This is a genomic window from Planococcus halocryophilus (genome assembly GCF_022489025.1).
In the GTDB taxonomy this organism is placed as follows: Bacteria; Bacillota; Bacilli; order Bacillales_A; family Planococcaceae; genus Planococcus; species Planococcus halocryophilus_A.
The window spans coordinates 1-115,343 of the sequence record NZ_JAKVTG010000005.1; the positions used below are offsets into that span (position 1 = coordinate 1).

The window sequence follows — 115,343 nt, forward strand, 5'->3', positions numbered from 1 at the left end:
TAAGACGCACGATTCGCTTTGATCTGCATAATGCTGATCAGTAAGTTTTGCGCGGGCCGTTTTGCGCGGCCGTTGCTGTTTGTTGACGTTTTGCTGTTCAGTTTTCAAGGTTCAGTTTGTCGCGCTCATTGGCGACTCAATTAATATAACACGCTCATATTAGAGAGTCAACACTTTAACGAAGTTTTTTCGTAAATTTATTATAACAGATTTATCTAATTATTCAGATTACAGTTTCGTTACAAATAAGTAAGGGAATTCACTCTTTACATTGAAGAGTTCTCCTTATATTTATAACCCTCCCTTTGTTGGTCAGGAATTGAAATTCCTCAATAATAAAGTCCTGGTCCCATTCTCACACCCCTAATTTTAAAAGCTCCAATTCTTCCCCGTCATTCCATTATCCTCCTTTCCAATTCGAGTTTCTTCTATAAGATACAGTTTTCATTTTCCTGCTAGCTCAAAGAAAAAAGTCCGCCAAATAAATTGGCGGACTTCCTATCTTACGCTAAGAAAATAAAGTAAAGAACAAAGATGACAAACAACCCATACATAATCGGATGAATCTGTTTGCCTTTTCCTGATACGAGCATCGTAACTGGATAGAAGATAAATCCAACCGCAATTCCTGTTGCGATACTATAGCCAAGCGGCATAGCAATCATTGTTAGGAACGCAGGAACTGCCACTTCAAATTTCGTCCAGTCTATTTTCCCTAACGCTGAAACCATTAAGACACCTACGATGATTAAAGCCGGAGCTGTTACAGCGCTCGTAATTACTTCAAGGACCGGATAAAAGAAAATCGATATAAGAAACAGCAATCCTGTTACGACAGCTGCAAATCCAGATCGTGCACCAGCTGCAACTCCTGCAGTTGATTCAATGTACGAAGTGGTTGTTGATGTTCCGAAGATTGCTCCACTGACCGTAGCAATTGAATCTGCTAGTAATGCTTTGCTTGCTCTTGGTAGTTTGTTGTCTTTCATCAAGCCTGCTTGATTCGCAACAGCAACTAATGTTCCAGCTGTGTCAAAGAAATCTACAAACAAGAATGTTAAGACGACAACGAGAAACTGAATGTTGATTAACGAACCAAAATCGTTAAAGATCGGTTCAAGCGCAACACCGAAAGTTGGTGCCATACTTGGAACGTTCAGGTCAATAATTGCACTAGGTAAATTCACAACACCGAAGAGCATTCCAACTACTGCCGCGATTAAAATACCAAAGAAGATTCCACCTTGGATACCGCGGGCCATAAAGATTACAGTGATAATTAATCCAAAGATCGCTAACAACGCTGAACTGTCTGAGAGATCTCCCAATCCAACTAAGGTAGCTGGATTATCAACAATGATATTTGCATTTTGCAATCCGATAAACGTAATGAATAGGCCGATCCCGGCTCCCACTGCATATTTTAATTCAGCAGGAATCGAATTGATAATTAGTTCGCGGAGACCCGTTAACGTAAGAAGAATAAAAATAAGTCCTGAAAATAAAACCCCTGTTAATGCTGTTTGCCATGGAATTCCGTAAGTCAGAATAACTGTGTAAGCAAAGAATGCATTTAAGCCCATACCTGGAGCAAGCGCAATTGGATACTTCGCGAGAATCCCCATCACTAAACAACCAATTGCAGCAGCTAGTGCTGTAGCCATAAATACGGCTCCATAATCCATCCGCATTGAATCTGGAAGATCCGGTACTGATTGTAGCGTTAAGGTTAACGGGTTGACGACAAGAATGTACGCCATCGCTAGAAACGTTGTTAAGCCGCCAATAATTTCTCGGCGGTAATTCGTCCCTAGTTCTTCAAACTGAAAATATTTTTTCATGCTGATTCCTCCGAATGCCTGCGTATAAATCCTACAAAAGAAAAACGCACACAGCAGATTGCCGTATGCGTTCGATTTATCCCTTCACTAAGAAAATGAAAGGCATCCCGCTCAATAGTGAACAGGATTAAAATCGTAGTCGAGTTATTTACGGTAACTCGGTAGAAACTTTCGGGCCATATCCCCGACATTATACGACAAGCTTATTTAATTTCTATCGTAATATATCATGTATAAAACGAATTAACAATACCAAACACGAACATTTTTAATAAATAATACAAAAAAGTTCGTGAAAAAGAAAAATACCGACTAATTTAGTCGGCACTCTAACTTTATTCCCATTCAATCGTTGCTGGTGGCTTGCTCGTAATATCATACAAGACACGGTTGATGTGATCTACTTCATTGACTAAACGAACACTAATTTTCTCTAGGACTTCCCAAGGAATGCGAGCCCAGTCAGAAGTCATGCCGTCAATTGATGTTACAGCACGAATACCGATTGCGTAATCGTAAGTACGGGCATCGCCCATTACTCCAACGCTGCGAACATCCGGTAACACAGTGAAGTATTGCCAAATGTCACGATCAAGACCTGCTTTTTTGATTTCATCGCGCAAAATCCAATCAGATTCACGGACGATTTCTAATTTTTCTTCCGTTACAGCTCCCATGATACGAATACCAAGACCAGGACCTGGGAAAGGCTGACGCCAAACAACTTCTTCAGGCATGCCAAGCTCAGTACCAAGAACGCGTACTTCGTCTTTGAATAATGTATTTAACGGTTCGATCAATTTAAACTGCATGTCATCTGGTAATCCACCAACGTTATGGTGGGATTTAATTGTTTGAGCAGTTGTTGTTCCACTTTCAATGATGTCAGTGTAAAGCGTTCCTTGTGCTAGGAAGTCCATACCCTCAAGTTTTGAAGCTTCATCATCGAATACATAGATAAATTCGTTCCCGATAATTTTACGTTTTTTCTCTGGATCTGTAACGCCTTCAAGTTTACTCATGAAACGGTCGCGTGCATCGATTTTGATAACGTTCATGTTGAATCCGTCAGCAAAAGTTTTCATCACGCTTTCTGCTTCTCCTTTACGAAGAAGGCCGTGATCAACAAACATGCATGTTAATTGATCGCCAATTGCTTTATGAATCAACACAGCAACGACTGAAGAATCTACTCCACCACTAAGTGCGCAAAGTACTTTTTTGTCGCCAACTTCTTCGCGGATTTTTTCAATTTCTAATTCAATGTAGTTTTCCATTGACCAGTCATCTTGCATTCCGCAAACGTCATAAACAAATTTGCGCAATAAATCATTGCCATAAATCGAGTGACGTACTTCCGGGTGGAATTGAACGCCGTAGAATCCGCGACTTTCATCTGCCATTGAAGCAATTGGGCAGCTTGCGCTTGTTCCAATAACATCAAATCCTGGAGGTGCAGCTGTAACTAAATCACCGTGACTCATCCAAACAATTTGTTCTTCAGGAAGATCTTTAAAGATTTTACTTTCTTTCGTCAGCTTTAATTCCGCTTTGCCGTACTCACGGTTTTTAGCTTTTTCTACTTTCCCTTTTAAGTGCAGAGCCATTAATTGCATACCGTAGCAAATTCCTAAAATCGGCAAGCCCATTTCAAAAATGGCATCATCGATTGAAAATGCATTTTCATCGTATACAGAATTCGGTCCACCAGAGAAAATAATTCCCGTAGCATTCATCTCTTTAATTTCTTCAGCAGTGATGGTGTGCGGGTGAAGCTCGCTGTAAACACCGATTTCACGGATGCGGCGCGTGATCAACTGATTGTATTGACTTCCGAAATCCAAAACGACGATTTTTTTCTGTTCTTTCAACATAGGACTAACTGGCAAAACCTTCACCTCTTCTATTCGATTCAGGTCTCAAAATAACAAAAGAACGCGAAAAATGGACCTCGCGTTCTTCTGCTCTACATCAAAAAGGCGAATGCACATGTCAAAAAGCATGCGTCATCCACCTTCATAGTCAAGTCATTTCCGGGGACTTGGTAGAGACATCCGATCCATATTACCGGACATATATGAGGGCACCTGTAATTTATAATTTAATCAATTGTACATTTTAAAGGTTGTAAAATCAACCGCTTGTCCGATTGATTAAATTTTCCCAACTTTCCTTTAACTCATGCCAGTCAATGGATTCAGCATCTCCTCCATAAATCATCCGTTCATAAGCTGCGGTCAATTCAGACATTTCTCGTGTGCCAAAAAATGAATCAATGTAAGTTGCATATGATTTCAAGGTTTGACCTGACTTCCGTTGAATACCGTATAATTCTAGTTGTTTCAGTAACCTTAGATAAGCTTTTTCAAATTGAACCGGTTCCTGGCCACGCATCCGGTAATAAGAAATAAGAAATTTCGGCATCCATCTGTGACGTATTTTGAAGAGAATAGCTACAACAACACCCATTGCAACAATTGCCCAAATCAGTTTCCAACGATTACTTGCAATAAACTCAGTTAGCCGATTCCAAAAAGCAGATTGTGAAGATATCACAACTTCTTCATCTTCTGCATTTGCAGGTTTTTGTGTCTCTGGACGTTCTTGAGGATCGGGTTGCTCCGGGTCCGTTGGATCTAACTCCAAATCAAAATCAATAGAGGATGAACCTGTAAAACCAATAGTTGGTTCAAATAGCATCCACCCCACGCCTGGCATATAAGCTTCTACCCATGAATGCGCATTGTTGTTCGTTATCTCGTAGACATCAGTTTCTCCTTGCGAATCGATTAATTCGCCTTCATTAAATCCTTTAACCCAACGAGCTGGTATATCAAGTGAGCGTAATAATACAACCATAGAGGTCGAAAAATTATCACAATACCCTCTTTTCGTATCGAATAAAAACTGATCTACATAATCTTCGTCTTCTTTAGGAACTGGTATGTCCGTTTGACTATAGGTAAATCCAGATGTATTGAAATAACTCTCAATAGCCAATGCTTGATCATAAACCGTCTCACTATTTGCGGTTATTTCAATAGCTAAGTCACGAACTCTTTCAGGAAGTTCATCCGGCAATTGCACATAGCGATCAAACTCAATAGGCAGTTCTTCTAAAGCTTCTCCACTTGTTTCTCGCAATGTTTTCAAACTATAACTAGGTTCACCAAAAGATACTTCATACTCTTCAGGTTCCAGTTCTTCTCCATTTTGGTAAGTTTCAAAGCGCTGATCTGCTGAGCTGTATTGATAATCTGGAGATTCTTCCATTGAAAAAGATTCGGTTCCGTAGGGATATAGAACAAAAGGAAATTCTTGTTCCATCGAGACGACTGTCGTTTCCACTTCTTCTCCTGAGACAAACTCCGTATCTACAGTTTCATTGTTTCTATAAACAACGGACTCTCCTACATTCTCTATCAGTTCCCAACCTTTTGTCGTATAAGTATCTTTCGATTCAACTTTCCAATATTGTCCAGTTGAAACTTCTGCGCGAAAAACCGGTGTATCATCCCCAATAAACGAACCACCTAGACGTGAATCGTCGACACCGTATCCAATTCTCCCTACATTCCCCCCACTTCCAGGACCGCCTTGTCCTGAGAAAGAAGTTATGAACGGTACTGGGTCTGGCCAAATGGGTTCTGATTTCGGCAAATATAATGCAAACGCCGTCGAAACAGCAATCCCTAAAATAAGGGGTACTGCAAATAACGCTACTTTATCGGCGTGCTCTGAAATTTGGTGACTTTCCATCCACCGTACCAAATACAATAAACCTGCCAGCAGAAGACCAATAATCATGATTCGAACAATTGCTGTTTCTCCTGAATAGGGACTGAACGTATCCAATACCGCGATAAATACTACCGTCAATACATAGAACAAAAAAATGCTAGATCTAAAACTTACCCAGTAATGAATCAAGTAAATGGCCATCCATAACAATACAAAAAACAACATTGTTCGGAAAACATCGGTTGTTTGTTCCCAATTCTGGCTGATCAAGGCTGAAAAATTCATACTAATATTAGATTGGAGAAATTGTATGGCTTCGCCTGTAAAAAACACATTGCCAGTATAGACATAGATAACAAACCATAAAATATATAAAACTTTTATAGGTCCTGAAAACCACCAAGGAACTCTCAAAAAAGCCATCAATAATCCACCTGCAATAAAAATTAAAAACAAGGCTTGGTGACCTGTTTCGGTCAATACAATAACTGGCGTCAACCATTCTGCTAACATAAAGAAAACTAATATATATAAGATGGCCATGAAAAATTTATTTTTTCTAATGGAAGTCATTACCGGCTCACCTCCGTAAACACAGTCGCAAAGTTCTCAGGACTCACGCGTTTTACAACAAACCCTTTCGAGCGGGCAAATTGATGTACTTGTTCATCTTCTTCAAGTAGTATTTCACCTTTACTCGTAACAACTAAACACATGCAATTACTTAAGTTTTTAGCATTTCTTTGAATAGATTGAATCATTTCTATTGAAAGTTGACTCGTTACATATAATAAGCTTGAAGTATTCATTTGTTGAAGTTCACGTCCAACCGCTTGGTCTATTGGCTTGTCCAAGTCACTTTGCACTTTCGCTAAATGATACATAATTCGCTGTAAATGCTCTTCCGTTTGAACGACCGGAAAATAATTGCGTTTTTGACCAATTGATAAATAAGCTAAGCTCGAATTAGCGCGAACAACCGATTTCAATATAGAAGCTATTAGCTCTACTTGCAATTCGAATTTCTCTGACACTCTTCGATCGTCTAGCAAAAAAAGGTCTTGCGACTGTCGATCTTCAAATTCTTTCGTGCGTAATGTTTGCGTACGCGCATAGGATTTCCAGTGAATCCATGACACTCGGTCCCCAGGTTGGTAATCACGAACTCCGCTTGCCATTGTTGTATCTTTTACTAAAGTAAAAGGAGCAGCCATTGACCCATGATCATAACGTGATTCTATGGGACGGTATGCAATTTCTACTGTATTTGGATAAACTAAAATTGTTTGTTGAACTGGTAGTAACCGACTTTTTTTTACCCATCCAAAAAAATCCGAAATTTCTAAGTAAACCCCTTCTAATACATGCTCTCCCCTAGGCATATTCTCAAGAGTATAAGTCCAAGAATAAGATTTCCGGAATCCCGGAACAATCATTTTCGGGCGTTGATTTGCGATGATTTTATTCAAAGATGGAGAATGGGTTTGTTCACTTAATACGGTATATAGGAGCGGAAAAGGGTTTTTTCGATAAATGGTGACTGTCGCTGAAAAGTCCCCACCTTTACGGACTTGAGTCGTATGCATCGTTCGGGAGACCTCGATTTTCTGTAAAGGATAAAATGCTAACAGCATGGAATACACGATAAAAGGTAAAGACATATAAAAAATAAACCAGCTAACAAATCCTCCTTGGAACATTGCAAAAGAAAAAGTCAAAAACAGAAGAAAAAGCACAACTACGATACGCCCCCATAAAACGGTGTTGTTTTTCAGTTGTTTCATTTACCAACAAGCCTTTTTACAGGTACGTGGGTTTTCGCCAAGATGCGTTCTGTAATTTCTTCTACCGTTATTCCATCGTAACGAGCCTCTGAGCGCAACATAATACGATGTCCGAAAACAAATTTCGCTAAATATTGAACATCATCTGGCGTCACATAATCCCGACCTTTCAACAAAGCATAGGCTTGCGAAGCTTTCATCAACGCAATAGACCCTCGCGGACTTACCCCTAAATACACATAGGCATCCTGGCGAGTTTGCCGGGACAAATCAACAATATAACTTCGAATGGTTTCATCTACTTTAATCGTTCTCACTTGAGCTTGCAGTTCTAATAACTCTTCAAGAGAGATGACGGAAGTCAAATCCTCAATTGGCGCAGCAACTTGTGCACGGCTTAAAACTTCCATTTCTTCTTTTGACGATGGATAACCCATTTTAATCTTTAATAAAAAGCGGTCAAGCTGTGCTTCAGGTAAAGGATATGTTCCTTCGTATTCAATTGGATTTTGTGTAGCCATGACAAAGAACGGCTTAGGAATTTGCATTGTTACACCATCAATTGTGACCGAAGCTTCTTCCATTGCTTCTAAAAGAGAAGATTGTGTTTTCGGTGAGGTCCGGTTTATTTCATCTGCTAAAATAATATTGCCCATAATTGGACCCGGTCGAAAATGGAATTCCATATCTTTCGGATTGTAAATAGACACGCCAATAACATCTGATGGCAATAAGTCAGGTGTAAATTGTATGCGTTTAAAATCAGCTCCCACCGATTTTGCCAATGCGCGAACCAACATCGTTTTGCCCACACCTGGAACGTCCTCCAATAAAACATGGCCATGAGACAGCATTGCAACAATACTAAGCTCCGCGATATCACGCTTCCCTATAATCACTTTTTCAATATTATCTATTACTTTTTCCAATCGCTCTTTTGCATTCATTTTTAAGTTCCTCCAATATAAAACAGAAAATGTTTTGAATTATCACAATCTTATCGTAATCATAACGAAAAGCTACTCATAACTCAACTGCACAAGAAATTTCTTCCAACAGGTATTCAAAAAAAAAAGCAGGAATCTTCTAAGATTCTCTGCTTTTCCACTGACTTATTTCCAAAAATCGTCGAATACCGTAACAGGCAAATGGCGCTTATGTTGTGTTCTTAAATAATGACCTTCTAGCTTTTCCTGTGCATCTGCAGGTATTTCCTTACCTTCTAAATAGTCATCGATTAGATTATAAGTTACTCCTAAAGCTACTTCATCAGGTAGGGCCGGCTTATCTTCTTCTAAATCTGCTGTAGGAACTTTCAAGTAAAGGTGCTCAGGACTACCAAGTTCTTGTAGCATTGCTTTTCCTTGGCGCTTGTTCAACCGGAATAATGGTGTCAAATCAGCTGCCCCATCACCGAATTTTGTATAAAAACCAGTGATGGCCTCTGCTGCATGATCGGTTCCAAGTACGGCGGCACTATGCATGGCTGCAATCGAATATTGAGCTTTCATCCGTTCACGTGCTTTTTCATTGCCTTTTGCAAAATCGGTTAATTGAATACCGGCTTCTTTTAATGCCTGTTCACTAGCATCAACAGCTCCTTTTATATTAACCGTATAAAGTTTAGTCGGTTGGATAAAATCCAAAGCATCTTTGGCATCATGCTCATCCAACTGAACTCCGTATGGCAAACGCACTGCATAAAAAGCGTAATCGTTGCTTTTCGACTCTTCATTTAATTGATCGATCGCCATCTGTGTTAACTTGCCAAGCAATGTTGAGTCTTGGCCACCTGAAATTCCGAGAACATATCCTTTAAGGAACGAATGGTGCTTTAAGTAATCTTTTAAAAACTGGATTGTCTGTTCAATTTCTTCTTTAGGTTCGATGATAGGCTTTACTTTTAACTCTTCAATAATTTGCTGTTGTAGAGTAGACATTAAAATCCTCCTTATTCTCCAGTAAATTCATGAACGGCATCGCGAACTTCTTGAATGTTGCGCATTTTGTTATCCCAGCATTTTTGGCTTAAATCTACTGGGTATTCTTCAGGATTTAAAGAGCGTTTGTATTCATCCCATAATAAGTCCATGTTTTGAATGGCATAGTTCTGCATTTCTTGGACACTTGGGTTTTTATAAATAATTTGGCCTTTTTCAACAACTTTTTGATGGATATTTACTGCTTCGAAATTCGTGACAAATTTCGATACAAACGTATGGACGGGATGGAACATTTTTAAACGTTCTTGTGAAGAAGGGTCTTCATCATGCATCGCGATATAATCGCCTTCTGATTTCCCGTTCTCTTTATCAATAATTCGATAAACATTTTTCAGCCCAGGTGTCGTGACTTTTTCTGCATTCCCTGAAATTTTAATGGTATCTTCTAGTTCGCCTTTGTCGTTTTCGATTGCCACCAATTTATAAACTGCTCCTAAAGCCGGTTGATCGTAGGCCGTAATTAGCTTTGTTCCAATACCCCACGCGTCAACGCGAGCACCTTGGGCTTTCAAGTTTAAAATCGTATATTCATCTAAATCATTGGAAACTACAATTTCAACATCTGGGAAACCTGCAGCATCCAACATTTTTCTTGCTTCTTTAGATAAAAAGGCAATGTCTCCACTATCTAGTCGAATCCCTTGAAAGTTGATTTTATCTCCTAATTCTTGGGCAACTTGGATCGCAATCGGCACTCCAGATTTTAATGTATCGTATGTATCTACTAAAAAGACGCAGTTTTTATGGCGTTTCGCATAGGCATGAAATGCCTTATATTCATTTTTATAAGCTTGCACCATTGAATGCGCATGTGTTCCAGCTACAGGAATTCCGAATTTTTTGCCGGCACGTGCATTGCTAGTTGCTTCAAGTCCACCGATATAAGCTGCGCGTGATCCCCAAATAGCTGCATCCATTTCTTGAGCACGTCTTGTGCCAAATTCCATGACTCGTTCATCTTTAACAATTTGCTTAATCCGGCTAGCTTTAGTCGCGATTAAGGTTTGGTAATTAACGATGTTTAAAAGTGCGGTTTCGATTAATTGGGCTTCGACAAGTGGCGCTTCCACACGAATTAATGCTTCGTTTTGAAAAACAAGCTCACCTTCTGCTACTGAGTAAACATCTCCTGTAAACCGAACAGTTCGTAAATAATCGATGAAATCTTCTTTGTAACCAAGCTCTTCTTGAAGATAAGCTAAATCACTGTCCGTAAATTTGAAGTTTTTCAAGTAGTCTAAAATGCGTTCCAATCCTGCAAATAAAGCATAACCATTGCCAAAAGGCAATTTACGGAAAAACAACTCAAAAATTGCTTTCCGTTCGTGCATCCCATCTGCCCAATAAGTCTCCGACATATTGATTTGATATAAATCTGTATGTAGTGCCAAACTGTCATCCGCATAATGCTTATCCATAAAAGAGTCTCCTTCTTCCACAATCAGTAATGCCACTAATTATACACCAATATTGGTAAGACCAAAATAAAAGTCAACTTTATAAGCGAGACTTCCGTTTTTCTTCATAAACTCTAGTTGTTGACATAAAGAAGAAAACATGAGATGATATTTTAGTTAACACAAAGGTAACTGGTAAATTTTGATAATCTGGCATTCTACGATAATGTTTTTGAGAATACTTATTCACACTGGAGCGATTTAAGGATCGCAAGGACGTAAAAGAAGGTAGGGTTTACGTTGCTTAGGTTAGAAAGCACCCAGTGGAACAATGACCGCGGTACTGAAAGTAAAACTTTCAATGGAAATGATTCCCCAGTAAAATGGGTTGAAAAATTGAGTCAAAACAAATTATAGTTACCTTAAACAAACAAAGGGATGTTCTCAAATCGAGAACATCCCTTTTCCAATTCTTTAAACATTAGTATTTTAACGCAACGTTTTTTAAAGCCGTGTAATTGCGCAATGCTTCAAGACCTTTTTCACGTCCAAATCCACTTTTCTTAAATCCTCCGAATGGCATTTGTACACCACCCCCAGCACCATAATTATTGATGAAGATTTGTCCGGCACGAATTTTACTAGCCACTCGGTGGGCGCGTGCCCCGTCTTTTGTCCAAATGCCAGCTACTAGCCCATACTCCGTACCATTGGCCAATTCAATCGCTTGTTGTTCGGTTTCAAATGCAAACGCAGCAACAACTGGTGCAAAAATTTCTTCTTGAGACACATAACTATCTGGTGCAAGTCCATCAATGACAGTCGGTTTAAAAAAGTAGCCATTTTCGAGCCCCGCTGTTTTCTGACGCTCGCCACCAGTTAAAAATTTCGCTCCTTCATTCCGGGCAACATCCATGAATTCAAGAATACGTGAAAATTGTTTTTCATTTAAAATCGGACCTAAATCCAAATCATCTACACCTTTACCAATTTGAATTTTTTCCATTTTCGCAACCACTTTTTTCAGAAATTCTTCTTTTATAGACTGCTGCACCAATAAACGAGATCCTGCTGAACAAGTTTGTCCGGCATTTTGAATAATCGACCGCACAACCCACTCAACCGCATCTTCTTGGTCGCAATCTTCAAAAACGATGTTCGGCGATTTCCCACCAAGCTCAAGCGTTACCGGCTTAACGTTTTTCGCAGCACCCATCATTACAGCAGAGCCTGTTTGAACCGAGCCTGTAAAAGTAATATGGTCAACATCTGGATGTTCTGATATTGCTGCTCCCGCTTCAAAACCATAACCCGTCACCAAGTTAAAGACACCTTTTGGCAAGTGGGTCGCATCAAATATTTCTGCCAATTTAATCGCAGTTAGCGGTGTATCTTCTGCAGGTTTTGCAACAACTGTGTTCCCCGTCGCAATCGCAGCTGCAGTTGAGCGTGAAATGATTTGCAATGGATAATTCCACGGCACAATATGAGCTGTTACGCCAACTGGTTCACGTAATGTATAATCGAGAATTCCAGGTTGAACTGGTATCGTTTCACCAAATATTTTATCGGCCATCCCTGCGTAGTATTCAAAATACAAGGCAGATGCTTCAACATCTTTACGCGCTTGCGTTAACGGTTTTCCGGTATCGAGCGTTTCTAACAATGCAATTTCTTCTAAATCAGCGCGTAGCGCTACGGCTACTTTATGTAAAATTCTACCTCGTTCAATTGGCGGAAAAGACTGCCACTCTTCTGACTCAAATGTTTTACGGGCAGCTTTTACTGCAGCGTCAACGTCTTCTTTTTTCCCTCTCGGAACTTCTGCCAATATTTCTCCAGTTGCTGGATTTTTGGTTTCAAGTTTCTCGTTGCCAATGCTATTTACCCATTTTCCATTTATATACATTTGTTGTTTTTTCACTGATCCGTTCCACTCCCCAATTAAATTCCGCGTCCTCCGTCAACATTTACAATGCTACCTGTCATCATTTTCGCTAAATCTGAGCTGAGGTATAAGACACAATTAGCAATCGCTTCTGGCGTAATCAATTCACCTAATGGAACACTTTTACGGAATATATTTTCTTTCGTTTGTCCTTCATCAACACCAGATGCGGTAAATTCACCTAACATTTTCGTATCCGCAGGGCCTGGATTTATCGCATTAACTCGAATGTTATAAGGAGCTAATTCAATAGCTAAAGCTTTCGTCAACGAAATTGTTGCTCCTTTTGAAGCTACATACGCATTTAATCCCGGACGTGGACGATCAACAGAAACAGAGGCTATATTGATAATCGACCCACAATTCTGTTGTTTCATATACGGGACAACTGCACGAGATGTTAAAAATACAGCGGTGGAATTGATCGCCATAATACGCTCCCAATCTTTGAGTGTTACATTTTCAATATCTGTTGCCGCTTGTGCAATTCCAGCAACATTCGCTAACACATCAATGCGACCAAACTTGTCTGCCGTTTTCTTAATAGCTGCTTCTACACTTTGTTCTTCCGTTAAATTGCCTTGAAGAACGAGTAATTGTTCCGGGTATTGCGTTTCTAACTCTTGTAGACTATCGACATGAAGATCGATAGCCGCGACTTTCGATCCTTGTTTTAAAAATTGCTCAACAACCTCTTTACCCATTCCCCCGCTTGCACCTGTCACAATCGCTACTTTATTGTCTAACCCCATTAATTTCCCTCCTAATTTTTCACCAACATCAAGACTTTCTCAGCAATAGCTGAACCTACTTGTTGTGTAGTGGAAGTGCCACCTAAATCTGGCGTTAATACTTTTCCTTCTTGAATTACTTGTTCAATCGCGTCGACAATGGCAGTCGAAAGATCTTCACGACCTAAATGATTCAACATTAATGCAGCTGACCAAATTTGAGCAATCGGGTTGGCAATTCCTTTTCCTGCGATGTCCGGCGCCGAACCATGAATCGCTTCAAACATAGAAGGGAAATTGCCTTCCGGGTTAATATTTCCTGATGGTGAAACGCCCAATCCACCTACTAAAGCTGCTCCAAGATCCGTTAAAATATCTCCGAATAAATTAGAAGCAATTACTACTTCGAACGATTCTGGGCGCAAAACAAAATATGCAGCTAAAGCATCGATAAAATTACTTTCAAGTTCAATGTCTTCGTAGTCTTTCGCGACCAATTCAACAACTTCGTCCCATAACTTCATCGAATGAATAATGGCATTGGATTTTGTCGCACTTGTCACTTTTGATTTGTTGTTTTTTTGCGCGTACTCAAATGCATATTTGGCAATTCGTTCGACGCCTTGTTTTGTAATGACCGTATTTTGAATTGCCATTTCTTGCGAATGTTGCTGATACAAACGACCGCCGATATTTGAATACTCACCCTCGGCATTTTCACGGAATACCATGAAGTCTATTGGTTGCTCGTTTTTCAAAGGAGATTCAATACCAGCCAATCGCTTGATCGGCCGCATATTGACGTATTGTTGAAAGTTTTTACGAATCGGCATAATCAGTTCCCAAATTGTCACTTCATCGGGTACGCGTTTGTCACCTACCGCTCCAAATAAAATGGCATCAAAATTTTTCAATTGATCCAAGCCATCCTCAGGCATAATATGTCCGTGAGCTAAATAATATTCACTGCCCCATTCAAATTGTTCAAACGCGATGTCGAATGTTGGATCTTGTTTTTTTAACGCCTCTAAAACTTTTACCGCTTCTCTTGTAACGTCGGGCCCTATTCCATCTCCAGGTAGTACCGCTATTTTATATGTTGTCATAAATTCTCCTCCAATAGTTTAGTCACCAATTAGGAATAACGTGATTGCCGGAATAAACGAAATGATCAAGACATCAACTATCATTACTAAAATAAATGGAACAATCGCTTTTAACAAACTTTCAAATTTAGTCCCCGCAATATTTGCAGCCACAAATAAATTGACTCCAACTGGAGGCGTGATAAACCCAATTCCTAAGTTTACGATCATAATAATACCGAAATGCACTAGATCAATACCAAGTGCATTGGCAATTGGTACAAGAATCGGCGTTAAAATAATGATGGCTGCTGAAGTTTCAAGGAATACTCCACAAATCAGCAATAACAAGTTCAGAATTAGCAAGGCGATAATCCAATTATCCGTCACACTGAGCATCAATTCCGTAAGTTCGGCTGGAATTCGCTGACGTGTTAAGTAGTAACCAAATACAGAGGCACCGGCAATAATAAACATAATGACCGAAGTCACAACAACAGAAGAAGAGAAAATTCTTGCCAAGTCTGATAATTTAATTTCACGATATATAAAAATACCGACAAACAATCCATATACTACTGCGACAACCGCGGCTTCTGTTGGAGTGAAAATGCCTCCATAAATTCCACCTAAAATAATTACTGGCATCATTAAAGCGAGGAATGCGTCAAGAAAAGCTTTAACGAAATCTTTCAAGCCGAATTTTTCTCCACCGCCATAGCCTTCTTTTAAGGAAATTAGGTAAACAAGTAAAATAAGTGAAACCATTACAAACAATCCTGGAACAATTCCTGCAATAAATAATTCACTAACAGAAACCCCTGCTGCCACTCCATAAAGCACTAAAGGTACACTAGGAGGAATCATAATTCCGATGGTTCCACCAGCAGCTTGAATAGCTGTCGCAAAACTTTTGTCGTAGCCTTTATTCACCATGGCTGGAATCATTAATGCGCCTACCGCGGCTGTTGTTGCAGCTGCAGAACCCGAAATCGCTGCAAAAAAGGCACACGCAACGATCGATACAATTCCGAGTCCTCCTTTAACACGTCCAAAAATAACATTTGCCAAGTGAATGAGTCGGCGGGAAATCCCACCACTTTCCATCAACTTGCCTGCCAAGATGAAAAAAGGAATCGCCATAAGCGGAAACGAATCAACCGAATTGAACATTCGCTGAATAATAACAATTAATGAAACATTGCCATCGATGAAGAAAACGAGCGTCGAAGCAAGTCCAAGCCCAACAGCAATCGGTACATTAATCAAAAATAAAGCCATCAATAAAAGAAATAATACCAATGCCATCTTCAGACACCCCCGCTTTTAAAGTCTTTGGAGAACTGCGAGGCCATATTAATAATAAGAATTGCCCCACTCACTGGGATTACCATATAAATGACGCCCATCGGAATCCGTAAAACTGGGGAAGTTTGAGACATCCCTTGCATCGCAAGGTCGTATCCTTCGACTACCATCAACAAGAAAAAAAGCAAACTTGCAAATGTCGCAACACTATAAAGCGCTTTGCGGACAGGAACCGCAAATAATTTCACAAAAAACTCCATTCCGATATGTGCTTTTGAAGACATCGCATAAGCAGCGCCTAAAAACGTCAGCCAAATCAAACTGTACCGTGCCAATTCCTCCGTCCAGGCTAATGGAGAATTCAGAACAAAACGGAAAATCACTTGAAGAAACACTACGGTAACAAGCAATGCCATAATAAGATTTAATACATGCTTAATACCAAAATTCATATAGCCGATCCATTTACTCATCTTCTTGCCCCCGATATAAAAAAGAGAGAATGGATTCTCTCTTTTTTGAATTAACGTATTATTTTATTTCTGCGCGTCTAAAATTTCGTTTAATAGGTCTTGGTGTTCGATTGTGTCATAAACAGGTAGAACCGCTTCTTGGAAAGGAGCTGTATCGACATCTTCAATAATTTCCATTCCTTGGTCTTTTAGTGTTTGAAGGGATTCTTTCTCCATTTCAACGATTAACTCACGTTCTCTTGCCCCTGCTTTTTGCCCTTCTTCTACAACGATATCGCGCAATTCTTCTGGCAATTCATCGTATGTTTTTTGGCTCAACATATAGATGGCTACTGAATAAACGTGCCCTGTTAAACTCATGTATTTTTGATTTGCATCATATAAACTAAATTGGTCAGCAACAATCGCTGGATTTTCCTGTGCATCTACTACGCCTTGTTGCAAAGCAGTAATTGCTTCAGTCCAAGCCATTGGAGTTGGTTGTGCGCCTAATGCTTCAAATGCAGCTAAATGAATTTCGTTTTCTTGCGTTCTGATTTTCAAGCCTTTTAAATCTTCAGGTGTTTCGATTGGACGGATTGCATTGGTAATATGTCGGTAACCATTTTCTCCCCAAGACAAACCGATGATACCGTTTTCTTCCATCTTAGCGAATAACTCATCACCAATATCACCTTCTAAAACTTCTACTGCTGATTCGCGGTCTTGGAATAAGAATGGAACATCTAAAACGCCTAATTCCGGTACAAAGTTTGTAACAGGAGCAGTTGAAGAGACAACTAAATCGACGGTTCCAAGTCCCATTCCTTCTGTCAACTCACGCTCAGCACCAATTTCACTGTTAGCAAAAATTTCAATCGTTACTTGTCCATCTGTTCGTTCATCAACAGCATCTGCCATTTCTTGTAGCGCTATATGATACGGGTGATCATCAGGTAGGGAATGTCCTGCTTGAAGCACAAACTTTTCATCCGATTCTCCACCTGATGATTCGCTATCAGAACTGCCACACGCTGTTAAAGCCAATGCACTTGCCATCATAATTGAAACAAATCCGAATTTTTTATTTACCAATGTTGTTTCCCCCTTTTTTTGTGCCCCAACATCTCAGTTGACTTCCGGTTTCACGAAAGTCAACTGACTGCCAAAGTCTGTCTTAGTTAATCTCCTTTTATGAACGGTTCAAGTAATCCGTAACGGCTCCTTTTGATGAACAAGAAACATTATGCGCATATTTACCGAGCACGCCTTTTTTGTGAAGCGGTGGAGCAACCCAACGTTTGCGGCGTTCCTCCAACTCAGCTTCAGATACATCCATCGAAATTTCTTGTACCTCGGAATCAATCGTCACGATATCTCCTTCTTCAAGCAAAGCAATTGGTCCGCCGACTTGAGCCTCTGGTGCGATATGGCCAACTACTAAGCCGTGAGTACCGCCGGAAAAACGTCCATCTGTCAGTAATGCAACTGATGCATCCATACCTTTACCGACAAGAATTGCAGATACCGATAACATTTCCGGCATTCCCGGACCACCTTTTGGTCCTACATAACGAATAACTAATACATCGCCTTCGTTAATTTCATTGGCCATTACAGCATCTGTTGCTTCTTTTTCATTGTTGTAAACGCGAGCAGGACCTGTATGGCGTTTCACTTTCACACCCGATACTTTTGCTACTGCGCCGCTTGGTGATAAGTTTCCTTTTAAGACAATGAGTGGACCATCTTTACGTTTCGGATTATCGAAAGGCATGATGACTACTTGACCTTCTTGCAACGCCGGAGCTTCGTTTAGATTTTCTGCCACTGTTTTTCCGGTTACCGTCATACAGTCGCCATGCAAGTAACCAGCTTCTAGCAACATTTTCATAACCGCTTGAACCCCACCTACTCGGTGCAAATCTTGCATAACGTATTTACCACTTGGTTTTAAATCAGCCAAATGTGGTACCGTTTTTTGCAAACGGTTAAAGTCATCAATCGTTAAATCTACTTCAGCCGCGTGAGCAATCGCCAATAAATGAAGAATTGCATTTGTCGATCCACCTAGCGCCATGACTACCGTAATCGCATTTTCAAACGCTTCTTTTGTCATGATGTCTTTTGGATAAATATCTAATTCAAGTAAATTATGTACAGCTGCTCCCGCTTTTTCACAATCCGCTAATTTCTCAGCTGATACCGCTGGATTTGAAGAACTTCCTGGCAAACTCATTCCCATCGCTTCAGCAGCAGATGCCATTGTGTTAGCTGTATACATTCCACCACATGACCCAGCGCCTGGACATGCACCACACTCGATATTGCGTAACGTACTGTCATCCATGTCGCCGTTATTATGTTGGCCAACACCTTCAAATACAGAAACAATATCAATATCTTTATTATTGTGGCGACCTGGAGCGATCGTTCCTCCGTAAACAAAAACAGCTGGAACTTCAGAGTTTGCAATAGCGATTAAGCAACCTGGAATGTTTTTATCACAGCCACCAATTGCGACTAAGCCATCCAAACTCTCTGCTCCTACGACTGTTTCAATTGAATCTGCAATCACATCTCGGCTTGAAAGTGAATACTTCATCCCTTCTGTGCCCATTGAGATCCCATCAGAAACCGTGATTGTATTAAAGATAAATGGGACGCCTCCAGCTGCTCTAGCGCCTTTTTTGGCACTGATCGCTAAGTCATCAATATGTATATTACACGGTGTCACTTCACTCCACGTGCTAGCGACACCAATCATTGGTTTTTTAAAATCTTCGTCTGTCACTCCTACTGAACGAAGCATCGCTCGGTTAGGCGCTCTCATAGCCCCTTCACTAAAAACTTTACTGTTGATGCGCAAATCTTTTTTCATAATTTATCCTATCCTTTCTTTTCTATTTATTATAGAGCACATTTATCAGAATTCAATGAATAAAAGAATAATATTTTATTATTTTTTTAATCGTCAAATAATTTATATATGTATGCGTTTACATAACTTAATACCTAATCTCCTCCTTGATATATGCAATATATTAATTTATAATTAATTTGTCTAGAATAACTTTTTTATTTAGTCTTGTAATGATTGTCTCTTTTACTTTTAATGAACTGATGGACTTTCACTATTATTCATCCCGGTATTACTTCTACACTATTTCACAACGCTAGTATTTTGAGTTAAAGGGGATGAAGATTTGTTAATTCGGGAAGCTAAGAGAGATGAATTTCATATACTGAAAGAGCAGCGTCTTGTTGCCTATCAAAGTTTCCAAGAAGAGCTGTCACCGAAACATTGGGGACGATTGAAATCTAATTTGGCTTCTGCTAATGATTTACAACCTGGTGTAGAAGTATTTGTAGCCGAGATTGGTTGGGAAATTGTGGGGAGTATCGCATTATTTCCTTGTGGATCCCATACATATACTGGAGTACAAGAAATAAGCAAATATCCTGAAATCCGCTTGTTAGCAGTGACTCCTGAGTTTCGCTCACGTGGAGTTGGCAAAGCACTTGTTGAACATTGCATCGATATTTCCAAAATTCGCAAACAAAAATCAATCAGTTTATATACAGGGTGTTTTATGAAGAACGCCATCGACTTGTATGAAAAAATGGGCTTTAAACGTGTTTCTTCACTCGACTTTAAACCATTAAATGACGGCATTACCGTTAAAGCTTTTCGTTTTGATATATAAATAGAAAAAACAAGCCGCAGCATTTGCGGCTTGTTCATCTTGTAAGCAAAATCCACTTGTGCAGTTTGGGAAGTCGTAAAACCGCGCTGGTCGCTTTGGGGATGACTCCCGCAAGAAGCCAGGAAAACCACCTGTCTTCTTGCTTCGTCTACCCCATGGACGCGCCACCGCTAGCGTCTACAATGAATAGGTGAGCTAAATAACATCAGAATTTCTCTATAAATAAAGAAGTCAAAAAGAAGAGGAATTGGAGCAACCTCTTCCCAATACTTCAGTTGTCTATAAGTTGAAACAAGCCGCAGCATTTGCAGCTTGTTTTTTTTAGTTTTCCTATTTTTCATGTTGAAAAGGATTTTTCCACTCCATTAATAATGCATATCCTCTAGACTCTTCATCTTCTAAATAATTTTCCACGATGCACACTGGTGTTCTGCCACAGCGTAGTAAGAAAGAAAGAACCGGATCTTTAATTTCCCCTGATACTACTTGTTCAGCGTATTGTTCTGCAGTGAGCCGATCAGAAAATTCATGAAACCTTGGCATCCGTCCTCCACCAAGCAAACGGTCTAACTTATCTTCTATAACACGTTCATACATCGCCTGCATTAATAACTGACCTAGTTTCAACGATCGGTATTTAGGTCGAATGCAGATGTCGACGATATACAAAGTTTTTCCTGTTGGATTGTGATTACGAATATATCCATTATCTGTCGCTACTTCCCAAGTATGCTTTGGGAATGCTGGATCAAAATCTGTTAGCAACGCTGTAATCGATCCAGCCATTTCTCCTTCGACTTCGATACATATAGCACCTTCAGAATACAATTCTGTATGGTTTGTCAGCTGCTCTGAGTTCCACCAAAGTTCCTCCGGAAATGGGTGGGGAAAACTTTCTTTTTGAATGGCAATCAATGCCGGAAAGTCTGATTTTGTGTATTGTCGTATTTCCACTAAAACCGGCTTGTTATCACTAAAAACATATTGTTTCCTCTTATACATATGTCTCTCCCCTTTTTTCTTATCATATGTGAATCTATGCAATGAAAAAAGCTGCTTAAAAGTAAGCAGCTTTTTTCGATTCATTAAAGTGGGGGTAAAACATTTGGACCACCAAGTACAACGGCAGATAGTAAGCCTGTATACATAATAGACAAGACTATTAGTTTTTTCTTCATCAATTCAACTCACCACCATTCTCATTCCAGAAAGATTGATAGAAATACGCTTTTTCCCATCGTTGCTGCTTGCTATAATGACGTGCAAGTTCTGCTGCAACATTTCTTGTTTCTTTTATATAACCATTATTTCTGAAAAATTGGAACATTATATCTTCACAATAGGTCATAAGGTCTGGTTGGGAAAAATTCCTTTTCTCAAAATAATTGGCATAAATATGAAAAAACTTATCTTCTGGCTTAGTACTTATCGCTTTCAATTCTTCAATGTGTATAGAAGGATCTTGGCCCGTTTCCATCATAGATTCTAACAAACTCGTTAAAACAGCTTTGTAGAAATACGTATCCCGTTCTACTGCTTCTTTTAACGATTGAAGAATCACTAACGCTTCACCATGGGCATGTTTCATCCTTAATAATTCTGTGTAATTATAAAGCGTTTGGTTGTGTAACGCTGTTTGATTGGTTAAATGGGTATTGCGAATTAGTACTTCATAGAGACTCTCTGCCTGAACAAGCAAATTTCTACGTGTATAGTTGATCGCTAAAAGCATTTGGGCATGGAGTAGCCGAATGTAATTGTGGTGGAGTTGGAAAGATTGAACCGCCAATTCGGCAAAATGTGCTGATAGTTCGTAACGGTCTGCAAGCACTAACATTCGCGCCTTTTGATAATAAAACTCTCCTTCAAATTTCTGTGGAATGCTTTGAATCCCTATATCCATTTTGTTTAGAAATTCAAAAGATTTTATGTTGTTGCCCACCATCGAGAAGTATAGCGATTGAAAAAATTGATGAACCCAGTGTTCTGGCGCTAAAAAAGAAGCCTTCATTCGTTCTAATAGCTTTTTCTGTTGCTCAGCTTTGGTCAAATTATGATCGTAAATATAAAAACGAAATTTATAAAGTTCGTATTGATTGACCAAATCGGTTGATTGAATATAATCATTTTCTCTTTCCAACTGCTTATAAATTCTTCTCATCGTTTCCAGATCGTAATGAAGCGAACAATCGATAAATTGTCCAATCGTCCGCTCGAGCTGTTTATGTTTTTCCATCTCTTTGTTCAATTGAACACCCATTTTTAACAATAGCGCTTTGATGGTAGATTCATGGGGGCTGTAAGCATTCGATTCGGTTTTGCTTAAATGTGAAATTGAACAAATGCCTTCCGCCAATTGTGACTGCGTTAGATCGTTTTTTGTCCGATAATACTTGATGATTGAACCGACATTCATAATTTCACCCTTTTTAACAGAATAAATAAAATATATCATAAAAAAACAACCCTGACATTTCTGACAGGGTTGCCGCTCTTACTAGCTGTTATATCTAGAGTTATTGAACGCGTGCGAAACCGAAACCTGATGCATAATCATCGCCATATCCTGCTCCATAACCTGAGAGAATATCGTATGATTTTGCACGGTTTTGTAAATCTGCTCTCACCTGTACGTTTGTTGCACTTGGATTTGCTGCCCACACTTTAGCAGCAAGTCCAGCTGCGTGCGGTGAAGCCATTGATGTTCCACTAAGTGTTGCGTAGCCACCTGTATACCAAGAAGAATAAACTGCTGCACCCGGCGCTGAAATTTCAACGTCGTATTTGCCAATAGAATAATCACCATCGTAAAAACTATAACCACGTGAAGAAAAGTCAGCTACGCGGTGTGTACCGTTTTGGATAACATTTTCAAGTGCTGCTACTGCTACTGCATTTTTTAAAGCACCTGGGAAGCCAATAGAGCCTTGGTAAGGACCAGAGTTACCCGCTGCTGCTATTACTAATACACCTTTGTTATACGCGTAGTCTACAGCACTCGTGATCAAGCTACTTTCCGTTGGAGATCCTAACGACATATTGATGACTACTTTCGTATTTAATGCGCTTGCTTGATCTGCAACGTGGCGGATAGCTGTCGCAATATCATCAGAAGACCCTGATCCATCGTCTCCTAATACTTTGTAAGCCCACAGGTCAGATTGTGGTGCTACTCCATACAAGCCGCCGTTACCGTTTGCTAAAGCAGACCCTGCAACATGCGTTCCGTGTCCTTGGCGATCGGTACATGTACCATTTGTGATGCTACTAGTTAGTGTAAAGTCTTTACATTGTTCTACATTGTTTGCTAAATCTGCATGATTTACATTCACTCCAGTATCGAGTACGGCAATGTTAATACCTGCTCCACCAGAAGTTTGTGTAAGGTTTGAATTATTGTAGATGGCTTTGATCCCCCATGGTGTGGATTGAGAAGCAGCCATAGTTGAGTATTGAGCTAGCGGCTCAGTTGAAGTTTCATCAATGCTATATTCCGGAACTTTTTCAACTGTTATATTTTTGTTTTTCTGAAGTGCTTCAAATTGCTTTTCGTTCATATTGGTGGTGAATCCTTCGTTTTCAAAATCCCAATGAACACCGTATTGGTTTTTAGCATTTTTCAATTCTTTTTGATTTGCTGAGTCAACCAATACGCGAAATTTCTCATTGCCATTCGCTTTTTCAACGGAATCCCCGTTTGCGCTGACGCCCATTGCCGGTATTAGCAGAGTAGCTGTCAACATTGCTGTCGTAATGAATTTTGCCGATTTTTTCATCGTTCAATCCCCTTTTCCAATATGGTTTATGGCAACTGGCTCTGGCTACGGCGTCCCGCGCTTTCGCATTTGTCCGACTTGAGGACTCTGCCACACATTTAAAGTTAGCAGAAGTTTCCGGTTTTCGTAATTGGGAAATTTTCTTGTGGATTGAACGTGAATATGGAAAGAGGAACTATTTACCTGATTATATATACCTAATAACTTAATTTCATACAAACAAACACCACTCTCTAGAATAGAGTGGTGTTTGTTATGTTTAATAAATTTCTTTTTTCAGGAAATAAACACATGTTTCATATGGCTGTAATATGCCTTTCGCTCGCTCTTCGTAATTACTCAGAAAAAGTTCCGCGTCATATGGGCTATTCCACGCACACGTTTTTTCACTTAAATTCGAAGCGATGAGCATTTTTGTATATTGATCTTCGCGTACATAGGCGTATACATGGGGGCAACCCGAGTCGACTAGTTCGGTAGTTCCATAAACCAACACTTTCCAGTTTTGGCGCAAGTGAATCATTTTTTTATAAAACGACCAAATGGAGCTCGGATCATCTTTTTGAGCTTCGACATTTAGCCATTGATAATTCGGATTTATTCCTAGCCAAGGCGTGACTCTAGAAAACCCCGCGAAATCCTCGTTGTTCCATTGCATCGGTGTACGGGCATGGTCACGGCTAATTTTTTTAATCACATGCATTACTTCTTCATGTGGCACACCTTGTTTGCACTTATAGCGATAGATGTTTTTGGTTTCAATATCGTGATACATGTCAATATCGTCAAAAGGAGCATTCGTCATTCCGATTTCTTGACCTTGATAAATAAAAGGAGTTCCTTGCATAAAGAAATACATACACCCCAATGCCGTAGCACTTTCATACCAATATTTTTGATCATTCCCCCAAATGGATACCGTTCTTGGCCGATCATGATTTTCGATGTAAAGAGAATTCCAAGCAATGCCATGTGTCGCTTGTTGCCAGCGATTTAACACTTCTTTTAATTCCTCGACATCCAAATCATTATCTACTCCGTTGCTATCCACCGGTTTATGCGCTTCTAAGTGAAAGATCATATTAAATTTCCCATCATGTTCGCTGATCCACTTTTCCATATTATGTGATTTAACACTATTGGCTTCACCAATGGTGACAATATCGTTATTCTTAAACGCTTGATCCCTTAACTCCGTCAGTGTTTCTTGTAAACCCTCTACTTCCGTAAACTTTTCCCATGCAGGAACATAAGGTAAATGTTGCGGATTTGGCATATCACTATAATCTTTTTTTAAGTGATTGATGGCATCTACCCGAAAACCATCAACTCCTTTAGCCACCCACCACCGAATCATTTCATAGATGGATTCTCGCATGTCTTTGTTTTCCCAATTTAAATCGACTTGGTTTTTGGTGTAAATGTGTAAATAATATTGCTCGGTTTTTGGATCAAATGTCCATGCCGGTCCTCCAAAAATACTTTCCCAATTCGTTTGTTGGTCACGCCATACATACCAGTCCCGTTTCGGATTGTCTTTCGAAGACTTGGATTCCAAAAACCATGGATGTTGATCACTTGTATGATTCAAGACGAGATCAATGATGAGTCTCATGCCTCTTTTATGTAGTTCTTCTAAAAGTCGATCGAAGTCCTCCATCGTTCCCATTTCTTCCATGATTTCTTGATAATCACTGACATCGTAACCATTATCGATATTTGGTGATTTATACATTGGACAAACCCATACAATCGTAACGCCCAACTCGTCCAAATAATCTAGTTTCTCAGTTATGCCATTTAAGTCGCCAATGCCATCATCATTTGAATCATTAAAACTTCTTGGGTAAATTTGATAGACTACTGCTTCTTTCCACCAGGTTTCCTTCAAATTCATCGCCCTCTTCCTTTTAACGAAATTAACTAGTGCCGGACAGATTTTCTTTTTCTATTTATTACTCTTTCTATTCAATATTCTTTGGGAAATTCCTGCAACGAGAAAGCCACCCGCAAATAATACTTGCGAGTGGCTTCCTTTACTTTTTATCGAGCTTTATATTCTTCAAACACATTCGCCGCAAATCCAGCAACATAATCACTGCCATCATTGTCTTCGATCGATTCGATCATCATGGCAAGGATAAAATCTGGACTTTCTGAATCATAAGAAACAAAAAAGCCATTTTCTTGCCCTTCTTCACCTATTTCCCCTTTCAATTCCGCTGTTCCAGTTTTACCTGCAATTTTTACTATTTTGCTGTTAGCCGACTGTGCATAGCCATCCACAACGACATTTCGCATCCCGCTGCGGAGAACTTCCGCATTTTCTGCACTTAGTAATCCGTCTTTCCAAACTTGGCTTTTTTCTTCATCCATAAACAATAACGGCTTATACATCGTGCCATCTGTTAAGAATGGCTCGTACATCGTAGCCAAATGCAAAATGTTTGTCAGCATCTGTCCTTGACCAAATGAAGAGTCCGCCAACTGCCCTTCAGATCCGATCGTGCCTTCATTGGAAATTTGTGAAGATTGTAGCTCTAAAGCAAATGGAATGTCTTCTCCAAAACCAAAGTTTTTTAATCCTGAAACAAATGTCTCGTTGCCCATGTTAAGTGCTTGTTGCGCAAAATAAATATTGTCCGAATAAACCAAGGCTTTATTCAAATCAATTGGGTTTGGTGCTTCAGGATGTAACCGGCTAACGCGATAATCTCCCCAAGAACTGTCTTTTTGCCATGTAGCTCCATCAATTTGAAGACCTTCCGTTGGGTTTAATGTATCAGCTTCTAATCCAATCGCTGCCGTTACTGGCTTAATCGTTGAACCGGGTGCATAAGCTGCGCCAAAACGATTAAATAATGGATTTAACGGATCTTCGCTTAGTTCTTTAAAGCGATCCCCGCTAATGCCTAACATATATTCGTTTGGATTATAGGCGGGCGAACTAACTAAAACTAACGTTTCTCCCGTTTCCGGGTCGACTGCGGCACTTGTTCCCGCTTCGCCTTTCATCGCTTCATAAGTAGATTTTTGCAATTCTGCATCGATAGTCAAAACAATCGTTTCTCCATTTTCAGCAGCTGTTTCAGTAATTGTGATTTGTTCTCCATTGTCACCTTGTTTTTGGATAAACAATTTTATGCCATTCTTACCATGTAGACGTTCTTCTAGCGTTAACTCAAGTCCTCTTCGACCGATAAAATCTGTCGACTTATACCCTTGGTCTTTAAGTTCTTCTAATTTTTCAGCAGTGATCGGACCAATATAGCCGCTCAAATGTCCAAGAGCTTCTTCGTATGGGTATTCGCGCATTGCTGTTTCTTGATAAGTCGCGCCTGGTATTGCTTTTACTTTCTCTAGTAATTCTTTATCATTTTTTGCAGCTTTGGAAATCGGCACAAACTGATCCTCTTGAACCCAACTTTGATTCATTTTTTCATCAATAAAATCAACGGATACTCCAAGAACTTCTGCGAGTTCTTCTTTACCAGCCTCTTTTTTGAAGTTTTCAGGTACCACACCAATGTTGTAACCTGTTCCGTTGATGGCTATTGCCTTTTGGTTTCGATCATAAATTTCACCGCGATCTGCAGTTGTTGTTGATACGCGAACTTCATCGTCTTTTTCTAATTGTTCAAATATAAAAGATGGATCCCATTCAACAAACCAGTCTTCTGTTTCGTCTTGAGATTCAACCAACAACGTCATCGTTTTTTCAAACGCAACTGGTCCTGCAAGTGTGTCCATTTGTATTTGAACAGGAAAATCAGCTGGCTTTTCAGGATCCCATTCTGTTTCTTCTGCCGGCTTTGTATAACTCACTTCAACATTTGTAATCGCTAAGTCTTCGTAAAACTTTTGTTGGCGCTCAACAAAATCTTCTGGTGTATATGCATCTTTCGTTCCTTTATTTAAATAAGCGCTATACATTTCCGTAAATTCTGCGTTGTTCCAGTGGTCTATGTATGCTTTTAGCCGATCTTCAGGCGTTGGACTTGGTTGACAGCCCGCCAATAGGACCAGAAAAGCCAAGGCTAGAATAATTGTTATTTTTTTACCCAAAACATAACCTCCCATTGTTTTCTTTATTTTACCAATAAATAGCGACTAGTTGAAAGATTAATCTCTTTATTTCTAATAACTGTTTCCTATTCAGCCACGTGATTTTCCAACCAGAATTCAAATTTATTGCTATAGATCGGTCTCCGTAGAGGTTTCTCCTGCAAAACTTACGCAATTACCAGTTTTTATATGGTAAACTGATTACAAAACGACAGGAGGGTAACTATGGTTGAAATTACATTTTCGCAATCAATTGGTTCCGTTTTAACACTTGAAAAAAGAGCACAATTAAAGCAAATTCATGAAGATCTTTACAGCAAAAAAGGAAAAGGTTCAGATTTTCTTGGTTGGTTAGATTGGCCAAGCACGCTCGATTCAGCATTTATGGAAAAAGTTGAAAAAACAGCAACTCAAATCCGGGATAAAGCAGATGTATTAGTTGTTATTGGTATTGGCGGATCTTATTTAGGTGCTAAAGCTGTATTATCTGCACTTGATCCGTATTTCAAAAAAGAAGCTGGATTAGAAGTAGTTTTCGCAGGACATCAAGTTAGCGGTGAGTACTTAAAACAATTGCTCGCACACCTTGATGGTAAACGCGTTATGGTTAACGTTATTTCAAAATCAGGTAAGACAACAGAACCCGCACTCGCTTTCCGCTTCTTAAAAGACTATATGGAAAAACGCTATGGTCAAGAAGCCGCTGAACGAATTATCGTAACAACTGACGCTGAAAAAGGCGCATTGCTGACATTAGCTGAAGAAAATGGCTATGAGCGTTTTGTTGTTCCTGAAGATGTGGGTGGACGTTATTCTGTATTTACAGCAGTTGGATTGGTCCCAATTGCAGCCGCTGGTTATTCGATTAAGGACTTACTTGCGGGTGCTGCTGATGCTGAAAAGGTTTATAACAATATGAACTTTGATGAAAACGTAGCTATTCAATACGCAGCTATTCGCCATCAATTATATGTAGAAGGTTATACAACAGAAGTTATGGCAATTTTTGAACCAAAACTATCATTTGTTCAAGAATGGTGGAAGCAATTGTTTGGCGAAAGTGAAGGAAAAGAAGGCAAAGGGATTTTCCCAGCATCCGTTTCATTCACAACAGACTTGCACTCGATGGGTCAATATATTCAAGACGGCAAACGCAATTTGTTTGAAACGTTCCTATTGGTACAAGAAGCAAACGAAGATTTAACAGTTTTTGAAGCTGAAAACGATGGCGATGAACTTAATTATTTGGCTGGACTCTCGTTACAAGAATTTAACCATGTTGCTCACAAAGGCACATCAAGCGCTCACCTAGATGGTGGCGTACCTCAACTAAGCTTGACGATTCCAAAAATCGATGAGTTCCAGTTAGGTCATTTACTGTATTTCTACATGCTTTCATGTGCGTACAGTGCTTATATGCTAGACATCAATCCATTTGATCAACCTGGGGTTGAAGATTACAAAAACAACGTCTTCAAGTTATTGAATAAGCCTGGATTTTAACTATATAGAAAAAAGCTGACCTTTTCGAAAGGTCAGCTTTTTCTTTGTTTACTGTGCTCCTCGCATTGTGTTAACCTAAATAAAAAATAAGTTGACTTAAATATTTTCTCTCATTATACTTAATTTATCTAGAATAGTAGGAGGAAATAGAATGACAACGACGACCACTGCCAGATCGGCAAATCACTCTCGCACTTTGCAATTAGTACATATCGCCTTATTCGCTGCTTTGATGGCAATTGGCGCAAACATCGCTTCGTATTTAGTAGTAGGGGGTGTACCGATCACACTGCAAACGTTTTTTGCTATTTTAGCAGGTCTTCTACTTGGTAGCCGTAAAGGCGCTATCGCCATGATTGTTTATGCATTTATTGGTCTTGCAGGCGTTCCTGTTTTCGCAAAATTCTCTGGTGGTATGGATACATTGCTTAGTCCAACCTTTGGATTTATTGTGTCTTATGTTTTTACCGCTTATTTAGCCGGACTCATTGCTGAGAAATGGTCGACTAAAAAAGGATTTGTTATTGCAGCACTTGTCGGGATGGCCGTCAATTACCTGTTTGGGACGAACTGGATGTATGCAGCCTACAAATTGTGGTTTGCAGCACCTGAAGGCTTTACGTACAAAATGGCTTGGGCATGGATGGCTGTTCCACTTCCAAAAGACTTGATCTTAGCCGTTCTTGCTGGATTGTTTGGGTATCGTCTAAAACCCATCATTCAAAAATATTTATAAAAAATCCCGAATGCCATAATGGCATTCGGGATTTTTTTATGGCTGAGTTGAAAACTCGAATTATCTACGACGAGGTTGTTTAAAAGGAGCAGCTTTCCACTGTTCTTCCAACCAGCTTTCAAAATCTTCGCCTTTATCGCCTTTATACGTATCGTAAATATCGCTACGCATTTTTTGTAGTTTTTCTTTAAAGTCTTCGTAAGTGTGCCCAACTGGCAAACTTTTTTTGATGCGAACAAGTACTTTAGAAGTGTCCTTGATCAAATCATATTTTTTACGCTCTGGCATGTGAACATTTTCGCCAAAGTTTTTAAGTTGTTTATAGGCAGCTTCCTGCACTTGATAAACCGAATCGTGGTTCATGCGGTGTGTTAACAAGTCAATTGTTGGTTCGCTTTTCCAGTTGCCAAGCTCTTCAACCGCAGCTAAACGCTCTTTCCAGTTAGCCTGTCGGTTTGCAGCTTTTTTCAATTCGTCGTAATTCGGTGGTAAGTTCGTCGGTTTGTTATCAGAGTTACTGTTCGTTTGTGTCAAAATTTCATTCTCCTTTGTTTATGTCCCTTTGCGGGAAATAACGTAATGCTCTCCGTTGGCGGAACAAGTTCCTTTTAGTATAACATCAACCTCGTGCAAAGGGAAAAAAGTCGATTATTCATACTACAGTCTAAACAAATGATTTTATTGCGTCAATTAACCGGTCTACTTCTTCTTCTGTGCTATACGGTGCAAGTCCAGCACGGACCCAGCCGCCACTATCGTTGACATTTAATACGTGACCTAGTGTTGACGCATAGAAATGCCCCGCTGCAAGAAAAATACTATGTTCTTCCGCTAGTTTTTTGCAAATGTCTCCTGGTTCGATCCCATCTACTTGAAAAGCGATTGTAGGTGTTTTTGGAACATCCGCTGAGGCTTGTGTAATGGTTACAGCTTGAATTGCTGACAAGCCTTCACGAAGTCGATTTGCCAAGCGGTTTTCATGTTTTTCAATTTGTTCGATTCCACTTACAATGCGGTCTCTTCTCGTTTCCCCTTCACCAAACTGAGCAAAAAACTCAATAGCGGGAGTAATGCCTGCAATGCCTTCGTGATTTTGCGTGCCGGTTTCCAATTTATCGGGATAATATTTCGGAGAAGTGGTCAATTTGTAAGGCTCCAAATCCTTGAAAATTTCTTCTTTAATTGCGGCGATGCCGATATGCGGTCCAAAGAACTTGTAAGCTGAGCATAATAAAATATCAATATGCATTTGGTCACGATCCATTGGCACATGCGGTGCTGCGTGAACTGCATCAGCTACGAGTAGTGCCCCTACTTTTTTTGCTCGTTCTGCAAATGGTTTCAGATCGACGATTGTACCGATCGCGTTAGAGGCCATGCCGACAGCAACGACTTTTGTGTTTTCATTGATTAATTGATCTAGTTCCGATAAATCTAGTGTCTTTGTTTCCGTATCGACTTTCACCCAGCGTACTTTTAAGCCACGGTCTTCTGCCATCATGATCCACGGATCAACATTGGCACGGTGGTCCATTTCTGTAACGACAATTTCGTCACCTGCATTGAAATTTTTGCCAAGAGCATTGGCGATAGCAATTGTTAATGTGGTCATGTTAGCACCAAACGCCACTTCGTTTGCTTGAACATTTAAAAAATCAGCGACTGCTAATCTGGCTTCTGAAATAACTTTCTCGGTTTCCCAACTAGACGGGAATGCGCCGTGGAGATTGGCACCGCCTTTTCTCATATAGTTTGCAATCGCTTCTATTGCTGTGCCTACAACTTGCGATCCCCCTGGACCATCAAAGTATGCGACCGTTTTGTCTTTATATGTTCTTGTTAAAGCAGGAAATTGTTCCCGAACTTGCGTAATTGGAAAAGTCGTTTCAGTAAATTTCATCGTTTGCAGCTCCTTTTTGAGTAAGTTACTATTATCGTATTCAATTTTTTGATAGAATCTCCTTCATTAGTTAGAGATTTTGAAAATACTGTCCGATTTGGCTGGAATACTGTCCGTTTTACCCGAAATACTGTCCGATTGGAATCAATTACTGTCCGATTCACGCTAAATACTTGCCAAATCCCATTTCAAAGAAAAAACGCCGCTCATCGCGACGTTTAAATAGCTTTTTGACACATGACAATTTCACGCAAGAACAATCCTTTTTTAGCGATGCAGCGGTCAGTAATGACAAATCCAGCTTCTTCAATCATATGGTCCATCGTCTCGATTGTGACGACCAATAACTTTTCAGTAATGGGATAAGCAGCTTTTAAAATCCCTAATTGGTCTGCTGGCGTGGCGTGTGTGTATAAATTATATGGCATGTCAATAATGGCAACATCGTATGCCGTTTCGACTTCTGCGATTGACCCCAATTCCACTTCCCCAGTCAATCCGAAATGTGCAATGTTTTCACGTGATCCTTCAACAACTAGCGGATTGATGTCGCGACCGACAATATCTATGCCCATCGATAACGCTTCAACTAACACGGTACCAATTCCACAACATGGATCCACAACTTTAACACCATCTGGATTTGGCACAGCAATATTTGCGACAGCACGTGCTACACGTGTGCTAAGTGCCGTTGAATATTCACGTGGCTTTTTCATATGTTGAAACCAAATTGGCTCACTTTGTGAGTAACGCCCGAAATACCAACGCCCTTCAAAAGGCATTAATCCAAACGTGACACCTGGCTGATGGACATCTGCTTCTCCTGTTATAGCTGAACCGATTTGACGTTCAATATCTCGCTTCCCTAAATAATCAACTTGATCTTGTTCAGATAGACCATTGATTTTTAGAAAAATGACTTTGAACGTCGTATCTGCCATATCTACGTTTGCAGATTGTTCGATGATGTTTTGCAATGTATCGGCTTCAAAAAGCACGTCAATGCGCTCTTTAATAAACGGACTGCGGCTTGGGTCAATCCCCACTCTGCTCTTGATAATTTTCTCGTTCGTGTCGCTACCAAAAAATGACCGCATCTCCATTTGGCACAATGCTTTTTCATCATTTGTATAGGCATATGTATAAATATAGTCACCTGTTGCAGTTAATCGATTCAATTCATCCCGTCCTTATCTGCCCGATCAATCAAGACAATATCCACTAAGTATAGCAGATTTAAATCCTTGTTAGTCGACTTGCTTGTCAGAATTTGCTTCGATGACTTTGATGATTCCAGTAATCATGTCATTATAAGGCGTTAAAATGCCGTGTTTTTTTCCAAGCTTTGCTACAGCGCCATTAATTGTGTCAATTTCAGTTTTGCGTTTATGCAAAACATCCATTAGCATTGAAGACTTATTGGTCGGAAACTGTTCTTGACCCATTTTGATGCACCTAACGATAATTGTTTCTGTATCAACAGTGACGCCTTCTGCTTTAGCGATTTCTGCCGCTTCTGTTACAATGCTTCGCAATACATTTTGACCATCTTCTGTATTTACAATATCGCCGTTTCGCAAACGTGTCAGTGCTGATAATGAATTATAAGCAAGATTGACGAATAATTTATTCCAGATAACGGTTTGAACATCATCCGCTAATTCAGTTTCCAATCCAGATTGATTTAGCAGTTCAACAAATTCCACCAATTTTTCTTGCGCTCTTTTGTCTGCAGGCTGACCGATAAAGTTTGTTCCCCAGCCGCGGTGGAGAATCCGTCCGTTATCTTCAACGCTAGCACCACAACCTAGCGTTCCTGCAACAATTGAGTTGTTTGGGAAGATATCTGCCATCGTTTCTAAATTTCCAAGACCATTTTGCATCGTCACAAACAAAGTGTTCGGTGAAAATGAATCTTTTATTTGAGTTAATACATTTTTAGTCGCATGTGTTTTTAACATCACTACTACAAGATCATATATGTCTCCAGAAACTTCCTGTACCACTGCCAAAGGAATGATGGTTTCTTTGTTATCCCGTTCAACAATGGTCAATCCACTTTGATTGATCTTTTCTACGTGTGGATTATTTCGGTTATATAGAAAAACTTCAGACGTTTGTGATCTTAAGCGTCCGGCAAACAAACTACCCATTGCACCTGCACCGATAATTAATATTTTCATAAAATCCCTCTTTCCAATTAGTTTGAATTGCTTCTAGACTTCTACATTGTTGGTATAAGAGCTCTTCACGATAGGCAATATTTCAAGAAGAAATTTACCTATCCGATTCTTCTCGACTGAATATACCATACTGAGAAATTCCTTGCTTTTCCCCTCTTTTTAGCTTATCCTTCCTTATTAGAAAACATCTATAGAGAGGTTGGGATCGTATGGAGCAATTCGATCAATCCCTCGAAGTATTCATGGACAACGTCGGCTGGTTAGCACCATTTCTTTTTGTTTTACTGCATTTAGTACGTCCTTTGTTGTTCTTACCAGTTATTGCCGTCTGCATTGCTGGCGGGTATCTTTTTGGATTTTTTGAAGGTGCATTTTTATCGTTTATTGGTTTGACCTTAATGAGCTGGATATCCTACATATTGGTCAATAAATTTCCGAAGTTCCAAAAGAAAATGGCACGACTAAAAGATAAAATTTTCTCAGACCGCACCTTGTCGGTTCCTCAAGTGATGATTTTACGTATTATGCCTTTTGTACACTTTCATTTATTATCATTGTATTTAATCGAAATGACAAAATCGCTTAAAGAATACATGGTTATCTCTGCATTAGGTTTGATTGCTCCGGCAATTCTTTATACGGCATTTGGCCGTGCTATTTCCGAATTCCCTTGGTATCTCACATTGAGCATGTTTATATTGCTCGTGATGATATTCAGTTTTATCGAGAAATGGCAGAACTCTAGACCAGACTCTAATTAATAAGATTTAGTAAGCACAACTTTCTGTTGTGCTTTTAATTTTGCCTTACCGCTATTTTTATTTATGCTTAGGGTATACCAATTATAAGAGCCTATTCATAAAGGAGAATGACTATGCCCGTATTTATGCACAATGACATCGAATTATTTTACGAAGATACCGGAGAAGGCCAACCACTTCTTTTGCTTCACGGACTCACCAGTAATTCTGCGATGTTTTATCGCGAAATGGAATTTTTCAAAAAGACTCGCCGTGTAATCGCTTTAGACTCAAGAGGTCATGGCAATTCTAGTCGCTTAGAACAATACACATTAAAGGACCATATAGAAGATGCACTTGCGCTCATTGACCATTTAGATGTAACTATTGTGGATGTTATCGGTGTTTCAATGGGCAGTTATATCGCACAAGGCATTGCCATACAAGCACCTCAAAAAGTAAACAAACTCATCTTAGTTGCTACTAAATCCTATAGCGAACAGGCGTCACTTACTGAACTTTTTGATCGATACCCTGCAAAATTTGATGGTCTGAGCATCTCTGAGAAGATCAATGAAGCGACTCGTTATATTTATCATGACCAAAAAAAAATTCAAGAATGGAATAAAAAAACGGCACAAAATAGCCGACTACTAACTATAAAAGAACAAGGAATCGCAGGAGATGCTATAAAAAAATTCGACTTCCGCTCACAACTTTCTGCCATTACCGCTGAAACTCTAGTCGTTAGTGGAAAGCACGATGGCTTGAATCCTCCAGAAAAAGGGCGCGAAACCGCAGTTGCTATTCCGGATGCTACTTTCATGGAATTTAAACGTTCTGGCCACGCTCCCAATGTTGAGCAAGACCGGTTATTTCTCGGCGTTACAGAAAATTTTCTTGACTAGTTGTATAAAATGATACTGAAAAACCCGTCTAGCACAAACGCTAGACGGGTTTATTTTTATTGAGCTGTATAGCCGCCATCTAAAACGACGGCTTGACCAGTAACACCTGCAGCTTTGTCACTTGCTAAGAACATCGTATAATCCGAGATTTCTTTTACAGCCAACAAGCGCTTTTGAGGAATTAACGGATATAAGACTTCTTCAAAGACTTTTTCAAGTGGTACATTACGTGTTTTTGCCAAATCCTTCATTTGATTTTGAACGAGTGGTGTATCCACATAACCTGGGCACATAGCATTAACGGTAATGCCATGTTCGGCACCTTCAAGTGCAGCCACTTTCGTTAAACCAATCACACCATGTTTTGCACTATTGTATGCAGCTTTGCCAGCAAATCCAACAAGTCCATTGATCGAAGCCATATTGATAATTCGCCCTGATCCTTGCTTTTTCATAATCGGAAATGCGTGCTTGCTCGCGATAAACGGCGCAATTAACATAATGCGGATTAATAGCTCATATTTCTCTGTTGGAAATTCTTCAAGCGGCGAAATGTATTGCATGCCCGCATTATTAATTAATACATCAAGTGATCCGTAATGAGCAACTGTTTGTTCAATCACATTTTTTATATCGTCTTCATTTGTCACATCACATTTGATGCCGATGCAATCTAACCCTTGTGACTTTAAGTTCTCTGCAGCTTTTACGACAGCTTCTTCATTGATATCTGATAATACAATTTTCGCTCCTGCTTTTGCAAAATCACTACTAATTTCATAACCAATTCCGCTAGCAGCTCCTGTTATTAAAACGACTTTATTGTCTACCATTGTATTCCCTCCAAAGCTTTTGTTAAATTCCAAGTCCTAATGAAAATAGGATGATGGCAATTGCTAGCCCAAGTAACGGAACAATGACGGTTACAGCACCGACAGCACCATAGGCAGCTTTATGTGTTTCTCCACAAATCCCACGAATTGTTGTTACGACATAACCATTATGCGGCAATGAATCCAATGCTCCTGAAGAAATGGCAATCGTACGGTGAAGCGCTTCTGTGTTAACACCCATGTCAATATAATGTGGTGCTAGAAGTGGCAATGCAATAACTTGTCCACCTGAAGCAGAACCAGTTAATCCTGCGATTACGCTGACAGCGATAGCTCCGCCGATTAATGGGCTTCCGGGAATGCTAGTCATCGCATCTACTGCTACTTGGAATGCTGGTACGGATTTCGCAACACCACCAAATCCAACTACAGCAGCCGTGTTACCGATTGCGATCAATGCACCAATTGTTCCATCAGATAAAGCTTTACCTAAATTCGAGAAGTATTGGCGGTTTAAGAAATACGTTGTAAGAACCCCACCCAATAAGGCGATGATCAATGCAGAAGTTTTCAATGAATCATGGAAAACAAACGAAATTCCAAGAACGACAACTAACGGAATCAAGCCCATGATTGGGTTTGGAAGCTTACGATCTTCTATTACTGGGTCTGTTGAACGAGCTTCAAAACGCTCGCCTTTGTTAACCGCTTTTTGAATCATGCGTTTTAACCACCAGTAACCAAATACAGCCATAAAGACAGCTACAAAAATACTAACTTCCCATCCTGCATATGGGCTAGTTTTCAAGTATTCAATCGGAATCCAGTTTTGGATTTCAGGTGAACCAGCAGAAGTCATTGTAAATGTTACCGACCCTAAAGCTAACGCAGCCGGGATAAAACGACGCGGTAAATCAGCTTGTTTGAACAAGCTAAGTGCCATCGGGAAAACCGAGAATGCTACAACGAACAAGCTAACTCCGCCGTATGTTAAGACAGCACAGGCGATAACAATCGCTAATACTGCTTTCGATAAACCAAATTTACCAACTAACCATCTTGAGACGCTATCAGCAGCCCCACTATCTTCCATTACTTTTCCGAAAATTGCTCCAAGTAAGAACATCGGGAACCATGCAGTAATAAATCCAGAAAAACTTGTCATATAATTTGTTAATAAGTTCGCTTCTCCTTCTCCAACTAGTTGTGGAAATAACGGTAGTCCACTGAACAGTGCTACAAATAATGCAGATATTGGACCCGCAATCAATAAGTTCATGCCTCTCATCGTAAAGACGATTAAAAGAACAAGTCCCCCAACCATACCAATCATACTCAACATTTAAAATCCCCCTTTTTTCTTTTAACGACACTCTTTTGAAAACGCTTACTTATTTTCTATAGAAGAGCCGTCCAATTTTCTAAATATTTAGTCCTGTTTGCTTTCATTATTGTACAACCACGAAAAGAATAGGTAAAATGAATAATAACTATAAGTTCTATAACAATTAGTTATAGGAAGAGGAGGAGACCATATGGATATACGACAATTAACTTATTTCGTAGCAGTGGCTAAACACAAAAGTTTTACAAAAGCCGCCCTTGCACTTCATGTGACACAACCGACATTAAGCAAAATGGTGAGGAATTTAGAAGAAGAAATGGAAGTTGTGTTGTTTGACCGCTCTTCACGTCAAATAGGACTGACTGATGCTGGTTCAGTTGTTTATGAGCAGGCACAAAAAATTATACATAGTGTCGATGACTTATCAACATCTCTTTATGATGTGATGAATTTAAAGAAGGGCAAAATAAAAATCGGGCTTCCTCCAGTCATTAGTACATTGTTCTTCCCTACTATTATCGCTGAATTTCAACGCGCTTACCCTGAAGTCTCTATCGTATTAGCAGAAGATGGTGCCAAAACTGTTGAACGAAAAGTATACGACGGCGATGTAGACTTAGGCTTTGTAATGCTTCCCGTTGATAAAGAAAAATTTGATGTAGTGCCCTTTGTCGACCAAGAAATCAAATTGCTAGTACACGAATCACATCCACTTGCCCATCATGAAATGATTGATTTAATCGAATTTAAAGACGATCCTTTCTTACTTCTCAGCAAGGAATTCACATTAAACAGCCGAACGATCGAGTTTTGTGTCAGCGAAGGATTCACGCCGAAAATTGCGTATGAAAGTTCGCAATGGGATTTTATCGTCGGCATGGTCGAAAAAAACTTAGGTGTTACATTAATGCCAAAATTGATATGCGACCGTGTGAAAAATGGACCGTTTAAAATGATTTCCTTGACCCATACGTTTCCTTGGAGATTGGGTATTATTATGGCCAAAAATCGTTACGTACCATACGTTTCACGCGAATTTATCTCTTTAGTAGAGAAACTACCAAAAGTATGACAGACAAAAAGGAGCTTCCCAAAGGAAGCTCTCGAACATGATTATAGAAAAACAATAATAGCTAAAATAGCTGCTAATACGAGTCGGTAAATCGCAAATGGCATTAGTTTAATACGTGAAATCAATTTCAAGAAGAAACGGATAGAAATTAGCGCAAAAACAAAAGCCGAGATAAAGCCGACTAGATAAAATGATAAATAGTCCATCGATAAAGTATCCCAATTTTTCAATACCGACACCAGGCTCGCGCCGAACATAATCGGAACTGCCATGATAAAAGTGAAGTCTGCCGCTACCCGATGATTTAGCCCAAACAATACGCCTCCTGATATGGTGGCACCAGAACGAGAAAAACCTGGCCATAACGAAAGGCATTGCACAAACCCAATTTTTAATGCTTGAACATACGTAATTTCATCTAATGAATTTACAATAGGCTTTTTAGGCCCGAACTTGTCGGCAACAATCATCAAAATCGCACCGACAACCAATGCATAAATCACCGTTTCCACACCAAACAAATAGTCGTCAATCAAATCTTTGAAAGCAAATCCCAAAACAACTGCAGGCAACATCCCTATGACAACGTGCAATAAATTAAATCGTGTACTTTCTTTTTGACCTTCAATTTTATAGAGGCCAACTAAACTAAATAAGCGTTTCCAAAATACGACGACAACCGCCAGTATAGAGCCGAGCTGAATAACAATTTTAAACGTATTTGCAGGGTATTTACCTAAAAACTCCTGTGATTTTAACCACATGTCATCGACAATGATTAAATGTCCTGTAGAAGAAACAGGTGCAAATTCGGTCACGCCTTCCACGAACCCTAAGATTAGTGCTTTAAACAAATCAAACCATTCCATAAACCCTACTCCTGCTTTCTATAATAAATTATTTTTTAGCTACATTGTCTCACTAAATTTTTTACGATTGTTATTCAATTACTATAAAACGTTACTCCTATAGAAAAGTTGCACTCTGATAGCAAAAAAAAAAACGTTGCAATGTGTATCAGGCACATTGCAACGTTTTTTCTATTTACTCTTCTATTAGGCTAGCATAGACAATCAATCGTTCTTCTCGTGTCCCCCGCTCAAAATCGTACGTTCCTGAGCAAGTAATCATTACTAATTCTGGAGAAGAAGTATAACCGAATACTTTGGTTACATCTGCCAAGTCCAGAGGAACAGACTCCATCGTGTGAATTTTGAAAGTCAAGGTTTTCTCTTCTCCCTGTATGACAACTTCGTCACCTAGTTGGAGCTTAGCAAGATCCCAGAAAATAGCTGGGCCGTCAACACCATCCACGTGACCTGCAATGACAGAACGACCATTTTCTCCTGGTTCGTACCCTGGTGAAAACCAACTAACGTCTTCAATATTGTTCGGAACTGCCATTTCACCGTTTTCTGTAACACCAAGATGTTGAATTTGAGCTTCAACATCAATCGCTGGAATTTTTAAGGAACTCGGCTTAATGCCCGTTCGTTTCAACCCATTAATCGGGTTTTCCGCCGGAGTTGTTTGTGGAACACGAACTGAGACAGGCTCATCTAGTGCAAATCCCACATTTTCCGATCGAACGCTTACTTCATCGACCGATTGATGACAACCTGCTACCAGTAAAAGTGACAGGACAATCCAAAGCTTACTGTTGAAATCGTTTTCTCCACACGAGGCTACTAACTCCTATAAGAACCACTGCTCCTCCTAGCAACAACCACATTGCTTGAGATTGGTCAGGAGTTCCAAGGCCAGTAGTCGGCATGCCATCTGGCGATTCCGCAGCTTCGTAATCGACAAGCGCAATTACTTCTAATGAGTCTACCGTGTTAACTGCAAAAACACTATAAACCGTATTTGCAGCTAATTCCGTACCTTCTAATGGCAGAACTTGCGTGCCATCAGGTAAACGAATTTCTAAATCATATGTGCCTGCATCTAACTCTGCATAATCTGTAATGCCAGGAAATTCCGCTCCACTAAATAATGCATCTCCACCGATTACGCCAACATCAACTGCTGGTGCATCAGGCGACAAATGTCCGACGCGAACTTTTGTTTTTCCATCTGTTACTTCCATTGAATCTTCGGCAACTACAAATTCAATTGACTCTAACAAGTTTGCTGCAACGACTGTATAAGCTTTTCCAGCTTCTACAGCAAGATCTGCCTGCAATACACCTTCACCTGCAGCATATTCTGTTCCACTTGCAAAAACTTCTACATCATGTGTTCCAGCAGGGACATCCATATAACCCGAATCTGCTTTAAAAGGAACCTCTTCTAGTGTTAAATCTCCATTGACATATACATCGACAGCGGGAGCATCAGGGGAAGCATGTACAACTCTAACTTTAGCCATATGACTATCTGCCATTACTCCTGAGGCAAGCAGTGAAAATACAAGGACCATAGCAACTGAGAATGAAAATAAGATTTTCTTCATTTCTTCCTCTCCTTCTCTTGTATAGTTTTTGCAAAATTATTGTACAATCTATTTATAACCTAATTCATGCAATATCGCAATGAATATATCTGATTATTCTGCTTTTGATAAATAAGTACCAATTAAATGTATTAAACATAATGATTAAACAATTTATGCACAAAAAAAGAACGGAATAGTTGCTTCCGTCCGGTCAAAAGGTGATTTAATTTAGTATTTCACTTGTTGCGGCAATTGAAATTCCTTTTAATGCTTGTGTAGCTAATTTATCAGCTTCTGCATTTTCTTTGCGTGGTACTAATTGATATTCATCCTGAATACCCAGTTCATTTAACTTTTCTTTTATTCGCACTACCCACGGCTCTAACTTATCCTCTATGAGCGGCCACTCGCCTTCCATTCCATTGATGACAATACGCGAGTCTCCTGTAAAAGAAACCACTTGTCGCCGTACTTCAAGGTATTCTAACTCTTGAAGGCAAAAATAAAGAGCAGCAAATTCTGCTTCATTATTTGACCTTAGCTCATCCAACTTTGCATTTGTTCTGCGTCGGTAAGATTTGCCGTTTTGTTTATAGTAAATTACACAGCCTAGACCGGCGTCTCCTGAAGAAAGTTCGTAACCCCCATCAAAATAAATTTGAACTTGATGTGGTTCTTTTTCGATTTCTTTTAAATAGGCTTTCACTTCTTTAAGTGTCCAACTGCTATCGTATTGATCTTCAAAGCGAATCTTTCTTACTCTCCCTGTCCGCTCCAAATCTTCAGCAATCTGAACAATTGCTTCAGCTGACATTTCATCTGATGAGAAAACAGTTTCTATTCCTTTAGGAATTCCATATGTCCATTCGATTCGGAACTTCATCTATAGTCCCCCCATCTCTTACAAAACACTAAAAAAATCTTTAATTTTATTATTCCCACTTAACTTTTTTACTAAACGACAGTCACATTCAAAAAGGTTCGCTTACTGTGAAGTAGCGAACCTTTTTTTACAAGTTTTTTTCTTCTAAGCGCTTCAAGTCATCTTTATGACCCATTACAATCAGCACATCATCATGGTCAACCATGTCATCAATGGCAGGTGCAATATTGACTTCTTCCTGCTTTTTTATTGCTAAGACGATACAATTAAATTCTTTTCGAATATTCATGTCTATTAATGTTTTATTCGCCATTTTCCCCGAAGCAACTAACTCGATAATACTGTAATCATGAGAAAGATCAATGTAATCGACGATTTTATCAGAGTCCACATGATGGGCAACGCGAATGCCCATTTCTTTTTCTGGTTGAATCACGCGATCCGCTCCAACTTTATGAAGAATTTTCTCATGCTGAAGATCGCGGGCTTTTACCCAAACTTTCGGCAAACCCAACTCTTTTAACATTAATGTACATAAAACACTTGCTTGTAGATCATCCCCTATAGCTACGATGGCATGTTCAAAATTTCGAACGCCTAAAGATTTCAACTGATTCCCATCCGTTGCATCCGCATTTACTGCAAAAGAAGCATATTCTCTTAAGGCGTCGACTTTATCTGGATTTGTATCGATGGCCATAATTTCATGACCAAGACTATGCAGTTCCTTACAGACACTGCTACCAAAACGGCCTAACCCAATGACCACAATTTGTTTTTTCACATGCTTCCCTCTTTTCTGTTTGGTTTCATACCCCTACTTTATTCTCAAATTGGATTGATTGCAATTAAAGGTAGTGGACTTTTCCCTTTCTAACTGATACAAAGAAAGTAAGTAAACTAAATATTCAGATAAAGGAGGATTATGATGAAAACGTTAAAGTATACTTTAGTTGATGTTTTTACTTCGCAGTCTTTTGGCGGAAATCAGTTGGCAGTTTTTCATGACGGTTCAAGTTTAACAACCAAAACCATGCAGCAAATTGCAAATGAACTTAATTTATCAGAAACTGCGTTTATTTGCACACCTAATAAGCCACAAAATCAAATCAATCTCCGGATTTTCACACCTCAAGTAGAATTACCGATTGCGGGTCACCCCACAATTGGCACAGCTTTTGTTATGGCTTATTTAAAAATGCTACCCACACAAGATGGAGTTAATGAATGGGTTTTTGAAGAAGAGCACGGAGACATCTCTGTAACCGTTTTTTTAAACAAAGAAAAAATCACCAAAGTTGAAATGATTCAACCGATTCCTGTTTTCGGAGAAATATTGACTAGACAAGCTTTGGTTGCAGATCTACTATCGTTACCAAAAGGAGAATTGGATCCGCGACTTCCGATACAAACCGTTTCTTCTGGATTACCTTTCTTATTTGTCCCCCTCCGCTCAATCGCCGCGATGAGAGAAATTAATTTTCGAACAGATGTCTGGGAACGCCACTTTAGTCGTAATCCAGATCGCCAACACATATTTACTTTTACAACAGAAACCGAACACGACGACTCCACTGTTCATTGTCGCATGTTTGCCCCTGCCATGGGTATTTCTGAAGACCCAGCAACTGGGGCTGCTAGTGGCCCTCTAGGGGCATTCTTAGTGGAACATGGTGCTATTGATAAGAAAGCAGATGGCAATTATGTTATCCGAAGTGAACAAGGTTTTGAAATGGGGAGACCTAGTTTTATCGATATTATGATTAATAAGAACAACCAACAATACGAAGAAGTTAAAATTGGTGGTACTGCAATTGTTGTTGGGCAAGGAGAGCTTTATGTTCCATAAATTATATAGATTGATTTGCCACTAGCATCTTCACTTTCATTCTTTAAAGCTGCTAGTGGTTATTTTTATTGATTTTCCCCCACTCATTTACATCTCCTTTAAAGTTAAACCTCATTATGCTAGAGCTAATCACCCATCTCCTGTAGAATAAGCGCAAGCTTAGTTCTTCAATTATATATTTAGTTTATTTAAACAAAATATCTTAAACCAATTTAAAGGAGTCCTAACCACATGAATAAAACCCAGTTAAAAAACCGAATCGATACTGCCAATAAAAAAAGAAAAGCCGATTTGGTGATTCGCAATGCATCGATCATCAATGTTTTTACAAAGACCTTAACTACAGGAGATGTGGCAGTTAGTGATGGAATCATTGTCGGCATCGGTAATTACGAAGGCAATCATGAAATTGATGCGTCTGGAAAATACATTGCTCCGGGCTTGATCGATGCCCATGTTCATATCGAATCGTCTATGGTCACACCGCAACAATTTTCACAAGTTGTTTTGCCTCATGGTGTAACGACCGTTGTTACAGATCCACATGAAATTGCCAATGTTAGCGGAACAGCAGGTCTCGAATTTATGATGAAAGATGCAGAATCAACGTTACTCGACATTAAATTTATGTTGCCGTCATGTGTTCCTTCTACTTCTTTTGAAAATGCAGGGGCTCATCTTTCAGCTGAAGATTTAAAACCTTTTTTGAAACGTGACAATGTTCTCGGATTAGCAGAAGTGATGGACTTTCCAGCCGTTATGCGTGGAGATGAAGCTATGCTCGATAAGTTAATGCTGAGCCAGCAAATTGACGGTCATGCTGCAGGGCTCACTGAACTGGATATCAATGTTTACGGCACTGCTGGAATCTTAACTGATCACGAATGCGTGACAAAAGAAGAAATGCTTATACGCCTTGAACGCGGCATGTATGTCATGCTTCGTGAAGGTTCGGTCGCTAAAAATTTGGAGACTTTACTCGAAGGTGTAACTGAACAAAATGCTAATCGTTGTTTGTTCTGTACAGACGACAAACATTTAGATGATTTAATAGAAGAAGGCAGTATCGACTTTAATGTTCGAACAGCTATTAAACAAGGCATTGCCCCAATTACCGCTATTTCCATGGCTAGCTTTAATGCGGCGCAATGCTTTGGTTTGCGACAAAAAGGAGCCATTGCCCCAGGTTACGATGCCGATTTTCTGTTGCTTGATAGCCTCGATGAATTCACCATTTCAGCGGTTTATAAAGGTGGACAAGTAGCAGCACAAAACGGTAAGTATGTTGGACCAATTCAAAGTAAAAGTGACTCGCTAGCTGTTCAGGGTACGGTTCGCATTGCAGAATTATCTCCTACTAGCTTCCAGATTCCCATGGGAAATAGCGAAAAAGCCCATGTAATCGGCATCAATCCCAATAACCTCATTACGGAACATTTAATTTTAGAAGTCCCGCAAGTAAATGACTACTTTGTTTCAAATACAGAAAAAGATCTTTTAAAAATGGCTGTGGTTGAACGTCACCGAGCCACTGGCAATATTGGGTTAGGTATTGTTCAAGGTCTTGGATTAAAAAATGGAGCGATTGCCACTACAGTTGCACACGATTCACACAATATTATCGCTGTTGGCACAACGGATAGAGACATTAAAACCGCAGTTGAAGCAGTGCAACAAATTAACGGTGGACTCGTGGTTGTGCAAGATGGAGAAATATTAACAAGCGTATCTTTAGCAATTGCCGGATTAATGTCAGAAGAACCATTTGAAACGGTTTACGAACAACTAAAGATTCTTGATAACAGTCTTTTGCAAATTGGAGCACCTACTCATTTTAATGCCTTTTTAACACTGTCTTTCTTATCTTTACCTGTGATCCCTCATTTAAAATTAACAGACTGCGGTTTGTTTGATGTTGCAACTTTCCAACATATCCAAGTAGCTGTTGATAAAGAGTAATGAAAAACCGCAATGCCTCAAAAGGCATTGCGGTTTTTAGCTTTCGGTTACAAGTGGACAAGTTGGATCGCTCATCCATTCATTTAGCGAACCATCGTATACAGCCACATTTTTTTGACCAAGCTTATTGAGCATTAAAGCAGTCCATGTAGCAGCAATGATACATAATTACGGATTATTTAATCGTTGTTCAACCCACTCCGTCGTAATGATCAAAGGAATTTGTTCCATTTAAAGCTCTCCTTTTTTAAGCCGACAAAACCAATATGATTAACAAATATGCGTTATACTAGTACAATAAAGTTTAGAATTAAACCCGTCAATTAGAATACATTCACTGACGGACTAGTTAAAAAGGAAATACAAATAAGTAGATAACAAATACCGTTACTTAAGAAAGGTTGTTTTCTCCATGAAACCGTATAATAATATCACTGAATTGATTGGTGACACACCGGTCGTAAAATTAAATCGCATTGTTCCAGAAGGGGCTGCTGATGTTTATGTCAAACTAGAAATGTTCAATCCATCTAAAAGCGTTAAAGATCGTGCTGCATATAATATGATTAAAATGGCTGAAGAAGATGGCTTATTACAAAAGGGCGCAACTATTATTGAACCAACAAGTGGCAATACCGGTATTGGTCTCGCTATGGTCGCCGCTGCAAAAGGGTACCGCTCTATTCTCGTGCTTCCAGATAACGCAACAAAAGAACGGATCAATTTATTGAGGGCCTTTGGCTCTGAAGTAGTCTTAACACCAAGTGATGCAAAAATGCCTGGTGCAATCAGCAAAGCGCTCGAGTTGCAGAAGGAAATTCCAAACAGTTTCATTCCACAACAATTCGAGAACAAAGCCAACCCAGATATTCACCGGACAACAACTGCGCTAGAAATTTTAGAGCAGATGAACGGCAAATTAGATGCATTTGTCGCATCAGCTGGAACTGGCGGTACCATTACTGGTACTGGTGAAACGTTAAAAGAGCATTTGCCGGAATTGTATATCGCGGTTGTAGAACCAAAAGGATCTCCTGTCCTGTCCGGCGGTAAACCAGGTAAGCATAAATTAGTAGGTACTAGCCCTGGATTTATTCCGAGTATATTAAATACTAAAATATACGATGAAATTATGGCCATCCAAGATGAAGACGCGATTGAAATCTTCAAACGGGTTGCTCGTGAAGAAGGTATTTTTGTCGGTCCATCTGCAGGGGCAACTATTTATGCAGCAATCGAAATTGCAAAACGTCTCGGCAGCGGCAAAAAAGTTTTATGCATCGCACCTGATACTGGAGAACGTTATTTGAGTATGAATTTATTCGATGAATAAAAGATCAATAGCTACTAGCAGGTATTTCGCCTGCTAGTTTTTTTGTCTCTTTTTTATTTTCGAGTTTTCTATTTAGGAATTCTATCTAGACTTTGCTACACTAATACAGGAAATCAATTTACGAAAAAAGGAGCTATCTATATGCAAAAATTAGCAGGAAAAAATGCGTTGATTACAGGAGCTGGACGAGGTATTGGTCGTTCTACAGCAATCGCTTTTGCAGCAGAAGGCATAAACGTTGGACTTGTTGGACGCACGGCTGAAAATTTGGAGAAAGTTGTTGCGGAACTTGAGCAATACGGTGTGAAAACTGTTTTCGCAGTAGCTGATGTTGCCGATCAAGATTCGGTCAATGCTGCAGTTGAACATGTTTTGTCTGAATTAGGTTCGATTGATATTTTGATTAATAATGCAGGTATTGGTAAATTCGGTAACTTCCTTGATCTTTCACCTGAAGAATTCAAAGCTATTATCGATACCAACTTGATGGGTGTTTATTACGTAACACGCGCTGTATTGCCGCAAATGATTGAGCGCCAATCAGGTGATATTATTAATATTTCATCAACAGCTGGACAAAAAGGAGCACCGGTAACAAGTGCTTATAGTGCTTCGAAATTCGGTGTCATGGGATTAACAGAATCGTTAATGCTAGAAGTGAGAAAACATAATATCCGCGTTAGTGCTTTAACACCAAGTACAGTAGCAACTGACTTAGCGATTGGTGAAAACTTAACCGATGGCAATCCTGATAAAGTGATGCAGCCAGAAGATTTGGCTGAAATGATGGTTGCCCAATTAAAACTTCACCCTCGTGTTTTATTGAAATCAGCTGGACTTTGGTCAACAAACCCGTAACAACCTAAAAAGTGCGCAGTTCAAAATGAACTGCACACTTTTTTATTGGACTAAGCTAGCGTCTTTTTAGTCGACCATAAAACAACGGGAATCAAGGCAAGTGCAAGGATGCCGCCACCTAATGACATCGCAGCAAAACTAGATTGTGCCATGATCATGCCGGAAAGTCCCCCGCCTGTAGCTCCGGCTAAAGCGATTAATACATCTACTGTTCCTTGCGTTTTTGCTCGCGTAGTTGGATCAGTTGAATCGACGACTAATGTCGTACCGCTAATAAATCCAAAATTCCAGCCGAGCCCTAGTAAACCAAGTGCGAACATCAAGCCTATTATCGATTCGCTTGGTCCAAATGCAGCAACTAAACCTGCTGCCATAAATGTAACACCTGCTGCTGCCGTCATGAAAATTCGACCTAGCTTATCCACAAGTATTCCCGTAACAATCGACGGCAAGTACATTGCAACTACATGTATGCTGATGACCAAGCCGATGTCTCCAAGGTCATGACCATAATAGCCCATATGAATCGGTGTCATGGTCATAATGGCTACCATGATTAACTGTGTTAATACCATAACGGTCGCTCCCAGAATAACGCCTTTCCTATCAATAGCAGGGTCGTCTTCTTTCACGATTTCTGAACTTTCTTCAACCGTTTGTAAATGTGCTGCTAAAGCTTTGGAAACTTGCAGTGGGTCTGGTCTTAATAAAACCAAAATGACTAACCCGGCTATACCAAATGCTGCCGCAGCCAAAATAAAAGGACCGGCTAAAGACGGAATATTAATAGATTCTGCAAAGCTGCCCATTACGCCAACTAAATTCGGTCCGGCAAACGCACCTAAGGTTAGTGATACTAATGCTACGCTAATCGCAGTACCACGTTGCTTAACTGTTGCTAAGTCTGTCCCTGCATAGCGCGCTTGTAAATTTGTTGCCATACCTGCCCCGTAAATCACTAAAGATATAAACAGTAAAAAGATATTATCTGATAACGCAGCAACAACAACTCCTAGCGCACCAATTGCACCCGCTAGAAATCCTGACGCTAAACCTACCCGTCGACTAAAACGTTGAGACAATCTGCCAATAATAAGTGCTGCACCTGCAGACCCTATCGTGAAAAAAACGACTGGTACACCAGCATACCGGTCTGTTCCAAGCATGTCTGATGCAAGAAGAGCAGCGACTGTTACTCCAGCTGTTAGCCCAACCCCAGCGAAAATCTGAGCCAATGCAACAATCCATAAAGTTCGGCGATATAACTTTTTAAATTTTTCAGGTGAATCTGCATAGCTCTTCATCATTGCTTCTTGTTTTGCATTTCGCTTCATAAGCTCCCCCATTATTCGAGATTTTCCATTCAACTCATTGACCAATCAAAATCCTCTAATAAGTATACAATCCCGACTCTTTTTTCCAGTATAACGTTTTTCTTCCTGCTAGATAGACCCAATGACAAAAACTCGGTATCCTCTTTTAGAAAAACTTAAAACCTATATACTTTATACTAGTAACAAGTATAGATGAAAAGGAGTGATACTAATCATAGCTATCGCAAAAAAAAAAGTTTGCTGTCATTTTGGTCTGTCACAATAGCTGTTATTTTCATCGCAATCGGCGGTTGGCTATTAAAACCAGAATCGCAAGAAGCTAAAAATTTAAAAAATGAACTCAACATAATCGTCAATGAGCAAGTCGGAGCAATCAGTAATATGGACAAAACTCGTGTATCTAACATAGTCGTTTCCAAAAGTTCAGGCGGATGGGATGTTGAACTTTCTTTAAACGCGGATAAAGGATTTACCATGATTTCCACAAAACAAATGATGTGGCAAAACGCCATCAAAATTCTAGCTGGTGCTTCAGAAATCGATCAGCTCAATGACATATCACTTTCATGGATTTATCCCGTTTTAAATGAACAAAAAAGTGTAGAAGATAAAAGCGTCATGTCTTTTAGAGTAGACAAAACAACACGTGATCAACTAATTTGGGGGAATATCGAACCTTCTGTTTTACCTGACCTCGTTTTTGATTATGAAGAACACCCTATATTAAGTGAGTGACAACGACATTAGCGACAAAAAAAGCGCTAGTTATCTGCGCTGTTTTTTTAAATATACTTATTTTTAAAAAGCTCTTACTCATTAGTCTCATAAAGCGTCACACTTTCAACATTGTGAATATAACGTCTAAGCTCTTTTGCCTGCTCTCTCGTAATTTCTCCTGCTACATACATTTTATAGATAACAGAGCGACCCATATCCATGACAATTACCCGTAACTCTTCTTTTTGCAATTCATATTTTTCATCATACAAAGCTTCTGGCTTCTTTAAACGGCTGGTCATTTGTTTGTAATCTGAGATGACAGAGTCACTGATTTCTTTCGGCTCGTACTTTTTAGCAGTTTCTTCTAATCCAGAAAGCGCTGCTTGTAACGCTTCTAATTGAAGTTGAAGACCTTCTTGAAATTCGACCAGTCGCGTTTCTTCCTCGCGAGAATTTTGACCTCTAAAGCGTCTCCATGCTCGAATAAGCTTGCCTTGTAAATACAGCATGGTCGAGCGCGCATTATCGGCGACCACTTCTTCTCGCCGATTTAATGACTTTTCGAATGCATCATATACTTCTTCTTTCATTTTTTTATTGCGGTATTGTCGTTGTACATATTTGCGTTCCAGTTTTAATGCTTTTAAGCGAAGTTCTCTTGTTTTGCGTTGATATTTTTTATTTGCTTGAGCTTTTGTATCTTCTTCAGTTTGAATATGACGAAAATGCAATTCATACTCCTCAATTAACTCATAAGCGGCAGCTTCGTTTTCTTCAGTAATTTCAGATTTTATCTTTTGAATCGATGCCAACAAAATGCGCCGTTGTGCTTCGTTCAGATCCATTTTCTCCGTAGTACCCCCATCTACTATTTGTCCCTTACTAAGTAGCGGCAAAACAATCGTTGCAACTATTAGCGTGAATAGAATCGTTCCAGCTGCTAAAAATAAGAGGAGTGCTCGATTTGGAAATGCTTCTCCGTTGTCCATTAAAAATGGCAAAGACAATACCCCAACCATTGTAACGGTTCCTCGTACACCGGTTAAGCTGACGTATAACATTAACTTCAAACTGGGTTTAGCGGCTTCTTTCATTTTCCCAAAATGATATTCATATAGAGAAAACAAATAGGCCCAGACAAAGCGAATCCCAAGAATCATTAATCCAACTGCTAAAACGTAGAGCAATAACAGCCACAAGTTAATATTAGGATTTTCGAGCACACCGCTCATCGAAGTTGGGATACTTAAGCCTAATAGTAAAAAGACCACCCCGTTTAAGATAAACAGAATAATAGTCCAAATATTTTCAGTTAGCACTTGCTCTTCAGCGATTAAAGTTTCTGTTTGTTCTCTTACTAATGAATGGACAATACCTGCGACCACTACTGCGATAACTCCCGATGCATGGAGAAGTTCTTCTGTAACGATGAAGATTAAAAAGGGTGTCATGATTTGTAATAATGTATGAAAGGTAACGTCATTAATACCTTGTTTCCGTAAAACTAAACGAATGCTGATCACCAATAAGCCCAGCGTAAGACCTAAAATTCCACCCACCAAAAATTTATAAGAAAAATCGAAGACAGCTTCCGACAATGAAAAGTATCCTGTGACAACAGCCGCTACTGCATAATTGAACGCAACAAGTCCTGAAGCATCATTAATCAACGATTCTCCTCTGACTAGGCTCAATACTTTTTGAGGAATTCGAATTCGCTGTGCAATACCATTAACCGCCACTGGATCTGTCGGTGACAAAATAGCCGCTAACGCAAATGCCGCAGCAAGTGGTATTTCTTCTATTAGCCAATGGATAAAATAACCGCCAACGACCGTTGTCAGTAGTACGAGTATGATCGCGTTTCCTAAAATCGGTCCTTTCATTCGCCACAATTCTTCTCTCGGAAAACGACTGCCATCATTGAACAATAATGGAGCGATAAATAATAGTAAAAACCACTCTGTTTCAATATCAAACGTAATATCTTCGTATATAAGAACCAAAATTACACCTAAAGCTACTTGGATTAAAGCAGTTGGAATGTAGGGTGTGTAATGACTGACGACATTTGAAATCAATAAACAAATTAACAATAAGAAAATTGTGAGTAGTAAGTCCATAGCGGATCTCCATTCTGCTTTAAAGGTGAATTATTTATGTATACCCAAAGTACGGCATAGACTATGCTCTTTACCCGATTAATATGTAAAATTTTTTAGAGTATGAATGTGCGGAGAAGATTCGGGTATACATTTTCTAACCTGTATTAGGAGGTGTCACTCTTGTTTTATTTCAGTTTAGTAATTATCATCGCATTTATGTTTGTTCACATTTTTACAAATTACATTAAATTTTTAGATCGCAAGCCTAAAGATAGACTAATGTCCTTCGTCTCTGGAGGTTCCATTGCTTACGTTTTTCTACATTTGGTCCCTGAATTAACTCATTACGAGAAAGTAGCAGGAAATGCTGAACTGCCCTCATGGATTGAATCACTTGATTATTCTACTTATCTTGTAACGCTTATCGGCATCGCGTTTTTCTATGGCATCAACCAATTAAATGAAAAATCGAAAGCCAAAAATGAAAGAGAAGAAAATATTTCTCAACCAAGCAGATATGTCTTTGCTCTCGAAATTTTCGGATTTTCTTTATACAATGCCTTGATTGGATATTTACTCGTTGATTTAAGTGGCGAAAAAATTCCTGATTACATTATTTATTTTGTGGTCTTTTCATTTCATTTTGTTGCCAACAATCGCGTATTGCATTTAACTCATGAAGATTTATACACCAATATCGGTCGTTGGGTATTAGCATTTTCTGTATTTGTGGGCTGGTTACTTTATCATTTAACCAATGCCACTGATATAAATATCGCCTATTTTTCTGCGTTTCTCACAGGAGGTGTCATTTTAAACATTTTAAATGATGAACTCCCGACCGAGAAGAATAGCAGCTATCCCTCTTTTATTGCGGGGCTTATCTTTATTGCTGTATTACTCCAGATTACCCTTTAAGAACATCTCAGGTTATTGCCTTCTAGTCCTTACTAGCTCTTCTTTGTTTCAGGTTTATTTTGTACGTTAAAGTGGTACAAAAGATATATATGTAATATTCAGAAAAAGAGTGGGGGAATTTTTGATGAGGATTATTGTAGCGGGGGGAGATGGCTTTTGTGGTTGGCCAACTGCTTTGCATTTATCACAAAAAGGACATGATGTATCCATCATTGATAATATGGTACGAAGAAAAATGGATGAAGAATTAGCTTCAAATTCACTCACTCCGATTGCCTCTCTCGAAGAGCGCGTAAACAAATGGCAAGAACTAACTGGCCAAGTGATGCGTACATACGAGGGCGACTTACAGGATTTCGAATTTTTAAAAAGGGTGCTTGAACAAGAACAGCCTGAAGCATTTGTTCATTTTGCCGAACAACGATCTGCCCCTTACTCTATGATTGACCGTGAACATGCTGTCTTCACACAAGTAAACAATGTAGTCGGTACACTCAATGTGCTGTATGGCATAAAAGACATTGTGCCAGACTGTCACTTGATCAAGCTCGGAACCATGGGCGAATATGGTACGCCTAATATTCCGATTGAAGAAGGATATATAGAAATTGAACATAAAGGACGAAAAGATCGGTTGCCGTTTCCTAAACAGCCAGGTTCTTATTATCATCTTTCTAAAGTACATGATAGTCATAATATTATGTTTGCCTGCAGAGTTTGGGGAATTCGAGCAACTGATTTAAACCAAGGAATTGTTTATGGACTTTCCACAAAAGAAACCCAATTAGATCCCATTTTGGCAAATCGTCTTGACTACGACTCGGTGTTTGGAACCGCCTTGAACCGGTTTATAATTCAGGCTGCTACTGAACATGACTTAACAGTATATGGAACAGGCGGCCAAATACGTGGATTTTTAAATATCGAAGATACGGTGAATTGCATCGAAATTGCTGCTGACAACCCAGCTGAACCTGGTGAGTTTCGTGTATTCAATCAATTTACAGAGGATTTTTCTGTACTCGAGTTAGCACAAATGGTGCAAAAAATTGCCGCAGAAGAAGGATTAACTGTAGGCATTAGACACCTAGAAAATCCACGTATAGAAAAAGAAGAGCATTTTTATGAGGCGGTCAATACGAATTTATTGGATTTAGGGTTAAAACCTCATTTACTGACTGACGAGGTTATCCGAGAAATATTAAAGACCGTCCAAGTTCACAAAGATCGTGTTATTAAAGAAAATGTCTTGCCCACCGTTAAGTGGAAGTAAAAGGCGTTTGCTAAGTTTATGTTCATAGAAAGGAGCTGTTTCTATGAAAATCTTGATTGTCACTGAAACTTTCTTGCCCTCAACTGATGGCATTGTAACTCGATTGACAGCTTGCATCCGCTGGCTGCATAGAGACGGTCATGAAATTCAAATTATCGCACCTGATCTGGGCGTAACAGAATTTGATGGTGCCGTTGTAAAAGGAATTCCTGCATTCGCTTTTCCTTTTTATCGTTCTAAAAAATTTGCTTTTCCGAATCGTCTTGTCAAAAAATATATGCTGGAATTTAATCCGGATGTTGTCCATGTTGTGAATCCTGCTGTTGTTGGTTATTCAGGTGTGACATATGCCAAAAAGTTAGCGATTCCTATGATAGCGTCTTACCATACCAACATTCCTCAATACATGGCGTATTACAAACTTGGTAAATTAGACTGGCTCATGTGGTGGTTTATGAAAAAAATGCACAATGCAGCCGATCTTAATTTATGTACGTCTCACACTGTTTTAAAGGAGTTGGAAGAAAAGGGTTTTGAGCGATTGCAAGTTTGGAAACGCGGCGTAGACACTAAGAAATTCCATCCTAAACATGCTACAACGGACTTGCGTTCCCGCTTAACAAATGGGCAAAATGACAAAATCCTGTTGCTATACGTTGGCCGTTTAGCTGCAGAAAAAGAAATTGAAAAAATTCGCGATGTCTTACTAGCATCAGATCGTTTTTGCTTAGCAATTGTTGGAGACGGTCCACACAGAAAAGAACTTGAAGCCTATTTCCAAAAAACGCAAACAGTGTTTACTGGATTTATCCATGGGGACGAATTAACTTCAGCTTTTGCCTCTGGAGATGTTTTTGTCTTTCCTTCTACTACAGAAACATTAGGTTTAGTAATTATGGAAGCGATGGCTTCAGGATTACCTGTAGTTGCAGCCGAAAGCGGACCGACAAAAGAACAAGTAGCAGACCGTGAAAACGGTCTACTTTATGACTCGAAAGATCCAGAAAGTTTCAAACAAACAATTCTTCAACTTGAAGATAAAAACTTTCGTCAACAACTGGCGCAACAAGCTTTGCTTGATGTAGCAGATCTCGGATGGGCTGCTGTTGCACAACAAATTCGCGATTTGTATAAACAAGTTGCCGAAGCCGAAACAGTGGATTCTTTTCAGGCCGTCGATTGAGAAAACCGAAATTCAGAAGAATAGGGTGTTGTCATGGAGAATAGTCAAAAACGTAAGGCCCCTATTCAGCCACTTCAATTCACCCTAATCGGGATTTCCAATGCAGCAGTCGATATCGGCTCGCTCAATTTATTATTGCTCTTATCCCCTACAAGCCATAGCGGAACTTTAGCATTATTTAATACAATCGCTTATTGCTTGGCGATAAGTAATAGTTACTTCTGGAATTCTAGAATTACCTTTCGCCATTCCGCTAAAGGCAGTCGACAACAGCAATTCTTCTTTGTCCTGCAAGGACTGTTTAGCTTACTGATTAATAACGGTGTTTTTTTAGCATTCAACTTACTGCTTCAATTCATGGAAATCTCTAGTTGGATTAGTCTTAATCTTTCAAAGGGACTCGCGATGTTTGCTTCTTTTGCAGCCAGCTTTTTCATGATTAAATACTTTGTCTTTAGAGACCAACAAAATCGAAACAAAAAACCTTAATTCATACGAAAAAAACTCATCCTATATATAGGATAATTTTTTTTAATTTGAGAACAAGTTGAAATTCAAGTTAACGGCCTCCACATTCTTGTGGCGGCGAATAAAATTCTTTTTTTCAACTTCCCTCTCTAGTTAAACGACCATAAAAGTAGTAATCTATAGATGAAGATCCAAGCGATGATCAACTCTTATTCCATTTGCCGCAAATTAGAAACTCCGCCCATGGATTTTATTTCTTTTAGGTCCGTTCAAGTGGATGCATGAAACCAAAGCGACTTTTTCATATAGGAAGTGTTCAAGATCTTACTAAACTTATGGAGTGAGACAAGTGAACTTCAGCAAAGTATCTCTTTTTCTATTATTAGTTGCTGCAACCTTCCCTCTTATTGGATGTTCAATCGCTCCTAACGCCGACGAAAACGAACTAACAGTTTTTGAAGCCCGAAATGCCCCCATCGCTACGAGCCCTTCAGAGCTGAACTTAGAATATTCCGCTTCACTATCTGCTGTTGGAGATATTCTAATTCATGAACGTGTTTACTTAGATGCTAAAAATGAAAACAGCTACGACTTCAATCCTATGCTTGAAAAAGTGACACCTTTTCTCGAACAAGCCGATCTTACCATCGCCAATTCTGAGAGTATAGTTGGCGGCAGTGAAATTGGACTCTCTACTTACCCTGCCTTTAATAGTCCTTACGAGATAGGTGCAGCCTTAAAGAATTCTGGTGTAGACATTGTCACACTAGCAAATAATCATACGTTAGATCGAGGAAGATCGGCTATCGAAAATGCCATTCATTACTGGGATCAAATTGGTATGGTGCATACCGGCTCTTATTTATCGAACGATGAGCGAGCAGAAGTTACATTAGTGACACGTAACAACATCACCTTTTCTTTCCTATCTTATACGTATGGTACAAACGGAATTCCAACGCCTGGCGGAATGGATTACTTAGTGAACCGCATCGACCCTTTAGTCATCCAACAAGATTTAAAGCATGCGAGAGAAGTATCTGATGTCGTCGTTTTAAGCCTGCATTTTGGTCAAGAGTATCAAAATATGCCGAACGCTGAACAAATCGAATTGGCTCATTTTTCTGCTGATAACGGTGCTGATATTATTTTAGGACACCATCCCCACGTGCTGCAGCCACCTGAATGGATTGACGCAGCAGATGGACGTAAAGCGTTTGTCGTGTATTCCCTCGGTAATTTTTTCTCTGGTCAAGACGGATTAGACCGACAAATCGGTGCGATTTTGCATCTTGATATTGTGAAAAAAGTGACAGTAGATTCTACCACCATCAGTTTGCAAAATCCTGCCTTTACAACAACCTTTGTTAAAAGCTCCAATGCTAAAAATTACGAAATGGACTTATTGAAGAACGTCGATAAAAATTTAAATGATGCTACTAAAGCCCACCTATCTACATGGATAAAAGATCTGGAATTTATCGAATAAAACGTACAGAGCGAGTCGCTCTGTACGTTTTACTTTTTCAGCGTTTATCAACTCTATTATTTCGGGTAATTGATACTATTATTAAAAAGGTGGGATAGGTATGAGAATCTCCTGTATGGGCAGTTTGCTCATCTCAATTATTCTTTCAATTGTATTGACGATTTTGTTAAATTTGTTATTTTTTTAATCACTGAATATCTCGCTACTTTTACTTATTTTTCAATACCGCTTCTAGAACATCTGGATAATTGGTGAACATCCCAGTGACGCCCCAATCGATTAAGCGTTCCATATCTGAACGCTTATTGACGGTGTATGGATGGATTAGTAGTCCATGATTTCGTACTTGTTCCACATAAGCTCTGTCTATTCTTTTATGGTTCATGCCTACACCGATAGCGTATTTTTTAATATTATCAAGTTCTGCATCTGAAATCACTGCTGGGTCTGAATAGGAAATCAGTTGAACTAAAGGAATTTCTGCTGCAAGCTTATTCATTTTCAGCAGACTCTCCTGACTAAAAGACTGGACGATTATTTTACTAGATTGTGCATTTTGACTAGTCAACTTATGCTTTTTCAAAATCCTTACTAGTTCCTTCTCCATGCCTGGGTAAACATCTGGCGCTTTTGTTTCAATATAATAGCGAGAATTTTTCCCGAAAGCTTCAATCACTTCTTCGAGTGTTGGCACTTGTAATCCTTCAAACTGTGACTGAGCTTTTTCAGGATAGGCTGCGTTAAACCAAGAACCAGCGTCTAATTTCTTAATGTCGGCAAGCGTCATGTCTTTTACCTTGCCTGAACCGTTAGTAGTCCGGTCCACTTTTTCATCATGCATCGCGATCAAAATACCGTCTTTTGTCATTTGCAAATCTATTTCTATGTAATCGCCATGCATTTCTTTACCCAATTGATAAGCGGACATTGTGTGTTCAGGCGCATGCCCTGATGCTCCACGGTGTGCAATACTCAAAAATCGATTGGGATTACTATCCCCTTCTTTCGATTTCCCCCATGCCACTTTTGAATTCATCGAAACAACTAAACTGAACATCATTAATACCAATAAACTAAATCTAATTTTCTTCAACTACTTCATCTCCTTTTTTCAAACCTAATATACCTTTCCCATTAACTATATCCATTAAAACTAAACAACTGATAAAATTCACATAAACTTAACAGAACTTATACAGTCATTCTCTTAATGTTAACTGCAAATCTCTATTAATCGCCGTGTACCTTTTCTAAATTCCTTTTTATTGTCGATTCATTTATACTAGAAACACATCGTTTTTCTCAATTCCAACTTGTTAAAAATTTTTAAAGCCATTGATTACCAGGAGGAGAGAATAGAATGTCACGCCAGTCCTACAAAAAAGAAAAAAACCAGTTAACTTATACACAACAACATCTTGCTAATGAACGCACTTACTTAGCATGGATTCGAACCGTCATTTCAATCGTCGGCGTTGGTTTTCTCGCAACTAGCTTACACTTTACCATGGGTGTCACACGCAATTCATTTGTAGACACTTTCACTATCGCACTTGGTATTTTCGCCTGTATTTTCGGTCTCATTGTTATTTTTTCAGCAACTCAAAACTATAAAAAAAAGCGGCAGCAACTTATCAATGAAACATTCACACCATCTAATATGCACATCACCTTGATATCTTCTATGTTGGCTATCATGATCATGATGGTCGTCGTTTACTTTTTCATGATTATGTAATTTTTTTACATAGTTGATAGATTTGCAGTAAAGGAGCAACTACTATGGATCCGCTAGATATTCTTGAAAATTTATCTGATGTAAAACCTGCTTATCAACCCATTGTTAGTGCGGTCAAACATACCGTAATCGGTTATGAAGTTTTAGGGCGTTTCCATTTTAAAAACGAGTGGATTAGTTTAGGCAATTTTTTTCATGACACCGACGTGCCCGATGAGTACAAAGTGGTGGTCGATCAGCATCTTTTAGAGCTTGCTATTTGTCAAATGCTTGAGTCAGGTAACGATAGACTGTTATTTATCAATCGTAATGCTAAACAATTATTGATTAACAGCGGAGAAGATTTTCTAGAAACTCTTCAAGCATATGAAAAAAAGGGGTTCTCGATGAACCGCATTGTATTGGAAATCACCGAACATGATTTTGATGAAGATTTTGATACACTTCATCATTTATTAATGTATTACAAAACCTATGGCATTCAGATTGCGGTAGATCATGTCGGAGCAAAAAGCTCTAACATTGATCGAATTCGTCAACTTCGCCCTCATATTTTAAAAGTAGATACTAGTCTCGTTCGAAACGCCAATCCCGAGGCATTCCAAGATGTTGTCCAAACACTTACCGTGTTAGCACGTCGAATTGGCGCAAAACTTTCCTATGAAAACATTGAAGATAGCTACCAATTGTATTTCGCATGGAAAAATGGTGGCCATTATTACCAAGGCTTTTATTTAGCAAAACCTACTTTTGAACTTCCAGTTCAGAGCTTTGATCCGCTTGCTGTAAGTGAAAAAATCACCGCCTTTGTTCAACGAGAGAAATCGATGATTCAACAACGATACGCGTTTACAGTCAGCCTTGAAGAAAAAGTGAAGAAACTTCTTTCTAAATGGCATGGTCCTGACACTGCAGACCGGTTTATCGAAGCAATAGTTGAACCCTTTGATAAAGAAAGCTTCCGGTTGTATGTTTGCAATAGCGATGGTCAACAAGTGTCTTCTAACTTCCAAAAACGACAAGATCACTGGGTTTTTGAGTCAGATCAAATTGGCTCCCATTGGGCATTTCGACCTTACTTTTTAGAAAACACTATGCAAATGAAAACTTTGCATAAAGGAATTTTATCAGATGTCTATTCTGATATTGAAACGACTAAAATGATTCGCACATTTAGTTTTCCATTGTCCGATGATTGTTATTTGTTTATCGACATTAGCAATGATTTTATTCTAGAAGAAGATTATTTACTGTTTCAATAATAGATTCATATAGCTACAAAAAAAGCTCTTCAGTTTAGGAAACTGAAGAGCTTTTTAACATTGGATTTTTCATGAAGTTATCGTCCTTCCGGAAATTCCCCATAACTTCCATCGTCTCACTAATGCTAACAAATGCATTCGGATCAATGTTTTTAATGAGCGGACGCACAAATGCCAGTTCATGACGACCAATTACGCTATATAGTACTTTTACTTTTGCCGATGAATAAGCACCTTCGCCATCCACTACTGTAATGCCTCGATATAAATTATCGAGCAACTCTTTTTTAACCGCATCACCTTGAGCCGTTACAACCATCAAGCTGAGCTTTATGTGACGTGTGTGGACACGGTCAATGACAAGTCCAGAAATGTAAATTGAAGCCATTGTATACATGGCGAGTTCCCATGAGAACACAAAGCCAGAGACGAAAACAACTGTACTATTGAGAACAAAAACAAGCGCACCCAATGGGATGTCGCGCTTCATTGACAATAACAAACCAATAACGTCAAATCCACCTGTTGAACTATAATAGCGAATAATAACGCCCATTGAAGCTCCGGCAATTACGCCACCAAATACAGTTGAAAGTAGAGCATCCTCTGTTATTTGGACAACAGGAATATATAACATGGAGATTGACGTAACGACAACTGAAAACAAGCTATTGGCTATAAAATTCTTACCAAGTTTCATCCAACCCACAACGAGAATCGGGATATTCAAAACAATCATCCAAACCCCCGCATTTAAAGGTGTTATCAAACCAAGCATCATTGCAATCCCTGTTACCCCACCTGCTAGTATTTCATGTGGCAGTAAAAACATATTAAACGCAACACCGAGAACGATTGAGGAAATAAAAATAATTAACAATCTCATCCATTTATTCATAACCAAACTCCAATCCTGAGGCAAGCCTCAGCCAAACTATTTTGTTCATGCCACAAAAAAAGGGCGTGCAAATGCACGTCACCTTAAGACTATTTATCAGAATGTAATTTCTTTTCAATAAAAACTACGAAAAAGCGAATAAATTGTTCTTTTTATAGTGAATCAATGTTCTATATTATAGGGGCTTTCAACCTAAGAATGCAAGTCTTTCTTCTTTTGTTCATAGACTGTTTAAATTTTAACTTTAAAGGTTCTCCTCATTGCCCATCTTTGTATTTGACGAGCACTTTTAAGTTGTTTCACTTTCAACTGAGATTTGCCAGTCGATTCCAAATTTATCAGTCAAGCTTCCGTATAATGGCGTCCAGAAAGTTTCCTGCAACTCCATTACGATGTTACCACCTTCAGCCAACTTATTAAAAATAGTTCGCCCTTCTTCAATACTGTCTAAAAACAAGGTTACGGATATATTGTTCCCTTGTTTAAATGTTGACATTCCAAGACCTGGTACTACATCTGAAATCATCAACATATCTCCATTTTTCAAATCGATTTGAGCATTCATCACCAAATCTTTTGCTTCATCTGGCATGCCATCCATATCTCCTTCATTTGCATCACCGAACGTCATTAGGCTTATTAGCTCTCCACCTAACACTTCCGTATAAAAATGGGCGGCTTCTCTGCCATTGCCATCAAAGTTTAAGTAAGGAAATAATTTTTTAATCATGATCATTCTCCTTTTAAAATGGATTTTTAAACGCAATGCTTAAACCTTACAAGTGATTATTGCCAATCAGCTTGATTGTTGTCATTTCTTCAATAGCTAGATTGACTTCTTCTTTACGTGTCGTTCCTTTGCTATTTCTTGTAAAAACACCTGCATGTAAGACAGATTCCGGCGCATTCATGTAGGACATCACATCTTGTTTTGTATGAAAAGGCATAATACTAATAATTGGGGCAAATGTAATTCCACGAGCTACTGTGCTATCTGCTGTTACACCACTAATTATGGTTGGTTCCATCATTGTTTGATGCCGACTGCCACCAACTAATACAGTCGCTCCTCTTTCAATCATATTCCTAACCCATGTTTCTGCTTTTTCTGCAGCCGCTAAACTAGCCATTGGACCAATATCTATTGTGTCATCTAGTGGATTTCCTATTTTAAGTGTTTGTACTTTTTTAATGAGCTCTTCTAGAAACTTTTCATATATTCCTTTTTGCACGAAAACATGCTGTGCAGACATAATTGACCGATCCGTGTGTAGTAAACCTGCATTTACAACGGTGGTAATCGCAAAATCTAAATCAGCTTCATCAAAGATAATTGTTGGGTTCTTCGTTTTGAAATCCAACAGAATCTTTTTCTTTTTGATGATGTCTTTTTCTTTCCAACTCTCAGCACTGCTTTTAGTACATATCACAAGTTTAACTTTTGGGTGATTCATTAAATTCCCTACTAAACTTTGATTGGCTCCTGCGATAATATTAATAACCCCTTTTGGCATACCTGCTTTTTCAAACAATCGATAAAGCAGTCCTGTCGAATAGACGGTTGTCTCGGTGGGATTCAAAACGATGGTGTTTCCTGCCGCAATTGCAGGAGCCATTTTATAGAGTAGCAATGTTAATGGATAGTTAACAGGTAAACTAATAGCTATTACGCCAAGCGACACCCGTTTGACTATACCTAGATGACTTTCTTCAACTACTTGGTTTAATGAAACTCGTTCTTCGTAGATTGATTTTATAGCTTGTGATGCAAAACGTAGCACTTGAGCAGCATAAGCTATGTCCAGTCGACTAACTTTAATAGGCTTGCCTCCTTCTAAAGTTAATAGATGCGCAAATTGCTCCTGTTCACTTTCAAGCAAGTCCGCTGTTTTCCTCAAAATTTCAGCCCGTCTATGTGTCGGCATTTTCTTCATAGTTTTCGTATAGACTCGATGTGCGCTACTAACTGCGTTCTCCGCATCTTGTGGTGTGGCGTATAAAATCTTTCCAAGTACTTCAGCATTGTATGGATTGTAGATTGCGATTTCAGTGCGCTCTCCTTTATCTAATTCTTTGCCATCAATTATCGAGCCGAAATGATAGTTTTTAAGTTTAGTCATTTCGGCCTCTCCCCTTTTTAACTCGGCAAATTTCTTTGTCTTTACAAAACACTAATTCTATAAACACTATTACTTAATATAGTATTCCTTTAAGAAGAATTGTCAATATTCAAAAAACAAAACAAATAGTTTGTTTCCTTTAGAAATTTGCACATCAAAAAGAACCTTCCCACTATATTTCAATGGGAAGGTTCTTTAGGTTGGGTCTTACTAAATTCAACTATTTTATTATCGGAGTGATCTTGTCATCCGTCATGAGAAAACTATGACAGTTTAACAGGGACGTCTTAAGTGATTCTGAAAGTCGAGAAGCATCATAAGCACATACAGAAATCGCATTTGTTTGTGGAACTAGCTGGTCAATAGCAAACTCATACTCCTGAATACTTTTGGAGATTTCTATATCATCTCGCCACTCTATATGCCCCCAAGTTCGAAAGCTCAGCTCGTTCTCTAGAAATGGATTAATCAAAGTAGAGAAATAATCCAAAATAGTCGGTGGATGAAAATTCCCATTCCGCCAATAAAACGTGAAATTATTTATATAATGAACGTTCTTTAACTGTTCTTCAGAAAAAAGCGTTTCTAGACGTTCCAGTATTTTTGGATGGAGACGTTCATTTTCAACGAATAGAACTTGATCTCCTTGATCTATACCATCTTTAATATAAGAAATCGCATTATCAATATAGCAATCAGTATCTTCTACATAATAAAATACATGGTCACCCTTAGATAGTTTATCTTGAATACCCATAATATTTTTTTCCAATTGGTTTATCTCCTTTAATCAGCAAGGTGATGACTGATCTATGTGTCTTTTTCACTTTATCTACTATACACATGTATGAGGCTAAAAGATAATGGAACCTCTTACTTGGTTTAGAGAGACCACACTTAACATGCTGACTTTAGACTTTTTGTATATAATAATAAGTAATTATTTCATCATATGCAAGGGGTGTTTTTATGGAGAAATCGATTCGACAATTACAATTGCAGGACCTACATTATTTAGAAAAAATGAACACTGGGATAGAAGATGACTATATTCTCCGTGTTTATGACCGAATTTCAAAGGGTTCTAGCCGTATGTATGGCCTATTTTTTGATGAACAACTTGTAAGCGTCGGAGGTTATACGATTTTCGCGAAACAGTATGTCATGCTCGGCAGAATGCGCAGTGATTTGCGGTATCGCGGAAATAACCTTTCCACACAATTGATGAACTTCATCTTAGAGCAAACCTTAACACTTCCTAATATCCAATGGATCGGTGCAAACACACAGCACAATAATGTATCCGCTCGGCGTGTTATGGATAAACTTGGACTCACAGAACTATCTATACTATATAGCGCAATTTCATCCAACATTGCTCATCTTGAAACAGGAGGAAGGGCTTGGGAAAAAGTGACCGCTATCTCAAAAAAGAGAGCTTGGATTGAGCAACTTTATATCCAAACAGGTGCTGTTTTCCCCTATGAATGCTATTACGCGTTTCCAGCTTCTGAAAAACTATTTACCGAGGAAAATTTTGCACAATGGTCCTTTTTTGAAAATCCACAACAAGACCGAGTGCTGATCACTAAACAAGATTATAAGCGAGAGTATTACTTACATGTGATTTATTCATGGGATGATCTGTTAAGTCAGCCTGGATTATGGGAAACGATGTCAATGGCGCAACTAGAGTTAAGCATAAAAGTAAAAACAAATCCATCTATTTGGATAGACTTAAGCCCTGCGCAAGTGCAGTCGTTACCAAATAATCATCCTTTTGAGTTGCCTTCACCTTGGCTATTATATGGTACGGGACAAAGGCTGACATAATACATTTTATACAAAAAGCGAGCTGTCTCTTTTGGAATTCAAAAGAGACAGCTCGCTTTTTTTGTACGAATCATGAAGAAAACTTAAACGCTTTCAGTTAATTCGTTTTCATTATTCATTCTTTGTTCTTTCACTTTCAATTCTGCAACTTCGTCTTTTGTTAAAAATTGAACTTTATAGCCAATTAACCCCATCACAATACCGATAACCGGTACCGTATAATTTAATACCGCATAAGGAGCGTACGCAAATGGATGTACCGCTAAAGTCGCCAAGATAAACACACCACATGTATTCCATGGGACAAACGGAGATGTTAATGTTCCTCCATCTTCAAGAGCACGTGAAAGGTTTTTCGAATGTAGCCCTTTATCCTGGTAAGCTCTTGCATACATTCTGCCAGGAATCAGGATAGAAATATATTGTTCGGAAGCGGTTGCATTTGTGAAAAAAGCAGATACAATTGTCGCTGCGATTAAACTTCCTGCAGATTTCGCTACTTTTAAAATCTGTTTAACAATCGCTCTCAACATTCCTGTATGTTCTAATATTCCACCAAAAACCATAGCGAAAATGGTTAAGGAAACGGTAAACATCATCGAAGCAATGCCTCCACGATTAAACAAATCGTCAACCATTTCATTGCCAGAAGTAATAGCAAAACCGTCATGAAGCGTGTTAACTGCAGCTCCGACATTGCCTCCTTGAACAACTATTTGGCACATAAATCCAAGGAACACCCCGATTAATAAAGCCGGTAAAGCTGGTACTTTAAATGCTACTAATATAATAATGATTGCGGGTATTAATAATAACCAAGGAGAAATTAAAAAGTTACTATCTAGTGATGATAGTATTCCTTGAATATTCTCTTGATCAATTGTCGATCCTGCAAATTGGCGACCAAGGAAAAAATAAACAACTAATGCAATGACCAAACCTGGAACTGTCGTAAATAACATATGCTTAATATGTTCAAATAAGTTTGTATTCGTAATACCTGCAGCTAAATTTGTTGTATCCGACAATGGTGACATTTTATCACCAAAATATGATCCAGAAATAACTGCTCCTGCTACCATCGCAGCGGGAATCCCCATACTAATGCCAATTCCCATTCCTGCAACACCGATTGTTCCCATTGTAGACCATGAACTACCGATTGCGAGTGCAACAATCCCACAAATAATGCAGATGGTCATTAAAAATAAAGAAGGCGTAATAATCTGTAGACCGTAATAAATCATCGTTGCAATGATACCGCCGCCAATCCATGAAGCAATAATCATCCCCACTACGATAATAATGACAATTGCGGGAAGCGCAAGACGAATTCCTTTATAAGCTCCTTCTTCGATTGTTTCCCATTTATATCCCATACGCCAAGCAATAATACCGGCAACAATTGCCCCTATTGCTAAAGGTACATGAGGGCTTCCTTCAAACACAATAATGGTGAGTGCCATAACGGCAATCATAACGACTAGTGGAATAAGTGCTAATCCAAATGGTATTTCGATATCTTGTTGTTTGGCTTTCATTCTATGTATCACCTAGCCCTCTTTGTAATACTTTTATATCACAGCAAAATTCCAAATTATCTATATATATTTAATGGACTGTCTCTTTTTTACTACAACTTATTTATTCTTATCAAAAACAACCGCTCCGTAGTTAATGAGCGGTTGTTCTACTTATCTAGCATTTTGTAGTTACTCTAGTTTGGTCAGTGCATAATAAATTTCAGCTTCAAAAAATTGGCGACGATTGTCAGCGGATCTTCGTCTCGATAATTTTCCATTTTCTAAAACACGGCAACATAAATAAAAAGGAGCTTTGTCATTTTCCACCACTTGCCAATTCCCGAAAAGCGATTGCTGTTTCCCAAAATCTATTGTGAAGTTTTGACCAATAGCTAAGACAGGGTATTTGCACCCTTTATTTTCTGACGTATTATTGCTCGAGGTTTTTTTAGATAACTCCATAACTAACACTCCCTCTAAATCATTCTTCGAATTTTACTGCTGATGTTTCTCTCTATTAGTAAGTACCCGCTGTCCTTCTGTTTTTAAACGGCAACCCTTATACACTCTTAAGCTTAATAATGTTTCTACTCTTCTCTCGAGTGGTAATTAAAAAGTACAACTCTGTTTTATCCAGTCTTAAATTATTAGTAAAGCAGAAAACTTTTTTTGGAGGTGCCTAATGAAATTTCTGGAGTATTGGATTTACCTAATCCTATCCATTTCAAAAATATTTTTATTCAGCTTGTACGCTGGTACTCATTTCTCGTTTAGTTTCTTTGTTCTCAATCTCGCTTCTATTGTGGTCTTATCTAGCTGGACTTTATTATTAAATAGAAAAAAACGCAATTGGATTTTACTTATGTTGCTGTTTTTGCATAGTACCTTATTAGTCTCAGATTTATGGTATTACCGTTATTTCAGTGATTTATTATCTATCGTACTGCTTTCTGATATTACACAAATGAGTGATGTCGGCGGTGGATTTCTAACATTAATCGAAGCGAAAGACTTCCTCTTTTTTGCCGATTTGCTTTTCTTCTCGTTATTCCTTTTTGCTATTCGCAAGAAAGAATACGTTGTGACTAAAAAAACTAAACAAATTTATGCGGGTACTGGCTTTGTATTAGGACTTGCATTGGTTGTAATCCCATTAGTCATAAGTTATAGCAATGAAGAAGAGTGGCTTGTTGGGGAGCCCATTTCGAATATGCGTGAATATTACCAACTTGGTTTTTGGGGCTATCACGGATTGGATTTTGCTCAAGGTATCGGTTCTTTGCTCTTCGATGAGAGTACGTTAACTAAAGAAGAAGAACAACGAATTCGTAAAGTTGTACCCGATACACCCTCAACGGTATCCGACTCAGAAAAACCGAATATCATTGTGGTCCAATTAGAATCGTTTCAAACCTCTGTAATTGATCACCAAGTTAACGGACAAGAACTGACACCTCATTTAAATGCTTTGAAAAAAGAGGCCCTGTTTTTCCCTTCGTTTTATCACCAAACGCATGAAGGCCGTACTTCTGACGCAGAATTCATTACACTGACTTCGCTTTACTCACTAAAGTCAGGATCTGTTTATACGCGCTACGCAGCAGAAAATGAATTTGATGCTTTACCAGAGCTATTGAGAAACGCAGGCTACGATACAGCCGCTATGCATGCATTCAAAAAAGATTTTTGGAACCGAGACGCGGTTTATAAAAATATCGGCTTTAATCATTTTTTTAGTCGTCCAGATTTTCCTGATGAGCAAGACATTGGTATGGCTGTAAATGATGAAGATTTCTTAACCACTTCTGTAGAGCTTGCAGAACAATTAAAAGAACCTTACTTTGCATTTATGGTAGCTTTATCAAGCCATACGCCATATACCATTCCTGATAATTTCGAAGAGCTGGACTTGACCGGCTATGAAGATCCATTGTTAAAAGGGTATTACGAAACCATTCATTATGTGGATGGCGCAGTCGGTACTATAATCGAACAATTAAAACAAAAAGAGATGTGGGACGATTCTTTAATCGTTTTTTATGGCGACCATGATAGCGGTCTTACTCAAGAAGATAGTGAAATGGCACAAGAAATGGGCGCTGAAACTAAAATGGAATTATTTGAACTTGATCGCCAAGTACCGCTATTTATCAAACCACCTCATTCAGAAGAAGGCGGAACAGTCGCTAGTGTAGGCGGACAGATTGATATTGCACCGACAATCCTTGATATTGTCGGAATTACTCCATCCCACATGTTGGGAGAGTCTTTACTAGATGAAGAAAACAATTTGACTGTATTTCGAGATGGTACGTTTCGATACGAAGAGCTTTATTTCGAACCAGATTTAACTTCACCAGCTGGAAATGGTAGTTGTTATGAAATTGATTCTGGCCAAGAAGTAGCGATTGAACGATGTAGTGAATTTATTGAGACGGCTACTGAAGAACTTCACGTATCTGATTTGATCATTCGAAAAAATGCTTGGCAACAAATTAAAACAAGCGAATAGACTAAAGCTAAGTCCATGAACAACAAAGTGGTCAGTTCGGTTGAAAAGTATGCATGACTATTCTGTTTAATAAGACTTTGTCTACAGTCTGACCCTCTTCTACCGAAGAGGGTTTTTGTCGAGTTGCCCTAATGTCTTTTATCGCATGTTCACTATATGATAGAGGTACAAAGATTTGCTAAGCTCGTTCACAGTAAAGGATGATTGCGATGAAAGTATGGGTGAAAATCAGTTTACTGCTAGCTTTATTATTCGTAGTAGGTGGATGCGCTCCAACCGAAGAAAATGCTAAAAAGTTGGCACCGGCTTTTGAGTTAGTGGATTTAGATGGCAATCAACAAAACCTTGCTGATTACGCTGGACAGAAAGTGTATGTGAAGTTTTGGGCTTCATGGTGTTCGATTTGTTTAAGTGGCATGGAGGAATTGAATACTTTAGCTGGTGAAGAAAATGATTTTGTTGTGTTGACGGTCGTATCTCCTAGCTCGAACGCTGAAAAAAATAGCGAGTCATTTGCGAAGTGGTTTGAAGGCTTTCCAAATGCAGAAAACATTACGGTGTTATTGGATGAAGGTGGTACTTTTTTTGATGAGTACGGTGTCATTGGCTATCCGACATCGGTTTATATTGCTTCTGATGGTACATTAGTTAAAAGTCAGACAGGTCATATTGGCAACGAAGAGATCAAAAGCTCATTCGAGACCATTCAATAACTACACAAAAACCCGCATGCGTCTTTCCCATGCGGGTTTTTGTGTAGTTATTTTGAAAAGAAAGGTAGTTTAGTCAGAACTGTTTTGTAAAAGGGCTCGAGCAATCGGCGAATGGCGCGGACAGGTGGTACCGGGCTTTTACTGTGCCATTGAATCCATTCTAATGCAATGAGGCTAAGCATCAGCCAAATAAGCCCCGCTATATATCCTGCCAATACATCACTTGGAAAGTGTGCGCCTAAATAAATTCGACTGGTGCCAATAGCAATAATAAGTAAACTCAATATAGTAACCGCCGTCCATTGAATCCATGGGCGTTGGCGTGTTCGAATAACGAGGTACATCACAAAGCCATAAAAAATTAACGAGCCCATGGAGTGACCACTTGGAAAACTATAACCGATTGCATCGATTTCCTCGTTAATGCTCGGACGTTCTCGGAGGTACAAATTCTTCAACAATAAGGTTAAAAGAGAACCTCCTCCTACGGCGATAATAAAAAACAACACGCCCCATTTATCTTTCAGTTTTAGCCCTAGCACAAGCAAAATGCCAATGGATGATAAGGTTAAAAACCAGACAGATCCCATTTCAGTAAAAACGAACATAACGGTATCCATAGTCGTACTTGAACTTGCTTGGATTGCGGCGATAATAAAATCATCAAATAAACTTACTTCTTGGTCCATGACTTCCTCCGCTAGTTCTGAAAATAACACAATAAACAATGAAGCAAGACCTAAGCCGCCAAGCAATATTAAAAAAGCCAGTCCTGCTAGTTTTTCATTTTTGTTCATCTTATCGCTCCCGACTCTTAGTAATAATTTATCTTTACCCTTTCAAGAGAGAAATATGTAAAGAAAACAATTTTCTGAATTTCACTATTTGTTACATAGCGTGGGACGTGGTATTTTTATGTAAGTACAAAGTCCATTACTCAGGAGCTGATCGTTTGAAAACATTAACTGGAAAGACTGCGATCATTACGGGCGCTAATAGTGGTATTGGCTTAGAAGCTGCCAAAGTCTTTGCTGATTGCGGTGCACATATCGTGATGGCTGTACGCAATATAGAAAAAGGCCAACATGCACGCGACATAATTCTCCAAAACAATCAAGAAGCACATGTAGCTGTGATGAAACTAGATTTAGCAGATCTTGCAAGTGTTCATCGATTTGTAGAAAGTTATCAAAAGCAATATGACTCTCTCGATCTACTGGTCAATAATGCTGGAGTTTTGGCGCCGCCTTACTCTAAGACAAAGGATGGATTTGAACTCCAATTTGGTAGTAACCACCTCGGGCATTTTGCTTTGACAGGTTTGCTGATGCCTTTACTAAAAAAAACACCGTATTCACGGGTTGTCTCTCTCAGTAGCCTTGCTCATAAAGGGGCTCGCATTGACTTTGAAAATCTTGATGGTTCCAGAGGCTATAAAGCGATGAAGTTTTATGGCCAAAGCAAGCTAGCCAATCTATTATTTGCACAAGAATTGGATACACGCTTTAAAGAACACAATATACAAACTTTGAGCATTGCTTGTCATCCTGGAATTTCGGCGACCAATATTTTTAAATTGGGTAACCGAGATGCACCTCAATTTTTAAAATCGCTCATGCACAATATTTTACAACCACCTACATTAGGCGCTTTACCTACTGTTTATGCTGCTACAGACTCCCAACTTACAGGCGGAGAGTATATAGGACCCGATGGCAAAGGGCGACGTAAAGGGTATCCCGCACTTGATTCACCTCATGCATCTGCCCGCGATAAAGCCGTTTCTCTAAAACTGTGGGACGTTTCAGAAAAGCTTACCGGTGTAGAATACGATTTTTCTTAAAAAAAGGCATTTTCATCTAAAGCGATGAAAATGCCTTTTTCTATTGAGTGAGAATTTTTTTAGTTATTTGGCTATTAGTGCAGAATAGTGATGCTCAAGAAATTCTTTTATCACCGTTCGATGGCTGCCAACTAATTTGTCAGGCAACTCTTCTGGAGCAAAGAATTTAAAACTGATAGATTCTTCTTGATCAACCGTTAACCGACCACTAAACGTATTTGAATAATAGGCGGTCGTTACGACGTAATATTCATCACCATTTTTGGCCACTACAAAATGATTGGGTCCTGAGTAAACATTCATTAGTGTTAACCCGTTAACACGAAGTCCGGTTTCTTCTAAAACTTCTCGCTTTGCTGTATCTTCTGTAGATTCACCCAGCTCCATCAAGCCCCCAGGAAGCCCCCACAAACCTTCTGGAAATTTTCGTTCTTCAAGCAATAAATGTCCACCCGGATCAACAAGCACGACCACTGCTCCCACTAATATAAGCGGCCTGTGCCCGACAACTTTTCGCAGTTCTTCTACATAGCCCATAAGTATAACCTCTCTTTTTTATGCGACTTTACCAATTGTCGGTTTAGTCCGCATCACTTCTCTATTTATTTTAACGTCAGTTTCTACTTACAGCCAATTTATCATTTCCAATATACTCACAGACCCGATAAAATATAAGACAGCTAATCTCGCTACTCGGGATAACGGATATAGAGGAAGTGATCGTTTGCTTACTGGAAAAACAGCTATCATTACTGGCGGCAATAGCGGGCTTGGCTTTGAAACCATCAAAGAGCTTATTGCACAGAACGCACAAGTGATACTCGCTGTCCGCAATATTGAAAAAGGCAATCTTGCACGTAAAAAATTACTAAAACTTCATGATTCCGCTCAGATTATCGTGATGTCACTCGACCTAGCAAATCTCGAGAGTATCCGATTGTTTGTAGAACAGTTTAAAAAATCATTTCATACACTCGACTTATTGATTAATAATGCAGGCATTATGGCGCCGCCTTTTGGGAAAACTGCAGATGGTTTTGAATTGCAGTTTGGCAGTAATCATCTTGGACATTTTGCATTGACGGCCATGCTCCTGCCAGTACTCGAAAAAACGCCAAACTCCAGAATTGTCACTGTCAGTAGTCGTGCTCATAGTCGTGGTTCGATCGATTTTGATAATCTCGACGGAGCAAAAGGCTACCAAGCAAAAAAATTCTATAATCAAAGCAAACTAGCTAATTTGTATTTCGCACTCGAATTAGATAAACGTTTAAAAGACCATGATTTTCAAACGATTAGTATCGCTTGCCATCCTGGAGTTTCTGCGACCAATATTTTAAAGCTTGGCAATCGAGAAATTCCAGCGTTTTTTAAAAAAATCGCTAATTTGTTTCTCCAGCCACCCCATATGGGCGCCTTGGCCAGCATTTATGCTGCAACCGAACCAGGGTTAACAGGAGGAGAATATATTGGACCGCTTGGACAATTTCAACGAAAGGGCTATCCAGCAATAGGAACTCCTCATAACAATACAAATAACCCTGAAATCTCTCGCAAACTTTGGAGAGTATCCGAACAATTAACTGGCATCTCTTTTTCTTTTATTAAAAACTAATCAAAAACAACGGTTCTTGGGTTAATTCCAAGAACCGTTGTTTTTAAAATTTATTCTTCTACTCGGAACCAACCTGGTGCATTGGTAACCATATTCCAAAGGTTTTCTGGAATATCTAACTGTTCTTTTTTACTTAAATGAATAGCTTGGTATATTTCTTGATCTCGACTTTTTTGAACTTTTGATAACCAGTCTGGATCCATAATTAGCGCATGTCCTAGCGACACTAGCGGCGTAACCGATAACGCTTCTTTCACATCACTTAAAGTCTGTAATCCACCTACTCCGATTACTGGAACGCGAGTGCCAATATGTTGTTGAATCACTTCTACACGTGACCGGTTGTCTTCTTCACGGATAGATCCACCGAAAAATCTTCCTACTGAGACATGCACATAATCGATGCCGTGGTCCGCGATAGCCGTTAAAAATTTCAATGTATCTTCCATCGTAATGCCTGGCTCTTCCCGTTCTTCTGGGCTAATACGATAACCTACCACAAACGGTTTATCAGCGTACTCTGCTACCGCTTCTTGAATCGACTCAATCACAGCGAGTGGAAATGTCATTCGTTTATTAACATCGCCTCCCCATTGATCGGTACGAGTATTAGAATGCGGAGAGAAAAATTGCTGTATCAAATACGTATTAGCTCCGTGAATTTCCACACCATCAAAGCCAGCCTCGATAGCACGTCTTGTTGCTTCTCCAAATGCTTTAATCGTTTCTTCGATTTCTTCATGGCTCATTTCGCGAGGTGTTTCTGCATTGGGGCGTAGTGCTGGAACAGCACTTGCCGAAACCGGCTGTTCACCTTTTAATAATTTTTCATTCGACATGCGTCCAGCATGATAAAGCTGCAGAATAGCTTTAGCACCTCCGTCTTGAATAGTAGTTGCCAATCGCCTCAAACTTCCGATTCGTTCATCGCTGTCTGCACCAAAAGGTCCTGGGAATCCAATACCAAGCGGTTCGACATGCGCACAAGCCGTAATAACAGCTCCTAGCCCGCTCTCAGCGCGGCGCTTGTAATATAATAATTCATCATCTGTAACGTCCCCATTCACATCTGAAGATGAGGTCGTCATCGGTGCCATCAAAACACGGTTTTTAACGGTCCATCCTGGAGTAAAAGTAAATGGTTCAAATATATATTGTGTTGTAATTGTCATTTCGATTCCTCCTTATCTAGTTCTTTACCCATCTAAAGCTACGAGCATGCTTATCTTTTGGAGAAATTCAGAATTTGGCTAAGGAGAGTATGCCTCAATATAAAACCATTAACGATTGTAGATTTACTCTCCCAATCGTTAATGGTTTGTGCTGAGTTTCTTATTGTTTTGTTTTCATAAATTCGTAATAGCCTGTTTTAAAGAAAGTGTACCATTCATCTATTTCTTCTTGAGGCGCAGCTTTTAACGCCTCAAGTACTTCTTTGCCAAACTCTAAAAATGCCGAACCGTTTGCGGTGATTATTTTCCCACTCCGAACCGCCTGCTGTTCCACATAACCACTTTCGTTGCTATAGCTTTCTCCTGCTACTTTTTTCAAGCTGTCTAAATAATTGCTCGTATGTGGAATCGTATTGAACAAACCATGCTTCCCTAAAAATACAGTCGCATCACAAATCGCACCTATCACAGCTTCTTTTTCCACAGCTTTGTTCACCAATTCCATAACTTGGTTACTTTCTTCTTTTCTCCAAGAATTTCCACCAATTAAGATTAACCCTGCAAAACCTTCTGGTGCATCCGCTATTCCGTAATCCGGTAGTACTGTGAAACCGCCAATAGATTTAATGGGATCTTTCGTTAACGACACTGTCTTTACATCAAATTGCTTCCCTTGACCTTCTGGCTCTTGGTTCAATGCAGCTGCCAATGAAGCCGCTTCCCAGTCTGCATACTCATCTAACAATACAAAAAGAACTTTTTTGTTACTCACCGCTTCTCCTCCTTGTTGTTTGAATATTCGAACGTTAATACCTTCAATTATAGCACACACAAATCACTCAAACAGCAGAGACATGTTTGCCGATTCAAGAGGGTATAATGAATATACATCCTACTAAATAAAGGAGAATTTCTAATGAATAAAAAAGAACAAACTCATATCGGTTGGCAACTCGGTGATAGCTACTCCCGCCTACCTGAAATTTTTCATAGTACGTTTTCAGTCAATCCTGTACCGGCTCCCAAATTGATTATTTTCAATAAAACGCTGGCAACTGAGCTTGGTTTAGACCCCGCTGAGTTAACGAGTCAAGAAGGCATCGCGATTCTTGCAGGAAATGCCGTGCCAGAAGGCAGAATACCACTTGCACAAGCTTATGCCGGACATCAATTTGGCAATTTTACGATGCTTGGTGATGGTCGCGCTTTATTGATTGGCGAACAACTAACACCTGCTGGCAAGCGTGTCGATATTCAGTTAAAAGGTTCTGGTAGAACAGCCTATTCAAGAGGCGGCGATGGTCGTGCAGCGCTAAGACCGATGCTACGCGAATACTTAATCAGCGAAGCAATGTACGGGCTTGGTATTCCAACGACACGCAGTTTAGCTGTTGTTGAAACTGGTGAAATGGTTCGTCGTGAAACTCCACTTCCCGGTGCTATTATGACACGTATTGCTGATAGTCATATCCGCGTTGGAACTTTCCAATATGCCGCACGTTTTGGTGAAAAAGAAGAGTTAAAAGCACTTGCGGATTACACAATAGAACGGCATTTCCCACATATTCAAGACCTTGAACATCGCTATTTGGCATTGTTCCAAGAAGTCATTCAGCGTCAGGCTACGTTAATTGCTAAATGGCAATTGGTTGGTTTTATCCACGGCGTGATGAATACCGACAATATGGCAGTTAGCGGAGAAACCATTGACTATGGCCCTTGCGCATTTATGGACAGTTTTGATCCAAAGACCGTTTTCAGTTCGATAGATACGCAAGGTCGTTACGCATACGGCAATCAACCGATGATTGCTGGTTGGAATTTGGCCCGTTTCGGCGAAAGTCTCTTGCCGCTTCTGCACGATACCCCCGAAGAGGCCGTTAGTATCGCGCAAACTGAGCTCAGTAAATACATTGCGCTGTTTGAGAGCAACTGGCTTGCTGGTATGCGCAGCAAATTAGGTCTTTTTAATACAGAAGACAAAGATTCAGCGTTCGTAGAAGAATTGCTAAATCTGATGCATAAGTACAGTGCCGACTATACAAACACGTTCCGTGCATTAACGTTTAACAAGCTAGTAAGCAATGAATTGTTTAGCTCAAACGAGTTCAAAGCTTGGCATAACTCTTGGCAAGCACGTCTCGAAAGACAAGAAGAAACAGTAGAACAAAGTCAGCAATTAATGCGAGACAGCAACCCAGCAGTCATAGCTCGAAACCACCAAGTAGAAGAAGCATTAGAAGCTGCTGAGTTCAGAGAAGATTATAGTGTATTGCACAAGCTTCTTGCAGTGTTAGCTAATCCCTTTGCTCATTCATCTGAACAAGAAGCTTATACGGCACCTCCAGAGCCGATGAGTGGTCCATATCAAACTTTCTGTGGAACTTAATTACAGTAGAAACGTTTACTCGATTTTAGGTAGGGAAAACCTTAAGTAAGGTTGGATTAATAATTTTTTTGTAGTTTCTTCTAGATATTGTTATAATATTCTGTGAAAGAGTTTCTTTACAGTAAATTTTTTAATAAACCGATCGATTTTCAAAAATTTATTTAAGGGGCTGGGATGATGAATCAGGAACAAATGGATTTTGTAAAAAACGGAAAAGGCTTTATTGCGGCACTTGACCAAAGTGGCGGAAGTACACCAAAAGCGTTAGCACTTTATGGCGTATCAGAAGATCAGTATTCGTCTGAAGAGGAAATGTATGACTTGATCCACGAAATGCGGACACGTGTTATGACTGCGCCTTCTTTCAATTCCGATTCGATTATTGGCGCCATTCTTTTTGAACAGACAATGGATCGCAAAGTAGAAGGTCAGTATACACCTGATTATTTATGGCAGAAAAAAGGAGTTGCACCGTTCTTAAAAGTCGACAAAGGACTGGCGGATGAAGAAAACGGCGTTCAACTGATGAAGCAAATGCCAAACTTAGATGACTTGTTAAAACGTGCCAACGAACGCAATATTTTTGGCACAAAAATGCGCTCTGTTATTAAAGAAGCAAATGCTGAAGGGATTAAAAAAGTGGTTGAGCAGCAATTTGAAGTCGGCAAACAAATTCTTGCCGCTGGTTTAGTGCCAATTCTTGAACCGGAAGTGGACATTAACAGCACAGACAAAGAACAATCCGAAAAACTTCTTAAAGAGGAAATGTTAAAGCATTTGGACTCATTGAATGAAGATCAAAATGTCATGATTAAAATCACCATTCCGACAGAAAATAATTATTACAAAGAAATGATCGATCACCCCCGTGTTGTTCGCGTAGTCGCCTTGTCTGGTGGTTATAAACGTGATGATGCCAATGAAAAATTGGCAGCTAATAATGGGCTAATCGCTAGTTTCTCACGAGCTTTATCTGAAGGCGTCAACGCCAATCAAACAGATGAAGAGTTTAACGCAATGCTAGAAAACTCCATTAAAGGCATTTACGAAGCTTCAATTACTTAAAAAAATTATCAAAATGCCCCGTAGCCTTTATTGGCTGCGGGGCTATTTTAATAGAGATGTAAGGTTAATATCGGCTCTCTGGCACTTTTCGGAACCATTCGAATTCACTAATATGCAGCTCCCGTAATTTGTATTTCATAATTTTTCCTGAAGCATTTCTCGGTAATGACTCAACTATCTTATATTTCTTCGGAATTTTATATCCTGGAAGGTGTTCCAAGTAATAATCCATTAATTGTTCTTCTTCGATCGTTTCACCGTCTTTAGGTACAATGATGACCCCAACAATTTCTCCCCATTCTTCTTCCGGTAAACCGACAGTTGCCGCTTCAGCTACTTGAGGATGGTTCATGGTGACCTGCTCGACTTCAATCGAAAAGATATTTTCCCCAGCTGAAATGATACGGTCTGCTTTACGATCAACAAGCGAGATATATCCATCCTCGTCGATTGTCGCTAAATCACCAGTCAGTAACCAACCATCTCGGAAAGATTCTGCCGTTTCTTGCGGTTTGTTGTAATATTCCTTCATCACTGTATTCCCTTTCACAATAAACTCACCAATTAGACCGGGTTGAACATCTTTAAATTCATCATCTACTACCCGCACTTCCATGAAATACATCGGCTTTCCGCCTGAGCCTATTTTAGCTTCATGTTGTTCTGGTAATAAAAAGACTCCCCCTGGTCCGCCTTCAGTCAGCAAGCAAAGATTATAAAATTGCTGGTGACCGAAAAAGTCCATTGCTTTTTTAACAAGTTCCGGATCAATTGGATCTGCACCATACATACATTTAGTAACAGAAGACAAATTAGCCGATTCTGCATTCGGGACTTGTAGTAAAGCCTCATACATATTCGGCAACCCAAAGAAAACAGACACTTCGAATTCCTCTATCGCTTTGACTACATGTTCAGGATCAAATTCAGACAAGATGATATTAGATGTTCCAAGCAATATACCGGTTACTAAATAAAGGTTTAATTGAACCGAGTGGAACAGTGGCACTGCGTGCAGAATACGGTCTTCAGCATCAATTCCGACACCAAAAACAAACGACGCACTGACATTTACAAGACGCTGATGATCAAACAAAGCACCTTTCGGTTTGCCAGTCGTTCCGGATGTATACAGAATTTCTGCATTATCGGTGTTCAATACTTCGACCATCGGATCTAATGCACTTTCACTTAAGACACTTTCCCAACTAAGGTAATCGTTATTTTCAGGCGCAGGATGAACAATTACTTGTTGAAGTGACGTTGCTTGTCTTTTTCCTTCTGCAATAACGCCTTCAAATTCTGCATCGCAGAAAATAAAACGGCTTTCAGATTGTCCAAAAATATAGCCACTTTCATCGGCACTCAACCGGTAATTAACAGGTACGGCAACACCGCCGGCCTTTAACACCGCAAAAAAAGCCAGTACGTTATAGTCTGAGTTTTTCATAAATAGTGACACCTTGTCACCTTTTTGTAAGCCTGTTTCGAGTAGTCCATTCGCCATTCGATTTACTTCTTCGTTCAGTTCTTGGTACGAGTAAGTTCTTCCCTCATAAGCAATAGCTACCTTGTCTGGAAAACGTTTGGCATTTTGTCTCAGTGCTGCTGTTATATTCATGTTCACTCCTCCTTCTATAATCGATTCGTTCCTCCTATAGCAGTTCCTCCTGTCTTGGAAATTTCTAGCACTTGAGCGCCCGTTAGAAATCTCCGGATTTTCTCAAATAGTAGTATTAACTTTACAGTATTCTGAAAATATAGTCAATTCTTATTATCTTTTATTCTTATACTGAAAAAACAAAAAACCGCGTATCATCACAATAGTGATGAGCGCGGCTGTTTTAAAGTTGTAGACAATATATATTGAGAACCATTCTAATTTATTCTACATTTTCGGCTGTTGGTACAACATGTGTACCTACTACTTGTCCTAGCAATTCCACACCTTTAACGATTTCTTCTTCACTCGCATAGCTAAATGACAATCTCAAGTACTCTAGCCCTTCTTGCTGATCTAAGAAAAAGTATTTTCCTGGTACGAAAGCTACCCCTGCATCAAATGCATCCTGCAGCATTTGCGAAGTATCCACATTCGGAATTTTGACCCATACAAAGTATCCACCTTTTGGCACGAACCACGAAACTGTGGGTGGCAAAAATTCTTCTAAAGCCGACAACATCATTGCACATTTGGACTCGTATGTAGTCGTTAAATGATTTAAGTGCTCGTCAAAATCAATCGTTTCAAGGAATGATGCCATGGTTGCCTGATCAAACGGATGGTCCAAATCCTTTTTAAACCAACTTAATGGGTCAATTATTTGTTTATCTGCCACTACCCAGCCAATACGCATGCCCGGTGCTACAACTTTCGATAATGATCCCGCATAAATCACACGGTTTTGGTTATCCATTGCTTTTAGTAAACGAGGTCTTTCTTCAAAGCCCAGCTCTCCGTATGCGTCATCTTCTAAAATAAGAAAATCATATTGCTCAGCAAGGTCCATTACGTGTTGTCTACGCTCTAGTGACAAAGTTGTACCAGTCGGGTTTTGATAAGTTGGTATGGTATAAAGCAATCGTGGAATCGGTAACCCTTGTTCTTTACGAGCAGCTAACATCTCAGCTAGCACCTCAGTTTGCAGTCCATTTTCATCAACGGGAATGGTGATGTAATGTTCCGTATAGTTTTGAAAAATTTCTAGCGCTTCCATATAAGTTGGTGTTTCGACAGCTACGACTGCTTCGTCATCCAAAAGAATACGCGCAATCAAATCAATTGCCTGACAAGCACCCGAAGTGACAAGCAATTCATTACTTGTCACTTCCACATCACGTTGTGCCATTCGATCTTGAAGAAATCTTTTTAATTGTGGAACTCTTGGACTGCCTATGTAATGAAGCGGTAAATCCCTTTCTTCATCTAGTAAACGAGCAACCGCTAGTTTAATTTCATCAGAAGGAACAAGTGATGGTGCGGGATAACCTGAACTGAGACGTAAGCACCTCACTGGTAATGGTGACATCCACTGGCCAGGAGGATCGTTTTTAAATGCCCTTTCAATTTCTTTCGAAAAATGGAAGTCTGTTTTCATGTATTTCGTTCCCCTTTCATCCAACTGATAGAATAATGCGAAATCTCATACACCCTATTCTACAGTGCGGGACCTCCAATGTGTAGGCTGTCTGTAAAATATTCAGCTGATTCTTGCTGAGAACTGTAACTTTCCTGGTACTTTAACGTTCTTATGTGAAAGTAAGTTTCTAGTTTCTAACTCTATTAGGAGGAATCATCATGAAAAAATTTACCTGGTTCGGAGCTTTTCTAGTTTTATTTGCGGTCTTATTTCTAGCTGCTTGTGGAACAGAAAAAAGTGACGAAAACGATAACGATTCTGGAGAACCCAAGACTGAAGAAACCGAAACAAACGGTGAGGAAGTTGCAGAAATGAAATCAGCGATCGAACAAATCAATGACAACACATATCGCTATAGTGTTGTGAATGAAACCGGCGAAGCACAAACTTTCGAATTTACGAGCAGCCAACGCTTCGATTTTTCATTAACTAATGACAGTGGCGAAGTAGCTTTCCTCTTCTCTTCTGTTAGTACGTATGCACAAGCGTTAGGTGAAGAAACAATGGATGACGGAGATCAACTAAGTTACGACTTGGAAATCCCACCGCTTGACCTTGAACCCGGAACTTATGAACTGGCTGCTTGGTTCACACCAAGACAAGGCAATATGTACAAAGTGACAACTGATCATATTGTGAAATAGGAAAAAGCATTCTCACCCCTATTATGGAGTGAGAATGCTTTTTCATTTTGATGCTTTTCTTAGTTACTTTCCAAAAAAGCAATATACTTTTTAACTACTTCATATACATATTCTTGATTCGCAGCGGCTGTGTCTGGATTATACGCACCGTCGTTTGTTTTATTGTTTGATAAAATACGAATGGCTAAAAACGGTACATCATATGCTTTTGAAATCATTGCAGATGACGCTGATTCCATTTCTTCGACTGATGTACCAAAGTTTTCATGGAACCATTTGATGCGGTCGACTTCGTTATTCCAAACGTCTGCTGAACCAATTGTTCCTTCAACTACTTTACCTTGCGTATAGCTGTCTTTGACATTAATTGCTGCAGCTAAAAGTTCTGGATCAGCATCATAATAACGCGCTTTTTCAGCATCTGGATCTTCTCCAGCACTTCCTTCTGAAGCCATTACGTCCATTGGCTTCCACTCTGTTGCTTCAATGCCCTCACCTTTTGCACGGTCTCCTGTTTTCATGGAACCGATATTAACTGTGCGTTCACCGATGACGATATCAAAAACATTTAACTCTGGATCATGTCCACCTGATGTACCTTGGTTGATGATCGCAACAGGATTGTATTTTTCAATCGCGATCGCTGTCGCAGCTGCTGTGTTTTCCATCCCTTTACCTGTTTTCGAAACAATGACAGGATAGTCATTTACAGTACCAATATAAAATTCATATGTAGAACCTGATTCTTCTATTTCAACATTTTCCAAACGCTCTGCGAACTTTTCAGCTTCGATTGGCATTGGACCTTGTATAAGTATTGGTCGTTTCGTTTCTTCTTTTTCTTTTTCTGATTCGCTCGATTCGGCTGCTGAACTGCATCCTGCCAATACGACCAATAAAATCATAGCCATGATGGATACTAGCAATTGTTTGCTACTTACTGTCTTCATTTTTGTCATGTGAATTTCCTCCTAGGTGTATGCTCTATTCGGTAATTGGATTAAAAAAGATCCTGAACCGGTTTCTACCGTTCGGACCTTTGGAGCCAAAGCAAAAATTGAGTAGGAGAGTTCACACACGCCAAGCAATCAAAACTCTACCTCGTAGTCCGGTTCTTTAAAGGGAACCTGGTAGAAACATTCGGACCATATTACCGAATATATACGAGCGATATATTGTTTATCACTTGGCAACTATAACAAAGAGGAGATTGACGGTCAACATAATTACGAACATTTATTAATAAAGAACATAACATAGTTCGTTTTTAGAAGATTTAAATAAGATTTATAAGCAATTTTAAACTAAATTAAGCTTTATTCATGTAATTCTCTCCTCCCTCTAACTTTTTCTTCTGAGCAATAATTGGTACTAAGTAAGGACTATCATTTCACGAGTTGACTTATCCCAGCAAATGCTCTATTGTTAACTACGCGATGAGCTCGTTTGCGTAAGACGGACAAGCACTCCTTTTAGGAACACGTTGTGGAACGTGGCTTGGAACGCCGCAAACTATCGAAACCCACCATGCCCTCGGGCATGGTGGGTTTTTTCTGTTGTTTTGATGTATGGATTACTTCTTTACTTGGCACATTTCTTGATTACATAAGGATTGACAAGAGGATTTTGAGTTTGTTTGCGTGACGATGGGTTTTATTTGCGGTATGGGGACGATTGTTTGCGGGTTACTAGGTTTTATTTGCAGAACCTAAGAGTTTGTTTGCGCAATCTGGGTGTTTGTTTGCAAATTACAAAATTTAGCCCAATAACACAAAAAAATCTCCTCGCGATCAAGAGCGCAAGGAGATTTTTATTTCACAATTCGTAAACGCGTGCTTCAAAAGGCATCAATTGCTTCGGATCGAGCTGCTGATAATTGCTCAACAAGCAGCGTGCCGATTCCGGTTCATCCCAGTAACAAGCATACTCCGTCAAATTGGTGATGACCAAAACGGTTTTATCTTCATTCGTACGAGTATAGGCATAAATCGACTCGTGACCAACGTCCTGTAACTCGTAATTTCCGTACACCAGAACATCTTGTTGTTTACGCAGCCAAATCATCTTCCGGTAAAACCAAAGAATCGAGTGCGGGTCGCGAAGCTGCGCTGCAACATTGATTTCTTCGTAATTCGGATTCGTTCGTAGCCACGGATCAGCATCCGAAAATCCGGCGTTCGGGCTGGCATCCCATTGCATTGGGGTGCGTGAATGATCGCGACTTTGCGCTTTGATGATTGTCATTACGTCGTCGTGTTCCATACCTTCTGAACGATTGAAATGGTAAAGGCTATGGGTTTGGATATCATTGTAATGCTCTAGTTCATCAAACGGTGCATTGGTCATGCCGATTTCCTGGCCCTGATAGATAAATGGCGTTCCTTGCATGAAGAAATACATGCAAGCGATCGCTGTGGCACTTTCACGCCAGAATTCCCGGTCATTCCCCCATGTAGAGACAATACGCGGTTTGTCGTGATTTTCGATAAAAAGTGCATTCCAACCATGTCCTTCTACAGCTTTTTGCCATTTGGTCAGTACTTCTTTTAATTTCGGTACATCGATTCCTGTTGTTGAATCGGTGTCCCATAAGCTCATACTTTCAAACTGAAACACCATATTAAATTTCCCATCGTCCTCTGAAATCCACTCATTAATGTCGTCAGCTTGAACACCATTTGCCTCGCCTACTGTCATGACATCGTGTTTCGCAAATGTTTCATCACGCAGTTCCGCAAGTAATGGCTGAATCCCTTTAACATTCATCATTTTCTCCCAAGCTGGCACATACAAATTCTGTTCAGGGTCTTCCACATCGCTCAACTCTTTTTTAATGTGACTGATGGCATCCACACGGAAACCGTCGATTCCTTTGTCCAGCCACCAATTGACCATATCGTATAAGGCTTGTCGCACTTCTGGGTTTTCCCAGTTTAAGTCCGGTTGCTTTTTAGAAAATAAATGCAAATAATATTGTTTTGTTTCTTGATCGTATTCCCATGCAGATCCACCAAAAATACTTTCCCAGTTGGTCGGCTCATCGCTCCAAATATACCAGTCTCGCTTGTCGTTATTTTTTGAAGCGCGTGACTCCATAAACCACGGGTGTTCATCACTTGTATGATTGATAACCAAATCGATAATCAACTTCATCCCGCGTGCGTGTACTTCTTCTAAAAGGCGATCAAAATCCGCCATTGTCCCAAACTCATCCATAATTTCCTGATAATTGCTAATGTCATAGCCGTTGTCGTCATTTGGTGACTTGTACATTGGACAAATCCAAATTACATCAATCCCAAGATCTTTTAAATAATCCAATTTGCTCGTCACACCGTTGATATCTCCTACACCATCACTATTCGAATCCTTAAAACTTCTCGGGTATACTTGATATGCAACTGCTTCTTTCCACCATTTTCTATCCATAACTGATCCCTCACAAAGACCTTGGTCATTCTCCCTATCCACCAACTGGCCTTAACCCCCTGATTTCGTCCGAAGATGTCCTAGCGCCTATTTCATCTCTATCTATTTCCAACGTCCAGCAACATTTTTTAGAAAATTAATTTCAAGTTGATAGTGTAGCAGAATTCGCAAAAAATTACCAAGATGTTAAACCAAAAAATTTATGGATTCAAACTGGATCGTTCACCCTCTTCCTTTTGGGTATCTTCCTATATAACCGCTGTGACAATAAGAAAACTCAATTTTCACATCTTTTTATTTTATTTTTAAATGATACCGCTTTCAATTACAGGTATAACCTAATCGTGACTAATATACTAAAAATAATATTAAATTGTTAATTTTTTGTCATATTTGAATAAGGTTTTTTAACTTATTATGCATCCAAAAATCTACTTAAAGGAAAACATTAAACCGATATCACCCACAACACTTTTAACTTCCTATAATTCGGGAATAGTAAGGTATCTGGAAAGGATGATTAATCATGAAAAACAAATTGGCCGCTGCATTACTTGCTATCTTTCTTGGCGACTTTGGGGCTCACAAATTCTATCTAGGACGTCCAGGCATGGGTATTCTTTATCTGCTGTTCTTTTGGACAGGTATTCCGGCTGTGATTGGTGTCATTGAAGGAATTCTTTATCTTTTACAATCAGATAAAGATTTTCAGGAAAAATACAGTAAACATTAAAGGTGGTAGACAGCTTTGCAATTAGAACGGATTCCTGATTATTTACAACAAGATTTGAAGATTTTATTTGTCGGCTTTAATCCGAGCATCCGATCGTCTGAAACCGGCTATCATTATGCCAATCCGAATAATCGATTCTGGAAAATTCTTTAAAAAGCTGGCTTGACTCCACGGACATATTTACCAGAAGAAAATAGTGAATTGCTCGCTCTCGGATTCGGCTTAACAAATATCGTCGACCGCCCCACCAAAGAAGCCGCTGAAATTTCAAAAGAAGAATATGCGGAAGGTGCCAAGTTATTAGAGGAGAAAATTAGAAGGCTACAACCACACGCTGTTTGTTTTGTCGGCAAAGGCGTTTATCAGCAATTTAGCAAACGAAAAATCGTATTATGGGGTGTTCAGCCAGAACCTGTCATTCCAGGAGTCGTTGAATATGTTGCGCCGTCGTCGAGTGGTTTAGTGCGTATGAAATTACATGATATTGTTGAGATCTATCATGGTTTGAATAATTATCGTTAAAAATCCCGGCCTCTTTTGAAAAGAGGTCGGGATTTTTATATACTCTCTAGCAACATTAATATTCGCCTAACTGTATTTACATTACGAACCGTTACACGGCGATAAAGAGCTGTTCCCACGATTTTCCCCAATCCGCTTTTTGTAACCAGCTCTTTCTTCACCGACCAAAGAATAGCACCAGGTACGTATATAACACGGTCAATATTAGGTTTGATGGTTAATTGATTTAAAATGCTTGGATCGTCAACATCTTGCCATAAAAACAATACATCACTTTTCATATTTTGATCGTTTGACCAATTTTCCGGAACTGATTGTGCAATTTTTAGAAATTCAGCTGAACTATAGATCAATACATGAATCTGCAAATCGAAATAACTGTAAATCGCTTTTTCTAAAATGCTTGCTATAGTTTCTTTGGAATCAATTGTCGAGGAAAAAACGACATTTCCAGAATTGATGTACGTCGTGACTTGTGTCATGCCCACTTCTTCAAATGCTTGTGTTAGCTTTTTCATTTCTACTTTGTTTTTCCCGCCTACATTAATCCCTCTCAACAATGCCACATAGTTCATTGGCGCCACCTTCCTGGTTAGCAGAATTTCTAGTTATCCATTAAAACCCGCATCTTTCATAATTTTTGTAAATGCCCGTGTCTGAACGGAGGCCTTAAGTTCCTGGATTAATTGAGTTATTTTTAGCGAAAAGCGGTCGTAATCAGCTTTTGTAGATGTTAGTTTCACAAGAGAAAGTAAAGAAAAAACCGTGGCACCACTCAAACTCCCTTCATCCATTTCCAATCTTTTCTCTAGCTCATCTAATTCTACTGGATGTGTTAGGTGGTAACGATATAGGATTTCCTCATGTGCTGATTTATTGCGATATGGGAAAACAATGCGCAAAATAGCATCTAACTCTCCCGCCTTTAAGGTTACCCAATCGTATTGCTCGCTGTATTCCTCAGCAAAATCACTGGCAATTTGTTCACGTAACTCTTCGTCAATAACCGTATAAAAGTGAGTAATCTGACCAAGCGATAAAAAGTTGACCAAGACCCAAAGCGGTACATCTTTATGTTTATCGTAAAACTCTCGAATGGCCGGATATCTTACTTTGTCACGTTTTTTATGACTTTTGATTAAGTTGGCGAGTGTTGAAATGATGCGATCTCGTTCATGATGATGTTGGCTATCTTCACTATAATTGCCTGGCTCTAAAAAGCTCCCTGCTTCTTTGAATTTTTCAGAAAAACGATAAGCTAATTTCGACTTTATATTTTTTTCAAACTTTAGCAATTCATTTAGCAACAACATCCGTAAATCCCGATCAAAACGATGCAACGCATAAATGTGGCTAAACTCAGTCTCTTCTTGATAACATTCTAAACCATAGGGATTGAGCTTTATATCGTGCTCAAGAAAAGGTTCTTTATAGCCATCGATTAACGCATAATAATTCTCGCGCGACAAAATTCGTTTTGCAGCAGCTTTATCAATTACTTGTAAACCACGCTTCTCGAGTATTTCTAGCTGCTCCTCGTGAGTAGCAAAATCCTTCACTTTTCTCATCCTTTTCAAATTCTTCTTATTACTAACTGTAAGTCACGCAGCGCTTTTAATAAATACCTATCTCTATATTAAAGCCATTTTCGATAAAAAATCGTGTGGCGCAAATAAATATTAAGTAAAAAGTTATTAATACATCCATCTCGAAACTTTTTGTTGTGAATAAGATATTTCTGAATGAAGTTTATGTTTTCGGTAATCCCTTTCTATAGAGTTTCCTTGTTAGTTTCCTAAAAAATTGGGTATGTGTGCAGTAAAGAAAAGTTGCTACTGCCACTCTGATGGAAAACGACCTTCGTTGCTAAAGACGGTGAATCGAACTTAAAGGAGTGAGCAAGATGAAAAAATTATTGTTCGCACTCTGTTTCATCTTAACTTTGTCGTTACCATTTTCTGTTGCTGCAGTTTCTGATTTACCAAATTCTCATCCGTTTTACGATGAAATCAATTACCTCATCGAACGTGATGTATTGAGAGGGTATCCCGATGGCTCGATGCGTCCTGATTTAGAAGTGACACGTGCAGAAGCAGTTATGATGATTGGACGTTTAAAAGGATTTAATAGCAAACAACGAGATACCGGGTTTTCAGATGTCCCTTCTTCTCATAAAGCAAGTGGATATATCGCAGCTGCAGCAAAAGCAAAGTTAATCAATGGTTATCCAGACGGCACTTACCGCCCAAACAATACCATTACACGAGCTGAAATGGCGTTTATATTGTCACGCTTGTTTGTTGTCCCGTTTCATGTGAATGTTAGCTTTACAGATATCTCTCCGAAAATGGCCGTTTATGAACCCATTCAACAAATACTGGCAGCAAATATTACCATTGGTTATCCAAATAAAACGTTTCGTCCAAATGCCTCTGTAACACGCGGACAATTTTCGGCTTTTTTAGCACGAGGTCTTGAAGCTAAGTTTAAAAACGACGCAACCATTTCACATTCTTATTTACGAGACAAAACAAAATCTTATATTTATGATACGGAATACGGAATTGAACGCCATGTCTACAATTACGTACCGACACGTTACGGTTTGGATATGGGCTTTGTTTGGAGCATCTATCAAGATGATGGCTCTTTATTAACAGATACAGTAGAATTCGAAACGTATGAAATATATACATTTGGCATGCCTTATTCAGAGTCTTATATGGAATTGATCTATCCAGTAAAAGTTGGACAAGAATGGTATACAGATACTGAATATTCAGCCCCCCGTGTAATTACGAAAACTAAGGTAACTGTTCGAACATCCTATAAAACATTTACAAATGCTGTAGAAGTTACTGTTGCCGCGAATCCAATTTTTTCAGAAAAGGGACATGTTTATTATATGGTTGAAGGATATGGAGAGGTAAAGTCGGTAAACTTTGATGGAACCGTTACAAAAGAATTGATGGCTGTTGAATGACATAGCAGCTAAGAAAAAACTAACACTCCAAAATCGGCTTAGCTGATTTGGGGTGTTAGTTTTTTCAGTGATTTTGTAAGTCCCTATCACACTTATGTACAGTGGTTGAACTGTTTTGTATTTCCCTCAAAAGATTTTTTGCCCCCCTTCCAAGTAGCAATGCTCACTTTAATATTCATAAAAATACTCATTATCTTATAACAATTACATCTCTACTTAAATTAATAACTTGATCAGCTATTCAAAAATAGGCTTTTAATTCTTTTGCTACTTAATACTATTCAACAATAATATAAATAAACCTTGTAATTTGATTATTCAATCATGTATAGTCTATACAAGAATGAATAAAGGAGGTCAGTTATGAATACTTTATTTCTACTTCCCAATACTAACGAAGAAATTATCGAAACGTATGATGAAGACATTATCGTGACTACACGAGAAGGCCGCATCATCAAAGCTTCCCCGCGCAGTGGCGACGCTTATGGTGTATCGGCTGAGGACTTGCTCGGAAAATCTGTTTACGACTTAGAAGCAGCAGGGATTTTTTCTCCTGCCATCACACCTCTCGTATTAAAACAAAAGAAAAAAGTGGTTATCAGACAAAATACCCCTTCGGGAAAAAAAGCACTGATTACCGGTATTCCTCTTTTCAATGATAGCGGCGAAGTGGATTTTGTCGTCAGTTATTCTTATGACATGTCCCAATTGATGGTCATGAAAGAATATCTTGTTAATCTTGAATCGGAAATGTCTAAAGTTAAAGGAGAGCTTGCTCACCTCCGTAACCAGCAACTTCATGTTGAAGGGTGCGTTATGGAAAGTCCTTCATCAAGCCGCGCACTTCAAACAGCCATCAAAATGGCGCAGCTCGAAGTTCCTGTAGTAATTTGCGGAGAACCTGGTACTGGAAAAACATCACTGGCTAAATTTATCCACTCGCAGAGCAGTCGACAACAAGCTGCTTTTATCGAAGTCAATTGCAGTGCTATTCCTGAATCGGTATTTGAAATTAGCTTTACGGGGTTAAGTGATGAAGGTTATATGAACTTAGCTGCCGGTGGAACGCTGGTACTTAATGAAATTGAACAGCTATCACCTGCATCACAAGCAGCATTGTTTAAGATTTTGCAACAACCACATACTGCGCGTGTAATCGCTATTAGTACTACTTCAATTGAACAAGCTGTTACTGCTGGAAAGTTTCGCGAAGACTTGTTTTATTTACTACACTTAGCTTCAATTGAATTGTTTCCATTAAGAGAACGACCCGACGATTTAGATCAGACCATTAGTCGTGTAGTAGAAGAACTAAATCAAAAGTACCACCAACAAAAATCAATTTCTGATGATTTGTATTTTCATTTGTTGCAGTTACCATGGAAAGGGAATTTCCGGGAGTTACGCAATGTCGTAGAACGTAGCTTTATCGAAAGTGAATCAGAACTCATCACACTCGATGACCTTCCTATTACCTATCAACCTGATGCAGATGAACGTATTGGCTTTGAACTTCAAGGTCAAACACTTCCTCATATTTTGGAGTCGGTCGAAAAGAAAGTAATACTAAACGCACAAAAGCGCTACCGGACAACAACTGAAATGGCGCATATTCTAGGGATTAGCCAACCATCTGTCGTTCGCAAACTAAAAAAATATACAAACACATCTATCGGGGGGGAAATTATATGACTTTGTTACAAAGCGAAAAAAAGACGATTGAATCGATTGATACGTGGAAGTTCTTAATACCTTCCATTATTGGAGCTTTGCTCTTCTTATGTCCGATTCCTTATAACGGACAGATAACAATTGGCGTCGGCATTTTGGCCTCTTTCCTATTAACAACGTTCGGCGATGTGATTCCTGCATTTATCATTATCCTGCTTGGCTTCTCTGCAATTGCAAGCCTCACAGCAACAGCTTTAAAGCCAGCTTTCGTCCAGAATTCAACGTTTTTACGCGCTACATTTATTAACGGACCTTTTGGTTTAATCGTCCGGATTCTTGCTTTTGCATTTGGCATCATGGCTTTTTATGAAGTTGGTCCTGAAGCGATTGCTTCACGCAATACAGGGGGCGTCGTGCTTTATGATTTGGCTCCCGTTCTACTGACTTGGTTCTTGTTTGCCGGAATTTTGTTGCCGTTACTAGTTGAGTTTGGCTTAATGGAATTTGTCGGTACCTTACTCAACAAATTCATGCGTCCTGTCTTCACTTTACCTGGTCGTTCTTCAATCGATGCGATGGCATCATGGATGGGCGCTGCACCCGTTGGTGTTTTGGTAACAATGAAACAATACGATGAAGGTAACTATTCTGGACGCGAAGCTTCCGTTATTGCAACTACATTTTCGATTGCTTCGGTTGCTTTTAGTTTAGTTGTCGCAAATGTTGTTGGCATTGGTCATTTGTTCTTCCCGTTCTATTTGGCTATATCGGTTGCTTGCTTAGTAGCAGCTATTATTATGCCGCGTATTCCACCATTGTCTCGCAAAAAAGATGACTACTATGCGCCAGTTGGCAAACAAGTTGATGATACCATTCCTGAAGGCGCATCCCTCTTTCAGTGGGGATTTGATGAAGCACGTCGCAAAGCAAGTAGCGCAGCAAGCCCGAAAAAACTTGCTAAAATGGGAATCGAAACGGTGCTTGATATTTGGTTAGCACTGATTCCGCTTGTGTTTGCTCTTGGCACAATCGCTTTAATCGTGGCAGAATACACACCACTTTTCAAAATTATTTCTTATCCATTAATTCCGATACTCACAATGTTCGGATTGCCTGAAGCAGCTGAAGCAGCTCCTACGTTCTTAGTTGGTTTTGCAGATATGTTCTTGCCAGCCGTACTTGGTGGTGGCATAGAAAGCGAATTGACACGCTTTGTTTTGGCAGGCGTTTCGTTAACACAAATCATTTATATGTCTGAGATTGGTATTTTGATTTTACGCTCGAATATCCCTGTTAAGTTCTGGGAATTGGCAGTGATCTTTGTTTTACGGACAATCATTACATTACCGATACTAGTGTTGTTCGGTCACCTATTTGTTTAAAAAATAAAGAAGCCTTTCCAAGAGTACTCTTGGAAAGGCTTCTTTTGTGATTAGGTTTTCTTTGGTAGCAATCACACCCAACTGTACATATCCACTAACTGGTGCACACTTCAGGTGTAATTCCCCCCAAATTATTCCGCTGGTGTTAAATCTTCAATTGAATCTATGTCCATGTAAGCTGGAACCACAAGACCTATTTTAGCGCCTTCTAGGTTGATGCCTAGGTCCACTACATCATCGCCATAGGTTTCAAGCTGAGTTGCATGTGTTCCAGGAAGCCATGCAGCTACCATAGCATCCGCTTGACCTTCAGAAACAGCTTGCCACATAACTGCGTTATCAAGCGGCGTCAAAGTTACATCAAAGCCTTGGTCTTCTAATACTTTGCCGACAACATTTGTTGAAGCGACTTCTGTATCCCATTCTACGTAAGCCAATTCAACTTCTGTACCATCTACTTGTTCTGTACCGTCTGTCCATTCAGCAACTTTATCAGCATTTTCTTCTACCCATAATGCTGCTGCTTCTTCAACATCTGCACCGTCTGTAACTTGCAACATGATGCTTTCGATGTCAGCAGGTGTCCACTCGAACTGATCGAGAATTTTGTAAGCTTCTGGATTTTCTTCTTCTAGTCCTTTACGAGCCATAGTTTTGATTGTTTCTTCATCTCCAAAGATGCCTTGTGGATCTTCCAAGTATTTCAAATCATACTTTTGGAACTTCCAGTGTGGGCTCCAGCCGGTAACAATAATCGGCTCTTCGTTTTCAATCGCTTCGCCTAAAGCTGTAGCCATTGCGCCACTTGACGACGTAACAACTTCCCAACCTTCAAGGTTTTCGTACTCTTCAGTTGAGGCTTCAGCTGAAGCAACTACACCAGAACCTGGTTCGATACCAGTAATTTTGTAGCCCATTTCTTCACCGTAATTCACTTCTTCAGAACCAGAACCTTCATCAGTTCCACCTTCTGCATTTTCGTCTTCATCACCACATGCTGCTAAAGCTAGTGTTGGCATTACTACAAACATAAGACCTAATTTTTCCCACTTCGAGTTTACCATAACTAATCAATCTCCTTTTTCCTTAAGCTTATTGGGCGTTCATTTTCCGCGAGGTTCAGTAATCTTCTTATACTCTTTTTTTACCGGTAAAACTTTGCGTAAAGCGGTCAATGATAATGGCTAAAATGACAATTCCCAAGCCCGCTACAAATCCTGTTCCTACATCTGCACGCTGTAAAGCAGAAAGTACTTCACGACCAAGGCCAGGTGCACCAATCATCGAGGCAATGACGACCATCGATAGTGACAGCATCACAGTTTGGTTAATGCCAGCCATGATAGTGGGTTTTGCCATTGGCAGTTCCACTTTAAAGAGTTTTTGTGCTCCGGTGCTTCCAAAAGCTTCGGAAGCTTCCACCAATTCTTTTGAAACTTGTCGAATCCCTAGGTTCGTAAAACGAACAGTCGGAGGTGTCGCAAAGATCAATGATGCAAAAATACCCGGAACCATTCCGATGCTGAAAAAAGCGACCGCCGGAATCAAATACACAAAAGCTGGCATGGTTTGCATAAAGTCAAGAATTGGCGTAATTATGCTTTCGGCAGCTTTGCTTTTCGACATCAAAATACCAATTGGCACGCCTATGACAATCGATAATAAACTTGCGACTAGAACTAACGTAAACGATAGCATCAATTCTTCCCATAATCCTTGATTCCAAACAAGCAATAATCCAACTAGTGAAAATGAAGCCAAGCCAATCCGCTTCCCGCTAATGAAGAATGCGATCAAAGCCACAATCAAAATGATGATTACCGGCGGAACCGCCGCCAACATATCTGCAAAGTCTTCTAAGCCATCCCCAAACTCATTTTTGAGAGGGTCAAACAAGAAAGCGAATGTATCTGAAATCCAACTTGTGAATTTCGAAACATATGGAGCTAATGGAATTTCTGGGATGTTTTCCATAAAATTAAGCATGGTTGCGATTCACCTCACTTTGACCAGCAAGCGCTGAAATAACTGCACCGCGGACGATGATGCCAAGTAATTTCCCATCTTCTACCACTGTAATCGGAACAGTCGAATTATGGCTAATTTCAAATATCGCATTCATCAAAGTTTCTTTCGTAACAGTAGGGGCATCAGTTTTCAATATAGTCACTAGACTTTTAAGATCTGCCTTTAAAGCAAGAGAAGCATCATCTGCTGTGACGTACCCTTTTAAATTTCGTTTGCTGTCTGTGACATAGATACTTGAAATGCCTTCTTCTTTCATTCTTTCCAACGCGACACGCGGGCCATGTTTATCAATGTTAATGGTTTCAGGTCGCTTCATGATATTGAATGCAGTCAAGACTTTTGAACGATCAACATCTTGGACGAACTTTTTAACATAATCATTTGCAGGATTGACCAATATTTCCTCTGGCGTGCCAACCTGTACAATAGAACCGTCTTTCATCAATGCAATCTTGTCGCCGATGCGCAATGCTTCATCCAAATCGTGGGTAATGAAAATGATGGTTTTCTTCATTGTTTCCTGTAAATCCAATAATTCATCCTGCATTTCTTTGCGGATCAATGGATCAAGCGCTGAGAATGCTTCATCCATCAGCATCACTTCTGGGTCGTTTGCCAACGCTCTTGCTAATCCAACACGCTGTTGCATACCCCCAGAAAGTTGGGCTGGTAATTGCTCGAGATAGCCACCAAGACCAACCATTTCCAAAGATTTCTTCGCTTTTTCGTTTCTCTCCACTTTATCAATCCCTTGGATTTCCAAGCCATATGCAGCATTGTCCAAAACTGTTAGATACGGAAATAGCGCAAAATTTTGGAACACCATACTCATTTTTGTGCGACGCACTCGACGCAAATCTTTCTTATTCATCGCTGCCAAGTTTTCGCCGTCAATGTAAACCTTGCCTTCTGTTGGGTCGATTAACCGATTCAATAAGCGAACTAAGGTCGATTTCCCGCTACCTGAAAGACCCATGATGACAAATATTTCACCGGCTTCTACCGAAAAAGAAGTACGATTGACGCCTACTGTACTATTTGTCAGTTTTAAAATTTCTTCTTTTGTCTTTCCTTCTTCAAGCATCTTCAATGCTTGTTTGGTATTTTTACCGAATACTTTCGATAATCCTTCTACCTTGATAATTGACATAATTCCTCAACACCTCTCTGCTATTCAGCTTTTTACATAGATAGAAGAGGACTTCCTTGCACCTATTCATCTTTCTTCCATAACAAGATCTTCTATAAATTTATTAGGTCTTTAGTGGAGTTTCAAACACTAAAAACAACTAATATATACCTATTTTTCCCGGTCTAATAATTAACACTTGTCCAACTATACGCACAATTTCCTATCATTACAAATGTTGCAAGACGATTTTAACACTATTAGCTAACAATCCAGCTACTTTGTATCTCTAAAAAAACCTTCATGATTCTATTGTTGGAAAAGGATTTTTCAAATGAAAAAGCACTCTCCTCAGTAGGTAGAGTGCTTTGAAAACAGTTATTTATTATTTTTGAATAAAATAAAAATTCCGAAAGATTCTTCTTTATAATTTTTTTGAAAATCTTTTTTTGATAACACTTATTGCTACCTAATAACAGGCATTTCAAAAGCAATTTAACATTTGGTGTTGCCAATCTTATTTGTAAAAAAACCGCAATCCAATCTAATTCAAGTTGTCTATTTATTTGATTTTAGCACGTCTCTTTTTACGGATTTTAAAAATTATACGTACAAGCAAAAAACTGCATGTTGACATGCAGTTTTGTTGTTCAGCACTCATTTTGCCCAGTGATGGAAGAAGAAATAGGACATGATGAGTACAATCATGATGGCCGAAATGACGAGCATAGGCACAAAACCAAAGGTGGATTCCATAGAAATTCCTCCTTCTTTTATCTTCATCATACTCTCTTTTAGTGGAATGTCAAAATATTAATCCGAATATTCTGTCATTAAATTTCATTAATATAGTGATCTCTCTTCAGGCTAGTATTTGTTAGAAATGACTTTATTCTAATGTATCTGAAAAATTGGAGGTTCCAATCCGTCTTCAGAGAAATGCAACATTTGCTCGATTTTTTAGTTTTATAAAAATGAAGTATTTTATGTCACGACGTGATATAGTCGAGATGTGACATAAAGAAAAGAGGAACAAAAAATGGACATTCAAAAAATGTGCAAAAAATATGTGCCCATGACAGAAACTGCTTTCTATATTTTGTTGTCTTTAACTACACCTCGTCATGGCTATGGCATTATCAAACATGTTGAAGACCTTACAGCGGGCCGACTTATTCTTGGATCAGGAACTGTTTATGGCACCTTAACCAAAATGCAAAAAGATGGGGTCATCGTGGTATTCGCAGACGAACAACGCAAAACGGTTTACGAAATTACTGATACTGGCAAACAATTAATGAATCAAGAAATACAAAGACTAAAAGAGTTACATCAAAATGCACTGACTTTTGAGGAGGATTTCCAATGAAGAAAATGTATAGACCTTTCTGGAGCTATGATGTTGAAAAAACCGAAGATTGGTTGTCACAAATGGCGAACAATGGCCGTGTCTTCGAAAAATTGAATCGATGGACGCGTTGCTTTTACTTTAATGAGGGTGCTGCGGAATCACGAATTTACCGAATTGCTTTTGACAAACTCAAATCTCCTACGCTTGCCTCAACTTTACAAAACGATGGTTGGAAAATGGCTTTGATAGCTGGAAAATGGCAAATTTCAACGAATAGGCAACCTGAGGAGACAATTAAAAACTCACCAACTAGAGATGGCGTCATTAAACACAACCAAACAATTACCTATGTATTTTTCGGCCTTTTATTTTACTTACTCTCTATATTAATTGCCCCTATTTCTTTAGCTTTTTCGTACATATTTACGGATGAAGCTATTATTGTAGAAGAAAGCCCTTATTGGGTTTTGACGTTTTTATTTTTTGCATTAGTCATCGGTTTAGTTGTACTAGGCATTTATTCGATTATCAAAATTACAAAAACGAATAAAAATCTTAGAAATCTGCTAATCCTAGAGACTCTTCAAAAGAGCAAGAGATTCGACAAACAGCAAGAAAGAGAACTGAAACGTTCAGGACACAGGGTAAGCAAAATTCGATTCGCTTGGATGTATTCTCCTGACAAACTGGAAAACTGGCTAGAGTCGATGGAACAACGTGGATTCAATTTGTATCGCGTCAATCAAATCGGCATGATTTTTCACTTTATAACAGGCGATCCGCGTCGCATGGCTTATAAAGTCGATTACCAACGACAACCACCTGCAAGCTATTTCTCCATTCATAAAGAAGCTGGCTGGTCTAATTGCTTTAACTCCATTTCTAATTTAGAAAAGTGGACCATTTGGAGTCAAGAATACAAACAAGATCAAGAGCGACCACAATTGTATAGCGATGACTCGACTCAAATCAAACAGGCGAAAAAGATGGTCCTTACTTATACTGCCTTCTTTTTACCTTTTACACTTTTGTATCTTTACTTCTTATTTAACAGTCTCAATCATCAAACAGAGCTGTCTCAATGGTTATCATGGGGAACTTTCGCATTTATACTGTGCATCACTATTTACGGATCATTGTTAGTCAAACTATGGACGTATTATATGCGCTTAAAAAAACTTGTATCGGTTTAAAAATGAACAGTGATAAATTCTTTATCAGTCAAAATGATATAGACAGACAAAGCCGCTACGGGGATCAAAATCCCCGTAGCGGCTTTGTCATCTATTCACGCTAATTTTTGCCCACAGTTTGAACAGAAATTTGCACCTTCATTTTTTTGTCCGCAGTTTGGACAGAATTTCGGCACCGTTTTTTCACCACTTGTTGTTTGACTGCTTGAATCATTGCTCGTTGCAGCAGCACTTTGCTGTTTGTTGGTACCTGCCTCTTTTTGGTCGTTCATCATTTCTTTTGCAATGTTCATGCCCATCATCATGCCCGCCATATCTGAAGCGGTATTTGACCCAGTTGATTTGCCCATGGCGTCTGCCACAGAAATTTGTTGGTATTTGGAGACGTCGCCTACCATGCCATGCGACGCACTTTTATTGATCATATCTTGAATTTCCTTCGGATAGTTAAAGCTCATCACTTGGAAACGCGTCACTTTCATACCATCATCCATTAACTGCATATTTAAGTCGTCTTGAATGCCTTGTCCAATTTCATGCGCATTGGCCTGTAAGTTGAACATATCTTTGCCTTCTTTACTAATCCATCTCATTAAGAGCTGATCCAGAATCGCCGTAATACGTATCTTCACATCTTCCACTAAATAGCTGCTTCGGACTCCCGCAATTTTATCGATCAAGCCAATATAATCGCTTACTTTAAACTGGAATGTACCATTCGCACGAATTGGCATGCCACCTGGAAGCTGTGGTGATGGGATATTGATTGGATTTTGTGTCCCCCATCTGACAGTAAATTCTTTTGTATTTACAAACAGTACTTCAACGCGCATGCCACTATTAAAACCAAAACGGAAGCCTTTTAAAGTCGATAAGAATGGCACGATTTCTGATTCGATATCGTACTCGCCTTCGTCTTCAAAAATTCCTTCGATTTTGCCGTTATTAATAAAAATAGCATCTTGGCCAGGACGAATAATGAGCTTACTGCCTTTTTTCACTTCATTATTGTTCCATTTCCAAAAGATCATATCTTCTCTAAATTCTTCCCACTCCACTACATCTGAAAATTGATTGCCGAAAAACCCCATTTTGTTCATTCCTTCCTTAGGTTCAATCCATTCTTAAAAATTTCGGCCACCGCCACTAAATGAACGTCCGCCGCCAGTACTTCCTCCTCCACCAAAACCTCCTCCACCGCTGCTTTTTTTCGGAACTTTGCGACGTGATACGGTTTTGTTGCGGAATTGGTCTCTCGTCCCGGTAACTCTTGTATGGTCGCCGTCAAAATAAGTGCTAGCCGTTGTCGTGACACGTCCACCTGAATTATAAAGCATAAAGCTGACTACTCCGCCGCCTAGTAGCAATGCTAGTGCTAATTGAAACCAGGTTTTGAAGAAGATGTTTTCTGGATTAACGCCGGTTCTAAACTCCATATAACGACTCGACGTAGTCACCGTCTCCTGAAAAGCATCCGCATAGTCGCCATTTTGCATTTCAGTAATAATTCGATCTAGTACCAAATCGACGCGTTCGCTATCAAGTGTTTTTTCTGCTGTTCCAAAACCAGCTAAGTACACATCGCGTGTTGCAATATTCATTGTCAGTAAAACTGCATTTTCTTGATTATTTTGAACTGCCCACTCATCAAAAAAATCACTCATGTACGTAACAATATCTGGTGACTGTTCATCTGCAGTAGTTAAAAACAAAAAGTCTGTATCGTGTTTTTGGCTATGCTCCGCTGCTACAGCTTCCAACTCAGCTATCTCCGATTTGCTCAATAAATTAGCCTCATCGTAAATATGCTTATCCACTGCAGCAAATACAGTAATGCCACCTATGCCAGTAAATAGTAGTATTAAACAAATCGCTAGTAATGCTTTTACTTTAAAAGTGCTCACCAAAAAACACCTCCCACAGCAAATGAAATTGCCTTCACTACAGCAAATGTGGAAGCTGCGATCGCCGTGAACCAGGCTGCGACTTTGAATGCACTAATCGGTGGCTTGCCGACCACTTTACCGGTTTGACCGTTCATCGCAAAAGTATGTTCTTTGTTGTCAAAGTCGTAATAAACCATCCATACTGGAAACAACGTATAGTAAACGTTTTTTTTATGCGTGTGAATTTGTTTATTGGTATAACTAACAGTCGAATACCCTGAAATGGTGCTACCTATATACGAATCGATGTACGGAACGATTTTCGATTCGATTCGCGAGAACAATGCCTCATCATCATAATCGTATTTTTCCGCAAGATAGCCTGCTAAATAAGGCATTTTAAAATCTTTCAGCTCTCCGTAGTTATAAGGTTCCAGTTTATCCATCAACTCATCGTCCATTTTCTCCGATGCATCTGCTGGTACTTTTAAATAGCTGAGATCTAGCTCCCGGCGAACATCATAAAAATCAGTCTCTGTGTAAATCGTATCGCCTGTCGTATAGCTACGAACTCTCGTTGCGAGTGCAGCTACATCAGCTTTTCCTTCAATATCATATAACCAAAATGGCACATACATGCCTGTCATTTTTTTAATGCGATCTCCACTTGTAAATCCTCTCGGCGTTAATCTACCATTTTTTGTCCATTTTTTAAAAGCAGCGACAGCTTCTTCCTTACTAATGGTAAATGGAATCACTTTAGCAGGAGCCAAGTCACCCGTCAGCCGATCCGCTAATAACACCGGTGCACCACAAAAACTACAATGGGTTGCGGTGGTTTCTGCTTCGGTTAAAATAACCGCTCCGCAGTTTTCACAATGGTATTCTTTCGCTTCATCTGGATCGAACTTCCGAATAATATTTGTTTCTGGAAATGTTTCGATGTCATCTTGTCTACCACAGTTGGGACAAGAAAGATGGCCTGATTCGCTGTCGTATGCCATATCCGAACCACAGTTGGGACATTTATATTGAATGACCACTCTATCCGCCCTCCCTTAGCTCACAAGAACATATTGTCTAACAATCATCATTTGTCTTTGCCTAATTGAGTTTTTAATGCTGCTAATTCATCATCTACATTGATGCCTGCTTTTAGCGATTCCAACTCGTTATCAACAGATGAGTCGTCGTCGTATTTTGATGCTAAATCTTTAATATCAGTTCCCGATCTTTTATTTAATTCGGACATAGCATTTGCTTTATCAAGCTCCTGGTTGATTTTTTGTTCCATTTTATCAAAAGCAGAAATTCGTTCGCCTGCTCCATCGGCTGACGATGCAAAATCGTTCATGCGTTTTTGTGTTTTCGCTACAGCCGCTTTGCCTTTTAGTTCTGAGCGACGAGATTCAAGTTCGCCGATATCCGCTTCCAACTTGTCATGCATTTGGCGCATTTGCTGAGTGTTGGCAGATGCTAGTTCGACAGCAGTCTTTTTGTCTGTTAGTTTTTCCGAAAGCTCTGCTTTACGCTGCAAAAATTTACGAGCATCGTCTTCATTGCCTGCCTCTAATGCTTTTACGGCATAGCGCTGCATATCATCGATTTCTTTTTCAACTTCACCAAGTTCACGGCGTTCTCGTTTTTCAGCTGCCATAATCGCAGCTGTTTCTGATTTCACTTTACCCAAGTCGCTATTCAAGTCACGCAAATACTGATCAATCATTTTCTCCGGATCTTCCGCCTTATCTAAAAGTGCATGAATATTGCTCGTCATAATATCTTTAAATCGTTTTAAAATTTCCATCATCATTCTCCTCATTTTGTGGTTTTTTAGGACTGCCAAGCAGTCTTTCTTTCTTACTGAAAGATTACCCTTTACCTGTAAAGATTAAGCTTGCGAACAGTTCATACTGCTTCCTGTTGCATATGCAAGATGAAAAGATTCTTCCCTTACAGTATAACCGATTGTCGACTTTAGGTAATCTGTATAAGTAGAAAATTCAGTCAACCCTATTTTCATTCACATTATTCACTGGCACTGTTTTGCTGTTCCCAAGCTGGCAATGTGTGTGATAAAGCTTTATCTTCTTTATAACCTAAAGCATATTCTGCTTGCATAATGGTATGGATTTCACGTGTTCCTTCATAAATAACCGGTGCTTTCGAGTTACGTAAATAGCGACTCACTGGATATTCATCGGAATAACCATATGCACCGTGAATTTGAAAAGCATCATCTGCTGCTTTATAGGCAAAGTCACATGCTTGCCATTTTGCCAATGAGGTTTCTCGTGTATTGCGTTTCCCTTGATTTTTTAGCTCACCTGCACGATAAACGAGAAGACGGCTCATTTGAAATCCAGCTTCCATATTGGCAATCATTTGTTGAACAAGCTGATGACGCCCGATTTCTTTGCCGAATGTTTGACGTTGTCGGCAATAACTCACACTCACTTCTAAGCATGCCATGATTTGCCCTACTGCTCCTGCAGCAACGGTGAATCGCCCATTATCGAGAGCTGACATCGCGATTTTAAATCCTTCTCCTTCTTTGCCTAACAAATTCTCTTTTGGTACTTTGACATCTTCAAAAAAGAGTTCGCCGGTATTACCTGCGCGAATTCCGTGTTTGCCTTTAATCGCTTTAGAAGCAAATCCAGTCCATGTCCGTTCGACAATAAATGCAGAAATGGCACTATGTTTTTCTGTCTGGTTCCCTGTATAAGCAAATACGATAAAATGATCTGCCACATCACATAACGAAATCCAGGTTTTTTGACCGTTTAATATATAATGATCACCTTGTTTTACAGCGGTCGATTTCATCGCTGCCACATCTGATCCAGCGCTTGGTTCCGTCAATCCAAAAGCTCCGACTTTCTCGCCTTTCGCTTGCGGGATTAAATACCGCTGCTTTTGTTCTTCAGTTCCCCATTGAAGAATGGTCAAGCTATTCAACCCCGTATGAACTGAAACGGCGGTGCGAAATGCTGTGTCCCCACGTTCAAGTTCTTCGCAAACAATTGCGAGCGCATTATAATCCATGCCACTGCCACCGTAAGCTTCTGGAATGCAAACACCCATCAATCCCAGGTCTGCGAGCTTCCCGTAAATAGCAGGATCTGATTTACCTGCACGGTCCCATTCTTCGATAAACGGCATAATTTCTTTATCCACAAATCCGCGTGTTGTATTTCGTAGCATTTCTTGTTCTTCTGTAAATGAAAAGTCCATGATCGATCGCCCCTTTTTTTATGATTGCTGTGTAAACTTCTCCCCTTAAACTTCATCCTTATGTTCACCTGGATTTGGTGGATCATTTGAGTATTTTGATATCTTCCATTGATCCTGGCATTTTCCACATCCACTTTCTGTATAACTACCATGCAAAAAAGCCAGCCCAAAAAGACAACAGCAAAACTGCTTGTCTGGATGAACTGGCTTTTATCTACGAACAAAACTTCAGAAAAGAAGTTTTGGCAGACTAGGCAGTATAAATAGATATGGTTCAAAGTTAATCATAAAAAACAAACGCCTTCATGTTCTGATGCGTTTCTTATTGTCACTGTAATACAGAAAACAATATTTGTAAATGAAAATAACAAACTAGCGTGAATAGTTTGTTATTAAATCAGATTGATCATTTTTCTTTATTAGGAGACACCTGCTTGGAATGATCTTTCGCATGTTTCATTTCATCTGTAGCTTTATCATAATCCGTCGCTTTGTTATCGCCATCAAGAGCTTCTTTTGTTTTCTTTACTGCTTTATCAATTGCTGATTCTGTAGGTGCTGACTGCTGATCCTGTGTTCTTCCTGCTGTTCCTTTTCTCGCCATTCTTATCACTCCGCTTTCAAAGATTTACTTGTTGTTTACCCATCGAAGCGAAACCTAATCATGTATCTTAAGCTATTGCTGTTTGAATTTGTGTTTTTAGTAAGAAGAGGATTATGCTATGTATAGCTTTTCATCAGTTAATAAGAATCGAGGGCGAATACGATGTATAACAAAAAGCAAAGTAATATTAAAGTGGTCATCGGCGGATTGCTGCTGGCCATTTTAGTAGCAGCGATGGATAACACAATTGTCACGACAGCTCTTCCATCAATTGTCGGAGAGCTTGGCGGAGTGGATAAATTTGTTTGGGTCACCTCCGCTTATTTAGTAGCACAAATGGCGGGGATGCCCATTTTCGGTAAACTGTCGGATATGTACGGACGTAAACGATTTTTCATTTTTGGTTTGATCGTCTTTATGATTGGATCGGTTCTATGTGGCACCGCAGATACCATCAATGAATTGATTATTTACCGTGCGATTCAAGGAATTGGTGGTGGCGCGTTAATGCCCATTGCATTCACGATTATGTTTGATGTTGTGCCTCTCAAGCATCGTGGCAAAATGAGTGGCATGTTCGGTGCTGTATTTGGTATTTCCAGTGTTTTCGGACCATTACTTGGCGCTTATATTACAGAATACATCAATTGGACTTGGGTTTTTTATATCAACATTCCCCTTGGTTTAATCGCTTTTGTCATGGTCGCATTTTTCTATAAAGAGTCTCTCGAACATGCTAAGCAAAAAATCGACTGGCTTGGCGCTTTCACTTTAGTAGGAGCAGTTGTGTCCTTAATGTTCGCAGTTGAACTCGGTGGCAAAGAATTCGCATGGGTATCTCCTCAAAGCTTCAGCTTATTCGCTAGTTTTGTAGTGTTAACAATTGTCTTTATCATAGCTGAGCGTCGCGCGGCAGAACCTGTCATCGACTTTAGTATGTTTAAAGAGCGCTTGTTTGCAACAAGTGGACTTATCTCGATATTTAGCGGAGCTGCTTTTATTACCGCTTCTGTTTACATTCCTTTCTATATTCAAGGCGTTCAAGGCGGCAACGCGACGAATGCAGGATTTGTTCTACTTCCTATGATGGTCGGATCAGTTGTTAGTGCTTCTATCGGCGGAGCTTTGATGACTAAATTTAAATATCGCTCGTTCTTGATTCCAACACTCGCTTTATTGACAATCGGAATGATTTTACTCGCAACCTTATCTGTGGATACTTCTAGATTTATGGTTATACTATTTATGATTCTCGTCGGACTTGGCATTGGCGCATCGTTCTCGGTAATTCCTTCAGCCGCAATCCACCCATTTTCGATTCGTAAGCGTGGTGCGGCAACGTCTACGGTAAGCTTTTTGCGTACATTCGGTATGACCATTGGTATTACGGTTTTTGGGATTATCCAAAGCCAGTTGTTCACGCGAAACTTAACGGAAAGTTTCGGTGCAGAGGCAGCCAATTTCTCAGGTGATTCTCGTGCACTACTTTCTCCTGAAGGACGTGCGAACATCCCTTCAGAAATAACAGATCAATTAATAACTGCTTTATCTTCTTCTATATCAAGTACTTTCTTTTGGGCTATCGTTCCTGCTTTTCTTGCACTTTTAACAGCATTTTGGATGAGCAAAGAAAAACTTGCAGATAAGATTGAGTAACGTATTTCTATTGAACTTCTCCTAGTAATCTATTCTTTTGCCCCATCTCAAGTAGTAAGTAGATGGGGAATTTTTTTGTTGTCATTTTCACGAAAAATAAATTTCAGAAAATTACGATAATAATTTGACTGAATATTTATAAAGTAGTACAGTTATATATATAAGTATATAACTGTACTACTTTATTAGTTAAGGAGGTGTTTTTAGTGAGTAATGTGTTCGATTCGAGTAAGCCGATTTTTTTGCAAGTTCGTGAATTAATCGAAGATCAAATTGTGAATGATCAACTAAAAGAAGGCGATCAAGCCCCGTCAACCAATCAACTTGTTAGCTTTTATAAAATTAATCATGCTACCGTTTCTAAAGGGATCAATCAGTTAGTAGAGGAAGGTATCTTATATAAGAAAAGAGGAATTGGCATGTTTGTCGCAGAAGGCGCTAAACAAACCTTGATGGGACAACGAAAAGAGGTATTTGTCGCTAATTACGTCCAAGGTCTTGTTCAAGAAGCAAATAAGCTTGGCATTACGCAAGTTGAAATCATCAAACTGATCAAAAACACGAAAGGACGTGAAGTTTGATGGCTGCTGAAGGTAAATTGAGCAATGTCACATTGAAATTCCGAAAATCAGAAGCATTAAAAGATATTTCCCTAACATTTGATCCAGGTAAGATTTATGGTCTTATTGGACGTAATGGAGCTGGAAAAACTGTCCTGCTTTCCTTATTAGCGGCATTCCGCGAACCGACAACAGGACAAGTAGAAATTGATGGAGAACCCGTCTTTGAAAATGCTGATAAAATGCAACAAGTTTCATTTATTTACACTAAAAATTATGAAGAAGAATATGAAAACATTCCGTTAATATTAAAGTTTTCGGAGCGCTATCGCCCGAACTATGATAAAGACTATGCATATCGTTTGCTAAAGCGCTTTAAGCTACCACTAGATAAACCAATCAACAAATTGTCTAAAGGTATGCAGGCAGCATTAAACGTGGTGATTGGACTCGCAAGCCGCACGCCACTTACTATCTTCGATGAAGTTTATCTTGGAATGGATGCCCCAACACGCGTAATTTTTTACGAAGAACTTTTAGCAGATCACATAAAGCATCCTCGAACCTTTATTCTTTCGACTCATTTAGTTTCAGAAATGGATTATCTTTTTGACCATGTCGTCATTATTCATGAAGGTCGTTTGCTACTGGATAATGATTACGAAAGTATATCTGCTCAAGGCGTTTCGATTACAGGAGCGGCAGACCGGGTCGATGCTTTTGTGTCTGACAGGAAAATCTTGAACGAGCAAAAACTTGGCGGTACTAAATCGATAATGACTTACGGCGCATTAAGCGAAGAAGATCGGCTTTCAGCACAAGACCAAGGGTTAGAAGTTGGTCCCGTATCGTTGCAAGATCTGTTTATTCATTTAACAGAGGAGGTGCATTAACATGAAGTCGGTTAAACTTTATCCCAAAATAGCAGTTGACCTCTTTACGGAACAGTTAAAATGGAGTTTATGGTTTTTCTCTTTTGTTACTATTGCGCATATCATCGGGTTGGTAATTGTGTCGATAAATGACGCGCACATACAAGAGTTTTTCGTTTTCTCTAGTTATTCTGTCGCTATCTTCCTGTTAGTCTGCGGGATTATTTCAGCCTATGGATTTATGGGGCAATTTGTTCAACAAGGCATTACTCGCAAAGACCTTTATATTGGGACAGTCATTTCAGTTTTTGCGTTAGCATTAGCGGTGACTCTTATTCCTCTTGCGATTACTGGCATTGAATACTTGATCTCTAGTTTTGTAGCATTGCCTATCAATACGAATACAGATACAGTATTCGATTTATCATCTGGATGGTTGTTAGCCACATCAACGTTTTTCTTGAACGTTACCACTTATTATTTGATTGGCTGGTTAATTGGGGTTGGCTATTATCGCTTTGGTTGGGTCATTGGATTTGGTTTTATCGCGATTGCAATCGCTGCGCTAAGTCTCAATAGTTTTTTCTGGGTAAACAATTCTGTCGTACCTTGGATCCCCTATAACTCTGTCGGTGCTAGTATTGTTCTATCCGTGAGCGGATCATTGATTTTGATATCTCTGTTGCTCCTATTTATAAGAATTTTAACTAGAAGAATCACGATAAAGTTGTAAATCATTAAAGACTTTGCCATTGTCCAGCTGGGCTTCGGAAAGTCTTTTTTCTTTTTTTTAATAAAATCAACTTTTTGTCTAAAGAAAACAATACTAAATAACTTTCTTTTTCTTGACTCTTACAATATAAACCAATAGATGATAACATTTACTGTATTTGCAATTAGGTAAGAGAGAGGATGTAATACGTATGACAAAGAAAATAATTTTAACCCCTTTATTGTTTAGTGCACTAATCTTATCCTTTTTATCTGCCTGTGGAGCAGAAAACCCAAGTTCTACAGTTGATGAATTTTTATCAGCAATTCAAAACAATGATTTTGAAAAAGCAGGTACATTTGTTCAAGGTGGTACCGCCAGCCTCAGTACGGTTCAAGAAGACATGAACAAGGAAGATGAAAAACTTGCTATAAAGATGATTGAAAGCATTTCGAAAGAATATGACTTTGAAAATCCTCAAGAAGTATCGGTTGATGAAGATAAAGCTGTTGTAAAAGCAGAAATCACTTCACTTGATATGGGACTGATAATGACGAGTACAATGGCTGAGATTATGCCCCTCGCATTTGCCAATGCATTTGAAGAAGATACTCCTACAACTGAAAAAGCATTTGAAGAAATGACTGAGAAAATCATGCTAAAGTATATTACGGCTGAAGATGCTGCACTCGTTACTAGAACAGTAGAATTCAACTTAGAAAAAGATAAAAATGGCAAATTCAAAATTATTGACGATGAAAATTTAGAAGAAGCACTTTTCGCGAACATCTCACAATTAGAGGATATGTTTGGTGAAGAAGATGGCGATGTGACGAGCAACGACACTTCAGGAGAACAGCCCGAACAAACTTTCGAAGTCCTTTCAGTTGTCGCCGAAAATAAAACCTATGATGCAAACCCAATAACTATAACCTTGGAAGAATTGTCTTTTAAAAAAGCCATGAATGTATCAGAAGATCAACAATTCGATATTAACAATATGTATACAGACGAACCGATAGACGATGAATTCAATTACTTTTATATTAAATTTAATGCAGAGAATACAATCGAGAAAGATGTCGCTTTTAATGGCATTAATGAAGTGGTTTTATTCGCAGAGGGTAAACAAGAGAAATTTGACATTGCCTACGATTGGAAAGATTTTATCGATTATGACGAAGCTCAAGATGCTGATTACTATGGTCCCGTCAGTAAAGATGGTGAAGTTGGCGTTGTCATTAAAACCGATCCTGCTAAAGTAGAAAAAATACGTATTGTATTAAGTGAATCTAGAGACATTAATAGTTATGAAACCCTTGCTGAAGAACAAATTATTGAATTTGATATCATTAAATAAGTTCACATGGAGGTATTATCATGGAAAAAAAGTGGAGTCTTCGTTTAATACAGTTTTCAGCAGTTTTCGGATTATTTGGAACGTTTCTTGGTTCTAAAATGGCCGGTGAAATGGATTATGGGTTGCGTCCAGTTCACGCACATATTTTGCTCGTCGGCTGGCTCTCGGTCTTTGCTTGGGGTATATTTTACCGTGTCTATACCATTCGCTTTAAAAAGCTAGTCGCTATACACAGTGTACTTGCAATGGTTGGTGCATTGGCGTTAACTAGCGGGATGTGGATATATAACTTAAATTCTTTCAATTGGCATGAGACTTTTGTTACCATCTTTTTCATCGTCGGCGGCAGCTTACTGTTGCTGGCTTTCCTAATGTTCTTGATCATTACGTTCTTAACCGAAAAAGAATAGAACGCAAAAACCCACTGAAGAACAGCTTTTCCTTCAGTGGGTTTTGTTTTAAGAATTAACAGTGAAAACCTTAACCGCCAACTAGCTGCACTTTCCTGCGGGCTGCTCGAGCGTCTCCGTTAGTTGTCTACATAATCTAAGTAGCATAGAAAAAAATATTCTTTGCAGTATAAAAATTTAACCGAAAATTGCTTGATCATTTTCTGGATTTATAGGCAGTGATGAATGTTCATGAATGATTTTCCAGGAGCCTTGTATTTTTTCCAGGACGAACGTGAAACGATTTTTCATGCTTCGTAGTTCTTTTCCAGATAGGTCTACCGCGGTGTAGCTAACTGCACAGTGCACATATGTAAGATCTCCGCTTTCTTTTACAATGTCATCGTGAAATTCGACTCGCAGCAGTAATTCTTCTTCTAATCCACTAAACCACTCAGCTACGACTTGTTTCCACGCAACCGTTCCGGTATATTCCCATTTCCCCCAACAATCAAAGATGTGAACGTCTTCTGCATAGCCTAAAAGAAATTTATCAACATCTTTTTCGTGAACAGCTTTCCGATAATTTGTAAGCACATCTTGGACAGTTTTGAACATAACACTCCTCCTCAAATATGATTTTCTGCCATGTCTCGGTTCTGATTTATTCAATACTTAGCAGTACCCAATTTAATCTAGCTAAAAACGCTAGAGAATATAAAAAACGGAATTCCCTTGGGAATTCCGTTTTTTATTTAACCTTCTACTACAATATTACTTGTTGTAGATTGCTTCTTTTTATAAAGAATTGTGGATGCAATAAGTACCAATAGGATAAGTTGTGCACTTAAGGTTTCGACCGATGGATAGAACCCGATAATATTAATCACCGGTAAATCCGCAATAATATGCGTCGGCATGACATTGGTTAATTGCAATGTGTGGATACTTGCGCCGATGATTTTAAACGCTAGCAAATAGATAAATACCGTTGCGACACCAAAGAATAAATGCATCGGTAATTTTTTACTCGCTTTAGCAAAAAAGAATGCAGCCGCGACAAGGATTAGTAATGCTAAGACGATTCCTAAACTAAAATCAGCTGTCGACATTTTTGGTGCAATCCCCATATAGAAGACTACTGTTTCTGCGCCTTCTCTAAATACGGTTAAGAAACTAAGTAGCGCCATTGCCCATACACTTTGATTAGATAAGGCTTGGTTCATTTGTTTTGAAATGTACCGATTCCACGCTGTGACGGTAGATTTGCTATGTAGCCATACGCCAACGCCTAACATCATTGCTGCTGCCAAAAGTCCAACATAGCCTTCCAATACTTCACGGCTCGCATCAATTGTTCCTGATTGGAACAAGGTAGACATTAAAATTGCAGCTAAGATGCTGACGCCAATTCCTGCTGCAGCTCCACCATAAATATAATGCTGCATATGCTGTTGACCCGCTTTTTTCAAAAAGGCAATCAGTGCCGAAATAATTAGCAACGCTTCTAATCCTTCACGGAGTAAAATCAATGCCGAGTCCCAAAAGCTGTATTCAGTATCTTGTTGAATAAAATTAATTTGTTGCTTTAAGGATTCTATTTTTTCACTAACAGCAGTTGCTTGTACGTTCTCACGTGTTAACTCGCTTACAAGAAGTGGTAACTCAGCTTCAATTTCACTGTACAAGCTAGCGTTTTTAGTTCGCACATCGCCTTCAACTGTTGGCCAGATAGTGATAAACTTTTTCAATGTGTCAGCTGCTTGCGTATATTCTTGTTGTTGAATCGCACTTTCACTGTCATCTAACAAACTAACTAATGTTGCAAGTGAGTAGTCGTTTGTTGCTTTTGCTTCTTTTATATTTCCTGCACCAAAGTCTTGAATGGTTTGTTCGACTGCTGTAGTTTGTTCACTAAACGCGGCAACATCGAACTCATCACTTGCTAAAGAAATTCGCATAAAAGACATTTGCGTTTCGATTTGGCCATAAGCTGTGATACTTTGCGATTGAACAACTCGTTCGTTTTTTCCCCAGCCAGCAAGGAAAAGCGAGTAAGCTTCTTGAATTCCCTCTTTATCGCCAGTCTCAACTGCCGCTTTTAAATCGGCTACAAAAGGCTCCATCGCTTGTAAAAACTCTTTGCGTCCTGCTTCTTCATCTACTGGATTTTCAGCTTTTTCATAAGTAGTCAGTACTTTTGACAATGTAGTTAAGGCGGCCAAGCGCTCATCACCTGCTGGTGCATTGGAAGCGTTTTTAAGAGCGTCTGTAACTGCTTCGGATTCTGTTCCTTCTGTAACCGTCAGTTGTTGCCATTCTTTTTGAAACTCCTCAATCGCGCTAAGTGCTTTTGCATCATCGCCATTTTGCGTACTCATAATAGCATCTGTAATCGATACATAAAAAGAGCCAAAAGATTGTTCAGCAGCAAGAGTATGAGCAGGAACGAGCAGGATGCTAAAGACAAGAAGTAAAATTTTAATATGTGTTAAAAAGTTTCTCACCTATATAACTCCCTTTTTGAATCCCTGGGAAGCAAGCAAAAACACCGCTACCCCGGTGGGTAATGTATTCGTTCAGCTTATCGACGCGCCCCATTGCATTTTGGATATTGATAAATTGTTGTGGGTTTTTCTGGAATGAAATAAATAACAAACCGGCATCATATGCACCCGTCTCATCGACCAAACCACTCGAATAAGAAAATCCTCTTCTCATAATACGGTCTTTTACTGTTCGTGCTAAAGCGACATGTGAGTCAACGGGAATGTGAGGATTGCCTGTCAAATCTTTTGAGTCCAGATCAACTTCATCAAATTCATTTTTCTTGCCAATCGGAGCACCACTGTCACGATGTCTGCCAAATGTCGCTTCTTGCCCTTGTAAGGAAGTTCGATCCCATGTTTCTAAATGCATTTGAATTTTGCGGACCACTAAATACGTTCCGTTCGTCATCCAGCTTTTCGACTCATCTGGCTGAACCCAGACGACTTCTTTCATATCTGAAGCACTTTTCGTGTCTGGGTTTACCGTACCGTCTTTAAAAGCAAACAAGTTTCGAGGTGTTTCTTTTTTATCTTTTACTTTAGGTACCGATGTAAATCCTGTCTGCGTCCATTTGAGCGTCACTTTTCCTGATGCTGCACGTACTAAATTGCGCACGGCATGAAAAGCGACTTGCGGATCATCTGCGCATGCTTGTATGCATATATCTCCACTTGAAATCTTTTCATCTAGTTGGTCTTGTGGAAAATGAGGCAACTCGTTTAGTTCTGCTGGTTTTTTACCACTAAGACCTAACTTTTTATTGTCAAACAGCGAAGGTCCGACACCAAATGTCACCGTTAAGTTTGAAGCATTTAACCCTGACGATTCGCCAGTATCTTTTGGTGGCGTAAATACACCTTGTGAAACTTCGTCAAGGTGCTCACCGTTCATCAAACGTACGGCTAATGGAGTCCACATTTTAAACAAGTCCTGCAAATCACTTTGCGATTCTACTAGCACATTCAAAGAGGCAAAGTAAACATGAGAAGTAGTTGCTGTCGTGATGCCTGACTGATGCTTCCCGTAAAAATTTACTTTGTTTTCGGCTGTTTGGTCATCATCAAGAATATCAAAACCAAATGCTTTGGCGACACCGTCCATACCAGAAGCGAGAACAGCAACTCCTGCCGCTCCAGCTCCAGTAATTTTCAGCATAGACCGTCTGGATATTTTCTTTTCTAGCCACTTTTCATCTGTTGAGGTCATTTTACTCACTCCATTATGATACCCATCTGACTAAGAGGTTCACCTAACTGGTTTACTGCAGATGATAATTGTTTTGTATCTTCGGCAGTTAATTCTTCATAAGACACAAAGCCGTTTTCCCCTACTCTGTAGTTGTCCAATAATGTATATAAGGCATCGAATTTAGTTTCAAGGCTGTCTGTCAATGCTTCATCTTTAGCTGTGATTTCTGGTTCTAAAATACGGAAGATTTTTTCTGCACCTTCGACGTTTGCCTGGAAATCATATAAATCAGTATGAGAAAAGATTTCTTCTTCTCCAGTGATTTTTGAAGTAGATACCTCATTTAACAAATCCACTGCGCCTGTCATCATCAAATCTGGTGTAACTTCCACCGTCTCGACACGTGCTCGCAATTCTTTTGTATCTGTTAATAATTGGTCTGCTATTTCTTCGTAGCCTTCTGTTGTATTTTCTACCCACAGACCATACTCAATTTTATGGTATCCCGACCACTCTTCTTCGCCTTGACCGGCTTCTTTAACGTCTGCGAGACGCGCATCAATACGTGGATCTAAATTACCAAAGCTTTCGGCAATTGGTTCCGAACGTTCAAAGTACATGCGAGCTAGAGGATAAAGGGCTTTTGCTTTCTCAATATCTCCACTCTTAACAGCTTCTGTGAATTTCTCAGTTTCTAAAACAAATTCGTTCATTTGCTCTATCGCAAATTCTTTATAAGCATCTACTTCAGTTTGTAAATCTATCGTTTCTGCAGCTACTTCAGGTTGTGGACTTGCTTCTTTTTCCGCACAGCCGGCTAATGCAGCGCTTAATAATATGGAAGATAATAAAAATGGAGCTTTTTTCACGAATATCCCTCTTTCATCATTCAGTCTCTAATTAACAATGATAATCGTTATCAATTGAAAGTCAAGGGATGTTAGCGAAAATATCGAGAAATCTGTAATATCATTTCTACTATAATCTGTTTGCTAAAACTCTTTTTTCGTTGCACAATTAAATAAGATTATTCTGAACATACTTAAACTAAAAGGAGGTATATTAAATGACCAAGAAAAAAGCTTTATCTACAGAGCAACACGATGAATTGTTAGCTAGTTTGAAAGAGCGTTTCGCACAAAATATGGACCGTCATGAATCACTCGAGTGGGAACTCATTCAAGAAAAACTAGAAGCTCATTCGGACAAATTATGGTCACTTTTTGAAATGGAACGGACCGGTGGAGAGCCTGATGTTGTGGAGTTTGACCAAGCAAACGGCGAATACATTTTTTATGATTGTTCCGTAGAAAGCCCAAGTGGACGGAGAAGCATTTGTTACGACCAGAAAGCACTCGACGCACGAAAGAAAAACAAACCTGAACATAACGCGATGACCATGGCTACTGACATGGGCATTGAACTCTTAACTGAAGAGCAATACCGCGCATTGCAAAAGCTTGGCACTTTCGATTTAAAAACATCGAGTTGGGTGCTAACGCCGACAGAAGTACGTGATCGCGGTGGTGCCTTGTTCTGTGACTTCCGCTATGGCCAAGTTTTTTTGT

Annotated in this window: 102 protein-coding genes, 2 pseudogenes and 3 riboswitches (1 of these 107 running past the window's edge); of the genes and pseudogenes, 41 read left to right on the forward strand and 63 right to left on the reverse strand. The window is 39.3% G+C overall.

All coding sequences use genetic code 11. The annotated features are described in order from the left end of the window. Nucleotides 1–503: 503 nt before the first annotated feature. The 14 genes from MLE13_RS07535 to ilvD form a co-directional block, all read right to left on the reverse strand. Nucleotides 504–1,841, reverse strand: a complete 1,338-nt coding sequence (locus MLE13_RS07535; RefSeq protein WP_240749104.1) for an NCS2 family permease — start codon at nt 1,839–1,841, stop codon at nt 504–506. Nucleotides 1,842–1,957: 116 nt separating this feature from the next. Continuing rightward, a riboswitch (purine riboswitch) is annotated at nt 1,958–2,059 on the reverse strand. A gap of 117 nt (nt 2,060–2,176) precedes the next feature. Beyond that, on the reverse strand, nt 2,177–3,715 hold the full coding sequence (gene guaA / locus MLE13_RS07540; protein WP_240749315.1) for a glutamine-hydrolyzing GMP synthase: 1,539 nt from the start codon (nt 3,713–3,715) through the stop codon (nt 2,177–2,179). Nucleotides 3,716–3,840: 125 nt separating this feature from the next. Further along, nucleotides 3,841–3,942, reverse strand: a riboswitch (purine riboswitch). A 32-nt stretch (nt 3,943–3,974) separates the two neighbouring features. Next, nucleotides 3,975–6,155 carry a DUF4129 domain-containing transglutaminase family protein gene (locus tag MLE13_RS07545; protein WP_240749105.1) on the reverse strand — a complete coding sequence of 727 codons (2,181 nt, stop codon included), beginning with the start codon at nt 6,153–6,155 and terminating at the stop codon, nt 3,975–3,977. Continuing rightward, nucleotides 6,155–7,366, reverse strand: a complete 1,212-nt coding sequence (locus MLE13_RS07550; RefSeq protein WP_240749106.1) for a DUF58 domain-containing protein — start codon at nt 7,364–7,366, stop codon at nt 6,155–6,157. The genes MLE13_RS07545 and MLE13_RS07550 overlap by 1 nt, the downstream gene beginning before the upstream one ends. Then, on the reverse strand, nt 7,363–8,313 hold the full coding sequence (locus MLE13_RS07555) for an AAA family ATPase (protein WP_240749107.1): 951 nt from the start codon (nt 8,311–8,313) through the stop codon (nt 7,363–7,365). Before MLE13_RS07555 ends, MLE13_RS07550 begins: the two co-directional genes overlap by 4 nt. Nucleotides 8,314–8,478: 165 nt before the next feature. Next, nucleotides 8,479–9,306, reverse strand: a complete 828-nt coding sequence (nadE, locus tag MLE13_RS07560) for an ammonia-dependent NAD(+) synthetase (protein ID WP_240749108.1) — start codon at nt 9,304–9,306, stop codon at nt 8,479–8,481. 11 nt (nt 9,307–9,317) lie between these two features. Next, nucleotides 9,318–10,787 (reverse strand): nicotinate phosphoribosyltransferase, encoded by a 1,470-nt coding sequence (locus tag MLE13_RS07565; RefSeq protein ID WP_240749110.1) that lies wholly within the window; start codon nt 10,785–10,787, stop codon nt 9,318–9,320. A gap of 460 nt (nt 10,788–11,247) precedes the next feature. Continuing rightward, the gene (locus tag MLE13_RS07570) at nt 11,248–12,690 is read right to left on the reverse strand and encodes an aldehyde dehydrogenase family protein (protein WP_240749112.1); all 1,443 of its coding nucleotides are present in this window, start codon (nt 12,688–12,690) and stop codon (nt 11,248–11,250) included. A gap of 20 nt (nt 12,691–12,710) precedes the next feature. Beyond that, nucleotides 12,711–13,466, reverse strand: a complete 756-nt coding sequence (locus MLE13_RS07575; RefSeq protein ID WP_240749113.1) for an SDR family NAD(P)-dependent oxidoreductase — start codon at nt 13,464–13,466, stop codon at nt 12,711–12,713. A gap of 11 nt (nt 13,467–13,477) precedes the next feature. After that, entirely contained in the window at nt 13,478–14,551 is a 1,074-nt protein-coding gene (locus MLE13_RS07580; RefSeq protein WP_240749115.1) for a tartrate dehydrogenase, read from the reverse strand. A gap of 18 nt (nt 14,552–14,569) precedes the next feature. Beyond that, a complete protein-coding gene (locus tag MLE13_RS07585) occupies nt 14,570–15,838 on the reverse strand; it encodes a TRAP transporter large permease (RefSeq protein ID WP_240749117.1) in 1,269 nt (422 codons plus the stop codon). A gap of 2 nt (nt 15,839–15,840) precedes the next feature. Further along, complete coding sequence (locus tag MLE13_RS07590) at nt 15,841–16,311, reverse strand: TRAP transporter small permease (RefSeq protein ID WP_240749119.1); 471 nt, start codon at nt 16,309–16,311, stop codon at nt 15,841–15,843. A gap of 63 nt (nt 16,312–16,374) precedes the next feature. Next, nucleotides 16,375–17,352: a TRAP transporter substrate-binding protein gene (locus MLE13_RS07595; RefSeq protein WP_240749316.1), complete on the reverse strand. Its 978-nt coding sequence runs from the start codon at nt 17,350–17,352 to the stop codon at nt 16,375–16,377. A gap of 130 nt (nt 17,353–17,482) precedes the next feature. After that, nucleotides 17,483–19,171: a dihydroxy-acid dehydratase gene (ilvD, locus tag MLE13_RS07600; protein WP_240749120.1), complete on the reverse strand. Its 1,689-nt coding sequence runs from the start codon at nt 19,169–19,171 to the stop codon at nt 17,483–17,485. Between the two features lie 325 nt (nt 19,172–19,496). On the opposite strand from ilvD, the gene MLE13_RS07605 reads away from it, so the two are divergent. Beyond that, nucleotides 19,497–19,997, forward strand: coding sequence for a GNAT family N-acetyltransferase (locus MLE13_RS07605; RefSeq protein WP_240749121.1), 501 nt, complete (start codon nt 19,497–19,499; stop codon nt 19,995–19,997). Between the two features lie 330 nt (nt 19,998–20,327). Here the strand turns inward: MLE13_RS07605 and MLE13_RS07610 are convergent, their stop codons facing one another. The 5 genes from MLE13_RS07610 to MLE13_RS07630 all read right to left on the reverse strand — a co-directional run bounded on the left by MLE13_RS07610 (nt 20,328) and on the right by MLE13_RS07630 (nt 27,838). Continuing rightward, nucleotides 20,328–20,999, reverse strand: coding sequence for a GNAT family N-acetyltransferase (locus MLE13_RS07610; protein ID WP_240749122.1), 672 nt, complete (start codon nt 20,997–20,999; stop codon nt 20,328–20,330). 175 nt (nt 21,000–21,174) lie between these two features. Continuing rightward, nucleotides 21,175–22,452 carry a helix-turn-helix domain-containing protein gene (locus MLE13_RS07615; protein WP_240749123.1) on the reverse strand — a complete coding sequence of 426 codons (1,278 nt, stop codon included), beginning with the start codon at nt 22,450–22,452 and terminating at the stop codon, nt 21,175–21,177. 61 nt (nt 22,453–22,513) lie between these two features. After that, nucleotides 22,514–23,773, reverse strand: a complete 1,260-nt coding sequence (locus tag MLE13_RS07620) for a S8 family peptidase (RefSeq protein WP_240749124.1) — start codon at nt 23,771–23,773, stop codon at nt 22,514–22,516. Nucleotides 23,774–24,032: 259 nt separating this feature from the next. Next, nucleotides 24,033–25,664 carry a glycoside hydrolase family 13 protein gene (locus tag MLE13_RS07625; protein ID WP_430905206.1) on the reverse strand — a complete coding sequence of 544 codons (1,632 nt, stop codon included), beginning with the start codon at nt 25,662–25,664 and terminating at the stop codon, nt 24,033–24,035. Between the two features lie 152 nt (nt 25,665–25,816). Further along, nucleotides 25,817–27,838 (reverse strand): penicillin-binding transpeptidase domain-containing protein, encoded by a 2,022-nt coding sequence (locus MLE13_RS07630; protein ID WP_240749126.1) that lies wholly within the window; start codon nt 27,836–27,838, stop codon nt 25,817–25,819. Nucleotides 27,839–28,063: 225 nt separating this feature from the next. Between MLE13_RS07630 and MLE13_RS07635 the strand changes: the two genes are divergently transcribed. Then, complete coding sequence (locus tag MLE13_RS07635) at nt 28,064–29,341, forward strand: glucose-6-phosphate isomerase (protein WP_240749127.1); 1,278 nt, start codon at nt 28,064–28,066, stop codon at nt 29,339–29,341. A gap of 151 nt (nt 29,342–29,492) precedes the next feature. After that, on the forward strand, nt 29,493–30,077 hold the full coding sequence (locus MLE13_RS07640) for a biotin transporter BioY (RefSeq protein ID WP_240749128.1): 585 nt from the start codon (nt 29,493–29,495) through the stop codon (nt 30,075–30,077). 60 nt (nt 30,078–30,137) lie between these two features. Here MLE13_RS07640 and MLE13_RS07645 read toward each other — a convergent pair whose 3' ends face one another. The 4 genes from MLE13_RS07645 to MLE13_RS07660 form a co-directional block, all read right to left on the reverse strand. Next, a complete protein-coding gene (locus MLE13_RS07645) occupies nt 30,138–30,611 on the reverse strand; it encodes a HEAT repeat domain-containing protein (protein ID WP_240749129.1) in 474 nt (157 codons plus the stop codon). Nucleotides 30,612–30,741: 130 nt separating this feature from the next. Further along, complete coding sequence (locus MLE13_RS07650) at nt 30,742–31,977, reverse strand: cysteine desulfurase-like protein (RefSeq protein WP_240749130.1); 1,236 nt, start codon at nt 31,975–31,977, stop codon at nt 30,742–30,744. 218 nt (nt 31,978–32,195) lie between these two features. Then, nucleotides 32,196–33,158 carry a TRM11 family SAM-dependent methyltransferase gene (locus MLE13_RS07655; RefSeq protein WP_240749131.1) on the reverse strand — a complete coding sequence of 321 codons (963 nt, stop codon included), beginning with the start codon at nt 33,156–33,158 and terminating at the stop codon, nt 32,196–32,198. Nucleotides 33,159–33,227: 69 nt separating this feature from the next. After that, the gene (locus MLE13_RS07660; protein WP_240749132.1) at nt 33,228–34,163 is read right to left on the reverse strand and encodes a ketopantoate reductase family protein; all 936 of its coding nucleotides are present in this window, start codon (nt 34,161–34,163) and stop codon (nt 33,228–33,230) included. 209 nt (nt 34,164–34,372) lie between these two features. Between MLE13_RS07660 and MLE13_RS07665 the strand changes: the two genes are divergently transcribed. Both MLE13_RS07665 and MLE13_RS07670 read left to right on the forward strand, forming a co-directional pair. Next, nucleotides 34,373–34,924, forward strand: a complete 552-nt coding sequence (locus MLE13_RS07665) for a TVP38/TMEM64 family protein (RefSeq protein ID WP_240749133.1) — start codon at nt 34,373–34,375, stop codon at nt 34,922–34,924. 113 nt (nt 34,925–35,037) lie between these two features. Then, on the forward strand, nt 35,038–35,811 hold the full coding sequence (locus MLE13_RS07670; protein WP_240749134.1) for an alpha/beta fold hydrolase: 774 nt from the start codon (nt 35,038–35,040) through the stop codon (nt 35,809–35,811). A gap of 56 nt (nt 35,812–35,867) precedes the next feature. Here the strand turns inward: MLE13_RS07670 and MLE13_RS07675 are convergent, their stop codons facing one another. Next, the gene (locus MLE13_RS07675) at nt 35,868–36,644 is read right to left on the reverse strand and encodes a 3-hydroxybutyrate dehydrogenase (RefSeq protein WP_240749135.1); all 777 of its coding nucleotides are present in this window, start codon (nt 36,642–36,644) and stop codon (nt 35,868–35,870) included. A 22-nt stretch (nt 36,645–36,666) separates the two neighbouring features. Then, nucleotides 36,667–37,986: a GntP family permease gene (locus tag MLE13_RS07680; RefSeq protein ID WP_240749136.1), complete on the reverse strand. Its 1,320-nt coding sequence runs from the start codon at nt 37,984–37,986 to the stop codon at nt 36,667–36,669. A 193-nt stretch (nt 37,987–38,179) separates the two neighbouring features. Here MLE13_RS07680 and MLE13_RS07685 point away from each other — a divergent pair, with 193 nt between their 5' ends. After that, nucleotides 38,180–39,061 carry a LysR family transcriptional regulator gene (locus MLE13_RS07685; protein ID WP_240749137.1) on the forward strand — a complete coding sequence of 294 codons (882 nt, stop codon included), beginning with the start codon at nt 38,180–38,182 and terminating at the stop codon, nt 39,059–39,061. A gap of 41 nt (nt 39,062–39,102) precedes the next feature. On the opposite strand, the gene MLE13_RS07690 is transcribed toward MLE13_RS07685, so the two are convergent. From MLE13_RS07690 to MLE13_RS07710, 5 genes are all read right to left on the reverse strand, one after another. Further along, the gene (locus MLE13_RS07690; RefSeq protein WP_240749138.1) at nt 39,103–39,930 is read right to left on the reverse strand and encodes an undecaprenyl-diphosphate phosphatase; all 828 of its coding nucleotides are present in this window, start codon (nt 39,928–39,930) and stop codon (nt 39,103–39,105) included. Between the two features lie 175 nt (nt 39,931–40,105). Next, a complete protein-coding gene (locus MLE13_RS07695; RefSeq protein WP_240749139.1) occupies nt 40,106–40,636 on the reverse strand; it encodes a class F sortase in 531 nt (176 codons plus the stop codon). 79 nt (nt 40,637–40,715) lie between these two features. Beyond that, a complete protein-coding gene (locus MLE13_RS07700; RefSeq protein WP_240749140.1) occupies nt 40,716–41,516 on the reverse strand; it encodes a DUF4397 domain-containing protein in 801 nt (266 codons plus the stop codon). Nucleotides 41,517–41,721: 205 nt separating this feature from the next. Beyond that, nucleotides 41,722–42,381 (reverse strand): reverse transcriptase-like protein, encoded by a 660-nt coding sequence (locus tag MLE13_RS07705; RefSeq protein ID WP_240749141.1) that lies wholly within the window; start codon nt 42,379–42,381, stop codon nt 41,722–41,724. A gap of 127 nt (nt 42,382–42,508) precedes the next feature. Continuing rightward, entirely contained in the window at nt 42,509–43,165 is a 657-nt protein-coding gene (locus MLE13_RS07710; protein ID WP_240749142.1) for a potassium channel family protein, read from the reverse strand. A 144-nt stretch (nt 43,166–43,309) separates the two neighbouring features. Here MLE13_RS07710 and MLE13_RS07715 point away from each other — a divergent pair, with 144 nt between their 5' ends. Further along, nucleotides 43,310–44,230, forward strand: a complete 921-nt coding sequence (locus MLE13_RS07715) for a PhzF family phenazine biosynthesis protein (RefSeq protein WP_240749143.1) — start codon at nt 43,310–43,312, stop codon at nt 44,228–44,230. A 231-nt stretch (nt 44,231–44,461) separates the two neighbouring features. Continuing rightward, nucleotides 44,462–46,189, forward strand: coding sequence for an adenine deaminase (ade, locus tag MLE13_RS07720; protein ID WP_240749144.1), 1,728 nt, complete (start codon nt 44,462–44,464; stop codon nt 46,187–46,189). Between the two features lie 36 nt (nt 46,190–46,225). Here ade and MLE13_RS07725 read toward each other — a convergent pair. Beyond that, a pseudogene (locus MLE13_RS07725) lies at nt 46,226–46,348 on the reverse strand (sulfurtransferase); the annotation flags it as partial. Nucleotides 46,349–46,601: 253 nt separating this feature from the next. Between MLE13_RS07725 and cysK the strand changes: the two are divergent. Both cysK and MLE13_RS07735 read left to right on the forward strand, forming a co-directional pair. After that, nucleotides 46,602–47,522: a cysteine synthase A gene (gene cysK, locus MLE13_RS07730; protein ID WP_240749145.1), complete on the forward strand. Its 921-nt coding sequence runs from the start codon at nt 46,602–46,604 to the stop codon at nt 47,520–47,522. Between the two features lie 141 nt (nt 47,523–47,663). Continuing rightward, nucleotides 47,664–48,380: a 3-ketoacyl-ACP reductase gene (locus MLE13_RS07735; protein ID WP_240749146.1), complete on the forward strand. Its 717-nt coding sequence runs from the start codon at nt 47,664–47,666 to the stop codon at nt 48,378–48,380. Between the two features lie 50 nt (nt 48,381–48,430). Here MLE13_RS07735 and MLE13_RS07740 read toward each other — a convergent pair whose 3' ends face one another. Beyond that, on the reverse strand, nt 48,431–49,714 hold the full coding sequence (locus MLE13_RS07740) for an MFS transporter (RefSeq protein ID WP_240749147.1): 1,284 nt from the start codon (nt 49,712–49,714) through the stop codon (nt 48,431–48,433). 192 nt (nt 49,715–49,906) lie between these two features. Here MLE13_RS07740 and MLE13_RS07745 point away from each other — a divergent pair, with 192 nt between their 5' ends. Beyond that, on the forward strand, nt 49,907–50,449 hold the full coding sequence (locus MLE13_RS07745; protein ID WP_240749148.1) for a hypothetical protein: 543 nt from the start codon (nt 49,907–49,909) through the stop codon (nt 50,447–50,449). A gap of 74 nt (nt 50,450–50,523) precedes the next feature. Here the strand turns inward: MLE13_RS07745 and MLE13_RS07750 are convergent, their stop codons facing one another. After that, a complete protein-coding gene (locus MLE13_RS07750) occupies nt 50,524–52,557 on the reverse strand; it encodes a Na+/H+ antiporter (RefSeq protein ID WP_240749149.1) in 2,034 nt (677 codons plus the stop codon). A 153-nt stretch (nt 52,558–52,710) separates the two neighbouring features. Here MLE13_RS07750 and MLE13_RS07755 point away from each other — a divergent pair, with 153 nt between their 5' ends. From MLE13_RS07755 to MLE13_RS07775, 5 genes are all read left to right on the forward strand, one after another. Then, nucleotides 52,711–53,457 (forward strand): hypothetical protein, encoded by a 747-nt coding sequence (locus MLE13_RS07755; protein WP_240749150.1) that lies wholly within the window; start codon nt 52,711–52,713, stop codon nt 53,455–53,457. 124 nt (nt 53,458–53,581) lie between these two features. Then, a complete protein-coding gene (locus MLE13_RS07760; protein WP_240749151.1) occupies nt 53,582–54,730 on the forward strand; it encodes an NAD-dependent epimerase/dehydratase family protein in 1,149 nt (382 codons plus the stop codon). 43 nt (nt 54,731–54,773) lie between these two features. Next, nucleotides 54,774–55,913, forward strand: coding sequence for a glycosyltransferase family 4 protein (locus MLE13_RS07765; protein ID WP_240749152.1), 1,140 nt, complete (start codon nt 54,774–54,776; stop codon nt 55,911–55,913). A 33-nt stretch (nt 55,914–55,946) separates the two neighbouring features. Beyond that, complete coding sequence (locus MLE13_RS07770) at nt 55,947–56,402, forward strand: GtrA family protein (protein WP_040850483.1); 456 nt, start codon at nt 55,947–55,949, stop codon at nt 56,400–56,402. 328 nt (nt 56,403–56,730) lie between these two features. Beyond that, entirely contained in the window at nt 56,731–57,870 is a 1,140-nt protein-coding gene (locus MLE13_RS07775; RefSeq protein ID WP_240749153.1) for a CapA family protein, read from the forward strand. A 208-nt stretch (nt 57,871–58,078) separates the two neighbouring features. On the opposite strand, the gene MLE13_RS07780 is transcribed toward MLE13_RS07775, so the two are convergent. After that, entirely contained in the window at nt 58,079–58,963 is an 885-nt protein-coding gene (locus MLE13_RS07780; protein WP_430905205.1) for a glycerophosphodiester phosphodiesterase, read from the reverse strand. A 267-nt stretch (nt 58,964–59,230) separates the two neighbouring features. Between MLE13_RS07780 and MLE13_RS07785 the strand changes: the two genes are divergently transcribed. Both MLE13_RS07785 and MLE13_RS07790 read left to right on the forward strand, forming a co-directional pair. Next, nucleotides 59,231–59,608 carry a YidH family protein gene (locus MLE13_RS07785; RefSeq protein ID WP_008429380.1) on the forward strand — a complete coding sequence of 126 codons (378 nt, stop codon included), beginning with the start codon at nt 59,231–59,233 and terminating at the stop codon, nt 59,606–59,608. A 44-nt stretch (nt 59,609–59,652) separates the two neighbouring features. Then, complete coding sequence (locus tag MLE13_RS07790; RefSeq protein ID WP_240749154.1) at nt 59,653–60,870, forward strand: EAL domain-containing protein; 1,218 nt, start codon at nt 59,653–59,655, stop codon at nt 60,868–60,870. 34 nt (nt 60,871–60,904) lie between these two features. Here MLE13_RS07790 and MLE13_RS07795 read toward each other — a convergent pair whose 3' ends face one another. The 4 genes from MLE13_RS07795 to MLE13_RS07810 form a co-directional block, all read right to left on the reverse strand. Beyond that, a complete protein-coding gene (locus MLE13_RS07795; RefSeq protein WP_240749155.1) occupies nt 60,905–61,768 on the reverse strand; it encodes a YitT family protein in 864 nt (287 codons plus the stop codon). Nucleotides 61,769–62,057: 289 nt separating this feature from the next. Next, complete coding sequence (locus MLE13_RS07800; protein ID WP_240749156.1) at nt 62,058–62,498, reverse strand: VOC family protein; 441 nt, start codon at nt 62,496–62,498, stop codon at nt 62,058–62,060. A 46-nt stretch (nt 62,499–62,544) separates the two neighbouring features. Continuing rightward, on the reverse strand, nt 62,545–63,888 hold the full coding sequence (locus MLE13_RS07805; protein ID WP_240749157.1) for an aldehyde dehydrogenase family protein: 1,344 nt from the start codon (nt 63,886–63,888) through the stop codon (nt 62,545–62,547). A gap of 220 nt (nt 63,889–64,108) precedes the next feature. Beyond that, nucleotides 64,109–64,660 (reverse strand): MEDS domain-containing protein, encoded by a 552-nt coding sequence (locus tag MLE13_RS07810; RefSeq protein ID WP_240749158.1) that lies wholly within the window; start codon nt 64,658–64,660, stop codon nt 64,109–64,111. A 197-nt stretch (nt 64,661–64,857) separates the two neighbouring features. On the opposite strand from MLE13_RS07810, the gene MLE13_RS07815 reads away from it, so the two are divergent. Next, nucleotides 64,858–65,721, forward strand: coding sequence for a GNAT family N-acetyltransferase (locus tag MLE13_RS07815; protein ID WP_240749159.1), 864 nt, complete (start codon nt 64,858–64,860; stop codon nt 65,719–65,721). Nucleotides 65,722–65,804: 83 nt separating this feature from the next. Here MLE13_RS07815 and nhaC read toward each other — a convergent pair whose 3' ends face one another. Both nhaC and MLE13_RS07825 read right to left on the reverse strand, forming a co-directional pair. Continuing rightward, nucleotides 65,805–67,262 carry a Na+/H+ antiporter NhaC gene (gene nhaC, locus MLE13_RS07820; protein WP_240749160.1) on the reverse strand — a complete coding sequence of 486 codons (1,458 nt, stop codon included), beginning with the start codon at nt 67,260–67,262 and terminating at the stop codon, nt 65,805–65,807. Between the two features lie 171 nt (nt 67,263–67,433). Further along, complete coding sequence (locus MLE13_RS07825) at nt 67,434–67,706, reverse strand: hypothetical protein (RefSeq protein WP_240749161.1); 273 nt, start codon at nt 67,704–67,706, stop codon at nt 67,434–67,436. A 220-nt stretch (nt 67,707–67,926) separates the two neighbouring features. Here MLE13_RS07825 and MLE13_RS07830 point away from each other — a divergent pair, with 220 nt between their 5' ends. Next, nucleotides 67,927–69,756 carry an LTA synthase family protein gene (locus tag MLE13_RS07830; RefSeq protein WP_240749162.1) on the forward strand — a complete coding sequence of 610 codons (1,830 nt, stop codon included), beginning with the start codon at nt 67,927–67,929 and terminating at the stop codon, nt 69,754–69,756. Between the two features lie 209 nt (nt 69,757–69,965). Then, nucleotides 69,966–70,469, forward strand: a complete 504-nt coding sequence (locus MLE13_RS07835) for a TlpA family protein disulfide reductase (protein WP_240749163.1) — start codon at nt 69,966–69,968, stop codon at nt 70,467–70,469. Between the two features lie 47 nt (nt 70,470–70,516). Here the strand turns inward: MLE13_RS07835 and MLE13_RS07840 are convergent, their stop codons facing one another. Beyond that, nucleotides 70,517–71,266, reverse strand: coding sequence for a phosphatase PAP2 family protein (locus MLE13_RS07840; RefSeq protein WP_240749164.1), 750 nt, complete (start codon nt 71,264–71,266; stop codon nt 70,517–70,519). A 155-nt stretch (nt 71,267–71,421) separates the two neighbouring features. Here MLE13_RS07840 and MLE13_RS07845 point away from each other — a divergent pair, with 155 nt between their 5' ends. Next, the gene (locus tag MLE13_RS07845) at nt 71,422–72,312 is read left to right on the forward strand and encodes an oxidoreductase (protein WP_240749165.1); all 891 of its coding nucleotides are present in this window, start codon (nt 71,422–71,424) and stop codon (nt 72,310–72,312) included. Between the two features lie 63 nt (nt 72,313–72,375). On the opposite strand, the gene MLE13_RS07850 is transcribed toward MLE13_RS07845, so the two are convergent. After that, the gene (locus tag MLE13_RS07850; RefSeq protein ID WP_240749166.1) at nt 72,376–72,849 is read right to left on the reverse strand and encodes an NUDIX hydrolase; all 474 of its coding nucleotides are present in this window, start codon (nt 72,847–72,849) and stop codon (nt 72,376–72,378) included. Nucleotides 72,850–73,036: 187 nt separating this feature from the next. Here MLE13_RS07850 and MLE13_RS07855 point away from each other — a divergent pair, with 187 nt between their 5' ends. Beyond that, nucleotides 73,037–73,927: an oxidoreductase gene (locus tag MLE13_RS07855; protein ID WP_240749167.1), complete on the forward strand. Its 891-nt coding sequence runs from the start codon at nt 73,037–73,039 to the stop codon at nt 73,925–73,927. 50 nt (nt 73,928–73,977) lie between these two features. On the opposite strand, the gene MLE13_RS07860 is transcribed toward MLE13_RS07855, so the two are convergent. Both MLE13_RS07860 and MLE13_RS07865 read right to left on the reverse strand, forming a co-directional pair. Next, the gene (locus MLE13_RS07860; RefSeq protein WP_240749168.1) at nt 73,978–75,099 is read right to left on the reverse strand and encodes an NADH-dependent flavin oxidoreductase; all 1,122 of its coding nucleotides are present in this window, start codon (nt 75,097–75,099) and stop codon (nt 73,978–73,980) included. 160 nt (nt 75,100–75,259) lie between these two features. Beyond that, nucleotides 75,260–75,871 (reverse strand): type 1 glutamine amidotransferase family protein, encoded by a 612-nt coding sequence (locus MLE13_RS07865; protein ID WP_240749169.1) that lies wholly within the window; start codon nt 75,869–75,871, stop codon nt 75,260–75,262. 144 nt (nt 75,872–76,015) lie between these two features. Here MLE13_RS07865 and MLE13_RS07870 point away from each other — a divergent pair, with 144 nt between their 5' ends. Together MLE13_RS07870 and MLE13_RS07875 are read left to right on the forward strand one after the other, a co-directional pair. Next, nucleotides 76,016–77,488: a protein adenylyltransferase SelO gene (locus MLE13_RS07870; protein ID WP_240749170.1), complete on the forward strand. Its 1,473-nt coding sequence runs from the start codon at nt 76,016–76,018 to the stop codon at nt 77,486–77,488. A gap of 177 nt (nt 77,489–77,665) precedes the next feature. Beyond that, complete coding sequence (locus MLE13_RS07875) at nt 77,666–78,553, forward strand: fructose bisphosphate aldolase (protein ID WP_240749171.1); 888 nt, start codon at nt 77,666–77,668, stop codon at nt 78,551–78,553. Between the two features lie 64 nt (nt 78,554–78,617). Here the strand turns inward: MLE13_RS07875 and MLE13_RS07880 are convergent, their stop codons facing one another. Further along, a complete protein-coding gene (locus tag MLE13_RS07880) occupies nt 78,618–80,174 on the reverse strand; it encodes a class I adenylate-forming enzyme family protein (RefSeq protein WP_240749172.1) in 1,557 nt (518 codons plus the stop codon). A 262-nt stretch (nt 80,175–80,436) separates the two neighbouring features. Beyond that, nucleotides 80,437–81,651 carry a PLP-dependent aminotransferase family protein gene (locus MLE13_RS07885; protein WP_240749173.1) on the reverse strand — a complete coding sequence of 405 codons (1,215 nt, stop codon included), beginning with the start codon at nt 81,649–81,651 and terminating at the stop codon, nt 80,437–80,439. Nucleotides 81,652–81,851: 200 nt separating this feature from the next. Here MLE13_RS07885 and MLE13_RS07890 point away from each other — a divergent pair, with 200 nt between their 5' ends. Continuing rightward, nucleotides 81,852–82,337, forward strand: a complete 486-nt coding sequence (locus MLE13_RS07890; protein ID WP_240749174.1) for a BsuPI-related putative proteinase inhibitor — start codon at nt 81,852–81,854, stop codon at nt 82,335–82,337. A 59-nt stretch (nt 82,338–82,396) separates the two neighbouring features. Here MLE13_RS07890 and MLE13_RS07895 read toward each other — a convergent pair whose 3' ends face one another. After that, nucleotides 82,397–83,296 (reverse strand): 5'-methylthioadenosine/S-adenosylhomocysteine nucleosidase, encoded by a 900-nt coding sequence (locus MLE13_RS07895; RefSeq protein ID WP_240749176.1) that lies wholly within the window; start codon nt 83,294–83,296, stop codon nt 82,397–82,399. Nucleotides 83,297–83,421: 125 nt separating this feature from the next. Continuing rightward, nucleotides 83,422–83,524: riboswitch (purine riboswitch) on the reverse strand. 628 nt (nt 83,525–84,152) lie between these two features. Further along, nucleotides 84,153–85,766 (reverse strand): glycoside hydrolase family 13 protein, encoded by a 1,614-nt coding sequence (locus MLE13_RS07900; RefSeq protein WP_240749177.1) that lies wholly within the window; start codon nt 85,764–85,766, stop codon nt 84,153–84,155. Between the two features lie 526 nt (nt 85,767–86,292). Between MLE13_RS07900 and MLE13_RS07905 the strand changes: the two genes are divergently transcribed. Then, nucleotides 86,293–86,499 carry a TM2 domain-containing protein gene (locus tag MLE13_RS07905; RefSeq protein WP_240749179.1) on the forward strand — a complete coding sequence of 69 codons (207 nt, stop codon included), beginning with the start codon at nt 86,293–86,295 and terminating at the stop codon, nt 86,497–86,499. Between the two features lie 15 nt (nt 86,500–86,514). After that, nucleotides 86,515–87,021 (forward strand): annotated as a pseudogene (mug, locus tag MLE13_RS07910) (G/U mismatch-specific DNA glycosylase). 35 nt (nt 87,022–87,056) lie between these two features. Here mug and MLE13_RS07915 read toward each other — a convergent pair. Together MLE13_RS07915 and MLE13_RS07920 are read right to left on the reverse strand one after the other, a co-directional pair. Then, nucleotides 87,057–87,596, reverse strand: coding sequence for a DUF1697 domain-containing protein (locus MLE13_RS07915; protein ID WP_240749180.1), 540 nt, complete (start codon nt 87,594–87,596; stop codon nt 87,057–87,059). A 33-nt stretch (nt 87,597–87,629) separates the two neighbouring features. Continuing rightward, nucleotides 87,630–88,589: an Abi family protein gene (locus tag MLE13_RS07920; RefSeq protein ID WP_240749181.1), complete on the reverse strand. Its 960-nt coding sequence runs from the start codon at nt 88,587–88,589 to the stop codon at nt 87,630–87,632. Nucleotides 88,590–88,924: 335 nt separating this feature from the next. On the opposite strand from MLE13_RS07920, the gene MLE13_RS07925 reads away from it, so the two are divergent. From MLE13_RS07925 to MLE13_RS07935, 3 genes are all read left to right on the forward strand, one after another. Continuing rightward, a complete protein-coding gene (locus MLE13_RS07925) occupies nt 88,925–90,004 on the forward strand; it encodes an S-layer homology domain-containing protein (RefSeq protein WP_240749182.1) in 1,080 nt (359 codons plus the stop codon). Between the two features lie 363 nt (nt 90,005–90,367). After that, a complete protein-coding gene (locus MLE13_RS07930; RefSeq protein WP_240749183.1) occupies nt 90,368–91,699 on the forward strand; it encodes a sigma 54-interacting transcriptional regulator in 1,332 nt (443 codons plus the stop codon). Beyond that, nucleotides 91,696–93,060, forward strand: coding sequence for a YjiH family protein (locus MLE13_RS07935; protein ID WP_240749184.1), 1,365 nt, complete (start codon nt 91,696–91,698; stop codon nt 93,058–93,060). The genes MLE13_RS07930 and MLE13_RS07935 overlap by 4 nt, the downstream gene beginning before the upstream one ends. 131 nt (nt 93,061–93,191) lie before the next feature. Here the strand turns inward: MLE13_RS07935 and MLE13_RS07940 are convergent, their stop codons facing one another. The 3 genes from MLE13_RS07940 to MLE13_RS07950 all read right to left on the reverse strand — a co-directional run bounded on the left by MLE13_RS07940 (nt 93,192) and on the right by MLE13_RS07950 (nt 96,238). Next, nucleotides 93,192–94,124: a glycine betaine ABC transporter substrate-binding protein gene (locus MLE13_RS07940; RefSeq protein ID WP_240749185.1), complete on the reverse strand. Its 933-nt coding sequence runs from the start codon at nt 94,122–94,124 to the stop codon at nt 93,192–93,194. 67 nt (nt 94,125–94,191) lie between these two features. After that, nucleotides 94,192–95,046 (reverse strand): ABC transporter permease, encoded by an 855-nt coding sequence (locus MLE13_RS07945; RefSeq protein WP_276323867.1) that lies wholly within the window; start codon nt 95,044–95,046, stop codon nt 94,192–94,194. Then, complete coding sequence (locus MLE13_RS07950) at nt 95,039–96,238, reverse strand: quaternary amine ABC transporter ATP-binding protein (protein WP_240749186.1); 1,200 nt, start codon at nt 96,236–96,238, stop codon at nt 95,039–95,041. Before MLE13_RS07950 ends, MLE13_RS07945 begins: the two co-directional genes overlap by 8 nt. Nucleotides 96,239–97,256: 1,018 nt before the next feature. Between MLE13_RS07950 and MLE13_RS07955 the strand changes: the two genes are divergently transcribed. Together MLE13_RS07955 and MLE13_RS07960 are read left to right on the forward strand one after the other, a co-directional pair. Beyond that, the gene (locus MLE13_RS07955; RefSeq protein WP_240749187.1) at nt 97,257–97,586 is read left to right on the forward strand and encodes a PadR family transcriptional regulator; all 330 of its coding nucleotides are present in this window, start codon (nt 97,257–97,259) and stop codon (nt 97,584–97,586) included. Next, nucleotides 97,583–98,761: a DUF2812 domain-containing protein gene (locus tag MLE13_RS07960; RefSeq protein ID WP_240749188.1), complete on the forward strand. Its 1,179-nt coding sequence runs from the start codon at nt 97,583–97,585 to the stop codon at nt 98,759–98,761. Before MLE13_RS07955 ends, MLE13_RS07960 begins: the two co-directional genes overlap by 4 nt. Nucleotides 98,762–98,856: 95 nt before the next feature. On the opposite strand, the gene MLE13_RS07965 is transcribed toward MLE13_RS07960, so the two are convergent. The 5 genes from MLE13_RS07965 to MLE13_RS07985 all read right to left on the reverse strand — a co-directional run bounded on the left by MLE13_RS07965 (nt 98,857) and on the right by MLE13_RS07985 (nt 103,884). Beyond that, entirely contained in the window at nt 98,857–99,852 is a 996-nt protein-coding gene (locus tag MLE13_RS07965; RefSeq protein ID WP_240749189.1) for an SPFH domain-containing protein, read from the reverse strand. Nucleotides 99,853–99,885: 33 nt separating this feature from the next. Further along, complete coding sequence (locus tag MLE13_RS07970) at nt 99,886–100,665, reverse strand: TPM domain-containing protein (RefSeq protein WP_240749190.1); 780 nt, start codon at nt 100,663–100,665, stop codon at nt 99,886–99,888. Beyond that, complete coding sequence (locus tag MLE13_RS07975) at nt 100,662–101,690, reverse strand: TFIIB-type zinc ribbon-containing protein (RefSeq protein WP_240749191.1); 1,029 nt, start codon at nt 101,688–101,690, stop codon at nt 100,662–100,664. Before MLE13_RS07975 ends, MLE13_RS07970 begins: the two co-directional genes overlap by 4 nt. A 47-nt stretch (nt 101,691–101,737) precedes the next feature. Further along, nucleotides 101,738–102,454, reverse strand: coding sequence for a PspA/IM30 family protein (locus tag MLE13_RS07980; protein WP_240749192.1), 717 nt, complete (start codon nt 102,452–102,454; stop codon nt 101,738–101,740). A 221-nt stretch (nt 102,455–102,675) separates the two neighbouring features. Beyond that, nucleotides 102,676–103,884 (reverse strand): acyl-CoA dehydrogenase family protein, encoded by a 1,209-nt coding sequence (locus MLE13_RS07985; protein ID WP_240749193.1) that lies wholly within the window; start codon nt 103,882–103,884, stop codon nt 102,676–102,678. A gap of 86 nt (nt 103,885–103,970) precedes the next feature. On the opposite strand from MLE13_RS07985, the gene MLE13_RS07990 reads away from it, so the two are divergent. Continuing rightward, entirely contained in the window at nt 103,971–104,138 is a 168-nt protein-coding gene (locus tag MLE13_RS07990; protein ID WP_240749194.1) for a hypothetical protein, read from the forward strand. Nucleotides 104,139–104,290: 152 nt separating this feature from the next. On the opposite strand, the gene MLE13_RS07995 is transcribed toward MLE13_RS07990, so the two are convergent. After that, nucleotides 104,291–104,488 (reverse strand): hypothetical protein, encoded by a 198-nt coding sequence (locus MLE13_RS07995; RefSeq protein ID WP_240749195.1) that lies wholly within the window; start codon nt 104,486–104,488, stop codon nt 104,291–104,293. A 162-nt stretch (nt 104,489–104,650) separates the two neighbouring features. On the opposite strand from MLE13_RS07995, the gene MLE13_RS08000 reads away from it, so the two are divergent. From MLE13_RS08000 to MLE13_RS08025, 6 genes are all read left to right on the forward strand, one after another. Beyond that, nucleotides 104,651–106,144, forward strand: coding sequence for an MDR family MFS transporter (locus MLE13_RS08000; RefSeq protein ID WP_240749196.1), 1,494 nt, complete (start codon nt 104,651–104,653; stop codon nt 106,142–106,144). A 206-nt stretch (nt 106,145–106,350) separates the two neighbouring features. Beyond that, nucleotides 106,351–106,725: a GntR family transcriptional regulator gene (locus MLE13_RS08005; RefSeq protein WP_240749197.1), complete on the forward strand. Its 375-nt coding sequence runs from the start codon at nt 106,351–106,353 to the stop codon at nt 106,723–106,725. Then, nucleotides 106,725–107,597, forward strand: coding sequence for an ATP-binding cassette domain-containing protein (locus tag MLE13_RS08010; RefSeq protein ID WP_240749198.1), 873 nt, complete (start codon nt 106,725–106,727; stop codon nt 107,595–107,597). Before MLE13_RS08005 ends, MLE13_RS08010 begins: the two co-directional genes overlap by 1 nt. A gap of 1 nt (nt 107,598) precedes the next feature. Beyond that, nucleotides 107,599–108,309 carry a hypothetical protein gene (locus MLE13_RS08015; RefSeq protein ID WP_240749199.1) on the forward strand — a complete coding sequence of 237 codons (711 nt, stop codon included), beginning with the start codon at nt 107,599–107,601 and terminating at the stop codon, nt 108,307–108,309. 190 nt (nt 108,310–108,499) lie between these two features. Next, nucleotides 108,500–109,648 (forward strand): hypothetical protein, encoded by a 1,149-nt coding sequence (locus tag MLE13_RS08020; protein ID WP_240749200.1) that lies wholly within the window; start codon nt 108,500–108,502, stop codon nt 109,646–109,648. A gap of 20 nt (nt 109,649–109,668) precedes the next feature. Continuing rightward, nucleotides 109,669–110,058 carry a hypothetical protein gene (locus tag MLE13_RS08025; protein ID WP_240749201.1) on the forward strand — a complete coding sequence of 130 codons (390 nt, stop codon included), beginning with the start codon at nt 109,669–109,671 and terminating at the stop codon, nt 110,056–110,058. A 177-nt stretch (nt 110,059–110,235) separates the two neighbouring features. Here the strand turns inward: MLE13_RS08025 and MLE13_RS08030 are convergent, their stop codons facing one another. From MLE13_RS08030 to efeO, 4 genes are all read right to left on the reverse strand, one after another. Further along, complete coding sequence (locus tag MLE13_RS08030) at nt 110,236–110,655, reverse strand: YybH family protein (protein ID WP_240749202.1); 420 nt, start codon at nt 110,653–110,655, stop codon at nt 110,236–110,238. Between the two features lie 137 nt (nt 110,656–110,792). Beyond that, entirely contained in the window at nt 110,793–112,544 is a 1,752-nt protein-coding gene (locus MLE13_RS08035; RefSeq protein WP_240749203.1) for an FTR1 family iron permease, read from the reverse strand. Beyond that, nucleotides 112,519–113,793, reverse strand: a complete 1,275-nt coding sequence (efeB, locus tag MLE13_RS08040) for an iron uptake transporter deferrochelatase/peroxidase subunit (protein WP_240749204.1) — start codon at nt 113,791–113,793, stop codon at nt 112,519–112,521. Before efeB ends, MLE13_RS08035 begins: the two co-directional genes overlap by 26 nt. Before the next feature lie 5 nt (nt 113,794–113,798). Continuing rightward, nucleotides 113,799–114,644: an iron uptake system protein EfeO gene (gene efeO, locus MLE13_RS08045; protein WP_240749205.1), complete on the reverse strand. Its 846-nt coding sequence runs from the start codon at nt 114,642–114,644 to the stop codon at nt 113,799–113,801. Nucleotides 114,645–114,841: 197 nt separating this feature from the next. Here efeO and MLE13_RS08050 point away from each other — a divergent pair, with 197 nt between their 5' ends. Beyond that, nucleotides 114,842–115,343, forward strand: the 5' portion of a protein-coding gene (locus MLE13_RS08050) for a DUF4256 domain-containing protein (RefSeq protein WP_240749206.1). 62 nt of this gene lie beyond the right edge of the window; the window shows 502 of its 564 coding nt (coding positions 1–502); its start codon is at nt 114,842–114,844; its stop codon lies off the right edge, out of view.

Coding starts and splice junctions, on each gene's coding strand:
- MLE13_RS07535 (WP_240749104.1), bottom strand. CDS start 1,841: ATGAAAAAATATTTTCAGTTTGAAGAACTAGGGACGAATTACCGCCGA.
- guaA (WP_240749315.1), bottom strand. CDS start 3,715: ATGTTGAAAGAACAGAAAAAAATCGTCGTTTTGGATTTCGGAAGTCAA.
- MLE13_RS07545 (WP_240749105.1), bottom strand. CDS start 6,155: ATGACTTCCATTAGAAAAAATAAATTTTTCATGGCCATCTTATATATA.
- MLE13_RS07550 (WP_240749106.1), bottom strand. CDS start 7,366: ATGAAACAACTGAAAAACAACACCGTTTTATGGGGGCGTATCGTAGTT.
- MLE13_RS07555 (WP_240749107.1), bottom strand. CDS start 8,313: ATGAATGCAAAAGAGCGATTGGAAAAAGTAATAGATAATATTGAAAAA.
- nadE (WP_240749108.1), bottom strand. CDS start 9,306: ATGTCTACTCTACAACAGCAAATTATTGAAGAGTTAAAAGTAAAGCCT.
- MLE13_RS07565 (WP_240749110.1), bottom strand. CDS start 10,787: ATGGATAAGCATTATGCGGATGACAGTTTGGCACTACATACAGATTTA.
- MLE13_RS07575 (WP_240749113.1), bottom strand. CDS start 13,466: ATGGGGTTAGACAATAAAGTAGCGATTGTGACAGGTGCAAGCGGGGGA.
- MLE13_RS07580 (WP_240749115.1), bottom strand. CDS start 14,551: ATGACAACATATAAAATAGCGGTACTACCTGGAGATGGAATAGGGCCC.
- MLE13_RS07585 (WP_240749117.1), bottom strand. CDS start 15,838: ATGGCATTGGTATTATTTCTTTTATTGATGGCTTTATTTTTGATTAAT.
- MLE13_RS07590 (WP_240749119.1), bottom strand. CDS start 16,311: ATGAGTAAATGGATCGGCTATATGAATTTTGGTATTAAGCATGTATTA.
- MLE13_RS07595 (WP_240749316.1), bottom strand. CDS start 17,352: ATGATGGCAAGTGCATTGGCTTTAACAGCGTGTGGCAGTTCTGATAGC.
- ilvD (WP_240749120.1), bottom strand. CDS start 19,171: ATGAAAAAAGATTTGCGCATCAACAGTAAAGTTTTTAGTGAAGGGGCT.
- MLE13_RS07610 (WP_240749122.1), bottom strand. CDS start 20,999: ATGTATAAGAGGAAACAATATGTTTTTAGTGATAACAAGCCGGTTTTA.
- MLE13_RS07615 (WP_240749123.1), bottom strand. CDS start 22,452: ATGATATATTTTATTTATTCTGTTAAAAAGGGTGAAATTATGAATGTC.
- MLE13_RS07620 (WP_240749124.1), bottom strand. CDS start 23,773: ATGAAAAAATCGGCAAAATTCATTACGACAGCAATGTTGACAGCTACT.
- MLE13_RS07635 (WP_240749127.1), top strand. CDS start 28,064: ATGGTTGAAATTACATTTTCGCAATCAATTGGTTCCGTTTTAACACTT.
- MLE13_RS07640 (WP_240749128.1), top strand. CDS start 29,493: ATGACAACGACGACCACTGCCAGATCGGCAAATCACTCTCGCACTTTG.
- MLE13_RS07650 (WP_240749130.1), bottom strand. CDS start 31,977: ATGAAATTTACTGAAACGACTTTTCCAATTACGCAAGTTCGGGAACAA.
- MLE13_RS07660 (WP_240749132.1), bottom strand. CDS start 34,163: ATGAAAATATTAATTATCGGTGCAGGTGCAATGGGTAGTTTGTTTGCC.
- MLE13_RS07665 (WP_240749133.1), top strand. CDS start 34,373: ATGGAGCAATTCGATCAATCCCTCGAAGTATTCATGGACAACGTCGGC.
- MLE13_RS07670 (WP_240749134.1), top strand. CDS start 35,038: ATGCCCGTATTTATGCACAATGACATCGAATTATTTTACGAAGATACC.
- MLE13_RS07675 (WP_240749135.1), bottom strand. CDS start 36,644: ATGGTAGACAATAAAGTCGTTTTAATAACAGGAGCTGCTAGCGGAATT.
- MLE13_RS07680 (WP_240749136.1), bottom strand. CDS start 37,986: ATGTTGAGTATGATTGGTATGGTTGGGGGACTTGTTCTTTTAATCGTC.
- MLE13_RS07685 (WP_240749137.1), top strand. CDS start 38,180: ATGGATATACGACAATTAACTTATTTCGTAGCAGTGGCTAAACACAAA.
- MLE13_RS07690 (WP_240749138.1), bottom strand. CDS start 39,930: ATGGAATGGTTTGATTTGTTTAAAGCACTAATCTTAGGGTTCGTGGAA.
- MLE13_RS07700 (WP_240749140.1), bottom strand. CDS start 41,516: ATGAAGAAAATCTTATTTTCATTCTCAGTTGCTATGGTCCTTGTATTT.
- MLE13_RS07705 (WP_240749141.1), bottom strand. CDS start 42,381: ATGAAGTTCCGAATCGAATGGACATATGGAATTCCTAAAGGAATAGAA.
- MLE13_RS07715 (WP_240749143.1), top strand. CDS start 43,310: ATGAAAACGTTAAAGTATACTTTAGTTGATGTTTTTACTTCGCAGTCT.
- ade (WP_240749144.1), top strand. CDS start 44,462: ATGAATAAAACCCAGTTAAAAAACCGAATCGATACTGCCAATAAAAAA.
- cysK (WP_240749145.1), top strand. CDS start 46,602: ATGAAACCGTATAATAATATCACTGAATTGATTGGTGACACACCGGTC.
- MLE13_RS07735 (WP_240749146.1), top strand. CDS start 47,664: ATGCAAAAATTAGCAGGAAAAAATGCGTTGATTACAGGAGCTGGACGA.
- MLE13_RS07740 (WP_240749147.1), bottom strand. CDS start 49,714: ATGAAGCGAAATGCAAAACAAGAAGCAATGATGAAGAGCTATGCAGAT.
- MLE13_RS07745 (WP_240749148.1), top strand. CDS start 49,907: ATGAAAAGGAGTGATACTAATCATAGCTATCGCAAAAAAAAAAGTTTG.
- MLE13_RS07750 (WP_240749149.1), bottom strand. CDS start 52,557: ATGGACTTACTACTCACAATTTTCTTATTGTTAATTTGTTTATTGATT.
- MLE13_RS07760 (WP_240749151.1), top strand. CDS start 53,582: ATGAGGATTATTGTAGCGGGGGGAGATGGCTTTTGTGGTTGGCCAACT.
- MLE13_RS07765 (WP_240749152.1), top strand. CDS start 54,774: ATGAAAATCTTGATTGTCACTGAAACTTTCTTGCCCTCAACTGATGGC.
- MLE13_RS07770 (WP_040850483.1), top strand. CDS start 55,947: ATGGAGAATAGTCAAAAACGTAAGGCCCCTATTCAGCCACTTCAATTC.
- MLE13_RS07785 (WP_008429380.1), top strand. CDS start 59,231: ATGTCACGCCAGTCCTACAAAAAAGAAAAAAACCAGTTAACTTATACA.
- MLE13_RS07790 (WP_240749154.1), top strand. CDS start 59,653: ATGGATCCGCTAGATATTCTTGAAAATTTATCTGATGTAAAACCTGCT.
- MLE13_RS07795 (WP_240749155.1), bottom strand. CDS start 61,768: ATGAATAAATGGATGAGATTGTTAATTATTTTTATTTCCTCAATCGTT.
- MLE13_RS07800 (WP_240749156.1), bottom strand. CDS start 62,498: ATGATTAAAAAATTATTTCCTTACTTAAACTTTGATGGCAATGGCAGA.
- MLE13_RS07805 (WP_240749157.1), bottom strand. CDS start 63,888: ATGACTAAACTTAAAAACTATCATTTCGGCTCGATAATTGATGGCAAA.
- MLE13_RS07815 (WP_240749159.1), top strand. CDS start 64,858: ATGGAGAAATCGATTCGACAATTACAATTGCAGGACCTACATTATTTA.
- nhaC (WP_240749160.1), bottom strand. CDS start 67,262: ATGAAAGCCAAACAACAAGATATCGAAATACCATTTGGATTAGCACTT.
- MLE13_RS07825 (WP_240749161.1), bottom strand. CDS start 67,706: ATGGAGTTATCTAAAAAAACCTCGAGCAATAATACGTCAGAAAATAAA.
- MLE13_RS07830 (WP_240749162.1), top strand. CDS start 67,927: ATGAAATTTCTGGAGTATTGGATTTACCTAATCCTATCCATTTCAAAA.
- MLE13_RS07835 (WP_240749163.1), top strand. CDS start 69,966: ATGAAAGTATGGGTGAAAATCAGTTTACTGCTAGCTTTATTATTCGTA.
- MLE13_RS07840 (WP_240749164.1), bottom strand. CDS start 71,266: ATGAACAAAAATGAAAAACTAGCAGGACTGGCTTTTTTAATATTGCTT.
- MLE13_RS07850 (WP_240749166.1), bottom strand. CDS start 72,849: ATGGGCTATGTAGAAGAACTGCGAAAAGTTGTCGGGCACAGGCCGCTT.
- MLE13_RS07860 (WP_240749168.1), bottom strand. CDS start 75,099: ATGACAATTACAACACAATATATATTTGAACCATTTACTTTTACTCCA.
- MLE13_RS07870 (WP_240749170.1), top strand. CDS start 76,016: ATGAATAAAAAAGAACAAACTCATATCGGTTGGCAACTCGGTGATAGC.
- MLE13_RS07875 (WP_240749171.1), top strand. CDS start 77,666: ATGAATCAGGAACAAATGGATTTTGTAAAAAACGGAAAAGGCTTTATT.
- MLE13_RS07880 (WP_240749172.1), bottom strand. CDS start 80,174: ATGAATATAACAGCAGCACTGAGACAAAATGCCAAACGTTTTCCAGAC.
- MLE13_RS07885 (WP_240749173.1), bottom strand. CDS start 81,651: ATGAAAACAGACTTCCATTTTTCGAAAGAAATTGAAAGGGCATTTAAA.
- MLE13_RS07890 (WP_240749174.1), top strand. CDS start 81,852: ATGAAAAAATTTACCTGGTTCGGAGCTTTTCTAGTTTTATTTGCGGTC.
- MLE13_RS07895 (WP_240749176.1), bottom strand. CDS start 83,296: ATGACAAAAATGAAGACAGTAAGTAGCAAACAATTGCTAGTATCCATC.
- MLE13_RS07900 (WP_240749177.1), bottom strand. CDS start 85,766: ATGGATAGAAAATGGTGGAAAGAAGCAGTTGCATATCAAGTATACCCG.
- MLE13_RS07905 (WP_240749179.1), top strand. CDS start 86,293: ATGAAAAACAAATTGGCCGCTGCATTACTTGCTATCTTTCTTGGCGAC.
- MLE13_RS07915 (WP_240749180.1), bottom strand. CDS start 87,596: ATGAACTATGTGGCATTGTTGAGAGGGATTAATGTAGGCGGGAAAAAC.
- MLE13_RS07920 (WP_240749181.1), bottom strand. CDS start 88,589: ATGAGAAAAGTGAAGGATTTTGCTACTCACGAGGAGCAGCTAGAAATA.
- MLE13_RS07925 (WP_240749182.1), top strand. CDS start 88,925: ATGAAAAAATTATTGTTCGCACTCTGTTTCATCTTAACTTTGTCGTTA.
- MLE13_RS07930 (WP_240749183.1), top strand. CDS start 90,368: ATGAATACTTTATTTCTACTTCCCAATACTAACGAAGAAATTATCGAA.
- MLE13_RS07935 (WP_240749184.1), top strand. CDS start 91,696: ATGACTTTGTTACAAAGCGAAAAAAAGACGATTGAATCGATTGATACG.
- MLE13_RS07940 (WP_240749185.1), bottom strand. CDS start 94,124: ATGGTAAACTCGAAGTGGGAAAAATTAGGTCTTATGTTTGTAGTAATG.
- MLE13_RS07945 (WP_276323867.1), bottom strand. CDS start 95,046: ATGCTTAATTTTATGGAAAACATCCCAGAAATTCCATTAGCTCCATAT.
- MLE13_RS07950 (WP_240749186.1), bottom strand. CDS start 96,238: ATGTCAATTATCAAGGTAGAAGGATTATCGAAAGTATTCGGTAAAAAT.
- MLE13_RS07955 (WP_240749187.1), top strand. CDS start 97,257: ATGGACATTCAAAAAATGTGCAAAAAATATGTGCCCATGACAGAAACT.
- MLE13_RS07960 (WP_240749188.1), top strand. CDS start 97,583: ATGAAGAAAATGTATAGACCTTTCTGGAGCTATGATGTTGAAAAAACC.
- MLE13_RS07965 (WP_240749189.1), bottom strand. CDS start 99,852: ATGGGGTTTTTCGGCAATCAATTTTCAGATGTAGTGGAGTGGGAAGAA.
- MLE13_RS07980 (WP_240749192.1), bottom strand. CDS start 102,454: ATGGAAATTTTAAAACGATTTAAAGATATTATGACGAGCAATATTCAT.
- MLE13_RS07985 (WP_240749193.1), bottom strand. CDS start 103,884: ATGGACTTTTCATTTACAGAAGAACAAGAAATGCTACGAAATACAACA.
- MLE13_RS07995 (WP_240749195.1), bottom strand. CDS start 104,488: ATGGCGAGAAAAGGAACAGCAGGAAGAACACAGGATCAGCAGTCAGCA.
- MLE13_RS08000 (WP_240749196.1), top strand. CDS start 104,651: ATGTATAACAAAAAGCAAAGTAATATTAAAGTGGTCATCGGCGGATTG.
- MLE13_RS08010 (WP_240749198.1), top strand. CDS start 106,725: ATGGCTGCTGAAGGTAAATTGAGCAATGTCACATTGAAATTCCGAAAA.
- MLE13_RS08015 (WP_240749199.1), top strand. CDS start 107,599: ATGAAGTCGGTTAAACTTTATCCCAAAATAGCAGTTGACCTCTTTACG.
- MLE13_RS08020 (WP_240749200.1), top strand. CDS start 108,500: ATGACAAAGAAAATAATTTTAACCCCTTTATTGTTTAGTGCACTAATC.
- MLE13_RS08025 (WP_240749201.1), top strand. CDS start 109,669: ATGGAAAAAAAGTGGAGTCTTCGTTTAATACAGTTTTCAGCAGTTTTC.
- MLE13_RS08030 (WP_240749202.1), bottom strand. CDS start 110,655: ATGTTCAAAACTGTCCAAGATGTGCTTACAAATTATCGGAAAGCTGTT.
- efeB (WP_240749204.1), bottom strand. CDS start 113,793: ATGACCTCAACAGATGAAAAGTGGCTAGAAAAGAAAATATCCAGACGG.